The sequence below is a fragment of the Nakamurella endophytica genome (genome assembly GCF_014646215.1).
Lineage (GTDB): Bacteria > Actinomycetota > Actinomycetes > Mycobacteriales > Nakamurellaceae > Nakamurella > Nakamurella endophytica.
Genome location: NZ_BMNA01000002.1, coordinates 115,343 through 230,685, shown reverse-complemented (window position 1 = coordinate 230,685; position 115,343 = coordinate 115,343). Strand labels below are relative to the sequence as shown.

The 115,343-nt window shown below is 74.5% G+C and carries 87 protein-coding genes and 3 pseudogenes (2 of these 90 running past the window's edge); 38 read left to right on the top strand and 52 right to left on the bottom strand.

Translation table 11 applies throughout. The features are described from left to right. From IEY37_RS04590 to IEY37_RS04580, 3 genes are all read left to right on the top strand, one after another. Positions 1-257, top strand: partial view of an adenylate kinase family protein gene (locus IEY37_RS04590; RefSeq protein WP_188940348.1) — the end only. Its footprint begins 328 nt before the window's first position; only the last 257 of its 585 coding nucleotides appear in the window; the start codon falls outside the window, past its left edge; it ends in the stop codon at positions 255-257. A gap of 297 nt (positions 258-554) precedes the next feature. Further along, complete coding sequence (locus tag IEY37_RS04585; RefSeq protein WP_188940347.1) at positions 555-1,337, top strand: alpha/beta fold hydrolase; 783 nt, start codon at positions 555-557, stop codon at positions 1,335-1,337. A gap of 188 nt (positions 1,338-1,525) precedes the next feature. After that, positions 1,526-2,065, top strand: coding sequence for a DinB family protein (locus IEY37_RS04580; RefSeq protein ID WP_188940346.1), 540 nt, complete (start codon positions 1,526-1,528; stop codon positions 2,063-2,065). Positions 2,066-2,510: 445 nt separating this feature from the next. Here IEY37_RS04580 and IEY37_RS04575 read toward each other — a convergent pair whose 3' ends face one another. Both IEY37_RS04575 and IEY37_RS04570 read right to left on the bottom strand, forming a co-directional pair. Beyond that, entirely contained in the window at positions 2,511-3,278 is a 768-nt protein-coding gene (locus IEY37_RS04575) for a carboxypeptidase-like regulatory domain-containing protein (protein ID WP_188940345.1), read from the bottom strand. Positions 3,279-3,622: 344 nt separating this feature from the next. Next, positions 3,623-3,889 (bottom strand): hypothetical protein, encoded by a 267-nt coding sequence (locus tag IEY37_RS04570; RefSeq protein ID WP_188940344.1) that lies wholly within the window; start codon positions 3,887-3,889, stop codon positions 3,623-3,625. Positions 3,890-4,015: 126 nt separating this feature from the next. On the opposite strand from IEY37_RS04570, the gene IEY37_RS04565 reads away from it, so the two are divergent. The 7 genes from IEY37_RS04565 (at position 4,016) to IEY37_RS04535 (ending at position 11,919) form a co-directional block, all read left to right on the top strand. Further along, positions 4,016-4,738 carry a TetR/AcrR family transcriptional regulator gene (locus IEY37_RS04565; protein WP_188940343.1) on the top strand — a complete coding sequence of 241 codons (723 nt, stop codon included), beginning with the start codon at positions 4,016-4,018 and terminating at the stop codon, positions 4,736-4,738. 87 nt (positions 4,739-4,825) lie between these two features. Beyond that, on the top strand, positions 4,826-5,779 hold the full coding sequence (locus IEY37_RS04560; protein WP_229673864.1) for an NAD(P)/FAD-dependent oxidoreductase: 954 nt from the start codon (positions 4,826-4,828) through the stop codon (positions 5,777-5,779). A 99-nt stretch (positions 5,780-5,878) separates the two neighbouring features. Then, positions 5,879-7,543, top strand: coding sequence for a catalase (locus IEY37_RS04555; RefSeq protein WP_188940810.1), 1,665 nt, complete (start codon positions 5,879-5,881; stop codon positions 7,541-7,543). A 305-nt stretch (positions 7,544-7,848) separates the two neighbouring features. After that, positions 7,849-8,520, top strand: coding sequence for a DUF4142 domain-containing protein (locus tag IEY37_RS04550; RefSeq protein ID WP_188940342.1), 672 nt, complete (start codon positions 7,849-7,851; stop codon positions 8,518-8,520). Positions 8,521-8,582: 62 nt separating this feature from the next. Then, positions 8,583-9,503 carry a class F sortase gene (locus IEY37_RS04545; protein WP_188940341.1) on the top strand — a complete coding sequence of 307 codons (921 nt, stop codon included), beginning with the start codon at positions 8,583-8,585 and terminating at the stop codon, positions 9,501-9,503. 113 nt (positions 9,504-9,616) lie between these two features. Continuing rightward, positions 9,617-10,588 (top strand): ribose-phosphate diphosphokinase, encoded by a 972-nt coding sequence (locus tag IEY37_RS04540; RefSeq protein WP_188940340.1) that lies wholly within the window; start codon positions 9,617-9,619, stop codon positions 10,586-10,588. A gap of 107 nt (positions 10,589-10,695) precedes the next feature. Further along, positions 10,696-11,919, top strand: coding sequence for a metallophosphoesterase (locus IEY37_RS04535; RefSeq protein ID WP_188940809.1), 1,224 nt, complete (start codon positions 10,696-10,698; stop codon positions 11,917-11,919). Between the two features lie 225 nt (positions 11,920-12,144). Here the strand turns inward: IEY37_RS04535 and IEY37_RS04530 are convergent, their stop codons facing one another. Further along, entirely contained in the window at positions 12,145-12,534 is a 390-nt protein-coding gene (locus tag IEY37_RS04530; protein WP_229673860.1) for a hypothetical protein, read from the bottom strand. A gap of 89 nt (positions 12,535-12,623) precedes the next feature. Between IEY37_RS04530 and IEY37_RS04525 the strand changes: the two genes are divergently transcribed. From IEY37_RS04525 to IEY37_RS04515, 3 genes are all read left to right on the top strand, one after another. Then, positions 12,624-13,391, top strand: coding sequence for a glycerophosphodiester phosphodiesterase family protein (locus tag IEY37_RS04525; RefSeq protein WP_188940339.1), 768 nt, complete (start codon positions 12,624-12,626; stop codon positions 13,389-13,391). A gap of 92 nt (positions 13,392-13,483) precedes the next feature. Beyond that, positions 13,484-14,236 carry a thymidine kinase gene (locus IEY37_RS04520; protein WP_188940807.1) on the top strand — a complete coding sequence of 251 codons (753 nt, stop codon included), beginning with the start codon at positions 13,484-13,486 and terminating at the stop codon, positions 14,234-14,236. A 271-nt stretch (positions 14,237-14,507) separates the two neighbouring features. Then, a complete protein-coding gene (locus IEY37_RS04515) occupies positions 14,508-14,849 on the top strand; it encodes an RNA polymerase-binding protein RbpA (protein ID WP_188940338.1) in 342 nt (113 codons plus the stop codon). Between the two features lie 131 nt (positions 14,850-14,980). On the opposite strand, the gene IEY37_RS04510 is transcribed toward IEY37_RS04515, so the two are convergent. The 3 genes from IEY37_RS04510 to IEY37_RS04500 form a co-directional block, all read right to left on the bottom strand. Beyond that, positions 14,981-15,781 (bottom strand): polyprenol monophosphomannose synthase, encoded by an 801-nt coding sequence (locus IEY37_RS04510; protein ID WP_188940337.1) that lies wholly within the window; start codon positions 15,779-15,781, stop codon positions 14,981-14,983. Continuing rightward, complete coding sequence (gene lnt, locus IEY37_RS04505; protein WP_229673856.1) at positions 15,778-17,508, bottom strand: apolipoprotein N-acyltransferase; 1,731 nt, start codon at positions 17,506-17,508, stop codon at positions 15,778-15,780. Before lnt ends, IEY37_RS04510 begins: the two co-directional genes overlap by 4 nt. Positions 17,509-17,652: 144 nt before the next feature. After that, complete coding sequence (locus tag IEY37_RS04500) at positions 17,653-19,275, bottom strand: amidohydrolase (protein WP_188940336.1); 1,623 nt, start codon at positions 19,273-19,275, stop codon at positions 17,653-17,655. Between the two features lie 167 nt (positions 19,276-19,442). Between IEY37_RS04500 and IEY37_RS04495 the strand changes: the two genes are divergently transcribed. Then, entirely contained in the window at positions 19,443-21,968 is a 2,526-nt protein-coding gene (locus IEY37_RS04495) for an HAD-IC family P-type ATPase (protein WP_268237968.1), read from the top strand. A gap of 83 nt (positions 21,969-22,051) precedes the next feature. Next, entirely contained in the window at positions 22,052-22,597 is a 546-nt protein-coding gene (locus tag IEY37_RS04490; protein WP_188940335.1) for a methyltransferase domain-containing protein, read from the top strand. On the opposite strand, the pseudogene IEY37_RS22755 reads toward IEY37_RS04490, so the two are convergent. After that, positions 22,530-23,038, bottom strand: a pseudogene (locus tag IEY37_RS22755) (DUF1360 domain-containing protein). The gene IEY37_RS04490 and the pseudogene IEY37_RS22755 overlap by 68 nt on opposite strands. 327 nt (positions 23,039-23,365) lie before the next feature. On the opposite strand from IEY37_RS22755, the gene IEY37_RS04480 reads away from it, so the two are divergent. Beyond that, on the top strand, positions 23,366-24,166 hold the full coding sequence (locus IEY37_RS04480; RefSeq protein ID WP_188940334.1) for a sensor histidine kinase: 801 nt from the start codon (positions 23,366-23,368) through the stop codon (positions 24,164-24,166). 59 nt (positions 24,167-24,225) lie between these two features. Continuing rightward, positions 24,226-24,867: a response regulator gene (locus IEY37_RS04475; protein WP_188940333.1), complete on the top strand. Its 642-nt coding sequence runs from the start codon at positions 24,226-24,228 to the stop codon at positions 24,865-24,867. A 138-nt stretch (positions 24,868-25,005) separates the two neighbouring features. Here the strand turns inward: IEY37_RS04475 and IEY37_RS04470 are convergent, their stop codons facing one another. Together IEY37_RS04470 and IEY37_RS04465 are read right to left on the bottom strand one after the other, a co-directional pair. Next, entirely contained in the window at positions 25,006-26,376 is a 1,371-nt protein-coding gene (locus IEY37_RS04470) for a hypothetical protein (protein WP_188940332.1), read from the bottom strand. Between the two features lie 299 nt (positions 26,377-26,675). Further along, a complete protein-coding gene (locus IEY37_RS04465; RefSeq protein ID WP_188940331.1) occupies positions 26,676-28,277 on the bottom strand; it encodes a hypothetical protein in 1,602 nt (533 codons plus the stop codon). Positions 28,278-28,621: 344 nt separating this feature from the next. On the opposite strand from IEY37_RS04465, the gene IEY37_RS04460 reads away from it, so the two are divergent. Further along, positions 28,622-29,716, top strand: coding sequence for a glycosyltransferase (locus tag IEY37_RS04460; RefSeq protein WP_229673852.1), 1,095 nt, complete (start codon positions 28,622-28,624; stop codon positions 29,714-29,716). A gap of 87 nt (positions 29,717-29,803) precedes the next feature. Here IEY37_RS04460 and IEY37_RS04455 read toward each other — a convergent pair whose 3' ends face one another. The 5 genes from IEY37_RS04455 to IEY37_RS04435 form a co-directional block, all read right to left on the bottom strand. Continuing rightward, positions 29,804-31,555 (bottom strand): ArnT family glycosyltransferase, encoded by a 1,752-nt coding sequence (locus tag IEY37_RS04455; protein WP_188940329.1) that lies wholly within the window; start codon positions 31,553-31,555, stop codon positions 29,804-29,806. A 206-nt stretch (positions 31,556-31,761) separates the two neighbouring features. Further along, positions 31,762-33,624 (bottom strand): glycosyltransferase, encoded by a 1,863-nt coding sequence (locus IEY37_RS04450; RefSeq protein WP_188940328.1) that lies wholly within the window; start codon positions 33,622-33,624, stop codon positions 31,762-31,764. Next, positions 33,621-34,829, bottom strand: coding sequence for a glycosyltransferase (locus IEY37_RS04445; RefSeq protein WP_188940327.1), 1,209 nt, complete (start codon positions 34,827-34,829; stop codon positions 33,621-33,623). Before IEY37_RS04445 ends, IEY37_RS04450 begins: the two co-directional genes overlap by 4 nt. Further along, the gene (locus IEY37_RS04440; protein WP_188940326.1) at positions 34,816-35,973 is read right to left on the bottom strand and encodes a glycosyltransferase; all 1,158 of its coding nucleotides are present in this window, start codon (positions 35,971-35,973) and stop codon (positions 34,816-34,818) included. The genes IEY37_RS04445 and IEY37_RS04440 overlap by 14 nt, the downstream gene beginning before the upstream one ends. Further along, positions 35,970-37,271, bottom strand: coding sequence for an oligosaccharide flippase family protein (locus tag IEY37_RS04435; RefSeq protein ID WP_188940325.1), 1,302 nt, complete (start codon positions 37,269-37,271; stop codon positions 35,970-35,972). Before IEY37_RS04435 ends, IEY37_RS04440 begins: the two co-directional genes overlap by 4 nt. A gap of 768 nt (positions 37,272-38,039) precedes the next feature. Here IEY37_RS04435 and IEY37_RS04430 point away from each other — a divergent pair. From IEY37_RS04430 to IEY37_RS04415, 4 genes are all read left to right on the top strand, one after another. After that, positions 38,040-39,476 carry an NAD-dependent epimerase/dehydratase family protein gene (locus IEY37_RS04430; protein ID WP_188940324.1) on the top strand — a complete coding sequence of 479 codons (1,437 nt, stop codon included), beginning with the start codon at positions 38,040-38,042 and terminating at the stop codon, positions 39,474-39,476. A 66-nt stretch (positions 39,477-39,542) separates the two neighbouring features. Next, the gene (locus IEY37_RS04425) at positions 39,543-40,313 is read left to right on the top strand and encodes a polyprenol monophosphomannose synthase (protein ID WP_188940323.1); all 771 of its coding nucleotides are present in this window, start codon (positions 39,543-39,545) and stop codon (positions 40,311-40,313) included. Positions 40,314-40,387: 74 nt separating this feature from the next. After that, on the top strand, positions 40,388-41,293 hold the full coding sequence (locus tag IEY37_RS04420) for a tyrosinase family protein (protein WP_188940322.1): 906 nt from the start codon (positions 40,388-40,390) through the stop codon (positions 41,291-41,293). Positions 41,294-41,327: 34 nt separating this feature from the next. Further along, entirely contained in the window at positions 41,328-41,723 is a 396-nt protein-coding gene (locus tag IEY37_RS04415; RefSeq protein ID WP_188940321.1) for a hypothetical protein, read from the top strand. A gap of 202 nt (positions 41,724-41,925) precedes the next feature. Here IEY37_RS04415 and IEY37_RS04410 read toward each other — a convergent pair whose 3' ends face one another. After that, positions 41,926-42,894, bottom strand: coding sequence for an ATP-grasp fold amidoligase family protein (locus tag IEY37_RS04410; RefSeq protein ID WP_188940320.1), 969 nt, complete (start codon positions 42,892-42,894; stop codon positions 41,926-41,928). A gap of 301 nt (positions 42,895-43,195) precedes the next feature. Between IEY37_RS04410 and IEY37_RS04405 the strand changes: the two genes are divergently transcribed. After that, a complete protein-coding gene (locus IEY37_RS04405) occupies positions 43,196-44,413 on the top strand; it encodes a hypothetical protein (RefSeq protein WP_188940319.1) in 1,218 nt (405 codons plus the stop codon). Between the two features lie 21 nt (positions 44,414-44,434). Here the strand turns inward: IEY37_RS04405 and IEY37_RS04400 are convergent, their stop codons facing one another. The 3 genes from IEY37_RS04400 to IEY37_RS22750 form a co-directional block, all read right to left on the bottom strand. Further along, entirely contained in the window at positions 44,435-45,568 is a 1,134-nt protein-coding gene (locus tag IEY37_RS04400) for a glycosyltransferase family 4 protein (protein WP_188940318.1), read from the bottom strand. 117 nt (positions 45,569-45,685) lie between these two features. Then, positions 45,686-47,116, bottom strand: coding sequence for an MFS transporter (locus tag IEY37_RS04395; protein WP_188940805.1), 1,431 nt, complete (start codon positions 47,114-47,116; stop codon positions 45,686-45,688). Between the two features lie 240 nt (positions 47,117-47,356). Beyond that, positions 47,357-49,636, bottom strand: a complete 2,280-nt coding sequence (locus IEY37_RS22750; protein WP_188940317.1) for a prolyl oligopeptidase family serine peptidase — start codon at positions 49,634-49,636, stop codon at positions 47,357-47,359. Positions 49,637-49,771: 135 nt separating this feature from the next. Between IEY37_RS22750 and IEY37_RS04385 the strand changes: the two genes are divergently transcribed. Next, positions 49,772-50,170 (top strand): nuclear transport factor 2 family protein, encoded by a 399-nt coding sequence (locus IEY37_RS04385; protein ID WP_188940316.1) that lies wholly within the window; start codon positions 49,772-49,774, stop codon positions 50,168-50,170. 144 nt (positions 50,171-50,314) lie between these two features. Here the strand turns inward: IEY37_RS04385 and IEY37_RS04380 are convergent, their stop codons facing one another. Together IEY37_RS04380 and IEY37_RS04375 are read right to left on the bottom strand one after the other, a co-directional pair. After that, positions 50,315-50,812 (bottom strand): Lrp/AsnC family transcriptional regulator, encoded by a 498-nt coding sequence (locus tag IEY37_RS04380; RefSeq protein WP_229673848.1) that lies wholly within the window; start codon positions 50,810-50,812, stop codon positions 50,315-50,317. Next, positions 50,802-51,995: a M24 family metallopeptidase gene (locus IEY37_RS04375; protein ID WP_188940315.1), complete on the bottom strand. Its 1,194-nt coding sequence runs from the start codon at positions 51,993-51,995 to the stop codon at positions 50,802-50,804. The genes IEY37_RS04380 and IEY37_RS04375 overlap by 11 nt, the downstream gene beginning before the upstream one ends. A 50-nt stretch (positions 51,996-52,045) precedes the next feature. Between IEY37_RS04375 and IEY37_RS04370 the strand changes: the two genes are divergently transcribed. Continuing rightward, positions 52,046-53,026 carry a 5'-3' exonuclease gene (locus IEY37_RS04370; RefSeq protein ID WP_188940314.1) on the top strand — a complete coding sequence of 327 codons (981 nt, stop codon included), beginning with the start codon at positions 52,046-52,048 and terminating at the stop codon, positions 53,024-53,026. 89 nt (positions 53,027-53,115) lie between these two features. Here IEY37_RS04370 and IEY37_RS04365 read toward each other — a convergent pair whose 3' ends face one another. The 8 genes from IEY37_RS04365 to IEY37_RS04330 form a co-directional block, all read right to left on the bottom strand. Then, the gene (locus IEY37_RS04365; RefSeq protein WP_188940313.1) at positions 53,116-53,943 is read right to left on the bottom strand and encodes a DUF4333 domain-containing protein; all 828 of its coding nucleotides are present in this window, start codon (positions 53,941-53,943) and stop codon (positions 53,116-53,118) included. A 267-nt stretch (positions 53,944-54,210) separates the two neighbouring features. After that, positions 54,211-57,030, bottom strand: coding sequence for a DEAD/DEAH box helicase (locus IEY37_RS04360; protein WP_188940803.1), 2,820 nt, complete (start codon positions 57,028-57,030; stop codon positions 54,211-54,213). A 79-nt stretch (positions 57,031-57,109) separates the two neighbouring features. Continuing rightward, entirely contained in the window at positions 57,110-58,093 is a 984-nt protein-coding gene (gene tatC, locus IEY37_RS04355; RefSeq protein WP_229673837.1) for a twin-arginine translocase subunit TatC, read from the bottom strand. A 199-nt stretch (positions 58,094-58,292) separates the two neighbouring features. After that, positions 58,293-59,267 (bottom strand): helix-turn-helix transcriptional regulator, encoded by a 975-nt coding sequence (locus IEY37_RS04350; protein ID WP_188940312.1) that lies wholly within the window; start codon positions 59,265-59,267, stop codon positions 58,293-58,295. Then, the gene (locus tag IEY37_RS04345) at positions 59,260-60,378 is read right to left on the bottom strand and encodes a helix-turn-helix transcriptional regulator (protein ID WP_188940311.1); all 1,119 of its coding nucleotides are present in this window, start codon (positions 60,376-60,378) and stop codon (positions 59,260-59,262) included. The genes IEY37_RS04350 and IEY37_RS04345 overlap by 8 nt, the downstream gene beginning before the upstream one ends. Positions 60,379-60,456: 78 nt before the next feature. Then, positions 60,457-61,815, bottom strand: a complete 1,359-nt coding sequence (gene pafA / locus IEY37_RS04340) for a Pup--protein ligase (protein ID WP_188940310.1) — start codon at positions 61,813-61,815, stop codon at positions 60,457-60,459. A gap of 91 nt (positions 61,816-61,906) precedes the next feature. After that, on the bottom strand, positions 61,907-63,199 hold the full coding sequence (locus IEY37_RS04335; protein WP_188940309.1) for a hemolysin family protein: 1,293 nt from the start codon (positions 63,197-63,199) through the stop codon (positions 61,907-61,909). Continuing rightward, a complete protein-coding gene (locus IEY37_RS04330; RefSeq protein ID WP_188940308.1) occupies positions 63,196-64,689 on the bottom strand; it encodes a hemolysin family protein in 1,494 nt (497 codons plus the stop codon). The genes IEY37_RS04335 and IEY37_RS04330 overlap by 4 nt, the downstream gene beginning before the upstream one ends. A gap of 146 nt (positions 64,690-64,835) precedes the next feature. Here IEY37_RS04330 and IEY37_RS04325 point away from each other — a divergent pair, with 146 nt between their 5' ends. Beyond that, positions 64,836-65,600: an SDR family NAD(P)-dependent oxidoreductase gene (locus IEY37_RS04325; RefSeq protein ID WP_188940307.1), complete on the top strand. Its 765-nt coding sequence runs from the start codon at positions 64,836-64,838 to the stop codon at positions 65,598-65,600. Positions 65,601-65,652: 52 nt separating this feature from the next. On the opposite strand, the gene IEY37_RS04320 is transcribed toward IEY37_RS04325, so the two are convergent. Then, positions 65,653-66,516 carry an MIP/aquaporin family protein gene (locus IEY37_RS04320; protein WP_188940306.1) on the bottom strand — a complete coding sequence of 288 codons (864 nt, stop codon included), beginning with the start codon at positions 66,514-66,516 and terminating at the stop codon, positions 65,653-65,655. Between the two features lie 173 nt (positions 66,517-66,689). On the opposite strand from IEY37_RS04320, the gene IEY37_RS04315 reads away from it, so the two are divergent. Next, positions 66,690-67,724: a helix-turn-helix transcriptional regulator gene (locus IEY37_RS04315; protein ID WP_188940305.1), complete on the top strand. Its 1,035-nt coding sequence runs from the start codon at positions 66,690-66,692 to the stop codon at positions 67,722-67,724. 16 nt (positions 67,725-67,740) lie between these two features. Here the strand turns inward: IEY37_RS04315 and IEY37_RS04310 are convergent, their stop codons facing one another. Beyond that, positions 67,741-68,175 carry a cupin domain-containing protein gene (locus IEY37_RS04310; RefSeq protein ID WP_188940304.1) on the bottom strand — a complete coding sequence of 145 codons (435 nt, stop codon included), beginning with the start codon at positions 68,173-68,175 and terminating at the stop codon, positions 67,741-67,743. A gap of 277 nt (positions 68,176-68,452) precedes the next feature. Here IEY37_RS04310 and IEY37_RS04305 point away from each other — a divergent pair, with 277 nt between their 5' ends. Further along, positions 68,453-69,823: an amidase family protein gene (locus IEY37_RS04305; protein WP_229673835.1), complete on the top strand. Its 1,371-nt coding sequence runs from the start codon at positions 68,453-68,455 to the stop codon at positions 69,821-69,823. A 64-nt stretch (positions 69,824-69,887) separates the two neighbouring features. Here IEY37_RS04305 and IEY37_RS04300 read toward each other — a convergent pair whose 3' ends face one another. Then, positions 69,888-72,578 carry a CHAT domain-containing protein gene (locus IEY37_RS04300; RefSeq protein WP_188940302.1) on the bottom strand — a complete coding sequence of 897 codons (2,691 nt, stop codon included), beginning with the start codon at positions 72,576-72,578 and terminating at the stop codon, positions 69,888-69,890. A gap of 141 nt (positions 72,579-72,719) precedes the next feature. Here IEY37_RS04300 and IEY37_RS04295 point away from each other — a divergent pair, with 141 nt between their 5' ends. Continuing rightward, positions 72,720-73,739 (top strand): SMP-30/gluconolactonase/LRE family protein, encoded by a 1,020-nt coding sequence (locus IEY37_RS04295; RefSeq protein ID WP_188940301.1) that lies wholly within the window; start codon positions 72,720-72,722, stop codon positions 73,737-73,739. A 38-nt stretch (positions 73,740-73,777) separates the two neighbouring features. Here IEY37_RS04295 and IEY37_RS04290 read toward each other — a convergent pair whose 3' ends face one another. From IEY37_RS04290 to arc, 9 genes and pseudogenes are all read right to left on the bottom strand, one after another. Then, on the bottom strand, positions 73,778-74,296 hold the full coding sequence (locus IEY37_RS04290; RefSeq protein WP_188940300.1) for a carboxypeptidase regulatory-like domain-containing protein: 519 nt from the start codon (positions 74,294-74,296) through the stop codon (positions 73,778-73,780). Next, a complete protein-coding gene (locus IEY37_RS04285) occupies positions 74,293-75,027 on the bottom strand; it encodes an RNA polymerase sigma factor (protein WP_229673833.1) in 735 nt (244 codons plus the stop codon). The genes IEY37_RS04290 and IEY37_RS04285 overlap by 4 nt, the downstream gene beginning before the upstream one ends. Beyond that, a complete protein-coding gene (locus IEY37_RS04280) occupies positions 75,024-76,661 on the bottom strand; it encodes a S8 family peptidase (RefSeq protein WP_188940299.1) in 1,638 nt (545 codons plus the stop codon). The genes IEY37_RS04285 and IEY37_RS04280 overlap by 4 nt, the downstream gene beginning before the upstream one ends. Before the next feature lie 164 nt (positions 76,662-76,825). Continuing rightward, positions 76,826-78,319, bottom strand: coding sequence for a S8 family serine peptidase (locus IEY37_RS04275; RefSeq protein WP_229673831.1), 1,494 nt, complete (start codon positions 78,317-78,319; stop codon positions 76,826-76,828). A 436-nt stretch (positions 78,320-78,755) separates the two neighbouring features. Then, positions 78,756-79,538 (bottom strand): annotated as a pseudogene (gene prcA / locus IEY37_RS04270) (proteasome subunit alpha); the annotation flags it as partial. A gap of 153 nt (positions 79,539-79,691) precedes the next feature. Continuing rightward, positions 79,692-80,552, bottom strand: a complete 861-nt coding sequence (prcB, locus tag IEY37_RS04265) for a proteasome subunit beta (protein WP_229673829.1) — start codon at positions 80,550-80,552, stop codon at positions 79,692-79,694. Beyond that, positions 80,549-80,743: a ubiquitin-like protein Pup gene (locus IEY37_RS04260; RefSeq protein ID WP_188940296.1), complete on the bottom strand. Its 195-nt coding sequence runs from the start codon at positions 80,741-80,743 to the stop codon at positions 80,549-80,551. Before IEY37_RS04260 ends, prcB begins: the two co-directional genes overlap by 4 nt. A gap of 90 nt (positions 80,744-80,833) precedes the next feature. Beyond that, positions 80,834-82,342: a depupylase/deamidase Dop gene (gene dop / locus IEY37_RS04255; RefSeq protein WP_188940799.1), complete on the bottom strand. Its 1,509-nt coding sequence runs from the start codon at positions 82,340-82,342 to the stop codon at positions 80,834-80,836. Positions 82,343-82,547: 205 nt separating this feature from the next. Then, positions 82,548-84,356, bottom strand: coding sequence for a proteasome ATPase (gene arc / locus IEY37_RS04250; protein ID WP_188940295.1), 1,809 nt, complete (start codon positions 84,354-84,356; stop codon positions 82,548-82,550). Between the two features lie 420 nt (positions 84,357-84,776). Between arc and IEY37_RS21880 the strand changes: the two genes are divergently transcribed. Continuing rightward, positions 84,777-85,916 (top strand): hypothetical protein, encoded by a 1,140-nt coding sequence (locus IEY37_RS21880; protein WP_229673818.1) that lies wholly within the window; start codon positions 84,777-84,779, stop codon positions 85,914-85,916. 103 nt (positions 85,917-86,019) lie between these two features. On the opposite strand, the gene IEY37_RS04240 is transcribed toward IEY37_RS21880, so the two are convergent. The 3 genes from IEY37_RS04240 to IEY37_RS04230 all read right to left on the bottom strand — a co-directional run bounded on the left by IEY37_RS04240 (position 86,020) and on the right by IEY37_RS04230 (position 90,240). After that, entirely contained in the window at positions 86,020-86,844 is an 825-nt protein-coding gene (locus tag IEY37_RS04240) for a tRNA (adenine-N1)-methyltransferase (RefSeq protein WP_229674057.1), read from the bottom strand. Between the two features lie 311 nt (positions 86,845-87,155). Further along, positions 87,156-88,343, bottom strand: a complete 1,188-nt coding sequence (locus IEY37_RS04235; protein ID WP_188940293.1) for a site-2 protease family protein — start codon at positions 88,341-88,343, stop codon at positions 87,156-87,158. A gap of 121 nt (positions 88,344-88,464) precedes the next feature. Continuing rightward, positions 88,465-90,240 (bottom strand): alpha-keto acid decarboxylase family protein, encoded by a 1,776-nt coding sequence (locus tag IEY37_RS04230; RefSeq protein WP_188940292.1) that lies wholly within the window; start codon positions 90,238-90,240, stop codon positions 88,465-88,467. A 238-nt stretch (positions 90,241-90,478) separates the two neighbouring features. On the opposite strand from IEY37_RS04230, the gene IEY37_RS04225 reads away from it, so the two are divergent. Beyond that, positions 90,479-91,210, top strand: coding sequence for a VIT1/CCC1 transporter family protein (locus tag IEY37_RS04225; protein ID WP_188940798.1), 732 nt, complete (start codon positions 90,479-90,481; stop codon positions 91,208-91,210). Between the two features lie 89 nt (positions 91,211-91,299). Here the strand turns inward: IEY37_RS04225 and IEY37_RS04220 are convergent, their stop codons facing one another. From IEY37_RS04220 to IEY37_RS04205, 4 genes are all read right to left on the bottom strand, one after another. After that, a complete protein-coding gene (locus tag IEY37_RS04220; protein WP_188940291.1) occupies positions 91,300-93,630 on the bottom strand; it encodes a heavy metal translocating P-type ATPase in 2,331 nt (776 codons plus the stop codon). A gap of 47 nt (positions 93,631-93,677) precedes the next feature. Next, positions 93,678-93,932, bottom strand: coding sequence for a heavy-metal-associated domain-containing protein (locus tag IEY37_RS04215; protein ID WP_188940290.1), 255 nt, complete (start codon positions 93,930-93,932; stop codon positions 93,678-93,680). Positions 93,933-93,957: 25 nt separating this feature from the next. Next, positions 93,958-94,239, bottom strand: a complete 282-nt coding sequence (locus IEY37_RS04210) for a metal-sensitive transcriptional regulator (RefSeq protein ID WP_268237967.1) — start codon at positions 94,237-94,239, stop codon at positions 93,958-93,960. Between the two features lie 454 nt (positions 94,240-94,693). After that, positions 94,694-95,719, bottom strand: a complete 1,026-nt coding sequence (locus IEY37_RS04205; protein WP_188940288.1) for an NAD(P)-dependent alcohol dehydrogenase — start codon at positions 95,717-95,719, stop codon at positions 94,694-94,696. A gap of 241 nt (positions 95,720-95,960) precedes the next feature. Here IEY37_RS04205 and IEY37_RS04200 point away from each other — a divergent pair, with 241 nt between their 5' ends. The 3 genes from IEY37_RS04200 (at position 95,961) to IEY37_RS04190 (ending at position 100,685) form a co-directional block, all read left to right on the top strand. Then, positions 95,961-98,120, top strand: coding sequence for a pullulanase X25 domain-containing protein (locus IEY37_RS04200; RefSeq protein ID WP_229673813.1), 2,160 nt, complete (start codon positions 95,961-95,963; stop codon positions 98,118-98,120). Positions 98,121-98,272: 152 nt separating this feature from the next. Further along, positions 98,273-99,598, top strand: coding sequence for a RecB family exonuclease (locus IEY37_RS04195; RefSeq protein ID WP_188940287.1), 1,326 nt, complete (start codon positions 98,273-98,275; stop codon positions 99,596-99,598). Positions 99,599-99,899: 301 nt separating this feature from the next. Then, entirely contained in the window at positions 99,900-100,685 is a 786-nt protein-coding gene (locus IEY37_RS04190; RefSeq protein ID WP_188940796.1) for a thioesterase family protein, read from the top strand. A gap of 85 nt (positions 100,686-100,770) precedes the next feature. Here the strand turns inward: IEY37_RS04190 and hisG are convergent, their stop codons facing one another. Beyond that, a complete protein-coding gene (gene hisG, locus IEY37_RS04185) occupies positions 100,771-101,616 on the bottom strand; it encodes an ATP phosphoribosyltransferase (RefSeq protein ID WP_188940795.1) in 846 nt (281 codons plus the stop codon). 130 nt (positions 101,617-101,746) lie between these two features. Next, a complete protein-coding gene (locus IEY37_RS04180; RefSeq protein WP_188940286.1) occupies positions 101,747-102,010 on the bottom strand; it encodes a phosphoribosyl-ATP diphosphatase in 264 nt (87 codons plus the stop codon). Between the two features lie 135 nt (positions 102,011-102,145). Here IEY37_RS04180 and IEY37_RS04175 point away from each other — a divergent pair, with 135 nt between their 5' ends. Then, on the top strand, positions 102,146-103,357 hold the full coding sequence (locus tag IEY37_RS04175; RefSeq protein WP_229673810.1) for an MFS transporter: 1,212 nt from the start codon (positions 102,146-102,148) through the stop codon (positions 103,355-103,357). 526 nt (positions 103,358-103,883) lie between these two features. Here IEY37_RS04175 and uvrA read toward each other — a convergent pair. Beyond that, positions 103,884-106,736, bottom strand: a pseudogene (gene uvrA / locus IEY37_RS04170) (excinuclease ABC subunit UvrA); the annotation flags it as partial. Between the two features lie 145 nt (positions 106,737-106,881). On the opposite strand from uvrA, the gene IEY37_RS04165 reads away from it, so the two are divergent. Together IEY37_RS04165 and IEY37_RS04160 are read left to right on the top strand one after the other, a co-directional pair. Further along, positions 106,882-108,009 carry a Gfo/Idh/MocA family protein gene (locus IEY37_RS04165; RefSeq protein ID WP_229673809.1) on the top strand — a complete coding sequence of 376 codons (1,128 nt, stop codon included), beginning with the start codon at positions 106,882-106,884 and terminating at the stop codon, positions 108,007-108,009. 213 nt (positions 108,010-108,222) lie between these two features. Beyond that, on the top strand, positions 108,223-108,828 hold the full coding sequence (locus IEY37_RS04160; RefSeq protein ID WP_229673808.1) for an MBL fold metallo-hydrolase: 606 nt from the start codon (positions 108,223-108,225) through the stop codon (positions 108,826-108,828). Positions 108,829-108,852: 24 nt separating this feature from the next. On the opposite strand, the gene IEY37_RS04155 is transcribed toward IEY37_RS04160, so the two are convergent. Together IEY37_RS04155 and IEY37_RS04150 are read right to left on the bottom strand one after the other, a co-directional pair. Beyond that, positions 108,853-110,463, bottom strand: coding sequence for an MFS transporter (locus IEY37_RS04155; RefSeq protein ID WP_188940282.1), 1,611 nt, complete (start codon positions 110,461-110,463; stop codon positions 108,853-108,855). Between the two features lie 173 nt (positions 110,464-110,636). Continuing rightward, positions 110,637-112,637, bottom strand: a complete 2,001-nt coding sequence (locus IEY37_RS04150) for a S9 family peptidase (protein ID WP_188940281.1) — start codon at positions 112,635-112,637, stop codon at positions 110,637-110,639. Positions 112,638-112,801: 164 nt separating this feature from the next. Between IEY37_RS04150 and IEY37_RS04145 the strand changes: the two genes are divergently transcribed. After that, positions 112,802-115,343, top strand: the 5' portion of a protein-coding gene (locus IEY37_RS04145) for an alpha/beta fold hydrolase (RefSeq protein WP_229673807.1). 686 nt of this gene lie beyond the right edge of the window; only the first 2,542 of its 3,228 coding nucleotides appear in the window; it begins with the start codon at positions 112,802-112,804; the stop codon falls past the right edge of the window.

The window sequence follows — 115,343 nt, the reverse complement described above, 5'->3', positions numbered from 1 at the left end:
GGACCCTGCGGCGGCGACTGCTTAGGCAGCAGCTCTGGAACGGCAACGTGGAACCGCCGCTGCACACGTTCTTCACCGACAAGGACCACATCGTCCGCTGGGCGTGGCGCACCCATGCGGCGACCGGACAACGGGTCCGCGTTGCCTTGCAGCAGCGCCCTGGGCTGCCCGTCGTCCGCCTGCGCAGTCACGCGGAGGCCGACGCCTGGCTTGCCGGGCCACTGACCGATGCGGCGCGCCGACCGCTGGTCGAGTAGGAGATCGATCCGGCTCGCCCTCGACCTTCCTCTGTCACCATGACTGGCAGCTCTGCGTATCACGGTGCGTCCAATAGCCCCGGACGGCGGTTGCCGTAGGACAGCTCTTGGTCCTCGACAGCGAGACGCGGCCAGACGTCGGCAGTGACGCGCCGCCTGTATCGCGGAGCTCTCGCTACCAACCGACATCCGCGCGGCCGTCGCGGGAGAGGGGATTGAGCAGCGGGACGGGGTGGCGCCGCATTCGCGGGCGACCGGCGCCGTGTGAGCCAGTCCCGCCTGGGGTACCACTGCCTCGTGACGTTGAATCATGTGAGGCGTGGAAGCGGAAGCCCCCTGTTGCTCGTGCACGGCCTAGGTGCTGGGTGGCGATCTTGGGCGCCGATTCTCGACGAACTCGCCGAACATCGTGAGGTCGTCGCTGTCGACCTGCCGGGTTTCGGTGAGACCCCACCCTTGGCCGGGGAGGTGTCGATCGCCACCCTGACCGACGCCGTGGCGGAGTTCATCCGGGAACAGGGGCTGGACGGGGTCAGCACCGTCGGCCAGTCGATGGGCGGACGCATTGTGCTCGAGCTTGCGAGGCGGGGAGTCGGCGGCGACACCGTGGCGCTGGACCCGGGCGGCTTCTGGAGCGACCGTGAACTCCTTGTCTTCGGCGCCACCCTGCGGCCGTCGGTCGCTCTGGTCCGAGTTCTGCGAAAGTGGCTGCCTTTGCTGCTGGGGAGCGCAATTGGAAGGACCCTGCTGCTGGTGCAGTTCTCGGCGCGACCCTGGGCGCTCTCGCTGGAGACGGTGCTGCCGGACGTGCGTGGCCTGGCAGAGTCCCCATCGAACGGCGCCGCCCTGGACGCCCTCACCAAGGGCCCGAAACAGCAGGGCGCCCCAGCAGGAACCGCGCCCGGCAGGGTGACGATCGGTTGGGGACGTCGTGACCGGGTGACCGTGCGGAGCCAGGCCGCACGGGCCACGAGTCTGTTCCCCGATGCGATCCTGCACTGGTTCGACCGTTGCGGCCACTTCCCGCAATGGGATGCACCGAAGGAAGCGATGCGACTCATCCTCGACAGGACCCGTTGAGATCCGTCGCCCTGATGAGCCGACGACCGTCCACGAGCCAATCCACACAAGCCGCGAAGCAGGACACGTCGTATCTCGTCAGATGCAGTACGCAGCCTTGGGCTTGACATAATGTGCATTATCGGCACTCGATCGGTCCGCTTGTCGGGCTGCCGTCGGGTCTCTCAGGCACGCCTAGTGTCATCCGCGTGACGGACATGGACGAACACGGCCGCCGCGAGCCCCCCATCGCAGCCGACGAGGTCGACACGCTGCTCGGCTTCCTGGACTACCAGCGCGCGACGTTGGCCTGGAAGGTCGACGGCCTCGACGCGGCGGGCCTCGCGGCGACGGTCGGCGCGTCCGACATGACGCTGGGCGGCCTGGTCAAGCACCTGGCGTACGTCGAGGACAGCTGGTGCAGCGAGCGCATCGGCGGACATCCGGCCGGGTCGCCGTGGTACACCGTCGACTGGTCGGCGGACCCGGACTGGGAATGGCACTCGGCCGCATCGGACAGCCCCGACGACCTGCGAGGCCTGTGGCGGGACGCCGTGGCCCGGTCGCGGGCCGCGGTGGCATCCGCCCTCGCCGACGGCGGGCTGGACCGGCCCGGCCGGCACACCTGGAGCGACGGGCGGACACCCAGCCGGCGGTGGATCCTGCTGCACATGCTCGAGGAGTACGCCCGGCACATCGGGCACGCCGATCTGCTCCGGGAGGCCGTCGACGGCTCCACCGGCGAGTGAGCTCCTGCTCGCAATTCGTCACGTGACGAATCAGAGCCGTCCCAGGAACGTCGAGACACCCGCGTCGAGCACGGCATCGTCGGGACGGCAGTGCACCGCAGCTGCCGGCCAGAGCCACGGATCCGGGCCGCACGACCCGTCCAGTCCAGCCAGCGCCGCTGTCCCGTCAGCGGAGACGGCGCGGTGGCTCGGTCAAGTGGCCCGCTGCGGCGTCCCCGCCAGCGCCCCTGGGCGGCGGCCACGGCTGACCCTGCGGCGGCTCTGTGGGCCTCTGCCAGGACGGCGCCCCGTGCAGTCTGCTCGCTCCACGCCGACCGACCGGGCAATCCGGTCGACCTGTTGTGTTGCTGCCGTTCTCGATGGTGAACGCCATCCCGGGCCGCACGGCGGCCCGAGACTTGGTTCCGTCACGTGACGGAACGGCCGATCCGGGGGCCTCCGGCCGTCACTCGCCGGTGACGACCCAGTCGACGATCTGCCCGCCCGGCGGTACGGACACCACGACGGGTTCGGTTCCGCTTGCCGGAGCGCAGTCGACGTCGGGACGGTCCGGAATGATGCAGAGCGCCGTGAAACTCCCGGCGCCGACCTTGATCCCGTACTTGCCCTGCTGGTTCACGGTGACGTGGTAGTTGCACTGGGAGATGCACTTGAGCTCGATCACCGCGTCGGTGACGGGCGTACCCCGATCGGTCACCTGCCCGCAGACCTGGAACCCCTCCGCCTGGCATTCCGCCGCCTCGGACCTGTCCGCCGGTGGGGACTTCGGGTCCGGCGGCGGCGCGGAGCTGTCGGTGACGACGATGTCCAGTTGCTCGGTGTCGGGGACCGCGATGGTGGTCGAATCGCGACCGTCGCCGAACCGGCACTGGGCGGCCAGGATGGCGCAGTCCACCCGGTAACGGCCTGCCACCAGCTGCACCTGGTATCCGTCGCCGTCGCTCACCGCCCCGGTGGACCCGCACGCTGCGCAGTCCGTCGATCGGAAAGTGATCACCGTGCCGGCCACCGGATCGCCGGTGCCGTCCACCACGATCCCGTGCACGGTGTACGTCTTCGGGGCCGTGTGACGGACCGGCGGATGGCCGTCCGGCATCGGATGGCTGTCCGGCACCGGGTCGCTGTCCGGCACGGGGCCGCCGTCCGGCACCGGGTGACCGTCGGGCACCGGGTGACTGTCCGGCACCGGGCCGCCGTCCTGGGGGGTCGTCACCGGCACCCGGTCCGCGCGTCCGGTGACGGGATCCGCACACGACGCCAACAATGGCACGACGAGGACCACCAGGATCGCGGCGAGTCCGCCGGACGGTGGGCGGACCCGTGCGCCGGCGCGGCGGCATCGCACGGCTGCCCGGTGACCGGGTCGCCCGGGCAGGTGTCCGGCCCTACACCGGATGTCGTCGAGGGTGTGCGGATCGTCGAGCATGCGTCGCTCCCGGGTGGAGGTGGACGACACGGCCTACCAGGCCGCGGGCTTCGGCTGCGGAGCGGTCCGACAGCCGCTCCCGGCCGCACAGTGGGATCGAGTGACGGACGCCGCCTCGGTGGCGGCGCCCGTCACGCCACGGACACCTCCTCCGGCTGCAGCAGCGGCGTGACGCTGAAGGCCGTCACGTGCTCCCGGACGAGCGGCAGCGTGGCGAGTGCGGCTTCGGCAGCCGGCACGTCGGCGGCCTCGAGGATCAGGACGGCGCCCGACCAGTCCGCCTTGAGGAACACCTGCTCGACGACCCCGGACGCGACCAACTGCTGCGTCCGCTCCGCCTCTTCGGACAGGAACGGCCTGGGATCCCCGGTGTTCTGCGACACGGCCAAGATCTTCATGGCGACCTCCCGACGACATAAGCTAAGGGTCGTAGATGATGCTACGATCCATAGCAAACGGACACAAGACCTGGAGGCGTCGTGGCAGATCCGTCACGAACAGACGGACCGGCGTCACGCCCGTCGATGGCGGACGGAGCGCAGGACCGCCGTGGAGCCCGGCGCCGGGCGACGATCGAGCAGATCCTGGACATCGCGCTGACCCTGATGGAGGCGGACGGTGTCGCCGGCGTGACGGTCGCCGCCATCGCCCGGGAGCTCGGCATTCAGCCGCCGTCCGTCTATCGGTACTTCAGCTCCCTGCTCGACATCTACGACGCGCTGTTCGCCCGAGGCCAGCGGGAGAACCTCGCGGCCTTCCGCGGTGCCGTGGACGCGGGGCCCCCTGGCCTGCCGGCGGTGGTGGCCGGGATGGAGGCCAACGGACGGTGGGCCGTGGCCCACCCTGCGCTGGCGCAGCTGCTCTTCTGGCGGCCCGTGCCGGGCTACCGGCCGACCCCCGAAGCCTTCGCGCCGGCCGAGGCGCTCGTCGGACTGCTCGGCCGACAGCTGCGGACGGCCGTCGAGACGGGTCAGGTCGGCGCAGGCGCCGACTCGGACGCCGGAATGGACCTGCTGTCGGTCCTCTACTTCGGGATGCTCAGCCAGCAGCTGGCCAACGAGCCAGGGGCGCCGTGGGAGTCGGGGCGCTACACGTCCCGTTTCGGCACCGTCGTGCGGCTGTTCCTGGCTGCCTATCCCCCGGCCCGCCGCACGGACTCGCCCGGCCCTCGACCGGACCGGGCTCGTCCGCCCGCGGCGCCGCGCCGGCGTCCCCGGTCCACGGGTAGCTCGTCTCCCGAGGGATAGCCGAACCGGGCGACCGGCCTCGTTGCCGCGCGACGGAACGGTCCGCGCCCGCCCGTCGCGCGAACCGCCGGTCCGGCAGGTGCTTGGATGACCGGGATGGGCGCGCGGGCGGCGGTGACGGTGGTGGGGGCCGGCATGGCCGGTGCGGCGTGCGCCGCCACCCTGCGCGACGCCGGCGTCCAGGTGGTCGTCGTGGAGCGTGGACGGGCGCCCGGCGGCCGGATGGCGTCCCCGGAGCTGTACGGCCGCCGGGTCGACCTCGGTGCCGGGTACTTCACCGTCCGCGATGCCGCCTTCGCCGACGTGGTCCAGCGGTGGGCCGACCGCGGGCTGGCCCGTCCGTGGACCGACACCTTCAGCGTGCTGTCCCCCGGCCGTCCGCCCGAGCGGACCACCGGGCCGATGCGATGGGCGACACCCGGTGGCCTCCGGTCGCTGGTCCGTGACCTGCTGGTCGGCGTGCCGGTCCGGCTGGGCCGCGCCGCCGAGACCCTGCCGGACGGCACCGTGGTCCTGGCCATGCCGGACCCGCAGGCGGCCCGGTTGGTGGACGTCCCGGATGCGGTCGACTGCCTGCCGACGATCACCGTGACGGTTGAGTACCCGGCACGTGAGTGGCTGCTGCCCGACGCCGCGTTCGTGCACGACCACCCGGACGTCGAGTTCGTCGCCGACGACGGCGCCCGCCGCGGCGACGGCGCGCCGGTGCTCGTCGCACACTCGACACCCGAGCTGGCCCGCCGGCACCTGGACGATCCGTCGGCCGCGATCGGTCCGGTCACGGTGGCGCTGCGGGAGCTGCTGGGCGTCCCGGACCCGGTGCGCACCCACGTCCACCGCTGGAGCTTCGCCAAACCGGACGGCCGGCACCCCGCGCACTCCGGCTCCACCCTGGCACCCGACGGCCGGCGGATCGGGTTGGCCGGGGATCAGTGGTGCCCGGACGGGTCGCCTAGGGTGGAGTCCGCGTGGCGCTCCGGCACCGATGCCGCCCTGGCGCTGCTGGCCGGCGCTGCGGTGCGCGGCCCGGCGTCCGCGTAGGGCCGCCCTCCCCCACCACGGCCGGAGCGGCGGTGCCACCATGAGCCGCGTACGGACACGACGACACCGAGACCGGACGAGAGCAACGAGAGGTACGTGATGACGGACATCGCCAGCGTGGGACCGGAGCCCAGTGAGCAGGACCGCCCGGTGCTGACCACCCGGCAGGGACACCCGGTCTACGACAACCAGAACCAGCGCACCGTCGGCGCCCGCGGCCCGGCGACCCTGGAGAACTACCACTTCCTCGAGAAGATCAGCCACTTCGACCGCGAGCGGATCCCCGAGCGGGTCGTGCACGCCCGCGGCGCCGTCGCGTTCGGCCACTTCGAGGCCACCGGCCAGTGGGGCGACGAGCCGATCGAGCGCTTCACCCGCGCCAAGCTGTTCTCCACCGCCGGCAAGAAGACCGACGTCGCCATCCGGTTCTCCACCGTCATCGGCGGCCGGGACTCCTCCGAGGCCGCCCGGGACCCCCGCGGCTTCGCGGTGAAGTTCTACACCGAGGACGGCAACTGGGACCTGGTGGGCAACAACCTCGCAGTCTTCTTCATCCGCGACGCGATCAAGTTCCCCGACGTCATCCACAGCCTCAAGCCGGACCCCATCACGTTCCGGCAGGAGCCGGCGCGGATCTTCGACTTCATGTCGCAGACGCCCGAGTCCATGCACATGCTGGTCAACCTGTTCAGCCCGCGCGGCATCCCGGCCAACTACCGCACCATGCAGGGCTTCGGCGTGAACACCTACAAGTGGGTCAACGCCGAGGGCGAGACGCACCTGGTCAAGTACCACTTCCAGCCCCGGGCCGGGGTGAAGAGCCTGACCGACGCCGACGCCGCCAACGTCCAGGCCACCGACCTCGGGCACGCCTCGAAGGACCTGTACGAGTCCATCGAGCGGGGCGAGTACCCGCAGTGGGACCTGTACGTCCAGATGATGAGCGACGAGGAGCACCCGGAGCTCGACTTCGACCCGCTGGACGACACCAAGGTCTGGCCGGAGAACGTCTTCGAGCCCAAGCTGGTCGGCACCCTGACACTGACCTCCAACGTGTCCGACCACCACAACCAGAACGAGCAGATCGCGTTCGGCACCGGCGTCCTGGTCGACGGGCTGGACTTCTCCGACGACAAGATGCTGGTCGGCCGCACCTTCTCCTACAGCGACACCCAGCGCTACCGGGTCGGGCCCAACTACCTGCAGCTTCCTGTGAACAGCCCGAAGGGCGCGCGCGTGGCGACCAACCAGCGCGGCGGCCAGATGGCCTACGGCGTCGACCTCGGCGAGGGTCAGAACCCGCACGTCAACTACGAGCCGTCGATCACCGGCGGTCTGCGCGAGGGGCAGTACCCGACGCACGACGAGCAGGGTCCGGTCATCACCGGGCGACTGACCCGCAAGCGCATCCCGCTGACCAACGACTACAAGCAGGCCGGCGAGCGGTACCAGCTGCTGGAGCAGTGGGAGAAGGACGACCTGGTCGGCAATTTCGTCACGCTGATCTCCCAGGCGGCCCGGCCGGTGCAGGAACGCATGGTCTGGCACTTCCTGCTGGTGGACGACGAGCTCGGCCAGCGCGTCGGTGAAGGTCTGGGCATCACCGCCGACGACGTGCGGCACCTGGAGCCGCTGAACACCCAGCGGCTGTCCGAGGAGGAGCTCGCCCGGCTGTCCAACCTGGGCAAGAACGGCCCCCGGGACGTCACCGGCCTGACGATGACGCACGTGGTGCCGAACGAGCACGTCGTCGTCGAGCGCTGACCTCGGCAGCGGCACTCCGCTGCACGTCTTGCACCCGGCCCCGGTCCGCACCTTCGGACCGGGGCCGTTGTCGTCCCGGGCCCGGCACACCGGATGCCGAGCGCCGCGGCCGCGGCCAGCCCGGACCCGGCAGACTGCGGCGAACGGATGACAGCAGGCAACTTTCCGGAACGATCGCCGCTCGGCTCGGTTTCGCTCCGCGGTCGAGGGGTATCGGCTGGTCACACGCCGGTCGAACCGGCGGCGTGGGCCCCTCCGGAGAACGGCGGGGCGACCCAGAAGCCGCAACGGAGAGGCACACCGAGATGATGCAGTTGATCCGACGGGTGGTGACGGTCGCCGCCGTCAGCACCCTGGCGTTGACCGGCGGGGCGCTGGCCGCCACCGCCGCCGAGCCGAACCAGCAGGACGCCGACTGGCTGGTGGCCAACACGCAGACCGATCTTGCCGAGATCACCCTCGGCAACCTGGCTCTGCAGAAGGCCCAGACCGACGAGGCACGGGAGCTGGCGCAGAAGACCAAGTCCGACCACGAGACCGCACTGGCCAAGGTGCAGGAGATCGCGCAGGCCAAGGGCGTCGATCTCCCGTCCGAGCCGAACGACCAGCAGAAGGCCGTCGCGGCGCAGCTCGAGGCGGCGTCCGCGGACGACTTCGACCTGCTGTACGGGCATGCGCAGGTCACCGGCCACCTGCAGTCCATCGCCGGCACCGAGGCGGAGATCGCCAACGGCAGTGACGAGGACGTCGTCGGGTTCGCCAAGGTCTACCTGCCCATCGCCCAGGGGCACCTGGAGATGGCCCAGATGCTGGTGAGCGACCTGGGTGGCTCGGCTCCCACCGCGGTGCCGGCCGGCACCGGCGGACAGGCGGCACAGGCCGCCGAGAGTTTCGGCCTGCCGATCGCCGTCACGGCGGCCGGGTTGATCGCCCTGCTGACCGGGCTGGTGCTGTTCCGCCGGCGCCGGACCTCCTGACCGCTCGCATGGCACGCCGGCCCGGACGGGATCCCCGCCCGGGCCGGCGCGCCGCTGCGTGGGTGCTGACCGCCGTCGGCATCATCGTCGTGGTGCTCGGGGCGGTGCTCTGGCTGGGGGTGTCCGCGCCGACGCCGACCGCGTTCGGCGACACCGGCGCCACCGCGCCGGACGGCAGCCGGACCGGAGCTTCGGCCACCCCACCGGTGCCCACGAGCGCCGGACCCGCGGGCGCGAGTGCCCCGACACCGACCTCGACACGCACCCCGGCCACGGCGTCCCCGGTCACGTCGACCCCGACCGGCCCGGTGCCACGGTCCACGGCGTCGCCCCGCGTGACACCCGGCACGACCGGCGCCCCGCTGTCCTCGACCGGGCCGACAGCGTCCGGGACGCGTGCCACGGGCACCGACCCGCGGAACGCCACGAAACCGGCCGGTACGACCGCTCCGTCGGCGCCGCGCCCGACGGCTCGCACCACCGCGCCGTCCCCGGCAGCGTCCACCGCACCGTCCCCCGCACGGGCCGGCCCCGCCTACGCCTTCCCGCGCACCCTGCTGCTGCCGTCCGTCGGCGTCCAGGCCCCCGTCGACCCGGTCTCCGTCGCCGACGGCGCCCTGCAGGTCCCCGACGACCCGGCCCGCGTGGGCTGGTGGATCGGCGGCGCACTGCCCGGCGCGGCGACCGGCACCACCGTCATCGACGGGCACATCGACTCGGCGCAGAGCGGTCTCGGCGCCCTCTGGCACCTGGACCGGCTCGCCGCGGGCGATCCCGTCCGGGTCGTCGACGGCGACGGGCGGACCCGCGACTACCGCGTCGTCGGACGGCGGGTCTACGTCAAGGACGAGGGTCTGCCCGCCGACCTGTTCGCCCGGGACGGCGCCCACCGACTGGTCCTGATCAGCTGCGGCGGCCCGTTCGACGAGGCCCGCAAGAGCTACCAGGACAACGTCGTCGTCTTCGCCGTCCCCACCGCGTAGCCCTCCCGTCCCGCGACCGCCGACCGGTGCACGGCGCCGGCCCGGCGTCGTGGCAGGCTGTCCGGGTCCCGCCGGCCCCCCGGCGACCCGCCCGCGGACGGAGGCGCCCGGCCATGCGCGACATCGCGGTGTTCAGCGGCAGCGCGCACCCCCGGCTCGCCGCCGAGGTGTGCGCCTATCTCGACACCCCGCTGCTGCCCGTGCGGGTGCAGCGGTTCGCCAACGACTGTCTTGAGGTGCAGCTGCAGGCCAACTGCCGCGAGCGCGACGTCTTCCTGATCCAACCCCTGATCCGGCCGGTGCAGGAGCACCTGGTGGAACTGCTGCTGATGTTGGACGCCGCCCGCGGCGCGTCCGCAGCCCGCACCACCGTCGTGCTGCCGCACTACGCCTACGCCCGGTCGGACAAGAAGGACGCTCCCCGCATCTCGATCGGCGCCCGGCTGATGGCCGACCTGATGGTCACGGCCGGCGCCAGCCGGGTGCTGACGATGACGCTGCACTCGCCGCAGGTGCACGGCTTCTTCAGCGTGCCGGTGGACCACCTGCACGCCCTCCGCGAGCTGGCCTCGCACTTCCGGCAGTACGACCTGAGCCGCACCACCGTCGTCTCTCCCGACCTGGGCAACGCCAAGGAGGCCGCGGCGTTCGCCCGGATGCTCGGCGTGCCCGTCGCCGCCGGCGCCAAGCAGCGGTTCGCCGACGACCGCGTGGCGATCACCTCGGTCATCGGCGACGTCGCCGGGCGGGACGTGATCGTGCTGGACGACGAGATCGCCAAGGGCAGCACGGTGATCGAACTCAGCCGGCACCTGCAGCAGCGGGACGTGCGGTCCATCCGGATCGCCTGCACCCACGGACTTTTCGCCGACGGCGCGCTGCAACGCATCGCCGCGCTGCCTGGTGTCCTCGAGGTCGTCTGCACGAACACCGTTCCCGTCCCCGCCGAGGCCAGGATCCCGGAGCTCACGGTGCTCTCGATCGCGCCGGCGCTGGCCGAGGCGGTCCGCCGCATCCACGACGGCGAGTCGGTGTCCGCCCTGTTCGAGTCGCCCGAGCCGGTGGCCGGCCAGGGCCTGTTCTGACCCGGCTCCGGTCCCGGCCGCGCAGGTAGCGTGGGCCGGTGAGCAGCGATCCCGCGACGCCGGTGGCCCCCGGCCAGCCGGCCGGAACCGGACCCGCCGAGGCGGTACTGCCGCCCCCGGGCGACACCGCGGGGGCACCGGCGTCGGCAGCGTCGGCCGGGCCCGAGCGCCGCCGCGGCCGGGCGCGGCTGGGACTCCCGGTCGTGGTGGCGGTCCTGCTCCTGCTGCACGGGGTGCCGTGGTGGCTGCTGGTGCTGTCCCCGGACTGGCCCGCGCCGGTGACGGTCGCAGGAACCGTGCTGGCAGTGCTGCTGGCCGCCGGCTTCCCCTACGCCCTGTGGCGCGGCCACGGCCGCCGGCACAGCGACCGGTGGGCGGTCGCCGGCGACACCTGGCTCGGCCTGGTGTGGCTGCTGTTCTCCTGGAGCGTGATCGGGGCGGTGGTGGACGGCGTGGCAGCCGCCGCGGGGTGGCACGAACCCAGCCGGTCGGTGACCGTGGCCGTGGTCGTGCTGGTCTGGGTGGCCGCACTGGCCGGCTGGGGCACCTGGCAGGCGCGCCGCGTGCCGCGGGTGCGTCACGTGCCCGTCGACCTCGACCGGCTCGGCGCCGGACTGCACGGTCTGCGGCTGGTGCTGGTGACCGACACGCACTTCGGGCCCATCGACCGGGCCGGCTGGTCCGCGCGCGTCGCCGATCGGGTCCGCGACCTGCAACCGGACGTCCTCGTCCACGCCGGGGACATGGCCGACGGCTCGGTGGAGCAGCGGCGCCGGCAGGCGGCTCCGCTGGCCGCGGTGCCGGCGCGGTACGCCCGGCTGTACATCACCGGCAACCACGAGTACTTCTCCGGCGCTGCCGACTGGATCCGCTACATGCAGGACGAGGGATGGACCGTGCTGCACAACCGGCACGTGGTGCTGGAGCGCGGCGGGGACCGGCTGGTGCTGGCCGGCGTCGACGACCGCACGGCCGCCGGCTCCGGACTGCCCGGCCACGGCGCGGACCTCCCGCGGGCGCTGCGCGGCGCGGACGCCGACCTGCCCGTCGTGCTGCTCGCCCACCAGCCGAAGCAGGTCGCGGACGCGGTGGCGGCCGGGGTCGACCTGCAACTGTCCGGCCACACCCACGGCGGGCAGATCTGGCCGTTCCACCTGTTGGTGCGCCTGGAACAAGAGGCACTGGCGGGGCTGAGCCGGGCCGGCGGCCGCACCCAGCTCTACACCAGCCGGGGCACCGGCTTCTGGGGGCCGCCGTTCCGGGTCTTCGCTCCCAGCGAGATCACCGTGCTGGAGCTGCGCAGACCGCAGGGCGGCCAGACGGAGGCGTGAGGTCGGGCGCCGAGTCGCCTCGGGGCGACGGACCGAGGTGGCTCCGGACCGGCCCGAGGGCCGCGGTGGTCCACAACGGCAATTGTGATGTGAGGCCCGGGGACTTACCGGCGCCCGACGCGTCAACCGTAGACCGTGCGGACGGTCGGCGCCGCACGAGACGCTGTGACGAGACCCGCAGCCGCCACGGGTGTACCGGTGCGGTCGCCAGGAGAGGACCGCCGGTCAGCGGATGCGTTCGGCGGCGCGCGCGTTCTCCAGCAGTGCCCGGACGACCGCCGCCAGCTCGTCCCGGTCCGCGGACTCCGCCAGCGCCGTCGCGACGTCCTCTGCGGCGCACCGCACCTGGTACAGCCGGTCCGCGAGGTCGTCGCGCTCGGCGATGGTCAGCACCACGGCGTCCTGCGGCAGCTCACCGCGCTCCACGGCCCTGCGGCTCTCGTAGGCGCGTTGCCGGCAGGCGTGCGAGCAGTACCGGCGCCGGCGACCGACCCGGCCCGCCTCGGGCAGTTCGCGGTTGCACCACTCGCACCAGCGGGTCGAGCCGCGGCGGGGATGGACACCCGCGGGCGCCGGGGTCCCCGGCGGCACCCGCGACGCCACCACCGAGGTCATGGGGCGACGGTATCCGGCGCCGCGCCCCGCGCGGCCGCGACACGTCGGCGGCACCGCGACGAGCCCCGGCGGGCTGCCAGACTCTGCCGGTGACGTCCTTCCTCGACGGGCCGCGGCCCCGCGCCTTCGCCCACCGCGGCTGGCATACCGGCGATCTCGCCGGCTGCGAGAACACCCTGGCCGCTTTCCGGCGCGCCGTGCAGGAGGGGTTCCGCTACCTGGAGACCGACGTCCACGTCACCCTGGACGGCCAGTTGCTCGCCGTCCACGACAGCTCGCTGGACCGCGTCACGGACCTGTCCGGCCGCGTCGCCGAGCTGCCGTGGACCCGGGTCCGCCAGGCCCGGATCGGCGGTCGGGAACGGATCCCGCTGTTCGACGAGCTGCTCGACCTGCTGCGGGACCACCCCGACGTGCGGCTCAACGTGGACCCCAAGGCGGACGCGGCCGTCGACCCGCTCGCGCGCGCGCTGGCCGACGCCGGCCTGGTCGACCGGGTGTGCGTCGGATCGTTCTCCGACCGCCGGTTGCGGGCGGTGCGGGCCGCGGCCGGGCCCCGCCTGGCGGTGTCGCTGGGACCGCGGGCGGTGGCCCGGCTCGTCCTCGCCGGCCGGACCCGTACCCGGATCCGGGTGCCGGGTGCGGTGGCCGCCCAGGTCCCGGTGCGCTACGGGCGGGTCCCGGTCGTCACTCCGGGCCTGCTGCGCGCGGCCCGGCGGTCCGGCCTCGAGGTGCACGTGTGGACCGTCGACGACGCCGACGACATGCGCCGACTGCTGGACATGGGCGTCGACGGCCTGATGACCGACCGGCCCGCCGTGCTGCGGTCGGTGCTGCAGCAGCGCGGCGCCTGGTGACCGGCGGGCCGGCGCCCTCCGCGGCACCGGCCGTCCGGTCCGAGGTGTGCGAGGTGTCTTGCACCGCCCGTACAGTCCCGGTCGTGCCCGTCGTGCCTCCCTCCGACGACGCCGACGACGCCGACCGTGCGGAACCCGGGTCCGGCGCCACGGCGCTGTCCACGGTGCCCGCCGCCGGCAGCCGCCGCGGCACGACACCCGTCGGGGCGCTGAAGTTCTTCCACGGGCCGATGGACTGCGGCAAGTCCACCCTGGCCCTGCAGTTGGACCACAACCACACCCGCCAGGGCCGCCGCGGGCTCCTGCTCACCCGCCTGGACCGGTCGCGCCGGCCGCAGATCAGCTCCCGCATGGGCCTGAGCCGGCCCGCCGTCGAGGTCGCCGAGGACACCGACCTGGCGCAGCTGGTGCGCCGGTCCTGGGCCGCCGGGACCCGCGTCGACTACCTGATCGTCGACGAGGTGCAGTTCTTCACACCCGCCCAGATCGACCAGCTCGCGGTGCTCGCCGACGAGACGCAGGTCGACGTCTACACGTTCGGCATCACCACCGACTTCCGGGGACGGCTGTTCCCGGCGACGGCACGCCTGGTCGAGCTGGCCGACGAGGTGCTGCCGCTGCAGGTCGAGGTGCTGTGCTGGTGCGGCCGGCCTGGCCGGTTCAACGCCAGGGTGGTCGACGGCGAGATGGTCCGCACCGGTGACACGGTGGTGGTCGCCGACACCGAGGCGCCCGGCGACCAGGACCGCCAGGACACCGTCCGGTACCAGGTGCTCTGCCGGACCCACCACCGGACGGGTGACCTCGGTCCGGGCGCCGCGGCCGCGCTGCCGATCGAGACCTGAGCGGCCCGGCGGTGCGCTAGTCTGGCGCGCCTGCGTCTCCCGCGGCCGGTCGACGTGGCCCGGCGCGGCAGCGTGATCCGGGTCGGCCCAGCCGTCGCGGACCGTCGGCGACGTCACACCGCAGCGGCACCCATCCCCGCCGGCCGCGGGAACGAACACCCACACGGCAGCGTTACCCACCGGTAGCCCCACTCGGGCAGCTCCCGGATGCCACCTGATCCGGCCGGTCCGTGCCCGCACCCGGACCGGGATATCACGAGAGAGGATCACCATGGCCGACCGCGTCCTGCGCGGTTCACGCCTCGGCAGCACCAGCTACGAGGCGGATCGCAACCACGATTTGGCGCCCCGCCGCACTGCGACCTACCGCTGCGCCCGGGACCACGAGTTCACCGTCCCGATGGCCGACGACGCCGAGGTGCCGCCGACCTGGGACTGCCGGATGCACGGGCTCGAGTCCGTGCTCGTCGACGGGTCCGCCCCGGAAGGCAAGGCGGTCAAGCCGCCCCGCACACACTGGGACATGCTGCTCGAGCGCCGCTCGATCGAGGAGCTCGAGGAGATCCTCAACGAGCGGCTGTCCGAGCTGAAGGCCCGCCGCACGGCCTCCTGAGGCCGTGGCCGCCTGCCGCACGGCGTCCTGACGCCATCACCGGACGAGCACCGGGTGCCCACGGGCACCCGGTGCTCGTGCGTTCGGGCCGGCCGCCGGCGGTCCTGGCGGAGGGCGTGACCGCCCCGGGGTCAGCGGCGAGAGCGCCGCAGCAGCGACCGCAGCTGCTCCCAGCGACGCGCCGCCCCCCACACCGTCACCTTCAGCAGCGCCTCGCGGACGATCCCGCCGCTCATCTTGGACACGCCGATCTGCCGCTCGGTGAACGTGATCGGCACCTCGACGACCCGAAAGCCGGCCCGCACCGCGCGCCAGGCCAGGTCGACCTGGAAGCAGTAGCCGTGCGACTCGACCTGGTCCAGCGGCAGCGCGCGCAGCACCTGTGCCCGGTAGGCCCGGTAGCCGCCGGTGATGTCGTGCAGCCCGACGCCCAGTGCCAGCCGCGAGTACAGGTTGCCGCCGCGGGAGAGCAGCTCCCGGCGCCGCGGCCAGTTGACCACCGTGCCACCCGGCACGTACCGGGCGCCGAGCACCAGGTCCGCGTCCTCCAGCGCGGCCAGCAGCCGGGGCAGCTGCTCGGGTGCGTGCGAGCCGTCCGCGTCCATCTCCACCAGCACGTCGAAGCCGTGCTCGAGGCCCCAGCCGAAGCCCGCGATGTACGCCGCACCCAAGCCGTTCTTCGCGGTGCGGTGCAGCACGTGCACCCGGTCGTCCGCGTCGGCCCGCCGGTCGGCGATGTCCCCGGTGCCGTCCGGGCTGCCGTCGTCGACCACCAGAACGGACACCGCGGGCGTCGCCGCCCGGATCCGGTCCAGGATCCGCGGCAGGTTCTCCGCCTCGTTGTAGGTCGGGACGATCACCAGCACCCGGTCGGTGCCGACCGGTGTCCCCGTCCGGTCGTCGGGCCGGTCGGCCGGGGATGTGTCGGTCACGCGGGATCCTGTTCGTCGTCGTCGGGGTCGGCGTCGTCCGCGGCGTGGCTGCGGAACGGGGCGCCCGCCGGCTGCCGTCGCCGCAGCTTCGGCGTCGTGGTCACCACCGCGAGGGCGAGCAGGACCAGCCCGGTGGCGACCCACTCGACGGGTGCGGCCAGGACGGTACCGGGCGTGGTCGCCGAAATCCGCGGAACCAGGGGGTCCAGGAACCCGGCGGTGAACAGCGGGATGCTGGACTCCACGCTGCCGTCCGGACGGATCGCCGCGGACACCCCGCTGGTGGCGGCGATCAGGACCTCGCGGCCGTGCTCGACGGCGCGGACCCGGCTCATCGCCTGCTGCTGGTACGTCTCGTCGGTGTAACCGAACGTGGCGTTGTTGGTCTGCACGACCAGCACCTGCGCGCCGCCCCGGACGACGTCGCGCACCAGGTCGTCGTAGACCACCTCGAAGCAGATCACGTCGCCCACCGGCACACCGGCCACGTCGAGGTTGCCGGCGGTGCTGCCGGGCAGGAAGTAGCCGGCGCGGTCCACCCAGGACGAGAAGATCCGGAAGAAGGACCGGGCCGGCATGTACTCGGCGAACGGCACGGGATGCCGCTTGGTGTAGGTCTCCCCCGGCCCGGTCACCGGGTCCCAGACGATGCCCATGTTGTAGGTGCCCGGCCCGGTCCCGCTGCCGACGACCGCACCCACGAGCACCGGGACGCCGATGTCCCGCACCGCGGAGCTGATCACCGCGGCGGCGTCGGCGTTGGTGTAGGGGTCGATGTCCGAGGAGTTCTCCGGCCAGATCACCAGGTCCGGGCGGGGTTCCCGGCCGGCGCGCACCGCCTCGGCCAGGGCGTGGGTCTGCGCCGCGTGCATGTCGGTCACCGCGCGCCGCCGGGCGTTGAACTCCATGCCGGGTTCCGGGACGTTGCCCTGGATGACGGCCACCCGGGTGGTCGGCGCCCCGGCGCCGGTCTGCACGGTGGTCCGGCCGGCCAGCCCACCGGCGAACGGCAGGACGAGCAGGGCGAGCGCCACCACGGCCGGCACCGCCTGCCGGGTGGCCCGCCAGGACCGGACCGTCCGCAGCAGGGACGCCAGCGCGAACCCGGCGAGCGCCGTGAGCAGCGCCAGTCCCGGCGCGCCCAGCAGCGACGCGGCCGGCAGCAACGGCCCGTCGGGCTGCGAGAACGCGATGCCGCCCCAGGGGAAGCCGCCGAACGGCCAGCGACCCCGCAGCGCCTCGCCGGCCACCCAGGCCATCGCCGCCCACACCGGCCACACCGGCAGTCGCCGGCTCGCGGCCGCCACCAGCGCGCCGACCGGGGCCAGCAGCAGGGCCTCGGCCAGCGCCAGCGCCGTCGCGACGGCCCCGACGTACACCGTGGTCCAGCTGAGCAGGGGCAGGTAGAAGGACAGCCCGAACACCAGGCCGAGACCGAGCGCCGGGCGCCACCGCCGGCCGTGCACGGCCAGGCCGAACAGTGCCAGCCCGACGACGGCCAGCCACCACAGCGTGGACGGGGCGAAGGAGCCGTACAGGGCGGCGCCGCCGGCCGCGGCGGCCAGGACGCGCAGCCCACCGGGTCCGCGCAGCTCGCGCGCCCGGCGCTGCCAGCGGGCCCGGCGCCGGCCGACCGGCCGCGCGCCGGCATGCCGCAGCCGCCGCCGCAGGTCCCGCAGCTGCCGGGGGGACGCGGAGGCGCCGCGTTCCACGGCCGGGGACACCACGGGGCCAGCCTAACGACCGGGCCGGGTCTCCGGCCCCGGTCGGCGACGGCGCGGTGGCCACGGTCCGCCGGCGGTCGTCGACGGTCGGGACCCCGCTGGACGCGCCACGACCGGCACGGGCGACCGGGATCCCGGCAGCCGCGGTCAGCGCGCGGCGGCGAACAGGCCTTCCGGATCGTGCACCACGACGCCGTCGCGCACCGTGGCCAGCGGCCGGGGCCGCGGCGCGTCCGGGGACAGGTCCGGCAGCAGCGGCACCCGCGACCGTGGATCGGTGGACCAGCGGGCGACGGACGGGTCGGCGACCGGCCGCTGCAGCGGCCCGGCCTCGACCACCGCCAGGTCGGCGGGCGCACCGACCGACACGGTGCCGGCGTCGCGGTCGACCCGACCGGCGGCGCGGTGACCGCCGCGGGTGTGCGCCACCAGCGCGGCCCGCGGGGACAATCCCGATCCCGGCGTCCGGTGGTGCACGGCCGCCGCGACGGCGGCCCACGGGTCCGCGGGCGTGACGGGTGCGTCGGAGCCGAGCGCCAGCACGACGCCGGCGGCGGCGAGGGCGGCGAACGGGTTCATCCCCGGCGCACGAGGGCCGAGCCGGCGCTCGTACATGCCGCCCGGCCCGCCCCACTCGCGGTCGAACAACGGCTGCACCGACGCCACGGCACCGGTCGCGGCGAAGGCGGCGACAGTCTCGGCGTCGGCCATCTCGGCATGCTCCACCCGCGGGGTGACCGCGGCGAGGTGGACGGTGCCGCCCAACCGCTCGGCGGCCCGCCGCAACCCCAGGCCGACCGCCGAGACCGCGTCGTCGCCGATGGCGTGGAAGCCGGGCTGCACACCCGCCGTCGCGCAGGCCACCAGGTGCGAGAGGATCTCGTCGTCCGACAGGTAGCGCACGCCGGTCGACGGGTCGTCCCGGTACGGCTCGTGCAGCGCCGCGGTGTGCGAGCCGATCGCACCGTCGACGGACAGGTCGCCGCCCAGCGCGTGGGCGCCCGTGGCGGCCAGCAGCTCGGCGGCCTCGACGGGGTCGCCGACCAGCGCGGCCAGGTACCCGCGGACCCGGACCGGCGCGGCGCGGCGCAGCAGCGCCGCCAGATCGTCGCGACCGGCCGCGTCGGACGACGCGCACTCGTGGACCTCGCAGATGCCCTGCGCGGCGGCCGCCGCCAGGAAGGCCTGCTGGGCGGCATCCCGCTGCGCCGGACCGAGCAGCCGCTTGGCGGCCGCGCGGACCCGGTGGTGCGCGTCCCGGGTCAACGGCCGCTCCGCTTCGTACCCCGCCGCGCCCGCCAGCTCGGCGCCCGCCGTCCGCACCAGCGCCGTGCTGACCGCCGCCGAGTGCACGTCGACCCGGGTGACGTACGCGGGCCGGTCGCCGACCGCCGCGTCGATCTCCGACCGCAGCGGGAGCCGGCCGCCGGGCCAGGAGGTCTCGTCCCAGCCGTGCCCCCACAGCACCCCGTCCGGCCGGGCGGCGGCGTGCTCGGCCAGCAACTGCAGGCAGTGCTCGAGCGACCGGGCGCCGGACAGATCCAGACCGGTCAGCGCCAGCCCGGCATCGGTGCTGTGCACGTGCGCGTCGACGAACCCCGGCACCACCAGCGCGCCCTGCAGGTCCACCGTCCGCTCCACCGGACCGACCGCGGCCAGGCCGTGCTCGCCGCCGATCCAGCTGATCAACCCGTCGGTCACCGCCAGCGCCGTCGCCTCCGGGTCGGCGGCGGTGTGGACGCGGCCGTTGTGCAGCAGCAGAACACCCATCCCGCCAGTCAACCCCCTGCCCCTCCGGGACCGGACGGGGGACGGCCGCAGCGGCGGTCGCCGGACGGCCGTGCGGCGGTCGTCGCGACGCGGACCGGGCACCGTCCGGCGAGGGATACCGGCGAACCGCCCCGTCCGGGGCCCCCGGATCTGCGACAGTGAACGCCGTGACGACTCCCTCCGCCGCCCCGGCGGGTCGGGCCGCCGCCGGCGCACCCGACCGCGCCGTCGCCACCCCCGTCCCCGGCACCGCCGACCTTGCGGTGCCCGCCGCACCCGACCTCGTCGCCGAGCGCGGGCTGACCGCCGCCGAGGTGGCCGAACGGATCGCGCAGGGCCGCACGAACGCCACGGACGCCGGGCTCAGCCGCAGCGTCTGGCAGATCGTCCGGGCCAACGTCTTCACCCGGTTCAACGCCATCCTGGGCGCGCTGTTCGTGCTGATCCTGATCACCGGGTCGTTCGCGGACGGTGTCTTCGGGATCGTGCTGATCGTCAACTCCGGGATCGGCATCGTGCAGGAGTACCTGGCCAAGCGGAAGCTGGACCGGCTGGCACTGCTCCACGCGCCCACCATCCGCGTCGTCCGGGACGGCCGCACCGTTGAGATCCCGACCGCCGACGTGGTGCAGGACGACCTGATCGAGCTGCGCACCGGCGACCAGGTGCCGGCCGACGGGCGGCTGACCTCGGCCTCCGGTCTCGAGCTGAACGAGTCGAACCTGACCGGCGAGTCGGACTCGATCCCCAAGGCACCCGGCGACGAGGTGCGGTCGGGCACCAGCGTGGTGGCCGGCACGGGGCGCTTCACCGCCGCCGCCGTCGGCGCCGACGCCTACGCCAACCGCATCGCCGCCGAGGCCCGCCGCTTCACCCGGACCCGCTCGGAGATCCAGGACTCGGTCAACCGGCTGCTGAAGTACATCACCTGGGTCATCGTCATCGCCCTGCCGCTGCAGATCTGGTCGCAGTACCGCGCGATCGGCGACCAGGGCTGGCGCGAGGTGGTCATCCGGTCCACCGGCGGGCTGGTCGGGCTGGTCCCGGAGGGCCTGGTGCTGCTCACCTCGGTCGCCTTCCTGCTGGCGGCCGTGCAGCTGACCCGGCAGCAGGTGCTGGTGCAGGAACTGCCCGCGGTGGAGGGACTGGCCCGGGTCGACGTGGTCTGCCTGGACAAGACGGGCACCCTCACCGTCGGCGACATCGTGTTCGAGGACCTGCTGCCGCTGGACGTGTACGACGAGCAGGACCTGCGGGAGGCGCTCGGCGCGCTGGCCGACGACGCCAACGCCAACGGGACGCTCAAGGCGGTGGCCGACGCGATCCCGGCCCCGCAGGACTGGGAGCGCCGGCACACCGTGGCCTTCAACTCCGCGCGCAAGTGGAGCGCCGCGACGTTCGCCGGCGCCCGCGGCACGTGGGTGATGGGGGCTCCGGACGTGCTGGTCCGCGGCCACGAGGACGGTGCCGAGGAGATCCGGCACCGGGTGGGCGAGCTCGCCGGCACGGGCCGCCGGGTACTGCTGCTGGCCAACACCGACCAGGCGCTGCACGGCCAGGACCTGCCGGGCGGCATCGTCCCGCGGGCCCTGGTGGTGCTGTCCGAGCAGGTGCGCCCGGACGCCAAGGAGACCCTGGACTTCTTCGCCGCCCAGGGCGTCGCCATCAAGATCATCTCAGGGGACAACCCGACGACGGTGGCGGCGATCGCCCGCCGGGTCGGGCTCGAGGTCGGCCCGGAGGGCGCCGTGGACGCCCGGACCATCGGCTCGACGCCGGAGGAACTCCGGGACATCGTCGAGCGCACCACGGTGTTCGGGCGGGTGTCGCCGGAGCAGAAGCGGGCGCTGGTCAACGCGCTGAAGATGAACGGGCACGTGGCGGCGATGACCGGCGACGGCGTCAACGACGCGCTGGCCCTCAAGGACGCCGACATCGGCGTGGCGATGAACAACGGCGCGCAGGCCACCAAGGCGGTCGCGCAGCTGGTGCTGCTCGACGGCCGGTTCTCGCACCTGCCGTCGGTGCTGGCCGAGGGCCGGCGGGTGATCGGCAACGTCGAGCGGGTGGCCAACCTGTTCGTCGCCAAGAACGTGATGAGCCTGATCGCCATCGTGTCGGCCGCGGTCGCCGCGCTGCCGTTCCCGTTCTTGCCCCGCCACCTGACCCTGGTGTCCGCGGTGACGATCGGCATCCCGTCGTTCTTCCTGGCCCTCGGGCCGAACAAGCGCCGCTACCTGCCCGGTTTCCTGCGGCGGGTGCTGCGGTTCGCCGTGCCGGCCGGAGTGATCGCCGGACTCGTCGTGCTCGTCTCGTACCTGGTGGCCAAGAAGGAGCCGGCGCTGCTGGCGTGGGAGGCGGCCGGTGGCTGCAAGGGACCGGCCGCCGAGCTGGCATCGGCGAAGCAGATCTGCTGGCACCCGTCCACCGCGGCGACGGTGGCGCTGTTGATCACGTTCTTCTGGATCCTGGTGGTGCTGGCGCGTCCGCTGCGGGCGTGGAAGGCCGGGCTGGTGTTCGGTCTGATCGGCGTGACGGTGCTGGTTTTCCTGGTGCCGGCCGGGCGCGACTTCTTCGACTTCGCGTTCACCCCGGCGCTGCTGTGGCAGTCGCTGCTGGTCGGTGCCGCGGGGGCGGTCGCCATCGAGGTCGTCTACCGCACCACCCCGGGGATGAAGGCGGCCACCTCCTGAGCTCCGGCGCCCGGGAGGATCGGCCGCGCGGAGGACCGGCATCCGGTCCGGCACCGTCGGTGCCGCCGGTGACCGTCGCCGGCGTGGGCGAACGCGACCTGGACCGTGTCCGGACGTCCTACGACCGGGTCGCACCGGAGTACGCCGCCCGGTTCGGCGACGAGCTGGCCGGCAACCCCGTGGATCGCGCCCTGCTCCAGGCCTTCGCCGAACTGGTGCGGGCCACCGGGGTGCTGGCGGTCGCGGACGTCGGCTGCGGACCGGGCCACGTCACCGCGCACCTGGCCGGCCTGGGCCTGGACGCCCGCGGCATCGACCTCTCCCCCGGGATGGTCGCGCAGGCGCGGGCCGGCCATCCGGGGCTGCGGTTCGACGTCGGGTCGATGACGGCGCTGCAGCTCCCCGACGGCGCGCTGGGCGGCATCGGAACGGTCCGAGGCGGTGCCGCGCGCCTACCTGCTGGCCGGCGTGCCCGACGCCGGCTGACCGGGCCGGAGCGGGCGGACCGGGCCGACGGAGCCGACCGAGCCGGACGGCTGGCCGAGCCGGCCCGGTCGGCGGTCAGGTCGCCGCGTCCTGGAGCTTGGCGTACGCCAGCTGCAGCACGTCCGACCCGAAGACCGTGGTGAACACGGCCGCGGTCCACCGGGTGGGCCGGGGAGCCAGCACCAGTCCGAACGCGAAACCGGTGGCCACCCATCGGGCGAGGCAGGACGGGCAGGTGATCCACTCCCCGACCGCCTTGCGGAATCCCGTGCCGCGCACCGAGTCCGCCAGTTCGGCCTCGCCGCTGGTGCCCTCGAACGTGGTGAAGGGCGCCCGAGCGGCGAGGTGTCCGGATCCTTGGCGATCAGGCGCGAGAGCTTGTGCGTCGCAGTGGTCATCAGCGCCAGGTCGGCCAGCGGCACCCGCTCGGGCAGCGACCGGCCGCTCCGGCGCACGAGGACGGACAGCCCCGTCACCCCCGCGCCGTAGGCGCCCATGTTGGCCAGGAACGAACCCAACGGCCGCTCCTCGCCGTGCGTGTACCGGTGGCGCTCCCGGTGAGCGGCGGCGAGCGCGGCGGCGATGGGCCGGGCGGACTGCTGCGGTGCTGCGGTCACGGGACACCTCTCTGCCGGCAGAGCCTCGCTGAGCGCGGCAGTACCCGGCGGCGCCCCGGCCAACCCGCTCGCCGGGACGGGGACCCTCCGACCGTGTGTTCCGCCGAATGCACAGCGTGATGGCCAGGACACGTCCAGTACGATGACCTCGTTCCCTACCGGTGCTGGAAGACCTTGGCGCTGTCGCAACGACGCCACACAGCCGCCGGACCGCTTCCGCCTGGACCCGATCTGGTGGAGGTCTGTGGTGACGTGCCGACGTCCGACCGGTGCTGCGACGGCAGCCCCGGCGGCATGACCGGTGAGCAGCCGGTCCGACCGGGCGTGACCGCCGACGTGGCGCCTGGCGCCGTGCCGCCCGTGCCGTCCGTGCCGCCGGTGCCGCCCCCGACCGTGGCGGCTGTCCCCGATCCTGCGCCCGCTGCGGCGGGACCGTCGTCCGAGGAGTTCCGGGCGCTGCTGACGCGACTGGACCGGGCGGAGCAGGACGAGCGCCGCCGGTTGTCCGAGGCGGTGCACGACGGACCCCTGCAGCTGCTGTCGGTCGCCGTCCTGCAGCTCGACGGACTGGCGGCGGACAGCGGGTCACCAGCGCTGCGTGGGAGGCTGCAGGAGCTGGCCGGCGTGCTCCAGGACGCCGTCGAGATGCTGCGGCGGATCACCGTCGCCGCGGCGCTTCCCGGGCCGGACCTGGATCTCGCCGCCGCCGTCCGGCAGTGGACCGCAGCGGTGTTCGCCGGAACGGACACCGACGTCTGCGTCGACGCCCGGCTCGGGACGCTGGAGCTGGAGCCGCACACCCGGGACACCGTGTACCTGGTCGTCCGGGAGGCGGTGGTCAACGCCCGCAAGCACGCCGCACCGTCCCGGCTCGCCGTCCGGGTGGTGCCGGGTCCGCGGACGGTCCGGATCTGCGTGGACGACGACGGTCCCGGAATTCCGGCCGACCCCCTGCGCGCCGGCCACGTCGGCCTGCCCGCCATGCAGGCCCGGGCGCGCGAGCTCGGCGGCCGGCTCGACTGGTCCTCCGGTGGCGGCGGGACCACGGTGACCCTTGTGCTGCCGGCGCCGTCGAACGGACGGGTCGACCGGTGACCGGGCGCCCCGCTCGCGGTCGCGCCGGCACCCGCGGTCCCGGATCCGCCGGCGCCCCGGTGACCGTCGTGATCGTCGACGACCACCGGCTCGTCGCCGATGCCGTCGCGGTGACCCTGCAGACCAGCGGGGACATCGCGGTGGTCGCCACCGCGGCGTCGAGACGCGAGGCGGTGGAGGCGGTCACGGCCCATCACCCGGACGTCGTCCTGCTCGACCAGCGGCTGCCGGACGGCCGCGGGACCGACGCGATCGGGCAGCTGCTGGCAGCGGCGCCGCGGACCCGCGTGCTGGTGATGAGCGGGCTGGACGAGGACGACGTGCTGCTCCAGGCGATCGAGGCGGGCGCCACGGGCTTCGTGCCCAAGGGCCGCCCGGCGACGGCGCTGGTGCAGGCGGTCCGGGCTGCCGCCCGCGGTGAGGCGGTGATCTCACCGGACGACCTGCGCCGGCTCGTGCCGCGGGCGCAGCGCGACGAGGTGCCACCGGGCCGCACCCTCACCCCTCGCGAGCGGGAGGTGTTGCAGCTGCTGGCGTCCGGCATGGGAACCGCGGAACTGGCTCGGACGCTGGTGGTCTCGCAGGCGACCGCCCGCAACCACATCCAATCCGTGCTGACCAAGCTGGGTGCGCACAGCCGGCTGGAGGCCGTCGCGATCGCCGACCGCGCCGATCTGCTCGGCCGGCGGGACCGCGGCTGATCCCTCCACGTCCCTCACGGCACGGGCGAGCCGGCCTCGAAGGACCCGGCACCGGGCACCGGCACAGTCAGGGCACGGGCGGACGACCGCAGGCCCCCTCCCGGCCGGGAGGGGGCCTGCGTCCGGACAGCGCCGGGGTCAGACCCGCGGTGCCGCGGCCGGCAGCACGGCGGACGGGGTGGTGTTCGCGGCGTAGCGGCTGAACGAGACGTTGCCGTTCCAGAAGTTGTCGTCGTGCGCCCAGTACAGGCCCTGGAAGCCGCACGACCGGGACAGCTTCACGGCCACCGCCATCAGTCCGGTCGACGCCGTGCTCCGGTACAGCGCCAGACCTGCGACGGAGCCCGGCATGCCGGGGTTCTCGCCGGCCTTGAGGAAGCCGTACTGGTCGGCCACCCGGCTGATCCACCGGGTCGAGGACCACTGGTAGGTGGCGGTCGAGTCCAGCGGCACGGAGCGGTCCGTCGCGGTGCACCCGACGTTGCCGTGCGAGCCGTCACCGACGGAGGAGATCATCGCGACCCGGTTGGGCATCCGGCTCAGCTTGCGGTACAGCACCTCCCACGCGGCACCCACGCCCAGCGTGCCGTTCGGCAGGTTCCTGGCGACCAGCGCAGCGAGGGGCTTGGGCTGCACACCGACCCCGGGCGTGACGATCTGGAAGTACCCGCGGAAGCCGTTGTGCCGCACCGTCCCCGCCTGCCAGTTGGCGGCGTCGGCCAGGGCGCCGACGTACCACTCGGCCCACTGGTTCACCTGCGCGCGGCTGAGCCCGGCACGTCCCGGACGCCAGGACGGGAACGGGTTCCGCGCCAGCGTCGACGGCAGGCCGACACCGGTGAGCGCGATCCGGTCGAACGCCCAGTACTGGCCGCCGGACGGGTACATGACCTCGCTGCGGCTGCCGGAGGTCACCCGCACCGCCCAGAACGACGAGTAGTGCAGTGCCTTGCCGATCCGCGCCAGGTAGAGGTTGGCGTAGCCGCGCACCTGCTGGTTGAAGACCAGGTTGGCCTCCTTGGACTGGCGGCCGTACTGGTCGACGAACCGCGAGTTCGGCACCGAGAAGATCCACGACGGCGTGTAGTGCAGCCCGAGTCCGAGCGTGACGCGCATCCCCGCGGCCTGCAGCGAGGTCAGCTTGCTGCGCATGATCTTCTCGTACTGGGTGTCGAACACTCCCGGCCGTGGTTCGTACTTGGACCAGTTCAGCTCCAGCATGGCGACCTTGACGCCGGCCGCGGACTCGGTGGAGGCGTACTTGGCGGACGTGCCCAGCGTGCCCAGGAACATGGCGGGCGCGGCGGCGGCCGGTGTCGCCGGCACCAGCGCGACGGCGGCCACCGCCGCGACCGCGACCGCCACTCCCTGGTTCCGCCAGCGGGCGCCCCGCCCGGCGGACGGTGCCCGGCCGGCGGAGGCCTCGGCACCGCCGACCGGCACGGTGACGCGGTCGGCACGACGCCACGGCAACCGGGCGAGGGTCTTCACGCGGACGAGTGGTGACACCAGATACTCCTCGACACTTTTTGGTCCCCGACAGGATGAAGAAACTCAGCGGCGCTGTTCTTCGGAATCATCATGACCGACCGGATCCGGAAACGGAACCGTTCAAGTACCGGTGTGATCTCTACGCCGCGTACGCGCTGTGCACGCTCTGCGATCGTAACGGCTACCGTGCGTCAGCGAATGACTTGCGTGGTCACGGATCGTGCTGGTGATGCTGAGTACGACACCCGAGCAGGGGTCCAGACCAGTACCGGCATCCGAACGGGTGGACTTTCCCCGTCCGGATGCCGGCGTCGGCCTCAGGGCTTGCAGACGACGGTGGAGCTGGTGGTGCCCGACCCGGTGGTCGTCGTCGGCGCGGTCGTGGCCGTGACGGTGACGGTGGTGGTGGCGGAGCCGCTCGCAGCCGGCGCGGTGGTGGCCGGTGCGGTGGTGGCCGGTGCGGTGGTCGCCGAGGTCGACGGCGCGGCGGTCGACGTGCGGCTGGTGGTCGCCGTCGCCGGCGCTGCGGTGCCCGAGCCGCTGGTGCTGCCGGTGGTGGCCGTGCCGCTGGTGGCACCGATCGACGAGCTGGTGGCCATGACCGAGGTGGTCGTCGGGCCGCCGGGCACGGTCACCTGGCCGGGAGTGGCCGCAGGGGTGCCGGCGTACGCGGCGAACCGGCTCAGCGGGATGGAACCGTTCCAGAAGGCGTCGTCGTGGGCCCAGTAGACGGTGGACAGGTGGCACGACCGGGCGAGCGACATCGTGGTGGCCATCAGGCCGCTGGACGACCCGTCGAGGTAGTTGGCGGTGCCGCCGATGTTGGTGACGGCGGGCTGGCCCGGGTTCTCGCCGGCCTTGCCGAATCCGTACTCGTCCGCGATGCGGCTGATCCACCGGGTCGAGGACCACCACACGGTCGCCGCGTCGTTGAGCGGCACGCTGGAATCCGTTGTGCTGCAACCGACGTTGCTGTTCGAACCGTCGGCGACCGACGAGATGTAGGCGACGACGTTCGGGATGCCGACCAGGTTCTGGTACAGGATCGACCACGCGGCACCGACGCCCAGCACGCCGTTGGGCAGGTTGCCGGACACCCAGGTGGCGACCTTGCGGGCATAGACGCCGACGCCGGGCGTCAACACCTGCAGCTTGCCCGTGAAGCCCAGGGCCTGCAGCGACTTGGCCTGCCACCGCACGGTGTCCGCCAGCGCCCCGACGTACCAGTTGACCCAGCTGGTCATCTGCGCGGCGGTCAGGCCCGCGGTACCCGGCTTCCAGCCCGGGAACGGGTTCTTCGGCATCGAGGACGGCAGGCCCGCGCCGTTCTGCGCGTTGGCGTCGAAGGCCCAGTACGTCCCGCCCGCCGGGTAGAGCACCTCCGACAGGCCGCCGGAGGTGAGCCGGATCGCCGAGAAGTTGGACAGGCCGAAGGCGCCGTTGATCCGGGCGAAATAGGCCTCGGCCAGCGTCCGCAGATTGTTGTTGAAGACCAGGTTGGCCTCCGCGGAGACCTTGCCGTTCTGATCGACGAAGCGGCCGTTGGGCTGGTTGCGTACCCAGTCCGGGGTGAAGTGCAGGCCCAGTCCGAGGGTGACGTGCATGCCGGCGTTCCGCAGGGCGTTGTACCGGCTCAACATCATCTTCTCGTAATTGGCGTCGAAAACCCCGGGTTGGGGTTCATAGCTGCGCCAGCTCAGTTCGAGCATTCCCGCATCGATTCCTGCAGCCGTTTCCTCGGCCGCGTGCACGGGCGAGGTGACCAGCGTTCCCAATGCCGGGCCGGAGGAATCCGCGGTGTCGGCCAGCGCGGGCGTGACGGTGACGACGCCGAGGGCGAGCGCCGCTGCCACCCCCACCGAGCCGAGCAGGCGGAGGACGGGACGGCGGCCCGGACGGACGGGACGGTGCGACATCATGATCGGGTCTCCTCGGGAGCGGTCGGCCGTCGGTCGGGCCGTCGAGTACAGACGGTAGCTACTCGCTACGATCCGTCACAATGCTGCATTCGCTCCGTTATGCAATAGTGCATCTGCACTAGGCTGCTCGTGTGGTCACGGCCACTAAGTGCCGGGTGGGCGGGTTGGTTCGCCCGCTCAGCCGACGCGTCAGAGCCTCGACACCGGGGACGCGTCCGACCCGGCCGTCACCGCTCCGGTACGTCCGGCGGTCACCGGCTGCACTAGGGTCGGTGGTGACCGCAGCACCGACGGCGCACGGCGCGGTGCCCACCGGCCACGATCGGGGTTGTCCATTGCGCATCGTGTTCCTGAGCCACACCGGGCGTTCCAGCGTTTTCCGGATCGGCAGCCACCAGTTGGCCCGGGAAATGGCTGCCGCCGGTCACGACGTCGTCCACATCAGCAACCCCATCTCGCTCGCACACGTGGCGATGCTGCGCGACGCAGAAGTGCGGCGGCGGCTGCGCATGGCGGTGCCGCTGCGCTGGCAGGTGATCGACGGGGTGCGCTACGCGGTGCCGTGGAGCGTGTTCCCGTTGATCCCGGACCCGCTGCGGCGACCGTTGACGCTCGGCTCCACGACGATCCTGCGCCGAATGCTGCACAAGGCCGGATTCCATCGACCGGATCTGTTGCTGGTGGACCAGCCATTGTTCGATTTCCTGGTCCCGGTGGTCGGCGCGAACACCGTCGTCTACCGGCCGACCGACATCAATGCCGCCGACCTCGCCCGGAGAGCCGAGGACCGCCTGGTCCCGCGCGTCGCCGGCGTCGTCGCCACGTCCGGCGTTGTCGCCCGGGCACTGGCCGAGCGCTTTCCGGAGCAGCGCTATGCGGTGGTCGAGAACGGCGTCGAGACGGCGCATTTCGCGTCGGTGGGACGCCCCTTCGAGCAGCGGCGCGGCGCGGTGTACGTCGGCGCGCTCGACCGCCGGTTCGACTGGGACGCCGTGGTGGCGATGGCCTGCGCCGTCCCGGACCAGCCGGTCGACCTGTACGGGCCGCTGGTGTCCGCGGTACCGCACCTGCCGGCCAACGTCCGGCTGCACGGTCCGGTCGACTACGCCGAGGTGCCGGCGGTCCTGGCCGCGCACCGGGTCGGACTGCTGCCGTTGAACGACGACGTCACCAACAGCGGCCGCAGCCCGATGAAGCTCTACGAGTACCTGGCCGCCGGGCTGACCGTCGTCGCCCGCGCCACCGCGCCCATGACGGCGCTGGGACTCTCGGACGTGCAGGGCTACACCGACCCGGCCGACGCGCCGGCCCGGCTGGTCGACGGCCTCGACAGGGCCCCGAGCGGCGACGGCGCCGCTGCCGCCGCGGCGATGGACTGGGCAGGGCGCGCCCGCCTGCTGCTCGCCGAGTGCGAGCGCCTCGCAGGCACCGGGCACTGACCGCTCGGCCCTGGCCCCCGATACGCCTCCGGGCGCGGACCGCGGGTGCGGTCCGCGCCCGGAGGCGGGACGGGTCGGAGCCCGGCGTCAGCCGACCCGGGACACCCGACGCCGGTTGGACCGGACGATGAACGCCGAGCCGACCGCGCCGACGACGCCCAGCGTCGCCAGGAACATGCCGAGGAACTCCCCGGCCGGCGCGGTGGCGGACGGCGCGGGGTAGGTCGGCAGGCAGGAACTGCCGGGGGCCGGCGCCGTCGGCACGGGGCCGACCGACCACAGCTGGAGCAGCTCCGAGGACCGGCTGGGCGTCTGGTACAGCAACTGGCCGTTCTCCCGGATCCAGGTGGCGAAGCCCTCGCTCATCGTGCCGTAGGCGTACCGCGCGTCCTTGGGCGACAGCAGGTACAGGTGCACTCCGTCGGCCAGCGCCCGGGGTCCGTTGCGATAGTTCGTGACGGTGTTCTGCGGCAGGGCCGTCTCCCAGCGGAAGCCGGCCCCCGAGGCGTTGATCGGAACGCACGGGGCGACGTTCGCCTGCACGTAGGCGGCGACCTGCTCCGTCCCGTCGTCGGAGTCGACGACGTAGTAGCCCACGTACGTACCCAGGCCGAGCAGCAGCAGGACGCCGGCGACGACCGCCGACACCGTGGTGAGCCGGCGGAGCGGGCGCCCGCGGACCGGGCCGGTGCGGACCCACTGCTCCGGCAGCAGATCCCGCGCCGGGAGCCCCGTCAGGTCGTCGACCGGGCGACCACCGAGCAGCAGCGCCACGCAGAGCACGGCGGCCACCGGCACCGCGTAGACCACCAGCTGCTGGTTGCCGGCGCCGAAGGCGAACGAGTAGAGCAGGAACCCGTAACCCAGCACGCCCCAGCCGAGCAGCAGGGCGCTGTGGTCGTCCGGTCTGCGGGTGCGGCTGAACAGCCCGCTGCGGATCAGCACCACCAACAGCGCCAGGCCGCCGACCAGGAAGCTCGCGTAACCGCTGGAGTAGAGCAGGAACGTGCGGGTGAACTGCGTGGTCGGCGACCCGGTCGGCAGGTTCACGCCGGTGGTCTGCACCAGGCCGAGCAGCCGCTGCACGCTCTCGGTCTCCTGGTCGACGAACTGGCCGCCGTGCCCGTTGATCGCGGCCCAGAGCGGGAAGCACGCCCACACCGCCGCGCCCACGAGGATCGAGCCGGCCCCGACGACGATCCGCCGGCGGTCCCGCTGCAACAGGGCGGCGACGAACGGTGCCGCCGCGGCGAACAGCACCGTCTGCTTGACCAGCGTGCCGGTCCCGATCAGCAGGCCGAGCACGACGATCTGCTGCGCCATCGGCCGGTGCCGCATGCGGTGGGCGACGAGCACGATCGTGGTCCCGGCGGCGACCGCCAGCGGCTCGATGAGCGCCATCCGGCCGAAGGCCATCATGAATCCGCTGGTGGCCACCAGCAGCGCCGCCACCACGGCGCCCACGGTGCGGACCCGGTCGCTCCGGCCGACCAGCACGTCGCGCGCGATGGCCGCGGTGACGGCGGCGGTGACCCCGCACAGCAGGGCGCTGAGCACCCGCACGCTCCGGATGGCGTCCAGCAGCGGCGACGACGTCGTGCCGGTCACCCGCTCCCAGCCGGCGGTCAGCAGGAAGTCCAGCGGCGGGTGGACGATGAACGCGCTGGTGCGGAACGACAGCGCGTCGGTGTTCCAGACGTTCCGGCCGATCTGCGCGTAGAGCGCCTCGTCGGTCAGGAAGTCCGGGGACACCCACAGCTTGATCAGGAACAGGATCGAGACCAGTGTGCCGAGTCCGGCGAACAGCGCGCCGGGGTGCCGGTCCAGCCACCGCATCATGTCGGGTCTCCTCCCCGACGGGCCCTGTCCGGCCGGTACGGGTCTCGTGGCAGTCGTTGTCACGGGTATGGTGCTCCTTCGCGCAGGGACGGACCCCGGAAGACTGGTGTCGGTGGACGGCGTGCCGCGGCACGGCCGGGTACTCGCGGGCACTGGGGGCCCTGGGGCACTGCGACGGGCGGGCGCCCGTGGTGACCGGCGAGCGGTCAGGCGGACTGGCGGGCGCCGCGCAGGACCACCAGGCGCAGCACCAGGTTCAGCTCGGTGCGGCCGAGCACGACGGCGTCGTCGTCGGTGGTGGACAGCGCGAGCACCGCGACGCCGTGCCGGCTCGACCGGACCGGCAGCAGCAGCGCGGAGGTGAGCTGGGCGTCGTGCAGCAGCTCGGCGATCCGCGGCTCCGGCCGGACGCCCGGCGCGATCAAGGTCGGCCGCAGCGTAGTGGCGACCTCGGCGGCCACCGGGGCCAGCGCCCGGAACGACGGCTTGCCGTCGCCCGGCCAGACCTGTGCCCACGGTTCGGTGGTGCCCCGGGGAACCAGCGACAGGCTGGCGCGGCGCACGCCGGTCGCCTCGCGGACGACGTCGAGCAGCTCGTCGGCGGAGTCCCAGCCGTCGGGCAGGGCCTCCTCGACCCGGTCGTTGTCGCTCAGGTCGAGCGCGGTGCGGAACACCTCGGCGTACTGGCCCGCCATGGCCTCCACCGACAGCTCGCGGGACCGGGCCAGCGATGCGGCGGAGAGTCGTTCCACCAGTTCGGGATTGCGGGCGAGCCGTTCGAAAACCCGGCGCAGCGCACCGGCGTTGCCGGGCGGCACGGCGAACCCGGTCTCGCTCGCCAACTCCCGGACACCGGGCAGCGCCGAGGCGACGGGCACGCAGCCGGCCGCCATGCCCTCGGCCAGCACCAGGCCGTAGGCCTCGGCGGTGGTGGTGCTCGGCAGCACCACCACGTCGTGGGTGCGGTACGCCTGCCACAGCTCGTCGTCGGACAGCCGCCCGGCGAGCGTGACGTTCTGCAGGTCGGGACGGGCGACGCGGGCCTCGACCTCGCCGCGCAGCGGCCCGTTCCCGACGATCGTCACCTCGACGTCGGTGAGCCCGCGGACGGCGTCCAGGAGCACGTGCAGCCCCTTGTAGCTGCGCAGCTGGCCGACGAACAGCACCTTGAGTGCGCCGCCGGTGCGGGTCGGCCGGTCGGCGGCCTCCGGCTCCGACTCGATGGCCCAGGGGATCACCGAGACCGGCTTCCGGCTCGACCGCCACATCCGGCCGAGGTAGGCGTTGCTGCTGACCACCACGGCGTCGGCGGACTGCGCCAGCTGGCCGACCAGCCGGTTGTACACGCCGCAGATCCGCTCGAACTTGGAGATGGCCAGGTCGCTGTGGTGCGTGTAGATCAGTGCCGGCCGGTTGAGCTTGCGGACGGTCCTGGTCAGCAGCAGGAAGACCTCGCTGATCGTCGGCACCGGACCGTGCAGGTTGACGACGTCGTACGAGGCGAGCCGCCGGCGCAGCGCCGGCCAGTAGAAGGCGAACGCGGAGAGCCGGAACTCGCCCCGCATGAAGCGCGGGTAGTCCTGCCGGCTGACGACGTCGACCCGGTGGCCCTGCTCGGTGAGCCCGCGCAGCAGCATGGCGACGGTCTTGGAGATGCCGCTGACCACCGGCGGCGCCTCGGACGTCACGATGAGCACCGACAGCGACTTCTTGCCCGCCTCCGGGAACAGCTCCGGGATCGCGGAGCCGCTACCCGGGCGCTGCTCGGGGACGGTCGCGGCCATCTCGGCCACGGCCGCCATGGTCTCCTCGGCCGAGGTCGTCGTCCGCACCTCGCCGCGCCGCCGTTGCGCGGGGACGCCGATGCGCTCGCGCACCGGCGCCGCCGCCCGCTCGGCGAGCGCCCGGACGGCGTCCAGCGTCTCGGCACCCGCGTGCCGCTCCTGGACCGCCGCGTCGTCCGCGGTGGGCTGTTCGTCGTCGATCCGGACACCTGCCATGGGACTGGCCTCTCCTCTGTTGCGTTCGGCCACCAGGCTGCGCTGAACGGTGCGTGTCGTGTCGGTCATGCTGTCCGCTCCCCCGCGTGCGGCAGGGTCGCGGTGGTCGTCCGGCCGCCGCGACCGTCCGGTCGCGGCCGCCCGGCCACCTCGTCGTAGAGGTCCTCGAGTACGCGGGTGCGGTCGCCGAGCTCGAAGGTGGCCACCGCGCGGGCCCGGCCGGCGCGGCCCATCGCGCGGGCGGCGTCGGGGTCGGCGAGCAGCGCACCGAGGTGCCGCGACAGCGCCGCGACGTCGCCCTCGGGGGCCAGCAGGCCGGTCCGCCCGTCGGCCACCGCCTCGGGCACGCCGCCGTGCCGGTAGGACACCACCGGCAGGCCGGCCAGCGCCGCCTCGACGAACACCATGCCCAGGCCCTCCGCGTCGCCGTCCGGGGCGACCCGGGAGGGCCCGCAGAACACCAGGTTCCGGCGGAGCACCTCGGCGATCCGCGGCGACGGCAGCCGGCCGGTGAAGGTGGCGTCCAGGCCGAGCCGCTGCGCCGTCCGCCGCAGCTCGTCCTCGAGCGGGCCGTACCCGACGAGCGTCACCGGCACCGACCGCAGCGGTTCCGGGAGCATCGCAACGGCGGCGAGCAGGTCCGGCACGCCCTTCTTGTCGACGAAGCGGCCGACGAACACCACGCCGGAGCGCTCGCCGTCCGGCGCCGGCTCGCCGACGACCGTCCCCGGGTACTGCATGCGGATCTTGTACTGCGGCGCGCCGAGGTCCACCAACCGCCCGGCGAGGAAGTCGGACACCGTGAGCAGGGTGTGGGCCCGGTCGAACAGGCGGGGCAGGGCGCGGCGGTACCGCACGGCCGCGGCGTCCCGGCGGACGGCCATCGAGGTCACGTCCATGCCGTAGAAGCTGACCACCAGCGGCTTGCCGGCGGCGTCCGCCCAGGGCAGTGCCGACACGCCGTCGGTGCCGAAGTGCGCGTGCACCACCTCCACCGCGGGGTCGCCGAACAGCCGGCGGTACCGGCGGCGGACTCCCGGCGGCGACGGCAGCCGGCTCGCCACGCGGTGCGACCAGCGGTCGGTCCAGGGCGCGTAGTCCGGTGTCACCAAGGGCTTGTCGAAGGTGCGCCGGCCGACGAGGACCGGGCGCCACCGGGTCAGCCCGGTGACCTGGTCGCGGATGAACGTCTCCGACGGCGCGAGCCAGTAGTCGCGCCAGGCCAGGACGGCGGCGTCCGGCGAGCCGCCCGGGGTGCGGTCAGGCTCCGGCACGGTCCCCCACCTCCACCAGCGACTGGGCGGCAGCGGCGTCGTACAGCTTCTCCAGCTCGGCGGTCCGCTCCCGCACGTCGAACTCCGCCACGACGCGCTCGCGACCCGCGCGGCCCAGCCGGCGCGCCAGGTCCGGGTCGGTGAGCAGCGTTCGCAGCGCGGCGGACAGGCCGGCGACGTCGCCCTCGTCGGCGAGCAGGCCGGTGGTGCCGTCGACGACGGCCTCGCCGATCCCGCCGTGCCGGTACGACGCGACGGGCAGCTCGGCCGCGGCCGCCTCGAGGAAGACCATGCCGAAGCCCTCGCTGTCGCCGTCCGCGGCGCGGCGGGACGGCGCGCAGAACACCGCGTGCTGGGCGAGCAGGTCGGAGATCTCCGCGGAGGACCGCCGGCCGAGGAACCGGGCGTCCACGCCGGTCTCCGCGGCACGCTGCTCGAGCTGCGCCCGCAGCGGCCCGTACCCGACGACGGTGACCGGTGTCCGGGCCAGCTCGCCGGGAAGGTCGGCGACCGCCCGGAACAGGTCGGCGACGCCCTTCTTCTCCACCAGGCGGCCGACGAACAGGATGCCGCGGCGTTCCGCCGCGGCCTGACGGGCCGCCGGGACGTCGGTCCCGATGTAGTGCACCGCGATCTTCTCGCGCGGGGCGCCCAGCGCCTCCAGCTGCCCGGCGATGAACTCGGACACCGCGATCAGGGTGTGCGCGCCGGCGAAGAGGGCGGTCAGCTGGCGGCGGTAGCGCCGGCCGGCCCAGCGGCGGTTCGGCAGCGCCGTCACGTCCATGCCGTGGAAGGTGACCAGCAGCGGCTTGCCGGCGCGCCGCGCGTGCCGCAGCGCCCGGACACCGTCCGGACCGAAGTGGGCGTGCACGACCGCGACCTCGGGGTCGGCGAACACGTCCCGGTAGCCGCGGGACACCTGCGGTGCGGGCGGCAGCAGGCTCAGCACGCGGCCGGCCAGCGAGTCGCCGTAGGGCGCGTGGTCGGCGGTGACCAGGGTGCGCGAGAACTGCCGGCGCCCGACAGTCACCGGCTGCCAGCGCTGCAGCGACGCCACCTGGTCCCGGATGAAGGTCTCCGACGGCGCCAGCCAGTAGTCGCGCCAGACCACCACCTTGGCCGGCCGCCCGTCCCGCGCGCTCACGGGGCCACCTGCCGGTCGGGGGTGCGGTGCACCCGGGACAGCACGGCACCGGCCTTGTCGCCGATGATGCGCAGGTCCGAGCGGCGCAGTCCCCAGAAGTGGCGGATCGGGGTGCCGCCGACCCGGTGCAGGAACAGGATGTTCAGCCACCCGGACACCATGTTGCCCACCAGGGTGGCCAGCGCGGCGCCGACCGCGCCCAGCGGTGGCACGAGCACGAAGAGGGCGACGACGTTGATGACGCAGGCCACGAACAGCGAGGTGCTGCGCAGACCCGGCCGGCCCCGGGCGCTGAGCCCGGCGCCGGCGATGGACCCAGGGGTGATCAGCACGACGGCCGCCAGGAGGATGAACCCGGCGGGCACGGCTGCCGCGAAGCCGGGACCGAACAGCAGCGGCATGCCCCACGGCAACGCGGCCGCCAGCGCCAGCCCGATGAGCAGCGACAGGAAGAACGAGATGCGGGCGGACGCGGTGAGCCGCGAGTCGTCCCGCTGCGCGGCGTCCGAGGCGAACGTGACGTCCCGCATGGCGCTGTTCACCACCAGGGCGACGTCGCTGATGCTCACGGCCACCGCGTACAGGCCGAGCTGGTAGGTGCCGGACAGCGGCGTCATGATCGCCTGGTCCAGCCGGGAGAGCAGCACGCCGGAGAGCGACCCGAGCCAGATGCGCGAGCCGAAGCCGAGGATGGCCCGCGGCGCCACCGGCACCGGGCCCTGCGCCACGGCCGCCGACGTGTGCCGGCGCAGCGGCAGGTACGCCAGCCCGCCCAGCACCGGAGCCGCCGCGATGACCACGGTGGCCGTCAACGGTGTCAGGTGTCCGGCCACGGCCAGCCCGCCGATCCCGACCAGCCGGACGAACGCGGACACCACCTGCTCGGCGGCCACCAGCCGCCACCGGTGCAGACCGGCGGCCGACGCGCGCAGCACCAGCACCAGCAGCGTGGGGGCCAGGGCCAGGGCGGCCAGCACGATCAGCTTGCCGACGACCGGGTCGCCGTCGCTGAGCACCCCGGCGACGGCGGCGCAGGCGGCGGTCCCGGCGAGGCCGGCGAGGACGAGCATCAGGGCGCCGTGCCGCAGCGCCACCCGGACCGACGCCGGCGTCCGCGCCACGAGATAGGTGACGGCCTCGGGGACGCCGAAGGTGGCGGCGGTGGTGGCGAGCAGCAGCGGCCCGGAGGCGGCGGCGACCTGTCCCCGCCCGTCCACGCCCAACCCGTAGCTCAGGATCGGCATGGTGACCAGCGAGGCGAGCGGCACGACCGCGTTGCCGATGGCGGTCGTCGCCATCCGGGACGACAGAGTCGACCCCGGTGCGGTCGTCGGGGCTGTCGCCGCGGCCGGGGATGCGGACATCAGGATCGACACCCCCGCAGCGGTGCGGTCGGTCGGCACGCCGGGGTGGTCCCGGGAACGGCAGTCGGCCGCACACAACCTCCTGAAGACACGGACGGGCGAGAATGCCTGCTCGGACCGCGTTTCCCCGACCCGGACGAGACCCGCACCAGGGCGCGGGATGGCAGGTTCATGCGACCGCATCGTCCGGACACACACGTGTCGTGAGCATGAACCTCCTTATTGAGCCGGTCACGAAGCGAAAATGCAAGCCGCATGCGAGTTGAACGCGGGAGAGGAGTCTCACACGGTCGGACCGAAACAGCTCACCGTCGGTGACGAGCCGAGGGTCCGTGCAGGTGAGAAAGCTGCCGGACCCCCCGAGAGAGCGATAGTTCGCCTTTGTGTAACGAGCTCTTAACATTCGCCGGTCCCGCGATGTGCTTCCATAGTCGACGGACGGGTGCGGGGGCCGCTGTCCGAGCGTGAGCCAGCAGTGACGGCCGATGACGTTCGACGCGCGTATCCCCGACGAGACACCTTGCAGCGCATCGCAATCCGGTGTGCGCGACGGTGCTTGCCGGTCGTGGCGCGGCGACGGCACCGTCCAGCATCGAAGCGTTCGGCGGCGACTGCCCTCTCGGGCAGCGCACGCCGGTGCAGTACTGCCCTGACCCAGCCGAACGAGGAGAGGACGGTGACGACACGTCCGGACACACGTCCATGGAGCCGGCCGGCACGACCGACGGTCAGGACGAGCTGGTCCAGGCACTGACCGCGGCCGTGCCGCCGGGCCGCCCGCACCTGAGCGCTGCGGACATCACCGCGCTCATGGGCCCGACCCAGGCGCTGATCCGGCACCGGGCCGACGCCGGGCGCGCGGAGTACCGGCGCTTCCGCGATCTGCGGGACAGGGCCATCACCGTCGACCCGCGGCGGTCGCTGGCCGCGCACCGTGGCCGGACCGTGCTGGTCACCGGCGGCACCGGATGCATCGGCTCCGCGCTGCTCGAGCAGTTGCAGCAGTGGCGTCCGGAACGCCTGGTCAGCCTCAGCCGCGGAGTCAGCGCGCCGGCCCGTCGGGTCGCCGGCGTCGAGTACCGCAGCGTGGACGTCCGGGACCGCGAGGCCGTGGCGGCCGTCGTCCGCGAGCTCCGCCCGCAGCTCGTCTACCACCTGGCCGCCCAGCACGACCCGTCGCTGGCGGAGCGCGAGGTGGCCCGGACGCTGTCGACCAACGTGACCGGCACCGCCAACGTCCTGGACGCCTGCCGCCGGTACGGCGTCCCGCTGGTGCACGCCTCCACCGGCAAGGCCATGCGGCCGTACAGCAACGACGTCTACGCGGCGTCCAAGAAGCTGGCGGAGTGGCTGCTGGCGAGCGCGGCACGCAGCGGCCAGGTCGTCACCGGCGCGGCGCGGTTCACCCACGTCGTCGACAACTCGATCATCTGCCGCCGGCTGACCGGCTGGGCCAGGGACCGGATGCCCGTGCGGCTGCACTCCCCGGACGTCTCGTTCTACCTGCAGTCCGCGCTGGAGGCGGCGCAGCTGCTGGTCGCCGTCGGTCTGGAGGCCGTGCGCGGCCACCAGAGGCTCGCCGCGATCAGGGATCTCGGCTGGCCGATCTCCTTGATGGACCTCGCGGTGGGGCTTCTCGCCGAGACCGGATCGCCGACCGCCATCTACCTCTGCGGTTTCGAGGCCGGCTACGAGCGGCGTCCCTACCCCGGCCTGTACGACCCCCGGACCTCCGGCGACCGCAGCCCGCTGTTCAACGCGTGGGAGGCCGCCATGACCACCGACGCCGAGCACTGTCCCGACGTGGACGTGTGCCCGGTGCCGGCGGTGCAGGACAACGGACCCCAGCCGTTCATCGACGCGGTGGCCCGGCTGGCCGCCGCCGACGCCGACCCCGACGTCCTGCGCGACGCGCTGGACTCGGCGTCCTGGTCGGTGCTGTCCAGTTCCGTGCGCAGCCTGCCCACGGACCTGCTGCGCCGGCACGTGGCGCTGGTGGAGCGGCTCCCGCACACCCTGTTCGGCCCGGACGACCGCACGGTCGTCGGGACCGTCCGGCAGGAGCTCACCCGCCGCCGCGCCGACCGCATCCCCGACGCCCTGTCCACCAGGCCGTCCGCTGCGGCGATGGCTTCCTGACACCGTGGCGGCACTGCGGCCGGCACTCCACCAGACGTACCGGATCCCGAACGGAAGGCGAGCGACGTGACGATCTCCGCGGAGGTCATCGAGCCCACCGAGTACCTGGCCGACCGGCCGATGAGCGTCGAGCTCACCGTGCTGGTCCCCACCTTCAACGAGCGGGACAACGTGGCGCCCCTCATCGACCGGTTGACCGACGCGTGCGGCGACCTGTCGGTCGAGATCCTGTTCGTCGACGACTCCGTCGACGACACCCCGGACGCCATCCGGGAGGCCGGAGCGCGCGCCAAGCTGCCGGTCCGGCTGGTCCACCGCAGCGGCGCCGACCGGATCGGCGGGCTGTCCGGCGCCGTCGCGGTCGGTCTGGACCGGGCCCTGGGCCGGCACGTCGTCGTCATGGACGGCGACCTGCAGCACCCGCCGGAGCTGGTCCCGGTGCTCGCCGAGATGGTGGCCGAACCCGGTGTCGACCTGGTCGTCGCCAGCCGCTACCAGGGACTGCCGCAGCGCGGCGGGCTGGACGGCACCTGGCGCCGGTGGGTGTCGGGCGGCTCGACCAAGGCGGCGCGCGCGCTGTTCCCGCTGCGGGTGGGCCGCAAGTGCTCGGACCCGATGACCGGCTTCTTCTGCGTCGACCGCAAGGCCCTGGACCTCGGCCGACTGCGCCCGCAGGGCTTCAAGATCCTGCTGGAGCTGCTCGTGCAGCACGACCTCACCGTCCGGGAGGTGCCGTTCGTCTTCGAGGAGCGGCTCGCCGGCGAGAGCAAGGCGTCGCTGCAGCAGGGTCTGCTCTTCGCCCGGCAGCTCGTGCAACTGCGCCTGGCCCACCTGTAGCAAGCGCGGACGGGGGCGTCCGGTCCGGACGCCCCCGTGCTGCTGCCCGCACACCACCGAAGGAGCTGGAGAGAGTGGCACTGCGCAAGCGTGTCGACATCATGACCTGGTCGACGACACAGGTCCAGAAGTTGACGGCGGCGTTCAACAAGCTCAAGGCGAACGGCAGCTACGACGCCTTCGTCAAGCGGCACATGGACGCCATGCTGACCCCGACGCCGGCCGGCTCGCAGAGCAACGCCGCGCACAACGGGCCGGTGTTCCTGGCCTGGCACCGTGCGGCGTTGTGGGAGATGGAGTCGGCGCTGCTGGCGATCGACCCGACCATCGGCGGCATCCCGTACTGGCGCTGGGAGAACGAGGCCGCGCTGAACGGTGGCGACCCGCGCAAGTCCAAGTTGTGGACCTCGAGCTGGTTCGGCACCGACGGGGACAGGACGCAGAGCGACCGGGTGCTCAACGGGCCCTTCGCCTCCTGGCACGCGCTGCTGTACGACAACACCAAGAAGGCGTACGTCACCCGGTCGACGACCGGGCTGGTGCGCCGGCTGGGCCGGGACTCCGCGGGGTCGCCGACGCTTCCCGACCAGTCGCAGATCACCGATCTGAACACCTACAAGACCTACGACATCTCGCCGTACGGCCAGAGCACGGCGAGCTTCCGCAGCCGTCTCGAGGGCTGGAACGCCGGACCCCGCCTGCACAACCAGGTCCACCGGTGGGTCGGCGGCGACATGATGGTCGGCACCTCGCTCAACGACCCGGTGTTCTGGATCCACCACGCCAACGTCGACCGCATCTGGTACCGCTGGCAGCAGGGTGGCGGCACCACGCTGCGGCCGTACGCGCCGATCTCCCCCACCGGGCCGGTCGGCCAGCGCTCGGGCGACACGATGAAGTTCCTGCTGTCGTCGGCGTGGACGCCGGCGAAGGTGCAGAACCCGCACGACACCACGACTCTGGGCTACGACTACCTGTGACGCCCGCGGTCCCCATGACAGAGGAGAGATCTCGATGACCGTCAGCAGACGCGGCATCATCCTGGGTTCGGTGGCCGGCGCCGCCGGGACCGCCGCCGCGGTCCTGGCCGTGGGTCGCGCCGGTGCGACGGCCCCGGCACCGGCCGCCGCCGGACCCGCCGTCGCCGCCCCGGCGGTCGCCGGCGGCGGCGGCAAGGGCGACGCGCAGCGGCACACGTTCGACTACCGGGGGCACCGTGTCGAGGTGACCGACCCGGCCGGCACCACCGGCATGGCCATGGCCATGGTCGGCGACCGGATGGTGCACGTGGAGAAGATGGGCCCGCGGTCCTTCCACACCCACCTGCTGCCCTTCACGGCCTACGAGGACACCCCGACGCTGATCCGGGACGTCATCGACGCGGCGCGGCAGCAGCTGTTCGTGCTGTGACCGACGTGCCGGCGGGGCCGGCGCGATGCCAGGTGGCCGGTGCCTGTCGGGTACCGGCTACCGGCGTCTGCGGACCCGGCGGTGCGCACCGACGAGAGCATCGGGCGTCCGCGATGTGCCCGCAACCGATCCGAGAGGCCCGGTGGGCCGTGACCGCGCTGCCGGCCGGTAGAAGCGACGGGCGCGCCTGCCTCGGGAAGTCCTAGCGGCTGCGGTCCTGGTGCCAGAGTTCGCCGAGCCGGCGGTCGAAGTCGACCGGCTGGAACCACACCTGGGCGTTGCCGTCGTGGTGGGTGATCTCGCCGAACCAGACCCGGCCGTCCACCAGGTAGAGGTCCACCCTGGCGTAGTCGAAGTCGGCGGCCAGGCCCTCGGCGATGTCGACCATCCCGGCCACCTCAGGGGGCGGGACGTAGTCCACGTTCACGGGGTACCGCTGGCGCACCGGCAGCGGCTCGAGGTCACGGCCGAAGAAGGTGACGGTGTGGTCCCCGAACCGGTCCAGGTGCACCCGGACGGCGGCGGTACGGCCGTGGAAGACCAGGAACTTGAAGTCGGCGGGGACCTTGCCGTCCGCGCCCAGCAGCAGCTTCTCGACCAGCAGCCGGCGCGGGATGCCGCGGTAGGCCCACTCCCGCGAGCTCTCGTAGTAGTCCTGCCGCAACCAGCTCCCGGCCTCGGCGAGGACGGCGTCCCGGTCGACCGCGGACTTGTCCCGGACGATGATGTTCATCTCGCAGCCGTGACTGGCCTTGAGCACGAAGCTGTCCGGCAGGTCGTCCCAGACGATCTCCCGGACGTCCTCGTACACCCCCAGCAACGGGATCAGGAGGTCCGCGTGCCCCTTCTCGGCGACATAGCCGCGGACGGCGACCTTGTCGGTCGTCCGGCGGATCAACGGGGTCGCCCCGTGCAGGATCCGCCAGCCCAGCTTCTCGTTGTACGTCGACGGGTTGCGCAGGTCCGGACGGTACCCCAGCGACTGGCGCATCCGGTGCTTGATGATCACCGAGTCGTGCGCCCGGGCCAGCCCCGGGAACGCGCCGGCGACGGGCCGGATGGCGGCGCACAGAACGGCGTCCAGCGCCGCTGCCACGCGCGTGCCGGCGCGGCGGAAATGACCGGACGGCTCCGGCTGCCGGACCCGGTGGTCCAACTGCCCGGCCGTCATCGGGGGATCCTCACAGACAAAGAATAACAGGACATCTCGGCCGGGCCGGGTGAACATTTCCCCCCACCGGGTGGGTCAGATCACTGCCGCGGGCCGATGCTCACCGACAGTCGGTTCACCATCACCGAACGAACGTCTGGGTAGCCTGGACGGACCAGGGCACCAGCACGGACACCGTCGACCGTCCGCCATCCGAATGTCGAGAAGGGGTCCATCCGTGACGGGAGCCGCCCAGCGCCGCCGCCGTGGCCGGTGGCCGCGACGCCGCACCCGGTGGCTCGCCGGAATGGCGGTGGTATTCGTGGCGGCCGTTTCCTGCGTGCGGATCACCTCCGGGGACGCCATTCGCTCCGATTTCCTCCCGCCATTTCTCGGCACGTTGCAGACCGCGCCGGAGCACGCCGGGGACCTCTCCGGACACGGCGTCAAGGTCGCCATGCTCGAGCTGGCCTGGTCCCGGTACGAGACCGCGCCCGGCGACTGGGACGTCGACTACGAGCGCCGGATGGTCGAGCAGTTCCGGACCCTGCGGGCGGCCGGGATGCAGGTGACGCTGGGGCTGGGCCTGCACTACACCCCTGGCTGGGTGCGGGACCTGCCCGACAGCCGGTTCGTGGACCAGGACGGACGGCGGTCCGACCAGGTCGACTTCACCTTCGACCGCGACGTCCGGGCGGCCGCCGACCGGTACCTGCAGCGCGTCGCGCAGGCGTTCCCGGCCGGCGACTTCTTCGCCGTCCGGATCACCTCGGGCGGCCGCGGCGAGCTGCTGTTCCCGGCCGGTGACTCCTACTGGGCCTTCGGGCCGGACGCCCTGGACGCCGACCGGGTGGCCACCGCGGTCGGCGCCAATCCCCTGCCGGACTGGCGGCCGGGTGACGACGGCGAGGACGCGACGGCCGTCCGGCAGTGGTACGACTGGTACGTCGGCGCGCTGGCCGAGACGGCGACCTGGCAGATCGACCTGCTGCGCTCGCTGGGCTTCCGCGGGTACTTCGAGATCCTGACGCCGGGCGTCGGCGTGCAGCCCGAGGCCCTCGACCGGGCCGTCGCCGCGCACCTCCCCCCGGGCCTGGCGGGCCAGGGCGTCGCCTGGCTGGACGTCTACCAGCGTCTCCCCCACGACCCCGACATCGTGGCGTCCGTGACGTCGACCGGTGACGGCTCCGGCGGCGACGTCGGCTGCGCACCGGAGGACCGGCAGGTGCCGGTCACCTCGACGGCGGTGAAGAGCTGGTCGGCGGCCCGGTGGATCAGCCGTGTCGCGGACGAGTTCGGACTGGCCAAGGTGGGCGAGAACCCCGGCTATACCGCAGGTTCCACGTTCCGGGCGCACTACACGGACAGGTCGGCCGGCGGTCTGATGGCCACCTCGCTGTCCCTGGCCCGCAGCTGCGGCTACCTGGGCTTCTACTGGGCGCACGACGCGCAGCTGTGGGACGGCACTGTGGACGCCGCGGAGTTCTACGGGTACACCTCGCCCGACGCCGGCGCCCCGCCGACGGCGCTGCAGGACTGACCGGCCGCTGCGCCGGGCCGGTCAGCGGGGCGGCGCCAGGGCCGCGGCCAGCGCCGCGGTGGACCGGTCCCAGTTCGCCGCGTCGGCCCTGGCGTACCCGGCCTCCGCCAGCCGCGCGCGGGTGGCCGGGTCGTCCAGCTCGTGCACGGCCCGCACCCAGGCCTGGGTGTCGTCGACCGGGACGAGCAGGGCGGCGTCCTCGGCGACCTCCCGGAACACCGGGATGTCGCTGGCCACCACTGGCGCCCCGGCGGTCATGGCCTCCAGCAGCGGCAGCCCGAAACCCTCGACCAGCGACGGGTAGAGGAACGCGTGCGCGCCCGAGTACAGGGCGCTGAGCTCGGCATCGGACAGTCCGGAGAACTGCAGCACCCGGTCCTGCACGCCCAGCTCGCGTGCCAGGTCCGCGGTGGGGTCGGGGAACCGGTCGTCGTGGCTGCCCACCAGCACCAGGTGGTCACGGGGTCCCAGCGCCGCCAGCACCCGGACCAGCTGCTGGACGTTCTTGTGCGGCCGGCGGGCCCCGACGTGCAGCAGGTAGCGGGCCGGCACCGGGGTGCCTTGCACCGTGGTCACCGCACCGCTCGCGTCGCCGAACCAGCTGGACACCCCCCACGGCACCACGTGCTCGTCCGGTACCGCCACGCGGTAGTACCGGCGGACGGCGTCCGCCGACGCCCGGCTGGGCGTCACCACGGTGTTCCGGTGCACCACCGCCCAGGTCAGCAGCCGGTACAGCAGCCGGGTGCGGGCGTCCGGCGCGAACCGCCGGTCCTGCTCGAGGATGCAGTCGTGGACCACCGTCCACCGCCGGGCCCGGCCGCTCAGCGCGGCGCCCAAGTGGTACGGGAACAGCACCAGGTCGACGCCGCTGCGCCGCAGCGCCCCGGGCCAGCGCAGGAACTGGCTGACCGAGGTGACCGCGTGGTCGAAGGTCTCGGTGTGCACGGACTCGTGCGCGGTCAACGCCCCGACGTCCAGCCGGTCGGACCGCTGCGAGTGGTTGACGAACAGGGTGATGTCCCAGCCGGGTCGCGCCGCCAACCGCTCGACGAGCTCGTAGGTGATCCGGCCGATGCCGTGGTACCGGTCGTCGAGCACCCGCCCGTCGACGCCGAGCCTGACCGTGGTGCCAGAGGTACCTGTCGCGCTCATCCCGATGACCGTACCGGCCGTCCCACGGCCGCGACCTGGCCCGCGGAGTGACCCTTCCCACCGCGCCCGCGGGCAGGGTGGCCCGGTCCTCGAGCGGTGCTCGGGGGCCGGGGACCTCTAGTGCCCTGCGGTTCCGCCGGACCCCGACCCCGTGCTCGCGGCCGGTTGCGACGGGACGGCACCGCCCGTCCGCGGGGCCGTCGCCGCGTCGTCCAGCACGATCCGGCGGGGCAGCAAGGCCACGGCCGCCACCATCAGCACCGCGACGACCACGACGCCGACGAACACGTCGTGGGCGGCCGCCGCCAGGTCCGCGGGAGCCGGAGTCCCGTCGCCCAGCCGCGTGTTGGCGACCGCACCGAGGACGGCGACGCCGACCGCACTGCCCAAGGACCGGGCGAACATGTTGGCGCCGGTGACGACGCCGCGGCGGTCCCAGCCGACGCTGCTCTGGGCGGCGATGAGCGTCGGGCTGGCCACCAGGCCCAGCCCCAGCCCGGTGACGAAGCACCAGGCCGCGATCTCCCAGACGCTGCCACCGCCGGTCATCGTCACAGCCATGGACAGCGTGCCGGCCAGCGCCAGCGCCGCACCGATCAGCGCGGTGTCCCGGAAGCCGATGCGCAGGTACAGCCGGCCGGCGACGGAGGCGGCGAGCGGCCAGCCGACGGTCAGGGTGGCGAGCGCGAACCCGGCGGCCAGCGGGCCCACCGCCAGCGCGCTCTGCGCGTACGTCGGCACGTAGGACGTCAACCCGAGCGTCATCCCGCCGACCATCACGGCGGTGACGCTGGTGGCCGCCAGCACCCGGCGGGTGAGCACCCACAGAGGCAGCACCGGCTCCGCCGTCCGGCGCTCGACCAGGACGAACGCCACCAGCAGCAGCACGGCCACACCGAGCACGCCGATGCCGGCGACGGAGCCCCAGGCCCAGGCCTGGCCGCCCTCCAGCAGGCCCAGGATCAGCAGCCCGCAACCGACGGCCAGCAGCGCCGAGCCCGGCAGGTCCATCCGGTGCCGGGCCCGGTGCACCTGTTCGTGGAACCGGCGCACCAGCATCAGCCCGGCGACCAGGCACAGCGGCACGTTGACCCAGAAGATCCACCGCCAGGAGACGTACTCGGAGAACAGCCCGCCGAGGGTCGGCCCGACCACCGCGGAGATGCCCCACACGCTGGCCAGGTAGCCCTGCGCCTTGGCCCGCTCCTGCAGCGTGTAGATGTCACCGGCGATGGTGATGCTCATCGGCTGCACGGCACCGGCGCCCAGGCCCTGCACGGCGCGGAACACGATGAGCGCCGGCATGTCCCAGGCGATGCCGCAGAGCACCGAGCCGAGCAGGAAGAGCCCGATACCCAGCAGCATGACGGGCTTGCGGCCGACCATGTCGGCGACCCGGCCGTAGATCGGCACGGAGATCGCCTGCGCCAGCAGGTACACCGAGAACAGCCACGGGAACTGCGACAGGCCGCCGAGACTGGCGACCACGGACGGCACCGCGGTGGCGATGATCGTCGAGTCGAGCGCCACCAGCGACGTGGACAGCATCAGCGACAGCAGGATCGGGCCGCGGTCGGACCGCAGTCCGACCGAGCGCCGGGTCGGCGCCTCGGCCGTACCCGCGGTGGCTGCACCGGCTGCGGTGGCTGCACTGCCCGCCGTGGCCGCGGTACCCGCGGTCGCCGCGCCTCCCGCGGTGGCCGACGGTCCCGGTTGCGCCGTCACGACACTCCTCTCGGCGACGCCCGGCCCACCGCCGGTGGCCGGCGCACCGGTCCTTCGTCAGCCTCACGATATCCCGGTGTCGGTCCTGACCTCGAGTCCGGTGTGCACGGCGGCGAAGGCCAGCTGGTCGGCGTACTCCAGGGCCAGCGCCCGGGCCGGCTTGCCGGCACCGTGTCCGGCGCGGGTGTCGACCCGGAGCAGGACCGGGGCGCTGCCGGCGGCCTCGCCCTGCGCGAACTGCAGCTGCGCGCCGAACTTCAGCGAGTGCGCCGGCACCACACGGTCGTCGTGGTCGCCGGTACAGATCAGCGTCGGCGGGTAGACCGTCCCGGGCAGGACGTTGTGCAGCGGCGAGTAGGCCAGCAGCACCGGGAAGTCGGTCGGGTCGTCGGGGTCGCCGTACTCCACGGTCCAGGCCCTGCCGATGGTCCAGCGGTGGAAGCGGAGCATGTCCAGGACGCCGACCGTGGGCAGCGCCGCCGCCCACAGCCGGGGCCGCTGGGTGATCGCGGCACCGACGAGCAGGCCACCGTTGGAGCGCCCGTGCACCGCCAGCCGGTCGGTCGTGGTGACCCCCTCGGCCACCAGGGCGGCGGCGCAGCCGTAGAGGTCGTCGAACACCCGCTGCTTGCGGTGCAGCATGCCGGCCTCGTGCCACCGGGTGCCGAACTCCCCGCCGCCGCGCAGGTTCGCGACGGCCAGCACACCGCCGCCGGCCGTCCAGGACGCGAACAACGCCGAGAAGGACGGCAGCACCGGGATGTCGAAACCGCCGTAGCCGTAGAGCAGCGTCGGGTGCGGTCCCGGCCCGAGGTCGGCCCGGTGCACGACGGTCATCGGCACCTCGGTGCCGTCGGCGGAGACACCACGGACCCGGCGGGAGACCAGCTCGGGCAGCACCGGCGCCCCGGGCACCGCCGGCAGCACGCGTGCCGGGCCGTCGAGGTCGAGCCGGTGGACGGCCAGCCGGACCCCGAACGACGTGGTGCCGACGAACACCTCGCGGGAGTCGGCCCGGGCGGACACCGCGGCGACGGACACCGGGGACCCGAGGTCCGGGGCGTCGAGCACGGCGCCGGAGCGGTCGAGGATCTCGACCCGGTGGGCCGCGTCGGTGGACCACACCACGACGAACGCGCCGGCCGCCGGCACCGCCCAGGCGAGCACGCGGTCGTCGTCGCCGGCGGCCACCGTGGTCCACGGCGCGTCGGGGTCGGCCAGGTCGACGCGGACCAGCCGGCCGGTGGGCGCGTCGCGCTCGGTGCGCAGGTAGAGGGCGTCCCCATCGGTCACCACGGGCGAGTGCGCGTCGGCGAGCTCGCCGACCACGGTCACCGTCGCAGGATCGAGGACGCTCGCGCCCCGGTCGTCGACGTGGATCCGGCGTGCGGTGACGGTGGTCCGCGGGTCCGTGCCGGGCGCCGCGGTGAGCACCAGCCAGCGGCCGTCCGGGCTGACCCAGGGGTCGGCCATCCACTGGTCGTCGTCCGGGCGGGACCAGACCAGCTCGTCCTCGTCCTGCGGGCGGCCGAGGCGGTGCAGCACCAGCTCGCCGCCCGTCATCGCCGCGGTGTCCTCGGCGGAGACCGGCTCCGGGTACCGCCAGTACAGCAGGGACCGGCCGTCGGGCAGCCACGTCGGGTCGACCCACTTGGTCCACACCAGCTCGTCGGGCAGGTGGTCGCCGGTGGCGACGTCGAGCACCCGGACGACGCGCCAGTCGGAGCCGGCGTCGGCCCGCGCGTAGGCCAGCAGCCCGCCGTCCTCGGTGACGTCCCAGCCCGCGAGGGCGCTGGCCCCGTCGTCGGACCAGGTGTTCGGGTCGAGCAGCAGCCGCCCGCCGGCCAGCAGCCCGTCCAGCGTGTCGGCGACGTACAGCTGGTCCTGGTCGGCGCCGGCCGGGTTGGCCACGACGAAGTAGCGGCCACTCCGTTCCCAGGGCACGCCGCGGCGCGGCGCGGTGAGCAGCGCCGTGGTCAGCGCGAGGAACGGCTCGCGGCCCGGCAGGGCTGCCAGGTACGGCGAGCTGACGGCGTTCTGCGCGGCGACGAAGGCGGCCGTCCTGGGCGAGTCCGGGTCCTCGAGCCAGCGGTACGGGTCCGTGACCGGGACGCCGTGCAGGACGTCGACGACGTCGTCCCGGGCGGTGACGGGTGGGTGGGTGGGCGGTGTCCCCGCTGGGTGGGTGGGCGGTGTCCCCGCTGGGTGGGTGGGCGGTGTCCCCGCTGGGTGGGTGGGCGGTGTCCCCGCTGGGTGGGTGGGCGGTGTCCCCGCTGGGTGGGTGGGCGGTGTCCCCGCCGGGTGGGTCGGCTGCTGCGGGTCGGTGCCGGGCATGCGTCCCATCCCACCAGACGGTCGCCGGCGGCTTGACCCGCGCCGTGCGGGGTACCGGTCGCGCTGCCGGTGGTCGACGAGTCGACCGCGCCACCCCGCACGGATCCCTCCGGTCCATGCCCACGCACGAGAGACAGAGGTGCCATGTCGAACGATCGCGCCCGGACCTTCGCCGACGCACTGCAGACCCTGGAGAGCAGCGGCGACGTGGAGGCCTTCGTGTCGGGCCAGTTCACCGAGACGTCGGAGCTGCACCGCCCGGAGACCGACCAGCAGACCCGCGGCCTGGACGGCGCGCGGCTGTTCTGGGAGCAGTACCTGAACCAGTTCGAGAGCATCGCGTCGACCTTCAGCCGGGTCGAGGACCGCGCCGGGCTGGGTGTCCTGGAGTGGTCGAGCACCGGCCAGGTGGCCGGCGGCGCGCCGGTGGAGTACCGCGGCGTGAGCCTGATCGACTTCGACGACGACGGGCGCGTCGCCCGGTTCGCCACCTACTACGACACCGCCCGGTTCGCCGCGGTGACGCCGCCCACCGACCGCTGATGCGGCCGCCCGCGCCCGGGCCGTGCGGTCCGGGTGTGGGCGCTGGAGGTGCGCCGGTAGTGGTCGCTGCCACGACCGGTGCGCGGTCGACGGTGCCGGCCGGCGTTCCCAGGCTCCTCGCGACCGCCGGCGGGTCGGGCCGGGTCAGCCCACCGGGTCGCCGTCCTGCAGCGCCGCCCGCAGGGCCAGGCCGGCGACGGGCCGGTCCTCGAACGGCGTCGACAGCACCACGGTCGTCCTGGTGGACACGTTGGCGGTCGCCCGGATCTGGGCCAGCAGGGCCTCGAGCGCGGACGGCGACGCCACCCGCACCTTGACGATGTACGACTCGACCCCGGCCACCGAGTGGCAGGCCTCGATCTGCGGCAGGACGCGCAGGCGCTCGGGGTAGTCGTCGGGCTCGGCCGGGTCGATCGGGGTCAGCGAGACGAAGGCCGTCAGCGGCAGGCCGAGCTGCTCGCCGTCCAGCCGGGCGGCGTAGCCCTGGATGACGCCGCGCTGCTCGAGCCGCCGCACCCGCTGGTGCACGGCGGAGACCGACAGGCCGACGCGCGCCGCGAGGTCGGTGTAGGAGCACCGGCCGTCCTCGGCGAGCACGGCGGCGATCCGCGCGTCGATGTCCTCGAGCACGTCAGCCGCCAACGACGCGGTACTCCGTCCCGGCGCGGTTCGCCGGGATGGCGCCGTCCTCGCCGACGACGACGATGTCCTCGATGCGGACGCCGAACCGGCCGGGCAGGTAGACGCCCGGTTCGATCGAGAAAGCCATGCCGGGCTCCAGCGGCCGCTCGTTGCCCTCGACGATGTACGGGTGCTCGTGCACCTCGAGGCCGATGCCGTGCCCGGTGCGGGTGATGAACCGCTCGCCCAGCCCGGCCTCGGCGATCACCGTGCGGGCCGCCCGATCGACGTCCTGCGCGGTGACACCCGGTCGCACGGCCTCGACGGCGGCCCGCTGCGCGCGGCGGACGAGGTCGTGGACGGCCCGCTGCTCGGCGTCCACCGGCTCGCCGACCACCTGGTAGGTGCGGGTGCAGTCGGAGAAGTAGCCGTCCGGCCCCGGGCCGCCGATGTCGATGACCACGAGCTCGCCGGGGCGGATCTCGCGGTCGGACGCCTCGTGGTGCGGGCTCGCCCCGTTCGGACCCGACCCGACGATGACGAAGTCCGCGGTCCGGTGGCCCTCGGCGACCAGCGCGGCGGCGATGTCCGCGGCCACGTCGCGCTCGGTACGACCGGGCCGGAGCCACTGCCCGACCGCCTCGTGCACCCGGTCCACCGCCGCGCCGATGGCCAGCAGCCCGTCGACCTCGGCCGGTTCCTTGCGCATCCGCAGCTCGGCGATGGCCGGGCCGGCCAGAGTCAGCTCGCTGCCGGGGACGGCGGCCCGCACGCCGAGGGCGTGCACCGCGGGCATGTGGTCGTCGACGGCCAGCACCCGGCTGTCCGCCGGGAGCAGGTCGGCCAGGACCCGGTAGGGGTCCTGGCCGTCGGCCCAGGTGAGGGTCGTGACCCCGAGGTCGACGACGGGCGTGCCGTCCCATCCGGGACGTTCCAGCAACGGCACCAGGAGGTGCGGTGCACCGGTGGCCGGCACCAGCAGCACGGTGAACCGCTCGTGCGAGCCGACCGAGTGGCCGGCCAGGTAGGCCAGGTCGGCGCCCGGGCTGACCAGCACCGCGTCCGCGCCGGCGAGGGCCGCCTGCTCGGCCAACCGGGCCAGCCGGTCGGCCGCGGCCGCCGTCCGGCCGTCCCGCGACGGGGCCGGCGTCGGGTCGGCGCCGGGCGTGGAACTGTCCGCGGACGCCGCGGCGGGGGTGGCCATGGACGGAGGATATCCGCCGGTGTCGGGGCGTCCGGGTAGCGTCGGCCGGCATGCTGCAGCTGCTCGATCTGGCGGGCATCTACTTCCGCGCCTTCCACGCCGTCCCGTCCTCGATCACCGGTCCGGACGGCCGTCCGGTGAACGCCGTCCGGGGCACGCTGGACATCGTCCGGCGGGTGGTGCAGGACGCCCGGCCGCAGCGGCTCGTCGCCTGCCTGGACCTGGACTGGCGGCCCGAGTGGCGGGTCCGGCTGCTGCCGTCCTACAAGGCGCACCGGGTCGCCGGGCCCGCTCCGGACGCGGCACCGCCGCCGGAGCTGCCGCCGGGCGTCGCCCGCGAGTTCGACGTGCACGGCGGCGACTTCGTCGAGGAGGTGCCGGACGAACTCGGTCCGCAGGTGCCGGTCATCCTCGACATCCTCCGGGCGGTCGGCGTGACACTGGCCGGTGCGGAGGGGTTCGAGGCCGACGACGTCATCGGCACCCTGGCGGCGGCCGAGCAGGACGACCCGGTGGAGGTGGTGACCGGGGACCGCGACCTGTTCCAGGTGGCCAGGGACGCGCCGACGCCCGTCCGGGTGCGGTACATCGGCGCCGGGATGAGCAAGGTGCAGGTGCTCGGCACCGCGGAGGTGGCGGACCGCCATGGCATCCCGGCCGGCCGGTACGCCGACTTCGCCGTGCTGCGCGGCGACCCCTCGGACGGGTTGCCCGGCGTCGCGGGCATCGGCGACAAGACGGCCGCGGCGCTGGTTCGCGAGTGGGGCGCCGTCGAGGACATCGCGGCGGCCGCGCGGGACGGGGCGCTGTCCGGCAGCGTGCGGACCAAGCTGGTCGCGGCCGCGGACTACCTGGGCGCGGCGCCGGCGGTGGTCCGGGTGGCCACCGACGCCCCGGTCCGGATGGACCCGGCAGGCGACGGACGGCTGACCGCGGTGCCCGCCGACGGCGAGCGGCTCGTCGAACTGGCCCAGCGGCACGGGGTGTCGTCCGCGGTGGCCCGGCTGCTGGACGCGCTGGGCGGCGGCTGATCGGACGAACCCGGCCCCAGACGGCTCCGGGCCCGCCGCGAACGGCAGGCCCGGAACGGAACGGAAGGATCAGCGGCGCGGCGCGGCGCTCACTGCGGCACGCCGACCGTGTACTTGCCGCTGTCGTCGACGACGGTGATCTGCACCTGCTTGTCGGCGCCGTCGACCTTCAGCGAGCACTGGAAGGTGGTGCCCTGCTTGACCGGTTCGTTGGCCGGGCAGCTGACGTCCGACACCCCGGTCTGGCCGTAGCCGTTGGGCGGCGCCGAGGTCAGGATGCTGGTCACGCCCTCGGCGACCTTGCCGTTGTCGAACACCTTCTTGTTCAGCCAGCCCGGCCAGGCGAAGAGCAGCACCGCGGCGACGGCCAGCACGACGACCAGCGCGCCGATGCCGATGTAGAGACCCTTGTTCGACTTGCGGGCGGGCGCCTGCCCGTACCCCTGGCCGCCGTAGCCCGGCTGTCCCCCGCCGTACTGCTGGCCGTAGCCCTGCTGGCCCTGCCCGTAACCGCCCGGCTGACCGTACGGGGACTGCTGGCCGTATCCCTGCTGGCCCTGCCCGTAGCCGCCCTGCTGGCCGTAGCCGGACTGGTCGCCGTAGCCGCCCTGCCCGTAGCCGCCCTGCTGGCCGTACCCGGACTGGCCCTGGCCGTACCCGCCCTGGCCGTAGCCGGACTGGTCGCCGTAGCCGCCCTGCCCGTACCCGCCCTGCTGGCCCTGCCCGTACCCGCCCTGCTGGCCGTAGCCGGACTGCTGCCCGTAGCCGCCCTGGTCGTACGACCCGTAGCCCGGCTGCGCCGTCGGCGTCGCACCGGACTCGGGGTGCGCCTGGCCGTAACCGCCACCCTGGTACCCACCGGGCGTGTCACCCGCGGGGCCGCTGCCCTGCTGACCCGGGTTGTAGGGCGTGCTCATGAAGTGCCTCCTCGGTCACCCGGCCCGCGGCCGGCGGTCGTGCAGCGAATCAAACCACGAACTCACATTCCGGACTGCCGGACGTGCCGGGCCGGCCGGGCGCGGATCGGCCGCGCCGGGAAGACACCCGGGTGCTCGGGGGCTGCCGGCGCGGCGGTCCGCACCGTCCCCGCAACCGTGACGCGCGCTGATCACGAACGGTTCCACCACGGGGTCGATCGTCCGGATGTCCAGCCGGGACGGGCCGGAGGGAGCGAGGTCCTCCGGTCAGGTGGTGCCCAGCGCCACCACGCCGCGGCGGACCGCGTCCACCGCGGACCGCGCGGCGGTGGACACCGCGGCCGGCGCGACGACGCGGATCTGGTCCAGCAGGTCGACGACCTGCCGGCACCAGCGCACGAAGTCGCCGGCCGAGAGCTCCTGGCCGGACTCGGCCGAGACGCCCAGCGCCTGGGCCAGCGACCCGCCCGCCGCCCAGGTCGCCGTGGCCCGGGCGAACCCGGGATCGGGCTCCCGGGTCACCGGCAGCGCGGCCTCGCGCTCGTCGGCCGCGATGTCGGCCCAGATGCGGTGGACCGCCTCGATCGCGGTCCCGGCCGGGCCGGCCGGCGGGCGGGGCGGCGCCAGGGTCTCCCGGCGGGCCTCGAAGACCAGGCAGGACACGGCGGCCGCCAGCTCGGCCGGGGTCAGCCGGTCGAAGACGCCGCCGCGCAGGCACTCGGCCACCACCAGGTCCGTCTCCGACCAGATCCGGGTGAGCATCCGGCCGGCCGGCGTCAGGTCGTCACCGACGACGAAGCCGCGGCGCTGCAGCAGGCCCAGGATCGACTCCAGCGCCTGGCCGAGCGACCCCTTCGCGCCGGCGACCTTCGCCGACAGCGCGGCGTTCTCGGTGACCAGCCGCTGCCAGCGCCGCGCCCACTGCAGGTGGGTGTCGCGGTCGGCGCAGCCGTGCACCGGGTGCGCGCGCACCGCCCGGCGCAGGGTCGCCAGGTCGACGTCCTCGGCGGGCTCGGGCCGCGGACCGCGGCCGGGCTCGACCACGGTGCCGGCGGCCACCGCGGCGGCGATCGCCGATGCCACGTCGCGGCGCACCGTCGGCGACCGGTGGTCGACGAACTTGTCCAGCCGGATGCGGCCCAGCGCCGGCACCGGGCCCCGGAAATCGGCGGCGGACAGCCGCCCGGCCCAGCGCGCGGCGGTGATCACCAGCGGCCGCGCGGTGCCGTCCGAGGCGATGCCCGGGTCGACGACCACAGCGAGACCGGCGCGCCGGCCGGCGGGCACGGAGACGACGTCGCCGCGGCGCAGCGCCGCCAGGTCCTCCACCGTCGCGTCGCGCCGGCGGGCCGCGCCGGCGCGGGCCCGCTGCTTCTCGGCCGCGGCCAGCCGGGCCAGCAGGTCCAGGTACTCGCCGGTGTCGCCGAGGTGGCACCGCATGGCGGCGGCGTGCGAGGCGATCGCCTCGGTGTTGCGGTGGATCTGCCGCACCACCCCGACCACCGACGAGTCGGCCTGGAACTGCGCGAAGGACTGCTCGAGCAACTCCTTGGCGGCCTCCCGGCCGAGCCGGCCGAGCAGGTTGACGGCCATGTTGTAGCTCGGCCGGAACGACGACCGGAGCGGGTAGGTACGCCGCGACGCCAGCCCGGCGACCGTCCGCGGGTCCATCCCAGGGCTCCAGACGACCACCGCGTGGCCCTCGACGTCGATGCCGCGGCGGCCGGCGCGGCCGGTCAGCTGGGTGAACTCGCCCGGCGTCAGGTCGACGTGGCCCTCGCCGTTGAACTTGACCAGCTTCTCCAGCACCACGGTCCGGGCAGGCATGTTGATGCCCAGCGACAGCGTCTCGGTGGCGAAGACCGCCCGCACCAGCCCGGCGACGAACAGCTCCTCGACGGTCTCCTTGAACGCCGGCAGCAGCCCGGCGTGGTGGGCGGCGATGCCGCGCTCCAGCGCCTCCCGCCACTCCCAGTAGCCCAGGACCGCCAGGTCGGCCTCGGGCAGGTCGGCGGTGCGCCGGTCGACCACCGCGCGGATCTCGTCGCGCTCGGCCTCGGTGGTCAGCCGCATGCCGGACCGCACGCACTGGGCGACGGCCGCGTCGCAGCCGGCCCTGGAGAAGATGAAGGTGATCGCGGGCAGCAGCCCGGCGCCGTCCAGCCGCTCGATGACATCCACCCGCGCCGGCGGGCGCCACCGGCCGCCGCCGCCCTGCCCCGCCCGGCCGCGCGGGCCGCCTCCGCGGCCGCGGTCCCCGGCGCGGCCGCCGCCCCACCGCTCCGCGGTGCTCTCGGCGTCGGACACCGCCCGGGCCAAGGCGGGGTCGATCCGGGTGACGGCGCCGCCGTCCATCGGCGTCGTGGTGCTGAACAGGTCGAACAGCCGGCGGCCGACCATCATGTGCTGCCACAGCGGCACCGGGCGGATCTCGTCGACGACCACGGTGGTGTGCCCGCGGACCTCCTGCAGCCAGGCGCCGAACTCCTCGGCGTTGGACACCGTCGCGGACAGCCCCACCACCTGCACCTCGGGCGGCAGGTGCAGGATCACCTCCTCCCACACCGCGCCGCGGAACTTGTCCGCCAGGTAGTGGATCTCGTCCATGACGACCGCGGTGAGCCCGGCCAGGTCCGGCGACGCCGCGTAGAGCATGTTGCGCAGCACCTCGGTGGTCATCACCACCACCTCGGCGTGCGAGTTGACCGCGGTGTCGCCGGTGAGCAGCCCCACCCGGGCCGGCCCGTACTCGGCGACCAGGTCCTGGTACTTCTGGTTCGACAGCGCCTTGATCGGCGTGGTGTAGAAGCACTTGCCGCCGGTGGCCAGCGCCCGGTGCACGGCGAACTCGCCGACCACGGTCTTGCCGGCGCCGGTGGGTGCGCACACCAGCACCCCGCGGCCGTCCTCGAGCGCCCGGCAAGCGGTCACCTGGAAGTCGTCGAGCGAGAACGGGCGGGTGGCGGCGAACTCGGTCAGGTACGGGTGCCCGGCGCGCTCCCGCGACCGGGCGTACCGCTCCGCGGGCGACAGCGGCGCGTCGTCGACGTCCTCGTCCTGCTCGGGCCCCCGTGCCGGACGGGACATCCCGGATCTGCTCACCCCTCCAGCGTGACACAGGCCCCGGCGGGCACCCCGGCGCCGGGCCACGGGCGGGCCGCAGGGATCAGGTCGCGTCGCCCAGCCGGTCGGGCGGCTCGACCGGCGGGATGGGGGCCGGCGGCGGCACCGGGGACGAGCCCCCGACGGCGTCGGTGTGGCCGACCGGGCCGGGTTCCACCGGCATCGGCGACGCCTCGTCGTCGGACAGCTCGGCCATCCCGGCGGCCACCAGCCGGCGTTCCTTGCGGCGGTCGTGCGCCTTGGACACCTGCACCGCCACCTCGTACAGGATCGCCAGGGCGATGGCCAGCGCCGACATGGTGACGGGGTCGTTGCCCGGCACCACGACGGCCGCCAGCACCACCATCCCGAAGATCGCGTAGCGGCGGGACGCGGCCAGCCGGGCGCCCTTGAGCACGCCGGCGAAGTTGAGCATCACCAGCAGCAGCGGCACCTCGAACGACAGCCCGAAGATGATCAGCATGGCGATCAGGAAGCTGAAGTAGCTGTCCGGGCTGAGCGCCGAGGTGCCGGCGTCGCCGGCAAAGCTGAGCAGGACCTTCAGGCCCTCGCCGATGACGTAGTAGGCCAGCGCCGCACCGGCGAAGAACAGCGCCCCGCCGGCGACCACGAAGCTGACGGCGAACTTCCGCTCCCTGCTGTACAGCGCCGGCGTCACGAAGCCCCACAGCTGGTACAGCCACACCGGGCTGCTGATCACGGCACCGACCATCAGGGCGGCCTTGATCCGGACCTGCAGGAAGCTGAACGGCGTGGTGGCCAGCAGCTGGCAGCCCTCCCGGCCGCCGGTGACCAGCCGGTACTGCGCTGGGACGTTGCAGTACGGGGCGATCAGGATGTCGTTGAGCGACCGCAGCCCCAGCGCCGGGATCGAGACGGTGTACCAGACGAAACCGAGGACGGTGCCGGCCAGCAGGCCCAGGGCCGCGAAGAACAGCCGCCGGCGGAGCTCGTACAGGTGCTCCATCAACGACATGGTCCCGTCGACGGGACGGTCCTTGCGCGAGCGGCGGGGGATCCCGACCACCGGTCACCTCCTGCTGTCCGTTGCGCTCCGGTCCCGGTGACCGTCGCCCGCGGCCGGCTGCCCTGGGCGGCCCCATCGCGGGTGCCGGCGGGCGTGTCCCCGGATCCGATGCTACGCAGTCGGGCCGGCCGGCCCGCACCGCTGGACGGGCGTCCGGCCCGCCGCGGCCGGATCGCGGGCGGGCGCCGCGACGGTCCCGTCAGAGATACGCCGCCAGCGCCGCCGACGCTTGGTCCGCCACCGTCCGGGCCAGGTCCGGCCGGTCCTCCACCACGGCGGCGCCGGCCAGCGAGAGCACCAGCCGGACGATCCACTCGTCGCCGCCGGCGCGCAGCCGCACCCGCTGGTGGCCGGGCCGGCCGCCGGTCTCCGGTGACGGCGGCACCGGCTCGACCGACTCGGTCTCGTAGTACTCGGCGACCCAGCGCGCCGACGGGGCGAGCAGCAGCGTGACCGGCGGGACGTCGGGGTTGGGGTGGAACATCCGCTCCGGCGGGTCCGGGTCCAGCCAGAGCGGCTCCTGCGCCGGCTCGTCGAGCAGCCGCAGGTCCTCGATGCGGTCGATGCGGAAGTGCCGGACCGCCTGCGCCAGGTGGCAGAACGCCTCCAGGTAGACGTGTCCCTCGGTGACCAGCACCCGCAACGGGTCCACCACCCGCTCGGTGAGGGCGTCCCGCGAGGCGCTGTAGTAGCGCAACCACAGCTGCCGCGAGCTGTCCACCGCCTGCCGGACGGTGGCCAGCGCGGGCGTGGCCGTCTCCGCAGCGGCGGCCACCGCGACCGCCTCGGCGCTGCGCGCCCCGGCCTGCTCGAGCTTGTCCAGGGCCGAGTGCACGGCGTCGGCGTCGACCAGGCCGGGCAGGTCGGCGAGCGCGCGCAGGGCCACCGTCAGCGCCACCGCCTCGTCGGAGGTCAGCCGCACCGGCCGCTCGATGCCGGCGTCGAACGCGATGGACACCGTCCCGCCGTCCTCGTCGAGAACCACGTCGATGAGGTCGTCGGGGTAGTAGCCGGGCAGCCCGCAGACCATCAAGAGGTCCAGGTCCGCGGCGATCTGGGCGACCGGCACGTCGAACTCGGCCGCCAGGTCGGCCAGGGCCACGCCGGGGCGGCGGGCGATGTACGGGACCAGCGACAGCATCCTGGCCAGCCGGGCGGCGGCGGTCTCAGCCATCGGTGCCCGTCCCGTCCAGCGCCGTCAGCACCGGGGTGACCACGGCCGGCTCGCCGTCGGCGGCCGGCCCGTCCGGGGGGACGGCGCCGCGGACGGTGTCCAGGGTGGCGGTGAGCAGGCGCACCACGGCGTCGCGCAGGTCCGCCGGCGACTCCACGACCACGTCCGGGCCGGCGGCGGCGACGGCCCTGGCGGTGTCCCACAGGTGGTCCATGGTGATCTCGACCCGGTCCCAGCCGTCCGGCAGCGGACCGGGCAGGGTGCGCACCGCCGAGCGGCGCAGCCCCGCGGCGCGGCCGGCCCGCATCCGCAGCACCGCCGGGCGCTGCGCGGCCGGCCTGGCACCGTCCACCCGGCCGGCGGAGCCGGCGACGAACGCCAGCAGGTCCAGGCCCGGCGGCACCTGCACCGACCCGGCCCGGCCGGTCTGCTGCACGGGCCCGGCGATCCGGGAGAGCCGGAAGGTGCGGCGGGCGTCACGGCCGGTGTCGTGGCCGACCAGGTACCAGCGGCCGGCGTAGGACACCAGCCCCCACGGCTGCACGCTGCGCGTCTCGGCCGGCCCGTCCAGCGACTTGCGGTAGGCGAAGGTCACCGAGCGGCGGGCGCGGATCGCGGCGTACAGCGGCGCGAAGGACGGGTCCGCGGTCCGCACCCGCGGCTGCAGAAGGCCGGCGGCGCGCTGCCCCGGGTCGGTGGTGCTGTCCGGGTCGCCCGGCGCGGGTGTGCCGGGCCCGCCGGGCGCCGCGGCGGCGTCGCGGATCTTGCGCAGCGCGGCGCTGCCGGCGGCGGCCAGCGCGGTGGTCTCCCACAGCCGCCCGGCCAGCGCCAGCGCCGCCGTCTCCGCCGGGGTGAAGGACAGCTGCGGCAGCGTCAGGTCGCCGGGCGGGATGCGGTAGCCGTCGCTGCCGTCCTCCGGGGTCTGCAGCGGGATGCCCGCCTCGCGCAGCTCGGCCTTGTCCCGCTCGAACGTCCGGAAGAAGGCCTCCTCGGAGGGGGCGTCGCCGTACCCGGCCACCTTGTCCCGGATCCACTGCGCCGTCCGGAACCGCGGGGAGTTGACCAGCGCGATGACCAGGTTGAGCAGCCGTTCAGCCTTCGCCGTCGCCACGTCTCCAGCCTTGCACACCGTGTCGCCCGGCCGGGTGGGGCCGCGCCCGGGCGGGCACCCGCGGCACGGCCGGCAGCGTCAGAGCGATTCGATGAGCTTGGCGACCCGGTCGTCCTCGGAGCGGAACGGGTCCTTGAGCAGCACCGTGCGCTGCGCCTGGTCGTTCAGCTTCAGGTGCACCCAGTCGACCGTGTAGTCGCGGTTGGCGTCCTGCGCGCGGGCGACGAACTCGCCGCGCAGCCGGGCGCGGGTGGTCTGCGGCGGGGTGGCCGTCGCCGCCTGGATCTCGTCCTCGGTCACCACGGTCTGCGCCTGCCCGCGGGCGACGAGCAGCGAGTGCAGCCCACGGCCCGGGCGGACGTCGTGGTAGGTCAGGTCGAGCTGGGCGATGCGGGCGTCGGACAGGTCCAGCCCGTGCCGGGCGGCGTAGGCGTCGAGCAGCTTCTTCTTGATCACCCAGTCGATCTCGGTGTCCACCGCCGACAGGTCGTCGGACTCGACGGCCTTGAGAGTGCGCCCCCACAGGTCCAGCACCCGCTCGGACACCGGGTCGGTGCCGCGGCGGGCGACGAAGTCCGCGGCCCGGGTGTAGTACTCGACCTGCGCGTCCAGCGCCGAGATTTCGGAGCCGTTGGCCAGCCGGACGCCGCGCCGGCCGGTGATGTCGTGCGACACCTCGCGGATGGCCCGGATGGGGTTGTCGAAGGCGAAGTCGCGCAGCTGGACGCCGGCCTCGATCATCTCCAGCACCAGCGCGGCGCTGCCGACCTTGAGCAGCGTGGTCGTCTGGCTCATGTTGGAGTCGCCGACGATGACGTGCAGCCGCCGGTAGCGCTCGGCGTCCGCGTGCGGCTCGTCGCGGGTGTTGATGATCGGCCGGGACCGGGTGGTGGCGCTGGAGACGCCCTCCCAGATGTGGTCGGCCCGCTGGGACAGGCAGTACGACGCGCCGCGCGGGGTCTGCAGCACCTTGCCGGCGCCGGCGACGAGCTGCCGGGTGACCAGGAACGGGATGAGACCGTCGGCGATGCGCGAGAACTCGCCGGCCCGGGCGATCAGGTAGTTCTCGTGGCAGCCGTAGGAGTTGCCGGCCGAGTCGGTGTTGTTCTTGAACAGGTAGATGTCGCCGCCGATGCCCTCCTCGGCCAGCCGCTGCTCGGCGTCGACGACCAGGTCCTGCAGGATCCGCTCCCCCGCCTTGTCGTGCGCGATGAGCGTGTGCAGGTCGTCGCACTCGGCGGTGGCGTACTCGGGGTGCGACCCGACGTCCAGGTAGAGCCGGGACCCGTTGCGCAGGAACACGTTCGACGACCGGCCCCACGAGACGACGCGGCGGAACAGGTACCGGGCGACCTCGTCCGGGGAGAGTCGGCGCTGCCCGCGGAAAGTGCAGGTGATGCCGAACTCGGTCTCGATGCCCATGATCCTGCGCTGCATCAGCCGAGACTATGCCGTGCGGCGCCGGGCCGGCCGGGACGGCGCGGGCCGGCAAGCGTTCGATGCCGGGCCGTGACCGGCCGATGTCCGGTCAGCCCGGGCCGCGCCGGGTGGCGTCGCGGACCTCGCCGATCAGCTGCTCGATCACGTCCTCCAGGGCGACCAGGCCGAGCCGGCCGGCGCCCGGCGCGATGCTGTCGACGGCCGCGCGGTCGCCGGGCGGCGGGATCGCCGGCGCCGGTGTCCCGGCCGGGGCGGGCGCGTCGGGCACACCGGGATTGACCGTCCCGGTGGACCGGTCGATCGCCGGCTCGCCGGCCTCGGCGCCGTCCGCCGGGGCGACCCCCGAGGGGCCGGCGGGGGCGCCGGGGTCGGTGGCGCCGGCCCCGACCGGCGCCAGCTCGGTGGCCACCTCGACGACCGGGGCGTCGGCCCGGCGCACCTGCGCCAGGTGGGCGCCGATACGGCGCATCCGGTCCAGCGCGGCGCGCAGCTCCGTGCCGGCGGCGAGCACCGGCAGCTGCCGGATCACCGCGGGCGGGACCGGGCGGTCGCGGCGGTCCGGCGGGATCGCGACGACGTCCCGGATGTGCAGGTAGCCGACGTAGCGGCCGGAGTCGTCCCGCAGCGGGAAGCGGGAGAAACCGGTGCGGGCGCAGGTCCGCTCGACCTCGGCGGGCGTCGTCCCGACCGGCAGGGCCACCACCTCGGCGTCCGGCAGCAGCACCGACTCCACCCGGCCGGTGTCGAACTCCAGCGCCGAGGCGATCAGCTGCTGGTCGCCGGCCTCCAGCAGGCCCTCCTCGGTGGACTCGCGGACCAGCCCGGCGACCTCGTCCCGGGTGTAGGCGGACGCCACCTCGTCCCGGGGCTCCTTGCCCAGCAGCCGCACCACCGCGTTGCTGAGGTGGTTCAGGCCGCGGACGACGGGTCCCAGGAACGTCGCCAGCGCCCGCAGCGGCGGGGCGAGCAGCAGCGCCGTCCGCTCGGGTCCGGCCAGCGCCACGTTCTTGGGCACCATCTCGCCCAACGCGACGTGCGCGAACACCACCAGCAGCAACGCGACGGTGAGCGCCACCGGGTGCAGCCAGCCCTCCGGGACGCCGAGGTCGTGGAACACCGGCTCGAGCAGCGTCGCGACGGCCGGCTCGCCCAGGGCACCCAGCAGCACGCCGCACAGCGTGATGCCGAGCTGCGCGCACGCCATCATCACCGAGACGTCCTCCATCGCCCGCAGCGTCACCCGGGCCCGGGCGCTGCCGACGGCCAGCGGTTCGATCACCGTCCGGCGGGCCGAGATGAGCGCGAACTCGGCGGCGACGAAGAACGCGCTGAGCCCGAGCAGCACGACGACGAGGCCGGTGAGCAGCCAGGCGCCGGTCATCGGGCCGTCTCCGGCCCGCCGCGCGGGCGGCGGTCGGCGCTGACGCGGTCCGTGGTGCCGCGGTCGGCGGCCTCTCCGGCGTCCTCACCGGTCGCCTCGACGGCGGAGAGCACCACCGACTCGATCCGGCGGCGCGCCCGGCGCACCACGGTGAGCCGCAGCACCGCCGCCCGCGGCAGGTCGTCCTCGGTGCTGGCGGGGACGGCCCGGTCGCCGGGGTGGTCGCCGATGGTGCCCAGCGACACGCGCCCGGCCACGGCGCCGCCGACGACGACGCTGTCGCCGACCTCGGCCAGCCGGCCCAGGCGCTCCACGACCAGGCCGGCCACCGTCTCGTACGCGCCCGACTCGGGCAGCTCGACGCCGGTCACCTCGCGGATCTGGTCCGGCCGCAGGGTCCCCGGCAGCACCCAGCTGCCGCCGGGACGCCGGTAGGGCCGCGGGGCGCGCGGGTCGTGCTCGTCGCGGATCTCGCCGACCAGCTCCTCGACGACGTCCTCCAGGGTGAGGATGCCGGCGGTGCCGCCGTACTCGTCGGCCACCACGGCCAGCTGGAAGCCGCGCTCGCGCAGCAGGTCGAGCAGGTCGTCCAGGGGCATCGTGCCGGGCACCACCGGCACGTCCCGGGTGAGCGCCGACACCGGGACCCTGGCCCGCTCGTCGGGCGGGACGGCCACCGCGCGTTTGAGGTGGACGAGGCCGACCACGTCGTCGGAATCCTCACCGATCACCGGGAAGCGCGAGTGGCCGGTCTCCACCGCGGCGGTGATCACCGTGTCGGCGCTGTCCGTGGCCCGGACGAACCGGACGCGGGTGCGCGGGGTGAGCACGTCGTCGGCGGACTTGCCGGAGAACGAGATGGACCGGTCGAGCAGGCCGGCGGTCGGGGTGGCCAGGGTGCCCTGCGCCGCCGAGCGGCGCACCAGGGACTGCAGCTCGTCGGGTGCCCGAGCGGACCGCAGCTCCTCCTGCGGCTCGATGCCGAACACCTTGAGCACGCCGTTGGCGGTGCCGTTCAACGCCCAGATCAACGGGCGGAACACGGTGGTCGACGCCCGCATGGCGCCGACCACCGACTTGGCGGCGGCCATCGGGTCGGCGATCGCCACGGACTTGGCGACCAGCTCACCGAACACCATGGACAGCACCGTCGCGATCACCAGGGCCAGCGGCACCCCGATCGACTCGCCGACCCGCTCCGGGACGCCGAAGAGGTGCAGCAGGTCGGCGATCAGCGACGCCAGCGACGGCTCCATCACGAAGCCCAGCGCCAGCGTGGTGACGGTGATGCCGATCTGCGCGCCGGACAGCTGCGTGGACAGCGAGCGCAGGCCGGCCAGCAGCGACTGGGCGCGCCGGTCGCCGGCCGCGGCCTGCTGGGCGACGGTGGCCCGGTCGACCGTGACCAGGCTGAACTCGGCGGTGACGTAGACGAACGTGCCGGCCACCAGGAGCAGGCCCACCAGCAGCAGGACGAGCTGGACGATCACAGGGGACGGACTCCCGGGGGTCGTCGGGGGCCGGAACCAGGGTGCGCCGGCCGTCCACCCACGGTAGCCGATCCCCTCCGCGGGACGCGCCGTCCGCGGCCGGGGCCGCCCGCCGACCCGCTGCGGCGCAGGGTCAGGATGGCGGCATGGCACAAGGACTGGACGGGACGGTCGCGCTGGTCACCGGCGCGAGCAGTGGCATCGGGTACGCGACGGCCCTGCACCTGGCGGGACTCGGCGCCCGGGTGGCGGTGGTCGCGCGGCGGCGCGAGCGGCTGGCCGAGCTGGCCGGCAGGATCGCCGACGCCGGCGGCGAGGCGCTGGTCGTCGAGTCGGACGTCACCTCCGAGCAGGCGGCCCGGGACGCCGTGGACGCCGCGGTCCAGCGGTTCGGGCGGCTGGACACCGTGGTGGCCAACGCGGGCGTCATGCTGCTCGGCCCGATCGTCGACGCGCCGGTGCCGGAGTGGGAGCGGATGGTGCAGCTCAACGTGCTGGGGCTGCTGTACACCTCGCACGCCGCCCTGCCGCACCTGCTGTCCGCCGCCGACGGCGGGCCCCGGTCGGTGGCCGACCTGGTGCTCGTCAGCAGCGTCGCCGGCCGGGTCGCCCGCAGCGGCAGCGGCGTCTACAACCTCACCAAGCACGGCGTCGGCGCCTTCGCCGAGTCGCTGCGGCAGGAGGTGACCCGCCGGCACGTCCGGGTGTCGCTGATCGAACCGGGCGCCGTGAAGACCGAGCTGTCCAGCCACAACCGGCCCGAGATCCAGGAGCAGAACCGGGCCCGCTGGGAGGGCATGGAGCGGATGGAGGCCGAGGACATCGCCGACGCCATCGGGTACGTGGTGACCCGGCCGCGCCGGGTGGCGATCAACGAGGTGCTGATCCGGCCCACCGAGCAGGAGGGCTGACCGGCCCGGGCCTGGGCCGCGCAGCAGGGCACCGCGGCCGCCGCCCGGTGGGTCAGCGCCGGCCGCCCGGCGCCGTCGGGTGCGCCCTGGCGCCGCCCGGCCGCCGGCCACCGTCCGACACCGCACCGCGCGCGCCGTCCGCGCTGTCCGCGCCGTCCGCGCTGTCCGCGCCGTCAGCGCCGTCTCTGCCGTCTCTGCCGTCTCTGCCGTCTCTGCCGTCTCTGCCGTCCGAACCGTCGCTGCTGTCCCCGGGCCGCAGCACCGGCACCAGCACCGCCGCGAGCGCACCGCCGACCAGGGGTGCCAAGAGGAACACCCACACGTGCGCCAGCGCGCTGCCGCCCTCGAACAGCGCCGGCCCCAGCGACCGGGCCGGGTTGACCGAGGTCCCGTCGAGCGGGATGCCGACCAGGTGGATCGCCGTCAGCACCAGGCCGATCGCCAGGCCGGCGAACCCCGGAGGCGCGGACGGGGCGGTCGTCAGCAGCACCGTCAGCACCAGCACGCAGGTCAGGACGATCTCCAGGACCACCGTGCCGGTCAGGTTCACCGTGCTCCCCCAGTTGTTCGTGCCCTTGTGGCCGGTGTGGTCGGCGGCCCCGCCGGCGCCGAGCAGCAGCTGGATCACCGCCGCCCCGACCACGCCGCCGACCAGCTGGGCGACCCAGAAGGCGACGGCGTCGCGGACGTCGATCCCCTTCCGGATGAGCACCCCCAGCGTCACCGCCGGGTTGAGGTGCGCACCGGTGACCGGGCCCATGCCGTAGACCAGCGCCAGCAGCACCAGGCCGAAGGTCAACGCCACCCCGACCGGCCCGATCGCGTCGAAGCCGAACACCGCGGACCCCACACCGAAGAAGACCAGGATCGCGGTGCCGATCATCTCGGCGACCGCCTGGCGGGTGAGCACGGACATGGGCGACCTCTCGTCCGGGGCGGCGGGCGGAGGACCACGTCCGCCGCACCCGGGGACACCCGGGGTCGGCCACCGACGTCGTCCGCGCGAGGGTGCCCGGAACCCGCTCCGTCCAACCGTCCGGCTGCGCCGATGTGCGGACGGCGCCCGTCGCGGTCCCCTACGCTCGCCCGATGGCGCACGGCCGGCGCGGTCAGCTGACCCAACGCGTGCTCGGCTCGCTGCCGCCCGGGCTGGACCACGTCGAGCTGCGGCGGGACGCGGCACGGCGGCTCCGTGGCGCGGTCGGTGACGACGTGGCGGTCTGGGCGGTGCTGGATCCGGCGACGCTGCTGTGGGCGTCGTGCGTGGTCGACGGCGCCGACCGGGACGTCGACCTGGAGAACGCCGTCTTCGACAACGAGTACCGCCACCGGGACGTGCTGTCGCTGCGCGCGCTGGCGCAGGGCCCGCTGATCGGCACGCTCCACCAGGCGACGGCCGGCGCCCCCGCCGACAGCGCCCGCTACCGGGACGTCTACCGCCCGCGCGGGATCACCGATGAGCTGCGGCTGGTCATGCACGACGGCGAGACGGCGTGGGGCGCGCTGTGCCTGCTCCGGTCCGGCGGCACGTTCGCCGCGGACGAGGTGGCCGCGGTCGGCGAACTCGGCCGGCCGTTCGCCCGCGCACTGCGGAAGTCCGTGGTCCGACCTGCGGCGACCCCGGACGGTGACGGGGCCGCCGGCCTGCTGCTGGCCTCGCTCGATGGGCGGGTGCTCGACGTCAACCCGGAGGCCCGTCGGCTGCTCGGCGACCTGGACCAGGTGCCGCAGGTCGTGCAGGCGGTCGCCGCCCGCCGCCGGGCCGGCGCGCCGGCGAGCGCGGCCGCACCGACCCCGACCGGGCGCTGGCTGGCGTTCCACGCCACCGAGCTGGGGCCGCACCTCGCGGTGGTCGTGGAGCAGGTCAGACCGCCGCAGCTCGCGGACCTCGTCGTGCGGGCCCGCGGACTGACGCCGCGGGAGCGCGCGGTGCTGGAGCTCGTGGCGCGCGGGCTGTCCAACCGCCGGATCGCCGGGCAGTTGGGCATCTCCGAGTTCACCGTCGGCGACCACCTCAAAGCCCTCTTCGCCAAGTTCGACGTGGGCAGCCGCAGCGAGCTGGTGGCCGCGCTGTTCTTCGACCACTTCGCGCCGCTGCACGCCGCGGAAGGCGGGGCGGGATGACCCGCCGCCGCGGCGGTCAGAGCAGCCGCACGCCGTACCGGGCGGCGTGCGCCGCCACCCGGTCGCGGTCCGGAGCGCCGGAGGCGGCCAGGGCGCCCATCCCCTGCAGGAACTGCAGCTGCGTCGCGCCGGTGGTCAGCACCAGCTGCCGCACCGGCAACCCGGAGACGTTGCGGTAGCAGTGCGGCACACCCGCCGGCACGCGCACGAACCCGCCGGCGGCCACGGTCTCCGCCGCCCCGTCCAGGTCGTAGGTCATGGTGCCCTCAGCGACGTAGAAGACCTTGTCCGTCGACAGGGTGTGCAGCGGCGACCGGCCGCCCGGCTCGACGGTCAGCTCGATCGCCTCCCATGCGCCGCTGGTGTCGGCGGCGCCGGCGACCGGCACGGCGCGGGTGGCGGGCATGGCGAAGGAGTCGGCGGCGCCGGGCTGCACGACGGTGGTGTCCATCTGGATCTCCTGGTCTCGTGATGGCCCGCCGCCGGCCGGCGGGCTGATGTCGACGACGCTAGGGACGGCGGGACCGGCGGCCCATCCCGTGTTCCAGGGGGTGCCCGGGGCGGTTCCCGGAGTGTGGCCTGGACCGGTTCGCGCGGTGCCCGGACCGCCGGCGCCGGGCAGGCCACCGGTTCGCAAGCTGACCGCTGGTCCGCGGGCTGGCCGCCGGTCGGCGGGTGGACGAGGATGGCGGTCGGCACGGGCGGTCTGTCGGGCGGAGGTGGGCGTCGTGACGGATCCGGTCCGGAGCAGCGCCGCGGAGATCGCTGCGGCCGTCCGTGGCGGCCGGCTCTCCAGCCGCGAGGCGACCCTGGCGCTGCTCGAGCGGATCGAGCGGGTCGATCCCGCGCTCGGGGCCGTCGTCGAGGTGGACCGGGACGGGGCGCTGGCGGCCGCGGACCGGGCCGACGCCGTGCCGCCGGCCGACCGGACCGGCGCGCTGCACGGCGTGCCCGTCACCGTGAAGGAGGCGATCCCGGTCGCCGGGCTGCGCAGCACCTGGGGCGAGCCGGCCTTCGCCGGGGCGGTGTCGCCGGCCGACGCCGAGGTGGTCCGCCGGCTGCGGCTCGCCGGGGCCGTGGTGCTCGGCACGACGAACGTCGCGCAGCTGCTCGCGGACTTCGGGGCGACCGCCAACCCGGTGTACGGCCGGACGTCGAACCCGTGGGACCTGCGGCGGTCGCCGGGCGGGTCCAGCGGCGGCGCGGCCGCGGCGGTGGCGGCGGGCCTGTCCGCGCTCGACGTGGGGTCGGACCTGGTCGGGTCCGTCCGGATCCCGGCGGCACTGTGCGGTGTGTACGGGCTGCGCCCCTCGGCGGGCACCGTGCCGCTGCTGGGCTTCGCGCCGCCGGGCGTGCCGTTCGCCCAGCTGCCGCTGGACGACCTGGCGACGCTGGGCCCGCTCACCCGGACGGCCGGCGACCTGCGACTGGCGCTGCGGGTCGTCGGCGGCCCGGCACACGCTCCCGACGAGGGCTGGACACCGGCGCCGCCGCGGCACCGGCGGCTGCCGGACTTCCGGGTCCGGTTCGTGCTCGACGACCCGGCCGCCCCGGTCGAACCGGAGGTCGGTGCCGTGCTGTCCGACCTGGTGGACCGGCTCGCCGCCGCGGGCGTCGCGGTCCGCGCCGGCTGGCCGGACGGCGCCGACCCGCGCCGGGACGGTGCGACGCTGCAGACGCTGCTCGGCGCCTACTTCGCGGTGCGCACCGGCGGCGAGGTCGATGCGGCCGAGCTGGCCGCCGCCGAGCGGCGCCGCGCGGAGCTGCGGGCCGCCTGGGACCGCGCGTTCACGGACGCCGACGTGGTGCTGTGCCCGGCGACGGTGGCGACCGCACCGCTGCACGACGACCGCCCGCCCGCCGGGCGCACGCTCGCCGGCGCCGCCGGGCCGCGGCCGGCCACCGACCTGGCGGCCTGGGTGGTGATTGCCACGCTGACCGGAGTTCCTGCTGTCGTCGCGCCCGCCGGCGCCACCGGTGGGCTGCCGGTCGGCGTGCAGATCCTCGGCCCCCGGTCGGAGGACGACACCGCCGTCACGTTCGCCGAGCTGCTCGCGGGCGTCGCCGGCGGCTACCGGTCGCCACCGGACCCCGGGTAGCGTCCGCCGGCGCCGGCGGACGGACACCGTGGTGCGCCGGGGCCCTGCGGCGGGCCGCGGGACGTCAGCTGCCGGCGCCGAACAGGCTGAACGGAGCGGCCACGCCGTCCGGGTCGGCCGGGTCGCCCACCGCGGCCACGGCCTGCGCCAGGGCGGCCGCCGGACCGGCGCCGTCCAGCAACCGGGCGTGGTACTCGGCCATGACAGCGGCGGCCACCCCGTCCGACACCCGGCTGACCGCTGTCACCACGGTCGACACGCCGCTGCGGAGCAGGGCGGCGGCCAGGCCCAGCGGTTCCCCGCCGGGCCGGAAGGCGCTGCGGCCGACGTCGCAGCAGGACAGCACCACCTGGTCCGGGAGGGACGGATTGGGTGCGATGTCGTAGGCGTACAGCGGTCCGTCGGCCAGCAGCACGGACGAGAACAGCGGGCTCTCGGGTTCGTGCCGGCCGTGCGCGGCCACGTGCAGCACGCCGCCCACCGGCACCTGCGCCAGCACCGCCTCGCCGGTGGCCGCGTCGCCGGCCAGCAGGCCGGCGCCGGCATGCAGCTGCGCGACGCGCTCGGCTTCCTCGACACCGTGCGGCACCTCCGGCCCGGCGACCGACAGCACGCCGCGCAGGTGGGCGCGCGCGGGACGCCCGGCACCGGCCATGGCGGCGGTGACCGACGAGCTCACCGACACCGGGCAGCCGGCCAGTGACGGCAGCAGCGTCCACGGCAGGGTGGCCAGCTCGCCGACCGCCGCCACCAGCAGCGGCCCGCCGGTGAACCGGTCGCGCAGCGGCTGCACCAGCTCCAGGTCCAGCCGCCGCAGCTCGGCCGCCGCGGACGCGCGGGCGACCCGGCGGATCGGCGGCGGCACCCGCCCGGCGGCGAGCATGTCCAGGTCGGCCACCAGCCGGCGGTGCCGCTGCGGATCACCCGGCCACGGACCGAGCCGGCGGAAGTCGGCCCGGCGGGCGGTGACCGTCAGCGCGAAGACCGCACCCTCGCCCGTCACGTAGGCCACCACTGTGGGATCCGTCGGGTCGGCGGCCAGCAGCCGCTGCACCGCGGCCAGCGTCACCGGGCGGCGGACCGCACCGCTGCCGGCCACGATCCAGGACCGCGCGCGCACCCGGCGTCGCAGCTCGGCCACCCGCCGGTCCAGGTCGGGGTCCGGTCCGGCGCCGAGAGCGGCCTCGCGGGCCTGGTTGGTGGCCTGCCGCAGAGCGCCCAGCAGCTCGGCGAGCTCCGGGTCCGCCGGCGGCGTGACGGCCGCGAGCCGGGTGCTCGCCGCCCGGCTGCGCTCCAGCCACTGCAGGATCCTGGCCGGCGACCCGGTGCCGACGGCCAGCCGGAGCCCGGTCCGGGCGAGCAGCCGGCCGTGGACGGCCGAGCCGGACTGCAGGTCCTGCGAGCCGAAGCGGGCCTGGAAGTCGGCGAGCTCGTCGAGGCCGGCGCGCAGCTGGGCGAGGGCGCCGTGGATGTCGTCGCGGGCGGCGGCCAGCCGTCCCCGGACCAGGCGCCGGTGCAGAGTCAGGGCCAGCGTCGGGCGTGCGGCCGCCGCGTCCGCCCCCGCCAGCCGGTCCGCCGCCGCGGGCACGTCCCCGCGGTCCAGCGCGGCCTCGGCGGCGAGCAGCCGGGCGTGCGCCGCCTCCTCGGCGAAGCCGGCGGCGAGCAGCCGGTCGGCCAGGTCCGCGGCGGCCGGGCCGTCGGCGGGCGCGGGGTCCCGGCCGCGGAGCCCGGCGGGCGAGGGGTCCCGGCCGCGGCGGCCGGTGAGCGCGGGGTCGCGGCCGTGGACGCCGGGGGTCGGCGGAGCCGAGCCGGACTGCGCCGGTGCGCCGCCGCCCGGCCGGCCGGCGGCGTCGGGCGGCAGCAGCGACGGCAGCCGCAGCACCGAGTAGTCGGCCAGCAGAGCGGCGACCTGGTTGCCGACCTGCCGGTACACGGTGCCGGCACGTCGTGCCTCGCGGCGCCCGCCGGCCAGGTCACCGGTGAGCGCGCGCAGCTCGGCGGACACCAGCAGGGCGTCCGCCAGCTCCGTCCTGGCCCGGTTCCGGGTGAAGTCGGCCAGCGCCAGGTCGAGGAACTCGCGGGCCTCCGTCTGCAGGCCGGCGGCGAGCAGCACGCGGGCCCGGTCCAGCGCCGGGATGCCGACGTAGCTCTCCGGCGCCGCCCGCTGCGCCAGTTCCATGTCGGCCAGGGCCCGCGGGATGTCACCGGCCAGGTACTGGACGTAGCCCAGGTTGTGGCGGCTCATCAGCGCCGGGCCCCGGTCGTCGAAACCCTCGGCCAGCTCGGCGGCGCGCTGGGTGTCCCGGGCGGCGTCCGCCAGGTGTCCGGCCTGCATGTGCAACAACCCGCGGTTGACCGACGCGGCCCAGCGCGTCACGGCGTCCGCATCGGGAGCCCCGTCGATCACCCGGGAGAACGAGGCCAGAGCGTCCGCGGACCGGCCCAGCCGGAACTCCAGGAGTCCGCGGGCACCGTCGACCACGCCGTCCCGGGCGCCGGGCCGGCGGCGCTCAGCGTCGTCGAACAGCCGGAATGCCTCGTCGACCCGGCCGGTGTCGGCGTGGCAGGTGCCGAGGACGACCTGGATCCGGACGCGGACGTCCGCCACCTCGGGGTGGTCGCCGAGCTGCCGCAGGGCCCGCTCGCCGATGCGGACCGCCGCGGTCAACCGCCCGGCGTTGGCGGCCTGCCGGATGTCGGCGAGCAGGCCGGCCGCGCGCTCGGCCGGGACGTCGTCCGGGCGGCGGGTGGGCACCCGGACATCTTCACAGCGCCGGCGCGGTCGGGACAGGCCCGCGCCGCAGGGACCGGCGGTGAACCGCCGCGACCGTCCGGTCGTTGTCCGTGGTGAGCGCCGTCACACGGCGGTGACACGGAACGGACGGGGAGGTCTCGGGTGCGCGGGGTGCGGGGTGCGGTACGGGCGGTCCTGGCGGTGGCGACGAGCGGGCTGCTGCTCACGGGCGGCGGCGTGGCCCTCGCCGCGCCGGCGGTGCACGGAGGTCAGGAGCACGGGCACGGGCAGGACCAGGAGCAGGGGCGGCACGGCGGGTGGCCGGACGTCGTCGCGCTCCCGGACGGCTTCCAACCGGAGGGCATCTCCATCGGCCGCGGCACGTCCTTCTACGTGGGGTCGGTGGCCACCGGGGCGATCTACCGCGGCGACCTGCGCACCGGCCGGGGCGCGGTACTGGTGCCCGGCGCCGCCGGCCGCGCCGCCACCGGCACCGAGGTGGACGCCCGGAATCGGCTCTGGGTGTCCGGGGCCGGCACCGGGACCGGGACCGTGTACGACGCCCGCACCGGTGCCCTGCTGCGCAGCTACCGGTTCGTCGCCGACCCGGCCGCGACGCCGACCTTCGTCAACGACGTCGTGGTCACCCGCGACGCCGCCTACTTCACCGACTCGCTGCGCGCCGTCCTGTACGTCGTGCCGATCGGCCGGGGCGGCGCCCTGGGTACCGCGCGCACGCTGCCGCTGCACGGCGACCTGGTGCTGCAGCCGGGCTTCAACCTGAACGGCATCGAGGCGTCGCCGGACGGCCGCACCCTGCTGGCGGTGCAGTCGAACACCGGACTGCTGCTGCGGATCTCGCCGGCGACCGGGCAGGCGCAGCGTGTCGACCTCGGTGGCGTGCTGCTGACGGACGGCGACGGCCTGCTGCGGCAGGGCCGCGACGTGCTCTACGTGGTGCAGAACCAGCTGAACCGAATCGCGGTGCTCGTCCTGGACCCGGCGTACCGGTCGGGTCGGCTGGTCAGCACGCTGACCGATCCGGACTTCGCCGTGCCGACGACGATCGCGCGGCGAGGTGGCTCGCTGTACGCGGTCAACGCCCGCTTCGGCACCCCGCCGACCCCGGACACCGCCTACACCGTCGTGCGGGTGGACGCGGTGGGCCACCGGGGACGCTGATCCGCGGGCCGTCCCGCGCGGGCCCGCCGGCCGGTCCGCTACAGCTGCACGGCCGGGGTGACGACCGGCAGCCGCACCGCCGGGTCGGATTCGTCCGTCGGGTGCAGCACCAGCTGAGCGGGACCGGTGGGGACGCCGTCGAGGACGAACCGGCCGTCGGCGTCGCACTGGCCCTGCACGGTCCGCTCGCCGCCGCGCAGCTCGACCCGCAGGTGCGCGCCGGGCGCCGCCCAGCCGTCGAGCCGGACGGTGCCGTCCGCGTTCCGCTCCACGGCGACCATCACCGTCAGGTGCTCGCTGGAGAACGTGATCCGGCGGGCGTGCTCGACCGGCTGGTCCGCGCCGCGGGTACCGGCCAGGCTGCTCTCGGACTCGATCAGCCGGGCCATCTCGGCGTCGAGGTCGGTGGCCCCGAGGGCCAGCAGCACCATGTCCGGCAGCATGGCCGGCATGGGGTCCAGGGCGTCGTGGATGGCGACGATCCCGGCCAGCAGCTCCAGGTCTCGGCGGTCCATCGGCGCCGCGGCGCCGGCCGGCACGTCCGGTGTTCCGGTCATCTCCACTCCTCGCCCTGCAGGCGTGCCCGCAACTTGTCCAGACAGCGCCCGCGCGTCGGTCCGATGGAGCCGATCGGCATGCCGGTGCTCCGCGCGATCGCGGCGTAGTCCGGCCGCGGGGCGAACGCGATGACCGCCAGCAGCTGCCGGCAGCGCTCGGACAGCTGCCCCACGTGCTCCCACAGCCGCCGCTGCTCGTCCGTCAGCACCGCACTGGCCTCGGCGGAGGGTTCGCGCGGCAGGTCCAGGTCGGTCGGCTCGGCCGCGGTGCGCTGCGCCGACACCGCACGGTCCCGCCAGGCCTGCCGGCGCAGCGTCACGGTGAGCCAGCGGACGACGGCCAGCGGGTCCGAGATCGTGGCCCCGCGACGGACCAGCGCGACGAACGCCTGCTGGACGCTGTCCTCGGCCTCCGCCGGGGACAGGCCGCACTGCCGGGCGGTGTGCCAGAGCAGCGGGCTGACCAGCCTCACCAGCCGGTCGATGCCGCCCGCGACGCCGTTGCGGTAGTCGGTGAACGCCGCGGCCGCCTGCACGACGAGGTCGCCGACGTCGCCGCTGCGGCGTTGCGCCGGCACCGGCGTCCCGGTGGCGCTGCGGGCGTGGTCGCTGCCGGGCTGCCCGGAGGCGTCGGTGGGCGCGGGGCCCGCGGCACCCGGACGGTCGGTTTCCCCGGCCGGGCCCGGCGCGGCGGCCGGCCCGGCCGGGTCCAGGGTGGGCGGGACGGTCACCGGGTCTCCTCCTCGCCGGACGCCGCGGCGGCGGCGAGCGGCACGAGCGCCCGCCACTGCGTGCGGGCGGCGGCGTCCTGGGTGTCGAGCGGCAGGCCGGAGCGGGCCAGCGCCGCCAGGTAGCGGCCGGCGAGCACCGGTGCGGCGAAGCTGGTGCCGCTCCAGGTGCCGAAGCCGCTGGAGTAGTCGTCGGGGTCGATGGTGCCGCGGTACGCCTCGAACGGCCCCGGGAAGCGGTCGTCGGCCTGCCCGCCGCCCTGCTGGGTGACCGGCACCGTGGACACCACGTTGGCGCCCGGCGCGCGGCCGCGGACCCACGCCCCGTCGTTGGAGAACAAGGCGTCGGAACCGTCGGGGTTCTCGGCCGCGACCGCGACGACGCAGTCCAGGCCACGGGTGTCCCCGGGACCGGTCGCGGCGAAGGCGGCCGGGAACATCGGCGTGCGGCTGCTGTCGTTGCCGGCCGCGGCGAACACCGTGACACCCGACTCGCCCAGTGCCGCCAGCAGCACCTTGATGCCGGCCGTGTAGTCCAGGTCCGCGCCGGTCTCGGCGTAGTAGCCGAGCGAGAGCACCAGGGCGTGGACGGGGAACGGCGGGTCCTGGCGGACCCGGACCGCCACGCCGAGCAGGGCGGCCGCGAGCTCGGTCTCCGGCACGGTCCCGTCGACGCCCATCACCCGCACCGCGACGATCTCCGCGGACGGGCAGGTCTGCCGGAGCAGCCCGGCGATGAAGGTGCCGTGGCCGGCGTGGCTGCCGAGCAGCCCGGTCATCGGGTCCGGGACCGCGCCCGCCGCCTCCGGGTCGGTGTCGACCGCGGCCGGGTCGTCGACGTCGACGCCGACCGGGTCGCCGCCGGCCAGCAGCAGCCGGTCCTGCACCGGCACGGCGTCGAACCAGGGGTGCCGGCCGACCCCGGTGTCCAGCACGACGACCCGCGGCGACGCCTCGCCCGGCAGCGCGCGCGGCGGGTCCAGGACCACCGTCACCGGGCCGTGGCCGCCCGACCCGGCCTGCACATACGTGGCCACCCCGGAGCTGAACCCGCGTGCGGAGAACGGGCTGCCCTGCACCAGTGCCATCCCGCGGGCGGGGAACGGGTTGCCGCTGACCAGGGCGGACGAGATCATCAGATGGTCGAGCCCGACGGCGGCGGCGAGCCGCTCGTCGGTGCTGCGCAGCCGCAGCAGCAGCGGCCAGACGTCCACCGGGACGCGGGGGCCGGGGTCGTCGGTCAGGTCGCCGATCTGCACGCCGAACACCAGCGGGAGCCCCAGCTGGTCGGCGGCGGTGAGCAGCCGGGCCAGGCGCGCCTCGGCCTCGTCGACCGGTTCCCGGGCCGGCTCGCCGATGAGGTCCAAGGGGCTGCGCACGACGCCCAGCCGCCGGCCGTCACCGGTGCCGGACAGCCCGGCGCCGACCGAGGCGACCAGCTCGCGGGCCTCGACCAGGCTGCGGGCGGTGACCACCAGCCGGTCGGTGACGTAGCTGGTGGTCGCGGGCGGCGTGCCGTCGGGCAGCCGGTGCGCAGTGACGGGGTCCAGGACGCGGGCGTCGTACCGGACGTACGGGTCCGCGGGCGTGCCCTCCGCGGAGGGCCGGCGTCCGGGGGTCTCGCCGGGCTCGGTCATGGTGTCCTCTCGGTCCCGCTGTCGGCGTGGATGCCTGCGCCGGCGCCGCCGTCCCGGGCGGCCGGCCGGCCGGGGCGACGGCTCCGCCGCGCACCGCCGCCACGCCCGCCGGCCGCGACATCCGCGCTGGTCGGGAGGCGAGCGGGGGCCGCGTGGGAGGCATGCTAGTGGTCCGGCACCCTGTCGGAGGCGTCGTCGGCCGCGCTGATACGTGCGCCCGCCGGACCGCTCGTCCGTCGCACGGTGCGACCCAGCGGCACCAGCGCCCGGCGGGCCGGCGCGGAGCCGGGCGACCCGGCGTCGAGCAGCCGGTTCAGGTAGCGGGCGGCCAGCACCGGGGCGGCGAACGACGTCCCGCTCCACGACGCCCAGCCGGACCCGAAGTCGTCGGCGTCGCCGCTGCTGCGGGGCCGGCCGCGGACCCCGCGGGCGCGGACGGCCGGGCGGGCGGCGCCGGCCATCCCGACGGGTGCGGTCGACACCAGCCCGACGCCGCGTTCCTCGGCGTTGACCCACGGCCCGTCGTTGGAGAACGCGGCCACCCGGCCGCCGGCGGTCAACGCCGCCACCGCGGCGAGCGGGACGACGTCCGGCTCGGCGAACTCCGGGTCGTCGGCCAGCGCGGCCGGGAACGACTCCGCCCGGGTGGCGTCGTTGCCGGCGGCGCAGAAGACGGCCACGCCGGCCCGCGCCAGCCGGAGCAGGTGCCCCTTCAACGCGGACGTGTAGGCGCGGTCGTGCCGGCTCTCCGAGTAGTAGCCCAGCGACAGCACCAGCGCGTCCGCCCAGCCCGGGACGGCCTCCTGCAGGTCGGCCAGGTCGGCGACCGCGCCGGTCAGCACGTCCTCGGCGACCAGCCCGTCCGCGCCCATCAGGGCCAGCGCCACGATCTCGGCGTCCGGGCAGACCTGCCGCAGCAGGCCGGCGACGAAGGTGCCGTGCCCGGCGTGGGTGCCCAGGGTGCCCAGCAGCGGCTGCGGCACGTCGCCGGCGCCATCCGCCGGCCGCACCGGCCCGGGGTCCAGCTGCGGGCCGATGCGGCGGCCGCCGGGCAGCTCGACCTCGGTCACCGCCGGGTCCGCCAGGAACCACGGGTGTCGACCGATCCCGGTGTCCAGCACGACGACGCGCGGGCGCCGCCCGCCGGCCCGCCGGGGACGGGGCGCCGGCAGGGTGACCGGGCCGCGGCCGGGGAAGCTCTGCGCGTACCGGTCCAGGCCCGGCCGGCCGTGGTCGACCGCCAAGGGGTTGCCGCCCGGCTGCTCCGGCACGGACAGCAGGTGGTTCAGGGTCAGCGCAGCGGCCAGCTCGGCGTCCCTGGCCTGCACGTCGCGCAGCAGCCGCCAGGCGTCCGGGCCGGTGGCACCTGGGCGGCGGGGCCGCAGCTCCAGCCGGGCGCCGCTGATGGACGGCTCGACGTCCGGCAGCAGGTCCGCCACCAGCGCGTCGAACCGCGCCCGCAGCCGGGTGAAGCCGGCGCCGAGCAACAGGGTGTCCGGGCGGTAGGCGGTGGCCAGCCGGACGCCGCCGTCGCCGGACGAGTGGTGGTGCCGCGGGTCCAGCAGGCACGCGCCGTGCCGCCGCAACAGTGCCGCCCGGTCGGCCGTGCCGGGCGGGCCGGGCGGGCCCCCTCTGCCCACTGTGCCGGCCGGGCCCACTGTCCCCACTGTCCCCACGATGCCGGCCGCCGTCACCGGGCTGTCCCCCCTGCACGCACGGCGGTCAGGAGGGGGTGGGTGCGGCGTCCTGATACCCGTCCGGGCCGGGGATGCGGGGCCGCCGGTGGCGTGCCAACGGCGCGGCGATCCGCGACGACCGAAGGCATCGCCGGACCCTGCATGGCCGTCAGGCGGTCGGGTCGTCCCCGCCAGGGACTGCGCGACCCGGGCCGTGACCGTCCTCGCCGCCGTCCCGGTCCCTGTCGCCCGTGTCGCCCGTGTCGCCCGGGCCGCCGCCGTCCTCGCCGGTCCCGGCGGCGGTGTCGGTCACCGTGTCGGTCACGGTCCCGGTGTCGGTCCCGGTGCCGGTGGCCGCCGAGCCGCCGTCCGCGCCGGCGCTGCGGCCCTCGTCGGAACCGGCCGGCAGGCCGGGGCCCTCGCTGTCGTCCGGCCGGTCGGCGGCGGCGACCGTCTCGTGGGTGACCGGCTCGCCGTCGAGCAGCCCGGCCAGCACCGCACCGGTCAGCCGGCGGAAGGTCCGGCCGGGCAGCGTCCGGTCCAGCACCGCGACCTCGAGCTGTGCCGGGCGCAGTTCCCGGGAGGTGCCGTCCCCGCCGGCGCCGAGCGCGTCGACCGCCGCCCGCAGCGCGTCCCGCAGGTCCCACCCGACCTGGAAGGTGCGGCCCAGGGCCGCCGCGACCGGCTCGGTCGCGCCGCCCATCACGACGAACTGCGGCTCGTCCACGATGGACCCGTCGTAGGCGATCCGGTACAGCTGGTCGCGGGGCGCCGCCCCCGAGGTGCTGTCCGCCGCCGAGCGGGTGCCGCCGTCCCTGGCCACCTCGGCCACGCACAGCTCGACCTCGAACGGCTTCTGGTGCTCCGAGAAGATCGAACCGAGCGTCTGCGCGTAGGCGTTGGCCAGCCACCGACCGGTCACGTCACGGCGGTCGTAGGAGTAGCCGCGGACGTCGGCCAGCCGGATGCCCGCCGTGCGCAGGTTCTCGAACTCGTTGTAGCGGCCGACGGCGGCGAACCCGATCCGGTCGTAGATCTCGCTGACCTTGTGCAGCGTCGGCGAGTGGTTCTCGGCGACGAACAGCACACCACCCGAGTACGGGGTGACGACGACGCTGCGTCCGCGGCCGATGCCCTTGCGGGCGTACTCCGACCGGTCCCGCATGAACTGCTCGGGGGAGGCGTAGACGGGCATCGTCACGGCGGGCGGGACCTCTCGGATCGGTGGTCGTGGTGCGGGTGCGGCGGGGGCCGGCTCGACGGGTCCGCGGGTCCGGTCCGCCGCGTCGACGGCGTGCGGCCCCTGGTCTGCCCGGGACCGCCGTGCGGTCGGAAGGGCCGGAGCCGGATGGGATCAGCCGCCGGGGTGGAGCATGCGGCCGGCCACCACGGCCTCGGCGACCGCGCCGACGGCCTGGTCGGACCAGCGGACGGCACCGGCGGCGGTCACTGCGACCACCACCGGGAAGATCCGCCGGGTCAGGTCGGGACCGCCGGTGGCGGAGTCGTCGTCGGCAGCGTCGTACAGCGCCTCGACCGCGGCGCGCACCGCGGACGCCAGGTCGGCGGACGCCTGGTACCGCTTCTTCAGGGCGGACCGGGCGAACATCGACCCGGACCCCACCGAGTAGTAGTCGTGCTCCTCGTACCGGCCGCCGGCGACGTCGTAGGAGAAGATGCGGCCGCCACCGGGACCGGCGTGGCCGGCGTCCGCGCCCGGCGCGATGCCGTCCGCCTCCACCCCGGCGAAGAGCGGCACCACGGCCAGACCCTGCAGCGCCGCGCCGAGGTTGCCGCGGATCATCGACGCCAGCCGGTTGGCCTTGCCGTCCAGCGAGAGCCGGACACCCTCGATCTTCTCGTAGTGCTCGAGCTCCAGCTGGAACAGCCGCACCATCTCTACCGCGATCCCGGCGGTGCCGGCGATGCCGACGACCGAGTGCGAGTCGGCGACGAAGACCTTCTCGATGTCCCGCTGCGCGATCAGGTTGCCCATCGTGGCGCGCCGGTCACCTGCCATCACGACGCCGTCCGCGCAGGTCAGCGCGACGATCGTGGTGCCGTGCGGCAGCGGCGCGGCACCGGTGCCCTGGCCGGGCAGCAGGTGCGGCTCGGCGCGGGCCAGGAAGTCGGCGAACGAACCGGTGCCCGGCGTCAGGTAGGCCGCGGGCACCGCCGAGACCGGCCAGCCACCGAGGTCCGGACGACCGGTCACTGGCCGCCCTTCTGCACGTACGACCGGACGAAGTCCTCCGCGTTGGACTCCAGCACACCGTCGATCTCGTCGAGGATGTCGTCGGTCTCCGACGCCAGCTTTTCGCGACGCTCCTGGCCCGCCGCGTCCGCGCCGCCGGTCTCGTCACCCCCGTCGCCGCCGCCCTGCCGGGAGGTCTGCTCCTGCGCCATCTGCCACTCCCATCGACCGGACCCGGTGCGCCCGTGTCCCCGGTGCCGACCTTACCCAGTGGGACGCCGCGGCCCGGGCGCTCCGGCGGCTCAGGGACGCGCGGTCAGCGCGTCGACCAGTTCCGCGGCCTCGGCGGAGGCGTCCAGCAGCGCGCCGACGTGCGCCTTGGTGCCACGGGACGGGTCCATGGTCGGGATGCGCACCAGCGACTCGCGGCCCACGTCGAAGATCACCGAGTCCCAGGACGCCGCGGCCAGCCGCTCGGGGTACTGGGACACGCAGCGGCCGCGGAAGTACGCACGGGTGTCCTCGGGCGGGGACACCATGGCCGCCCGCACGGCGTCCTCGGTGACCAGTCGCTGCATGGACCCGCGGGCCACCAGCCGGTTGTACAGCCCCCGGTCCAGCCGCACGTCCGAGTACTGCAGGTCGACCAGCGCCAGCCGCGGCGCCCCCCACGACAGGCCGTCCCGGGACCGGAAGCCCTCCAGCAGCCGCAGCTTCGCCGGCCAGTCGAGCACCCCGGCCAGCTCCATCGGGTCGCGGGCAAGGGCGTCGAGCACGTCGAGCCACCGCTGCAGCACGTCGCGGGTCTGGTCGTCGGCGTCGTCGCCGTACCGGTCGGCGACGAAGGCCGCGGCGGACTCCGCGTACGCCCGCTGGATGTCCAGGCCGGTGAGCTGGCGGCCGTCGGCCAGCGGCACGGTCACCGCCAGGCCGGGGTCGTGGGAGATCTGGTGCACCGCGGACACCGGGTGCTGAAGGTCGACGCCGGGCAGCGGCCAGCCGGCCTCGATCATGCTCAGCACCAGCGCCGTGGTGCCCACCTTGAGATAGGTGGCCGTCTCGGCCAGGTTGGCGTCACCGATGATGACGTGCAGCCGCCGCCAGCGGTCCGCGTCGGCGTGCGGCTCGTCCCGGGTGTTGATCAGGCCGCGCTTGAGGGTGGTCTCCAGGCCCACCTCGACCTCGATGTAGTCCGACCGCTGGGCCAGCTGGAACCCCGGCGTCTGGCCGTTGGTGCCGATGCCCACGCGGCCGGACCCGGCGAAGACCTGCCGGGACGCGAAGAACGGCAGCAGTCCGGCGATCAGCGACGGGAACGGCGTCTCACGCCGGCAGAGGTAGTTCTCGTGGGTGCCGTAGGAGGCCCCCTTGCCGTCGGTGTTGTTCTTGTACAGCTGGAGCGGCTTGGCGCCGGGCACGGCGGTGGCCAGCGTCGCCGCCGTCTCCATCACCCGCTCCCCCGCCTTGTCGAACAGCACGGCGTCGAGCGGGTTGGTCACCTCGGGCGCGGAGAACTCGGGGTGCGCGTGGTCGACGTACAGCCGTGCCCCGTCGGACAGGATGACGTTGGCGGCGCCGATGTCGTCGATGTCCGGGTCGCCGGCGCCGAACAGTGCCGACAGGTCGTAGCCGCGGGCGTCGCGCAGCGGCGACTCGACCTCGTAGTCCCAGCGCGGCCGGCGTGCCCGCGGCGCGGCGACGGAGGCGGCGTAGGCGAGCACGACCTGGGTGGACGACACCACGGGGTTGGCTCCCGGGTCGCCGGGGACGGAGATCCCGTACTCCACCTCGGTGCCCATGATCCGCCGCACGCTCATGGTTCCGACAGTAGTGGCGCCCCGGGAGTGCGGGGACCGCCGGTCACCGCTCCGGACGCCGGGCGCGGGACCGGCACCGGCTGTGCGCGCACCGGGGTCCGACGACCGTCCCGTCCGGCGCCGCCGCCGGGATGCCGTCGGAGGGACGGCATCCCGGCGGTCACCGGCGGGGACGCCGGGCCGGGTGGTGGGGCGGCGGCTACAGGTACTGGCCGGTGTTCGACGCGGTGTCGATCGCCCGCGAACCCTCGGACTGCTTGCCGGACACCAGGGTGCGGATGTAGACGATCCGCTCCCCCTTCTTGCCCGAGATGCGCGCCCAGTCGTCCGGGTTGGTGGTGTTGGGCAGGTCCTCGTTCTCGGCGAACTCGTCGACGATGGCGTCCAGCAGGTGGGACACCCGCAGGCCGGACGGCGCGCCGGCGGCCGGCTCGGCGCCACGGTTCTCGATGCGCTCCTTGATCGCCGCCTTCTTGGCGCGGTCGACGATGTTCTGGATCATCGCGCCCGAGTTGAAGTCCTTGAAGTACAGGACCTCCTTGTCCCCGTTGGCGTAGGTCACCTCGAGGAACCGGTTCTCGTCCGACTCGGCGTACATCCGCTCGACCGTGTGCTGGATCATCGCCTGCACCGTCGCGGACCGGTCGCCGCCGAACTCGGCGAGGTCCTCCGAGTGGATCGGCAGCTCCGGCGTCAGGTACTTGGAGAAGATGTCCCGCGCCGCCTCGGCGTCCGGCCGCTCGATCTTGATCTTCACGTCCAGCCGGCCGGGCCGCAGGATGGCCGGGTCGATCATGTCCTCGCGGTTGGACGCCCCGATGACGATGACGTTCTCGAGCCCCTCGACGCCGTCGATCTCCGACAGCAGCTGCGGCACGATCGTCGTCTCGACGTCCGAGCTGACCCCGGTGCCGCGGGTCCGGAAGACCGAGTCCATCTCGTCGAAGAACACGATGACCGGGGTGCCGTCCGACGCCTTCTCGCGGGCGCGCTGGAAGATCAGCCGGATCGTCCGTTCCGTCTCGCCGACGTACTTGTTGAGCAGCTCCGGGCCCTTGATGTTGAGGAAGTAGCTCGTCACGTGCTCCTCGCCGCGGGCCACCGCCACCTGCTTGGCGAGCGAGTTGGCGACGGCCTTGGCGATCAAGGTCTTACCGCAGCCGGGCGGCCCGTAGAGCAGCACACCCTTGGGCGGCCGCAGCGCGAACTCGCGGAACAGGTCGGCGTGCAGGAACGGCAGCTCGACGGCGTCCCGAATCTGCTCGATCTGCCGGGTCAGGCCGCCGATGTCGTGGTACGAGACGTCCGGCACCTCCTCCAGCACCAGATCCTCGACCTCGGCCTTGGGCACCCGCTCGTAGGCGTAGCCGGCCTTGGTGTCCACCAGCAGCGAGTCACCGGGCTTGAGGGCGACGTCGAGGAGCGGAGCGGCCAGGTGCACGACGCGCTCCTCGTCGGCGTGGCCGACCACCAGCGCACGGTCCTCGCCGAGAACCTCGCGCAGCGCGCAGACCTCGCCCACGACCTCGAAGGAGCCACCCTCGACGACGGTCAACGCCTCGTTCAGGCGGATCTGCTGGCCGCGGCGCAGTTCGGTGACGTCGACGGACGGCGACGCGGTGAGCCGCATGCGCCGGCCGCCGGTGAACACCTCGGCGGTGTTCTCCGGGCCGGCTGCGAGGAACACGCCGTAGCCGCTCGGCGGCTGCGCCAGCCGGTCGACCTCTTCCTTGAGCTGCAGCAGCTGGGCCCGCGCCTCGCGCAGCGTCACCACCAGCTTCTCGTTGCGCTCGGTCAGCGCGCCGATGCGGTTGGCGGACTCGGTCAGCTGCCGCTCCAGCGGGCGGGTGTCGGTCGGTGCCACCGCGATCCTGCGGCGCAGCTGGGCGATCTCCTCCTGCAGCACGCGGATCTGCGTGAGCAGCGCGGCCTGACGGCCCTCCCCCGTGCCGTCACCCGATGCCGGCTGACCCCAGGTCTGCCCGGCGCCGGGACCTGCGTCTGTCACATCGGCCTCCCCAGATGTTCGACGTGTCACCAACCCTACCTGCGCACCCCGACAGCCCCCGGGGACGACGCCGCAGCATGCGCGGGGTGTCCCACGGCACGGGCGGACACCGCCGGCGGACCCGGGACGCCTCCCGGAGCGCCCGCCAGCACCATGCCGCGGGCGCCCCGGGTCGCGCCCCGCGACCCGGCCGGGCGGCGTCCTGGGATCGCCCGCGCCCGACGGGGCGGACGGAGCGCGGACCGCACGCGGATGCCGGCGTCGCGGACCGCCGCCCGCCGGGGCGGGACCGTGCCGGGACCGGCGCGCCATCCGGGTGACCGGACCGGATTGCGCGACGGTGGAACCGGACGGACGCTCGGCGGGTCGGAGCATCGGCGGCAACCCGCCCGCCGGTCCCGGACGAGAACGGATGAGCAGATGAGTGGACCCTGGTCCGACTTCGGCCGGTCGGACGACCCCGCGCGACACGAGGGCGCCGAGGGCGGCCAGCCGAGCGGTGGCGGTCAGCCCTACGGCCCACCGACCTACGGCGGGAGCGACCCCGGCCACGGCCAGCAGCCCTACGGGCAGCCCAGGTACGGACCGGACCCCGGGCAGCCGCCCTACGGACAACCGGGTTACGGCCAGCCCGGCTACGGACAACCCGGCTACGGACAACCCGGCTACGGACAACCCGGCTACGGACAACCCGGCTACGGCCAGCCCGGCTACGGCCAGCCCGGCTACGGCCAGCCGGGCTACGGCCAGCCCGGGTACGGCCCGCCGCCATACGGCTCCGGGTACGGCCAGCCGGGCTACGGCGGACCGGGCACCACCCCGCCGAACCGACGGGGACCGCAGCCGTGGATCTGGGTGGCCCTGGCCGCGGTGGTCGTCGTGGTGGCCGCGGTGGTCACCGTCGTGCTGGTCACCCGCAAGAGCGACGACCAGGCGTCCGGCCCGGTGGTCACCACGACGTCCACCTCGCCGTCGACCTCGATCCGGCCGTTCCCCGGCGACACCACCGGCTCGGACGCCACCCCGACCACCGGCTCCAGCACGGACAGCACGGAGGTCACCGAGACGACGGAGGTCACCGAGACCACCGGCGCCACCGAGACGACCGAGGTGACCGACACCTCGGACACCACGGACGTCACCGAGACCACCGAGACCACCGACGTCACGGAGACGTCCCGGACCACCGACACTGTCACCACGTCCGACACCGTCACCACGGGGCAGAGCAGCACCACGTCCGACGACACCTCGGTCCCGTCGACCCAGACCGGGGAGGCGGCCGCGGCCGCGCGCAGCGTGGCGACGCGCTGGATCGACGCCCTCAACGACCAGGACCTGGCCGTCGCCAAGGCCAACTCCTGCCCTGCGGTGGCGAGCATGCTGACCGAGGAGTTCCTCGGCACGCTCCGCCCCAAGTCGCTGTCGCTGACCGCCGTCACCGTGTCCGGCAGCACCGGCCGGATGAGCTTCCGCTACCAGAAGAGAACCGACTCGACGACGCAGGACGACCGGCTGCCCCTGGTCCGGACGGGCGGCACCTGGAAGGTGTGCCGCTGAGCCCGGCCGCGGTCGGCGCCACCGGACGGTCCCTCACCGAACGCGGTGCCACCGGAGTGACGCCACCGGTGGCACCGCTGGGGCGCTGCGACGCGGTCGGGCCTCAGCGCCCGGTGGAGGTGGGGCGGCGCTGCGGCCGCGGCGCGGTGACGCCCGGCGCGAGCTTGCGTGCGCTGAGCAAGAAGGCCGTGTGCCCGATCATCCGGTGCTCCGGACGGACCGCCAGTCCCACCAGGTGCCAGGGCCGGTGCAGCGTCTCCCACGCGTCCGGCTCGGTGAATCCCCCGTGCTCCCGCAGTTCCTCGGCGATGCGGGACAGCTGGGTGGTGGTGGCCACGTACACGACGAGCACGCCGCCGGGCACCAGCGACCGGGCGACCGTGGGAAGCACGGACCACGGCTCCAGCATGTCGAGCACGATGCGGTCCACCTCGCCGTGGTGGTCCGCCATGTCGCCGACGACGAGCGTCCAGTTGTCCGGGTGCCCGCCGAAGAACCGCCGGACGTTCCGCTCGGCGTGGTCCGCGTGGTCCTGGCGGATCTCGTACGACAGCACGGAACCGGTCGGACCGACCGCGCGCAGCAGCGAGCAGGTCAACGCCCCGGAGCCGGCACCCGCCTCCAGCACGCGCGCGCCCGGGAAGACGTCACCCCAGTGCACGATCTGCGCGGCGTCCTTGGGATAGATGACCGCGGCGCCGCGCGGCATCGACAGCACGTAGTCGGTGAGCAGCGGGCGCAGTGCCAGGTACGGCGTCCCGCCGGCGGACGTCACGACGGAGCCCTCGGGGCTGCCCAGCAGGTCGTCGTGCGCCAGGGCACCGCGGTGGGTGTGGAAGGTCGCGCCCGGTTCGAGGACGACGGTGTAGTGCCGACCCTTCGCGTCGGTCAGCTGCACCCGGTCGCCCGGTCCGAACGTCCTGTCCACTGCGGATCCCGTCCCTGTCGTCGTTTCTGTCGCACCGCCAGCGGCGCCCGTGTCGCCGCCACCGGCGTCCGTGTCACCGCCACCGGCGTCCGTGTCACCGCCACCGGCGTCCGTGTCACCGCCACCGGCCTCCGTGTCACCGCCACCGGCGAGGTCGCCGTCCCTGTCACCCGCGGGACCGCTGTCCGAGCCGCCGCGATCGGTGCGGTCTAGGCGGTCGGTCCGGTCGGGGCTGCCCTCCCGGTCAGGGTCGGCCACGTCGATGCCGTCGTGCCCGGTGCGGTCGCCGTCGAGCTCGCCGTCGTCGATGGTCATCCCGATCCCGTCCCTGGCCACTCCCGGCCACCGGCCGACGGTGGGCCCGCCGCCGGGCCGGAGCGGCCGAGCACCCGGCGGGCGTCGTCGGCCGTCACCAGCCCGGTCGGCCGCCCGGAGTCGTCCACCAGCAGCAGGTCGACAGGGTGTCCCGCCGCGCCCCGCGCCGCCACCTCGGCCGGGTCGTCGTCGAGCAGCACCACCTGGTCGGGGGTGACCGGTCGGGCCAGCTCCCAGGCCGGCCGGCGGGGCGCCGTCGGCAGCGCGGCCACCGCCGCGGCCCGGTCCAGGATCCCGGCCACCACGCCGTCCTGACCGGTCAGGATGACGGCTCGGGAGCCGGCCGCCCGCAGCGCCAGCTCCAGCGGAACCTCCATCGGCAGCTCGACGACCGGGCGCGCGACGGCCGCCAGACCGCCGCCGGTCGACCAGCTCACCCCGCGGTCCTCGCGCTGCTCCCCGGCGGCGCCGACAGCGACGAACAGGGCGGTCGCGACCGCGATGCCGGCCTGCAGCGGCCCGGCCCGGCCCGGCTGCACCAGGGCGATGCCGGCCCACACCACCAGCGCCGCGGCCACCACGTACCCGCCCACCGAGGCGGCGACGGTGCCGGCGCGGCGCCGCCCGCTGAGCCGCCACACCCCCGCCCGCAGTACCCGGCCGCCGTCCAGGGGCAGCGCGGGCAGCACGTTGAAGACCGCCACGATCCCGTTGGCCAGTGCCAGCTCGACCAGCAGCAGCCACGTCACGGTGTGCGCCTGGACGCTGCCGGTGAGCAGGAAGAAGACCGCCGTGAGCACCGCGGACAGCCCCGGACCGGCCGCGGCGACGACCGCCTCCTCCCGCGGCGACACCGGGGCGCGGCCGAGCTCCGAGACCCCTCCCATCAGGTACAGCCGGACCTGCAGCACGGGGATGCCCAGCGACCGGGCGGCCAGGCAATGACCGAGCTCGTGCACCAGGACGCTCAGGCCCAGGAGAACCGCGAGCAACAGGGCCACCGCGACGGCGGCCGCGCCGCCCAGCCCGACCGACTGCTCGACGACCGGCGTCGCCAGCACACCGATCGCCAGCGCCGACAGCAGCCACGACCAGGACAGGAACAGCGGGATCCCGGCGACGCGGCCGATCGGCAGACCGCCGACCCCGCGTCGGCCGGGCATCGCCGAGCGAGCCGCCGTCACGCTCGCAGGGTAGAGGCAGCGGCCGACAGCGCGGCCCCGCCGCTCGGGCGGGGCACGGTGGCCGGGCCCACATCGGCCGCCGGGAGAGGTGCAGGACCGCGCGCAGGACCGTGGCGGGGGTTCATCGGCGGCTGTTCGCCAGGGCTGCCGCCTGCGCGATCGACGTCAACAGCGGCGGTACGTCCAGGGGCGGCACCGCGGCCTGGATGACGGTGACCGTGTCCGTCGATCCCTCGGCCGCTGCCAGCGCCTCCCGGAGCGCGCCGACCGTGGTGACCCGGCTGCTCCGGCTCGGTCGGCCGGGTCCGAAGAAGTCGCCCGCCCGCGACCAGTCCCAGCGCGGGATGTCGTTGTACGGCTGCTTCGGCCCGTGGATCGCCCGCTCGACGGTGTAACCGTCGTTGTCGACGACGAGCACCACGGCGGGCACCCCGAGCGCGAACAGCGTGCCCAGCTCCTGCACCGTCATCTGCGCGGCCCCGTCCCCGATCAGCAGCACGCCGCGACGACCGGGGGCGGCCAGCGTCGCCCCGAGCAGCGCCGGGAGGGTGTAGCCGATCGAGGCCCACAGCGGCTGGCCGAGGAAGGTGACGCCGCGGGGCAGTCGGTGGGTGGCCATGCCGTAGAACGACGTGCCCTGGTCGGCGAGCACGATGTCGCCGGTGCGCAGGGCCGCCGCGACGGTGTCCCAGAGCGTCTGCTGGCCGAGCGGCGCGGCGTCGGCCGCGTCGTCGTCCGTCGCCGTTCCGGCCGCCGGGGACCGGTGAGCGGTGGCATCGCCGCGGCCGGAGCCGCCGGTCGCCGGACCGCCCGTCGATCCGGTCGCCCCGGTGGCGGCGGGATCGCCGAGCTCCGCCGGGACGCGGCCACCGGCGATGGCCGTGACCAGCGGGACCAGCGCCTGCAGCGCGTCGACCAGCCGCAACGGCGCGAACAGCTCGTCCCCGACGCTGGACATCTCGGCGTCGATCTCCACGGTCCGGGCGCGGTCCAGGTGCTGGCTGAAGAAGCCGCTGTTCAGGTCGGTGAACTGCACGCCGGCCAGCACCGTGACGGCCGCGTCCTCGACGGTGCGCCGCGCGTCCTGGTCCCCGGCGGCCCCGCTGTAGACCCCGGCGAACAGCGGGTCGCTCTCGTCCAGCAGGCTCTTGCCCCACAGCGTCGTGGCGTAGCGCAGCCCACCCGCCGCCACCAGGTTCTCCAGCACGGACGTCGCGCCGAAGCGGTGCACGAGCAGCCCGCCGAGCACGGCGACCGGCCCGTCGGGGTGCGCGTCCAGCAGCCGGCCGGCCGCTTCGGTGAACCGGGACAGCACCTCCTGGTCCGTCTCCGGCGGAGCCGCCGGCAGCGGCGCGTCCGGCGGGTCGACCTCGGCGACGGCCACCTCGGCCGGCACCACCAGGTACCCCGGCAGTCGCTCGTCCCGGACGGTGCACAGCACCCGGTCGATCTCCGCCGTGGCGTCGTCCGGCGTCAGCGCGGCGCGGGCACAGGTCACCCCGGCGTGCATGTCCAGGAAATGGGTGAAGACGCCGTCGCCCAGCGAGTGGTGCACGATGCGCTGCGCCGCCTGGCTGCCGGTGGCCGGCGACCCGACGATCTCGACGAGCGGCACGTGCTCGGCGAAGGCGCCCGCCACGGCGTTCAGGGCGCTGAGCTCCCCGACGCCGAAGGTGGTCATGACGGCGCCGAGCCCGCGGATGCGGGCGTAGCCGTCGGCGGCGTACCCGGCGTTCAGCTCGTTGGCGCAGCCGGTCCACGCCACACCGGGATGGGCGACGACGTGGTCGAGCAGGGCGAGCGTGTAGTCGCCCGGTACCCCGAAGACGCGGTCGACGCCCAGCTCGTGCAGCCGGTCCAGGAGGTAGTCCGCAACGGTGTAGCCGGTCACTGCCATCCTCGCTGTCGGGTGCGCCGGCGCCCGCGGAACGGGCGTGCCGGCAGGACGGGCGACACCCGTGCCGGGGGCGCTCGGCGGCCAGTGTGCCGCATGCCCGGCGGCCGCACGGGCGAACCGCGGGCCGACCGGGGCACCGCGCGGTCCGCGGAGCCGGGCACACTGGTTGCCCGTGAACGTCGAACACCCGGCCTCCCGACCGCTGACACCCGGGTCGGCCGACGCCGTGGACCACCGGATGCACCGGGACACCGCTGTCCAGGAGGCCGCGCTGCGGTCCGGGTGGTCGCACCGGCACCGCGACGTCTCCGGCGGCTGGCTGCGACCCACCGTCTTCGGGGCGGTCGACGGTCTAGTCACCAACGCCTCGCTGATCGCCGGCGTCGGCGGCGGCGGGGGGACGACCCACGCCATCGTGCTGACCGGCCTCGCCGGCTTGGTGGCCGGCGCCTTCTCGATGGGCACCGGCGAGTACATCTCGGTCACCAATCAGAACGAGCTGGTGCACGCCGAGGTCGCCGTCGAGCGGCGCATGCACGAGCAGTTCCCCGAGGCCGAACGCGCCGAGCTGGCCGAGACGTTCCGCGGGTACGGCGCGGACCCGCAGGTGGCGGCGCAGATGGCGGAGGCGGTCTCCCGCGACCCCGTCATGGCGCTGCGGCTGCACACCCGGGACGAGCTGGGACTGGACCCGGACGACCTGCCGTCGGCGCTGCTCGCGGGACTCGCGTCGCTGTCGGCGTTCTCGGTCGGCGCCCTGCTGCCGCTGCTGCCCTACCTGGTCGGCTTCCCGAACCTGGTGGCCGCGCTGGCCATCGCGGCGGTCGCGCTGGTGGTGGGCGGCATGGTGGTCGGCCGGCTGACCGGCCGGCCGCTGCTGCGCGCCGGCGTGCGGCAACTGCTGCTCGGCGGTGTCGCGGTCGCCGTCACGTTCGTCGTCGGCCACCTCATCGGCGCCGTGCCGAGCTGACCCCGAGGTGGCTGCGTCCCCCGGCGTCCCCGGCGCCCACCGGCGCCCACCGGCGCCGGGGACGCAGCGGACGGGCAGCAGCCGACGGGTCAGCCGGCCGACGGCACGGCGGTCGACGTGCCACGGAAGCCGCGCAGCCGGAGGCTGTTGGTCACCACGAACACCGACGACAGCGCCATCGCCAGACCGGCGACGAGCGGGTTCAGCAGCCCGGCCACCGCGAGCGGGATGGCGGCCACGTTGTAGCCGAACGCCCAGAACAGGTTGCCCTTGATCGTCGCCAGGGTGCGGCGGGACAGCCGGAGGGCGTCGACCACCGCCCGGAGGTCGCCGCGGACCAGCGTCAGGTCGCTGGCCTGGATGGCGACGTCGGTGCCCTGCCCCATGGCGACGCCGAGATCCGCCGCCGCCAGCGCCGCCGCGTCGTTGACCCCGTCCCCGACCATCGCGACGACCCGGCCCTGCCGCTGCAGGTCGCGGACCCGGTCCAGCTTGCCCTCCGGCAGGACGCCGGCGACGACCTCGTCCACGCCGACCTCCCGCCCGACGGCCGCGGCGGCCCGCTCGTTGTCCCCGGTGAGCAGCACGGTGCGCAGCCCGGCCCGGCGGAGCCGGGCGACCGCGTCCGCGCTGGACGGCTTGACGGTGTCGGACACCTCGAGCAGGCCACGGCACCGGCCGTCCCAGCCGACGGCCACGACGGTGTGTCCGAGACGCTCGGCCGCGTCGGCGGCGGCTCGTAGATCGTCGCCTGCAGGGGCGCCCCAGCGGTCCGCGAGCCACCCGGGGCGCCCGGCGGCGACCGCGCGGCCGTCGACGACGCCGGTGACTCCCCGACCCGGCGCGGCGGTGAAGTCCGCGACGGCCGGCAGCGGCCCGGTGGCGGCGCGGGCGGCGGCCGCCACCGCCGCGGCGACGGGATGCTCGGACAGGTCCTCGACGGCTCCGGCCGTCCGCAGCACGTCGCCGGGGTCGGCGCCGGCCGCGGCGTGCACGGCGACGAGCTGCATGCGGCCGGTGGTGACGGTCCCCGTCTTGTCCAGCACGACGGTGTCGATTCGGCGCGACGATTCCAGCACCTGCGGGCCCTTGATGAGGATGCCGAGCTGCGCGCCCCGCCCGGTGCCGACGAGCAGCGCCGTCGGCGTGGCCAGACCCAGGGCGCAGGGGCAGGCGATGATCAGGACGGCGACGGCGGCGGTGAACGCCGCTTCCGCGCCCGCACCCAGGACCAGCCACCCCGCCAGCGTCAGCAGCGCGATCCCGAGGACCACCGGCACGAAGACGGCCGACACCCGGTCGGCCAGCCGCTGCACCGGCGCCTTGCCCGACTGCGCCTCCTCGACCATCCGGGCCATCTGGGCGAGCTGGGTGTCCGCACCGACCCGGGTGGCGGTGACCACCAACCGGCCGCCGGCATTGATGGTGGCGCCGACGACCGAGTCCCCGGGACCGATCTCGACGGGCACCGGCTCGCCGGTGAGCATGCTGGCGTCCACGGCCGACGACCCCTCGACCACCCGCCCGTCCGTGGCGACCTTCTCGCCAGGGCGGACCAGGAACCGGTCGCCGACCTGCAACTGCGACACCGGGACCCGCTGCTCGACGCCCTGCCGCAGCACGGCCACGTCCTTGGCGCCCATGTCCAGCAGTGCCCGCAACGCCGCCCCGGACCGTTTCCTGGCCCTGGCCTCGGCGTACCGGCCGGCCAGCAGGAAGACCGTGACGGCCGACGCCACCTCCAGGTAGATCTCCGGCGCACCGCCGTCCCGGGACGGCAGCAGCCGGAACGGCATGCGCATGCCCGGATCACCGGCCGGAGTGAGCAGGAGGGCGTAGAGCGACCACGCCAGGGCCGCGGTGACGCCCAGGCTGATCAAGGTGTCCATCGTCGCGGCCCCGTGCCGGGCGTTCCGCCAGGCGGCGCGGTGGAACGGCCAGGCACCCCAGACGGCGACCGGAGCGGCGAGCACCAGGGACGCCCACTGCCAGCCGGGGAACTGCAGCGCCGGCACCATCGCCAGCAGCAGGACGGGCAGGGCGAGAGCGGCGGACACCAAAAGGCGCCGCCGGAGCGAGGCGGCCGGCGCATCCTCCGTCCGGTCCGGCGCGTCGGTGACCCCGGTGCCGTCCCCGGTGGTCCCGACCGGAGCGGGCGGCTCGGGGAGCCGGGCGGTGTAACCGGTGGCCTCGACCGTGGCGACGGCGTCCGCCGCGGTGGTGCCCGGCGGGAGCTCCACCACGGCCTTCTCGGTGGCGTAGTTGACGGCGGCGTGCACGCCGGGCATCCGGTTGAGCTTCTTCTCGATCCTGGCGGCGCACGACGCGCAGGTCATGCCGCCGATCGCGAGCTCGACCCGGTCCGCCGGCGACGCCGCGACGCCGCCCGTGGTGTCGGGGGCGGGCGACGGGGCGGTCATGGCAGGTCTCCTCCGACGGGCGCCGCCGGTGGCGGCGGGCGGGTGGGTCAGCGCAGGGAACCGGGCACCAGCTGGTAGCCGGCCTCGTCGACGGCGACCCGCACGGCGTCCTCGGACACCGGTCGGTCGCCGGTGACCGTGACCCGCCCGGAGGGGAGGTCGACGTCGACGGCGGACACGCCCGGCACGCCGGCCGCCAGCTCCTCGGTCACCGCGGCGACGCAGTGGCTGCAGGTCATGCCCTCGACCTGGAAGGTCGCGGTGGCCGGCTGGACGCCGCCCGCGGTGTCGGTACTGGTCATGGGTCCTCGTCTCGATCGGTCGGGTTCAGGAGCGGACGAGCCGGGCGATGGCGTCGGAGGCTTCCTTGACCTTGGCCTCCGCGGTGTCGCCGCCCTGTGCGACGGCGTCGGCCACGCAGTGCGAGAGGTGGTCCTCGAGCAGCTTCACCGCGACGGACTGCAGCGCCCGCGTCGCCGCGGACACCTGCGTCAGGATGTCGATGCAGTACTTGTCGTCCTCGACCATGCGCGACAGTCCGCGCACCTGCCCCTCGATACGGGCGAGCCGCCGGGTCAGCTCGGTCTTGCTGTCGGTGTAACCCTGCACCTGTCCTCCGCTCGTCGCCTCCATAGTACCCCTAGGGGGTAGGGGTGCGCGGACCGGTCCGGTGAGGCCCGCGACGAGGCGGTGCGGTGGCGCGGCCAGGCGGACGGCGCGGCGGTGCGGTCGGGCGCGTGGCGCGGCCCTGCGCGGCGGTGCGGCGCGGCGCTGAGAGGTGCGGCGCTGCGGGCAGCAGACTGGCGCGGCGCTGCGGCGCGGCGCCGAGAGGTGCGGCGCTGCGGGCAGCAGGCCGGGGCGGCGCTGCGGGCCGCCTGGCGCGTCATGGCGGTGCAGCCCGCCGCCACCGAGGCGAGGGCGGTAGGGCGTCACCTGCGCGCGGACGGGTGCGGCGAGCCGCCATCCGCGGGCCGTCCAGCGAGCCGCCGGCGGACCGAGTGCGCGGCCGACCGTGCCGCCGTCCGCCGTCAGCCCCGGGCGACCGCGGCGCGGGCCGGTGCCGTCACCGGCGCCCGGGCTCGACGATCACCTTGAGGTTGGCCGGATCCTTGTCCGCCGACAGCGCGCTTTCCACGTCGTCGAGCCCGAAGTGACCGGTGACCATGCCGTCGAGGTCCACGCGTCCGGCGGCGGCCAGGGCGATGGCGGTCGGATAGGTGTTGGCGTACCGGAAGGTGCCGGTGACGGTGAGCTCCCGGTTCTGGATCAGGCTGACCGGCAGGCTCAGCTCGTCGGCGCCCATCCCGACGAGGGCCACCCGCCCGGCCGGACGGACCGCGGTGATGCCCTGGCGGACCGCCGGCGGCGCGCCGGAGCAGTCGATGAACGCGTCGACCTCGAGCTGCGGGCCGATCGCGTCCGGCTCCCGGGCGTCGACCAGGACCGTCGCGCCGAAGCGCGTCGCGGCCTCCAGCCGGGTGGGCGCCACGTCCGAGACGATGATCTCCGTGGCTCCGAGGGCCCGCGCCACCTGGGCGTTCATCAGGCCGATCGGCCCGGCGCCGGAGATCAGGACCCGCGAGCCCGGCCCGACCCCGACCTTGCCGCAGGCCCACACCCCGACGGAGAGCGGTTCGATGAGCCCGGCACCGTCGTCCGAGATCGAGTCGGGTACCGGGTGAGCGAAGTCGGCCGCGAGCGTCACGAACTCGGCGAAGCAGCCGTCGATCGGCGGGGTGGCGAAGAACCGGACGTTCGGGCAGAGGTTGTACCGGCCGGCCTTGCACTCGCGGCAGATCCGGTCCGGGACGCCCGGCTCCATGGCGACCCGCTGGCCGAGCCGCGACGAGTCGACCCCCTCGCCGACGGCCACGATGGTGCCGCCGCCCTCGTGGCCGAGGACCAGCGGCTGGCGGACGACGTAGTCGCCGATCCGGCCGTGCCTGAAGTAGTGCACGTCGGACCCGCAGACGCCGACGGACCCGACGCGGATGAGCACCTCGCCGAGGGCGGGGCTGGGCACCGGGCGCTGCTCGACGGCCAGGTCACCGACCCCGCGCAGCACCGAGACGTCCATGAGATCCGCCATGCTGCCTCCGGCCGCGCGGGCCCTCGACGGGCCGTGGAGCTGCGACGGTAGCAAGGGCCGCCGACAGCCCCGTGGTCGACGGCCCCGGCGCCGCCGGGCCGACCCGCTGTCCACAGCCCCCCGCTCCGCGGTTGTGGTCGGCCTCACACCGTTGTTACGGTCTGCCGCTATTCGAACACCGACGTTCGGGTCCGGCGGTGCTGCCGCACGACTCCGGCGTCCCGTCCTCCGGAGGAACTGCATGAGACGTCGCGCGGTGCGCAATGCCGCCGTGGTGGGGGTGTCCGCCGTCCTGATGGTCGGGCTCAACCAGTCGTCCGTCGCCCAGGCCGACACGGCCATCGCCTCGGTGACCCTGGCCGGTGACCTCGACAGCGAGATCGGCTGCGCGGCCGACTGGCAGCCGGACTGCGCCGCCGCCCACCTGGCGGTCCGGCCCGACGGGCTGTGGGGCGCGACGTTCGACCTGCCCGCTCCCGAGGGCGGCAGCTACCAGTACAAGATGGCGATCAACGACGCGTGGACGGTCAGCTACGGCGAGGACGGCGGCCAGGGCAACGTCGTCGTCCGCGTCCCGTCGGCGCAGCCGGTCACCTTCGTGTTCGACCCGGTCTCGCACCTGGTCACCGACTCGCGGACGAGCGTGACCGCCGTGGGCTCGTTCCAGACGCAGCTGGGCTGCTCGGCCGACGGGAACGCCTCCTGCCCGCAGTCGTGGCTGTCCGACCGCGACGGGGACGGCGTCTACACGCTGTCCACCGGCACGATCGCGCCGGGCACCTACACGCTGTCCGTCGCCACCGTGTTCGGCGCGGGCCCGACCTACGGGCAGGGCGGCGCCGCGGGCGGTGCGCCGGTGACGTTCACCGTCCCCCGGTCCGGGGGCGGATCGACCACGACGATCAGCTACACCGCCGCCACCCACGCCGTCACCGTGTCGTCGGTGCCCCTGGTCCAGGCGCCGCCGGCCACCTTCGGCCACCCGACGGCCCGCCGCGGGGACGTCATCGCGAACCTGTTCGAGTGGAACTGGGTGTCGGTCGCCCGGGAGTGCCGCACCGTCCTCGGGCCGGCCGGCTACGGCGGCGTCCAGGTGGCCCCGCCGCAGGACTCGATCAACAACCAGAACAGCAACCCTGGCGTCGCGCACCCGTGGTGGGAGGTCTACCAGCCCGTCGACTACAAGCTGACCAGCCGGATGGGCAACGAGGCGCAGTTCAAGGCCATGGTGCGCACGTGCCGCGCGGCCGGCGTCAAGGTCTACGTCGACACGGTCATCAACCACATGACCGGCCAGGGTTCAACGTCCTACGGCGGCGTCACCGGATGGAGCAAGTACGACTACCCCGGGATGTACTCGAACGCCGACTTCCACCACTACCCGGCCGACTGCCCGCAGGCCGACGGCACGATCCACGACTTCAACAACGTCCAGGAGGTCTTCAAGTGCGAACTGGTCGGCCTGTCCGACCTGCGCACCGAGTCGGCGAAGGTCCGCACCACGATCGCGGCCTACCTGAACAAGTTGCTGTCGTACGGGGTGTCCGGCTTCCGCGTGGACGCCGCCAAGCACATCGGCCAGGCGGACCTGTCGGCGATCGAGGCCAAGCTGCGGCGCACCGTCGACGGGCAGCGGCCCTACATCGCCCTGGAGGTGTCCCTGGACAGCCCGGGCCGGCTGACGCCGTGGGCCTTCTTCCGGCAGGGTGACGTGCTCGGCTTCGACTTCGCCGAGCCGGTCCGGTCCGCCTTCACCAGCACGATCGCCGATCTCTCGGTCTTCGGCGAGGACGCCGGTCTGGTGCCCAGCGACAAGAGCCTGGCGTTCGTCCAGAACCACGACACCGAGCGGCCGACCGGCACGCCGACGACGCTGAGCTACAAGGACGGCGCGACCAACACCCTGGCCACCGAGTTCCTGCTGGCCTACGGCTACGGCACCCCGCAGGTCTACTCCGGTTTCGCCTTCAGCGACCGCGAGGCCGGCCCGCCGTCCGACGCCGACGGCATGGTCCGCAACGCCGACTGCGCCGACGGCTGGGCGTGCACGCACCGCAGCCGCGGGGTGGCGAACCTGGTCGACTTCCACAACTACGCGATGGGCGCGCCGGTACGGAACTTCTGGGACGACGGCTCGAACCTCATCTCGTTCAGCCGTGGCACCAAGGCCTGGATCGCGATGAACAACCACACCACGCCGCAGACCCGGTCGTTCCGCACCGGCCTGCGGGCCGGCACCTACTGCGACGTCGTGCACGGCACCTTCACCACGTCCGGGCGGTACTCCTCGTGCACGGGCCCGACGGTCCGGGTCGACGCGCGCGGAATCGCCCGGGTCACCGTCCCGGCCAAGGATTCGGTGGCGTTCGACGCCCGCAATCTGGTGCGCCCGCGGAGCTGACCGCGGCGCTCGACGGCGGGGTCCGTCCGGTCGGTGCGAGCCGACCGGACGGGACCCCCGCTCGGTGGTGACGGACGGCCTCCGTCCGGGTCGATCCACCAGGAGACCGCCGGCGGGACCCGGTGTCGGGGCCCGAGGTTAGCGTCGGCGACATGACCGCACCGGCGACCGGCCCCGTGGCGCCCGGCGAGACCGTGCGCCGTCCCCTGGTGCTGTCGCCGAGCCGGGTGGCCGACTGGAAGCGGTGTCCGTTGCGGTACCGGCTGCGCGCGGTGGACCACCTCCCCGAGCCGGTCGACCCGCTGGCGTTGCGGGGCACGCTGGTGCACGCCGTCCTCGAGCGGATGTTCGCCCGGCCGCCGGCGGAACGGGTGCCGCACCTGGTGGTGCCGACCGTGCGGCAGGTGTGGTCCGACCTGCTGGCCGCCGAGCGTGAGCGCACCGCCGGACCCGCCGGTCCGGTCGCGGTGACCGGCGCCGGCCGGGTCAGCGCGGCGCCCACCGCCGGCACCGGCGGTAGCGGCTGGAACGCCCAGGACTCCACCACCGGCGCCACGGGCACCGGCGAGGTCGGCCGCGTCGGCGAGGTCGGCCGCGTCGGCGACGGAGTGTCCGGGGACGGCGTCGCAACACCCGGCGGCCGCCGGGCGGGCGGAGGCGCGGACAGCGGAGCCGACCGGGCCGGGACGGACCTGGACGGCGATGGCGGCCCACTCCGCGACGCCGTCCGGGGCTGGCGCGCCGGTGGGGAGGCCGGGTGGCTGGCGTCCGCCGAGGCCCTGACGCTCGCGTACTTCACCCTCGAGGACCCCCGACGGCTGCAACCGGAGGCGGTCGAGCAGCGGCTCGAGGCGGACCTGGGCGACGGGGTGCGGGTGCGGGGTGTGCTGGATCGCGTGGACCGTGCCCCGGACGGCCGGGTGCGGATCGTCGACTACAAGACCGGGCCCGCACCGCGCCCGGACGCCGAGGGCGGCCCGCTGTTCCAGCTCCGCTGGTACGCCCTGCTCGTGCTGCACGACCGCGGCCGGTTGCCCGACGAACTCCTGCTGCTGTACCTGCGGGACCGCACGGCCCTACGGGTGCGGCCGGACGGCCAGGATCTCGAGCGGTTCGCGAAGTCGGTCCGTGCGGTCTGGTCGGCGATGTCCGGGGCGTGGGATTCGGGCGACTTCCCCGCGAGCCGGAACCCGTCGTGCACCTGGTGCCCGTTCCGCCCGCTGTGCCCGGCCTGGGGCGGCGTCCCGCCGCCGTATCCCGGGCCGCCGGTCGGGACACCGGGCACGACGCCGCCGGCGCCGATGTCCGGGCCATCCGTCGCCGACGGGACCGAGGGCGCCGGATCAGCACCCTCCGGCAGGCGGCCCGGGCGGCACGGGCCGGCCGGGTTCGCCCGCTGGCTGCGGCGCCGGAACGGCGACGGACCTGCCGACGGGCCGGTGCCCGCCCCGGGCGCCGGCAGCCAGAACCGCTCCTGACGCCCGGCGACCGCCCGGGCTGGATCCGTCCCGACCGCCGGGGACTGCCGGTGCTGGATCCGCCCCGAACGGGCCGCGACCGGACAGAAGTGACAGGCGTGGATCCGTCCCGGGCGGAGCGGGACCAGGCGAGGTCGCGGCCCGTCACCGGCCGGCTCGCGAGCGGACCATTACCCTGGCCCGGGTGAGCAGGCCAGAACACGACGGCGTCCGGGCCACCGTCCGCTCCCACCCGCGACCGGCGGGCGTTCCGGCGGACCGGGCATCGGCCCCTGCGGTCCCGCGGTCCACGGTCGTCCCGATCAACGCGGGGGCGTACTTCGTCCCTGCCGGGCCCGGCCGGTTCCGGTCGACGGAGCACGCCCAAGGCGCCTGGTCGGCGGACGAACAGCACATGGGTCCGGTGTCCGGGCTGCTGGTGCACGCGCTGGAGGCGTGCGCGCCGCGCGACGACCTGGTCATGTCCCGGGTCGCGTTCGACATCCTCGGCCAGATCCCGGCCGGCGAGGTGGCGGTGTCGGCCCGGGTGGTCCGGCCCGGCCGGACCATCGAGCTGCTGGAGGCCGAGATGTCGGCCGACGGCCGCCTGCTGGTCCGGGCGACGGCCTGGCGCCTGCTGCGGTCCGACACCACCCGGATCGCCGGCACCGATCTGACGCCGTTGCCGCCGCCGGAGAGCGGGCGACCGTTCGACGGCTCGGGCACGTGGCCCGGCGGCTTCATCCGGTCGTTGGACATCCGCACGCTCGGTGAACCGCGACCGGGACGGGCACAGGTGTGGTTGCGTTCGGGCGTGGAACTGCTCGCCGGCCGCACCTCCACCGACCTGGCGAGTCTGTTCGCGCTGGTCGACACCGCCAACGGCATCGCGGTGCGGGTGCGACCCGGTGAGGCGTTCTTCCCGAACACCGACCTGACCGTGCACCTGTTCCGACAGCCCGTCGGCCGGTGGCTCGGGCTGGACACCGAGGTGTCCTTCGGCGGCGACGGCACCGGGCTGACCGCGTCGGTGCTGCACGACCGCATCGGGCCGATCGGCCGGGCCGCGCAGACGCTGACCCTGCGGATGACCGCCGGGCACGCCTGACCCCGGCCGCCCGGGCCGAACCAGCCGGCCGAGCCGGCCGGCTGAGCTCGGCCGTGGCTCCTGCCGCCGGCCCGAGCCGGTCCGCTCAGAGCCGGCAGGAGCGGATGTCGGACGCCAGGATCGCCTTCGCGCCGAGCTCGGCCAGGGAGTCCATCACCGGGTTGGCGTTCTCCCGGCGCACCATCGCGCGCACCGCGACCCAGCCCGGATCGGCCAGCGGCGCCACGGTGGGCGACTCGAGGCCCGGGGTGATCCGGGACGCCTGGTCGAGCAGCGACTTGGGGCAGTCGTAGTCGAGCATGACGTACTGCTGCGCGAACACCACGCCCTGCAGCCGGTTGGTCAGCTGTCGCGCGGCGGCCGTCCGGTCCGCACCCTCCCGGGACAGCAGCACCGCCTCGGAGCGGCAGATGACGTCACCGAAAGGCACCAGCGCGTGCTGGCGGAGCGTGCGGCCGGAGCCGACGACGTCGGCGATGGCGTCGGCGACGCCGAGCTGGATCGAGATCTCCACCGCCCCGTCCAGCCGGATGATCCGGGCGGTGACGCCCTGCCGGAGCAGGTCCACCTGAACCAGGTTGGGGTACGACGTGGCGATCCGGCGCCCGGCGAGGTCCGCGACGGTGGTGCCGCTGCCCTCCGGCGCGGCGTACCGGAAGGCCGAGTAGCCGAAGCCCAGCCCGAGCTGCTCGGTGACGGGTGCACCGGAGTCCAGGGCCAGGTCCCGTCCGGTGATGCCGAGGTCGAGTTCACCCGACCCGACGTAGATGGCGATGTCCTTGGGGCGGAGGAAGAAGAACTCGACGTCGTTGGCGACGTCCAGCACGGTCAGGTCGCGGGCGTCGGTGCGCTGCCGGTACCCGGCCTCGCGCAGCATGGCGGTGGCAGGTTCGGACAGCGTGCCCTTGTTGGGCACGGCGACTCGGAGCATGGCGGGGTCCTCGTGGATCGGGGCGGCGGCGGTCTGCGCCGGCCGGGTGGTCGTCCCGCCGGCGAGGATGCGGGCGGGGACGAGGTGGTCCGGGGCGGGCGGCGGGAGCGGGCGGTACCGCACCCTCGCCCTACAGATGCCGGTAGACCTGCTCCAGCGCGATGCCGCGGCCGATCATGATCACCTGCGCGCGGTAGAGCAGTTGCGAGATCTCCAGCGCCAGGGCGTCGTCGTCCTCGTGCTCGGCCGCCAGCCAGACCTCGCCGGCCTCCTCGAGCAGCTTCTTGCCCTGGGCGTGGACGCCGTCGTCGAGCGCCTGCACCGTCCCGGAGCCGGCCGGCCGCGTCCGGGCGCGGTCCAGGAGCTCGGCGAACAGGCTGTCGAAGGTCTTCACCGCGCGGTCCTCACGGTGACCCAGTCTCGCAGACCCGCCGGAATGGTCCACCGCCATCCGTGGGCGAGCGGTGTCACAGCCCGTCCACCCGTCGCGGGGCCGCCACGGCCGCGGGACCAGGGATACTGAGTCTCTGTGAACTATTTCCCGACCGCGCCGCGGGCGCAGCGGGCGTCGGTCGCACTCCAGTTCTTCGCGATGGGCACCACCACCGGCAGCTGGGCGGCGCGGATCCCCACGGTCCGCGCGCAGATCGGCCTGTCCGACGCGCAGTGGGGTCTCGCCGCGCTGGCGTCCACCGCCGGCAGCCTGATCTCCCTGCTGACCGTCATGTACCTGGTCGGCCGGGTGGGTCCGCGCCGGATGGCCTGCGCCGGGGTCCTCCTGCTGCTGCTCAACGCTCCCCTGCTGGCGGGCTCGACGCATCCTGCGGCGCTGGTTCAGGGCCTGCTGGTGCAGGGCCTGGCCACCGGCCTGCTGGCGCCTTCGATGAACGCGCAGGCGGTCGAGGTCGAGCGGTCGTACGGGCGGCGGATCATGTCGTCGTTCCACGCCTGCTTCAGCGTCGGCCAGCTCGCCGGTGGCGTCTTCGGGGCGCTGGCCGCGGGCGCGGGGATGTCGCCACGGGCGCAACTGGTGGTGAGCAGTGCGGTGCTGCTGGTGCTCCTGCTCGCCGGGTACCGCACGCTGCCGGCCGACCCGCCGCGCGTGGCCGGCGGCCGTCGCCGCGAGGCCCGGCGGGTGACGCCGCAGCTGGCGCTGCTCGCCGTGATCGCCCTGCTGGCGTCCGTCAACGAGGGCGCGGCGGTGCAGTGGAGCGCCCAGTACACCTCCGGGTACCTGGCAGCCGGGGCGAGTGTGGGTGCGGTGACGTTCACGACGTTCTCGGTGGCGATGGCCGTTGCCAGGACCGTCGGCGACCGCCTGCTCAACCGGCTGGGCCCGAGCCGGTTCGTGCTGCTGTCGGAGCTGGTCGTCGCGAGCGGCATGGCGGTGGGCCTGGCGACCGGCACCGTCTGGGGGGCGCTGCTGGGGTTCGCCGCGCTGGGCATCGGCTCGGCCTGCGTGGTGCCGACGCTGATGGGTCTGGCCGGGCAGCAACCGGGCATCCCGACAGCGGTCGGGGTGTCGGTCGTCTCGCTCGGGCAGTGGCCGGCCATCCTGCTCGGTCCCCCGCTGGTCGGCGGGATCGCCGGACTGGTCGGCCTGCGCGCCGCCCTGTACGCCCTGGTCGTCGCGGCCGTGGTGATCGTGCTGCTCACCCGGCGGATGCGGGTGCCGTCGCGGGACGAGCACACGGTGGCGTCCCGGGCGCTGGCCGACCGGGGCGCGGCCGAGCCCGCCTGACGCCCGCCGGCACGGCGCACCCGACGACTCCGCGACCGGCGCGCCGACCCGCATCCGGACGGGCGGGTCAGCGCAGCTTCGCCGCCCGTCGCCGGGCCTTCGCCGCGGCGGCACGAGCGGCAGCGGCCTCCGCGTCGACGACGGTGGTGGCTGCTCCGGCTGCCCGTGCGGCACCCGCGGCCGCCGCCGGGCGCGTGGCACCCGCCGTGGCCGCGCGGGTTCCGGCCGTCGCGGCCGCCGGCACGGCCGTCCGCGAGGCCGCTGCGGGAGACCGGGAACCGGCCGGTGCTGCCGTCCCCGCCGTGACGCCGGTCGTCGACCGCCCGTTGGTGCCGCGGCTCGACGGCCGCGAGGCGCCGTTCCCGGCCGCGACGGGGTCGGCGGCGGCACCGTTGCGGCGCGCGGGCGCCGCCGTGCCGTCGATCTCCGCGGCACCCGCCGTCGCACCGGTCCCGCCGGGCCCCTCGACCGGGGCCGCGGCGCGCCCGCCGCCGTTTCGGCCCGTCGGGAACGACAGCGCACGGCCCTGCAGGATCGGCCGGAGGAACTGACCGGTGAACGACTCCGGGACGGCCGCCACCTGCTCGGGGGTGCCCTGCGCGACCACCCGCCCACCGCCGGATCCACCCTCGGGACCCATGTCGATCACGTGATCGGCGGTCTTGATGACGTCCAGGTTGTGCTCGATGACGACGACCGTGTTCCCCTTGTCGACCAGGCCGTTGATCACCAGCAGCAGCTTCTCGACGTCCGCGAAGTGGAGCCCCGTCGTCGGCTCGTCGAGGACGTACACGGTGCGGCCGGTGGACCGCTTCTGCAGCTCCCCGGCGAGCTTGACCCGTTGCGCCTCGCCGCCGGACAGCGTCGGCGCGGGCTGGCCGAGCCGGACGTACCCCAGGCCCACGTCCACCAGGGTCTTGAGATGGCGGTGGATCGCACCGATCGGCGCGAAGAACTCGGCGGCCTCCTCGATCGGGGTGTCCAGGACGTCCGCGATGGTCTTGCCCTTGTAGTGCACGTCCAGGGTCTCGCGGTTGTACCGGGCGCCCTTGCACACCTCGCACGGCACGTAGATGTCCGGCAGGAAGTTCATCTCGATCTTCAGGGTGCCGTCGCCGGAGCACGCCTCGCAGCGGCCGCCCTTGACGTTGAACGAGAAGCGACCGGGCTGGTAGCCCCGCACCTTCGCCTCGGTGGTGGCGGCGAACAGCTTGCGGATGTGGTCGAACACGCCGGTGTAGGTGGCCGGGTTCGACCGCGGCGTCCGCCCGATCGGCGACTGGTCCACCCCGACGACCTTGTCGACGTGCTCGAGTCCGGCCACCCGGGTGTGCCGCCCCGGCACCATCCGGGCGCCGTTGATCCGGTTTGCCAGCACCGCGTACAGGATGTCGTTGACCAGGGTGGACTTGCCCGACCCGGAGACGCCGGTGACGGCGACCAGGGTCCCGAGCGGGAAGTCGACGGTGACGTTCCGCAGGTTGTGCTCGCGCGCCGACACCACGGTCAGCTTGCGCTTGGGGTCGACGGGCCGCCGGGTCAGCGGTGTGGCGATCTCCCGCCGCCCCGACACGAAGGCGCCGGTGATGGACTCCTCGCTGGCAGCCAGCTCCTCGACGGTGCCCGAGACGACCACCTTGCCACCGTGCTCGCCGGCGCCGGGGCCGATGTCGACCACCCAGTCCGCGGTGCGGATGGTGTCCTCGTCGTGCTCGACGACGATCAGGGTGTTCCCGAGGTCCCGCAGCCTGGTCAGGGTCTGGATCAGCCGGTGGTTGTCCCGCTGGTGCAGGCCGATCGACGGCTCGTCGAGCACGTACAGCACGCCCACCAGCCCGGACCCGATCTGGGTCGCCAGCCGGATGCGCTGCGCCTCGCCGCCGGACAGCGTGGCCGCGGCCCGGGCCAGCGACAGGTAGTCGAGGCCGACGTCCAGCAGGAAGCCGAGCCGGGCGCCGACCTCCTTCAGGACCCGCTCGGCGATCATCCGGTCCCGCTCGGACAGCGCCAGCCCGTCGAACGCCTCGACCGCCTCGCGGATCGACAGCATCGCGAAGTCGCTGATGTTCATCGGACCGCGGCTGCGGTGGTCGATCGTGACGGCCAGGATCTCGGGCTTGAGCCGGGTGCCCTTGCACACCGGGCACGGCACCTCGCGCATGTAGCCCTCGTACTTCTCGCGGGCCACGTCGGAGTCGGTCTGCGAGACGCGCCGCTCGAGGAACGGGATGACGCCCTCGAAGTCGGCGTAGTAGGAGCGCTGCCGCCCGTACCGGTTGCGGTACGTGACGTGCACCTGGTCCTTGGTGCCGCCCAGCACGGCCTTGCGGGCCGACGCCGCGAGCTCGTCCCACGGGGTGTCCACGGAGAACCCGAGCACGTCGCCCAGTCCGCGCAGCAGTCGCAGGAAGTACTCGGCCGTCTGTCCCCCGGACCACGGCTGGATGGCTCCCTCGGCCAGCGACAGCGCACCGTCCGGGACGACGAGGTCCGGGTCGACCTCCATCCGGATGCCCAGACCGGTGCACTCCGGGCACGCGCCGAACGGCGAGTTGAACGAGAACGCCCGCGGCTCCAGCTCGTCCAGGCTGAGCGGGTGGTCGTTCGGGCAGGCCAACCGCTCGGAGAAGCGCCGCTCGCGCTGCGGATCGCCCTCCTCGAGGTCGACGAGGTCGAGGAGCAGCACCCCGTCAGCCAGCCCGAGCGCCGTCTCGACCGAGTCGGTGATCCGCTGCTTGGCCGTCGCCCGGCTGACCAGCCGGTCCACGACGACCTCGATGGAGTGCTTCTCCTGCTTCTTCAACGCCGGCGGGTCCGCGAGGGAGTGCACGACGCCGTCGATCCGAGCGCGGGAGTACCCCTTGGCCTGCAGGTCGGCCAGGAGGTCGACGTATTCGCCCTTGCGCTCCCGGATGACCGGGGCGAGCACCTGGAAGCGGGTGCCCTCGGGCATCTCCAGCACCCGGTCGACGATCTGCTGCGGCGTCTGCTTCGTGATGGGCTCGCCGCAGACCGGACAGTGCGGGTGCCCGATCCGGGCGAACAGCAGGCGCAGGTAGTCGTAGATCTCGGTGATCGTGCCGACCGTCGACCGCGGGTTCCGCGAGGTCGACTTCTGGTCGATCGAGACGGCCGGCGACAGGCCCTCGATGAAGTCGACGTCCGGCTTGTCCATCTGACCGAGGAACTGGCGGGCATACGACGACAGCGACTCGACGTAGCGGCGCTGGCCCTCGGCGAAGATGGTGTCGAACGCCAGCGACGACTTGCCCGAGCCGGACAGTCCGGTGAACACGATCATCGAATCGCGCGGCAGGCTGAGGTCCACGTTGCGCAGGTTGTGCTCGCGGGCGCCACGCACGATCAGGTGTTCGGTCACGATGACCCATGCTAGGCGGGTGCCCCGACACCGGGCATCGCCGCAGGTCGGGGTGGCCGACCCGGGACCGGGCGGCGGAGCGGGCGGTTACCGGCCCGTCCGGGGTCGCAGCCGCGTGTTCCGCGGCGTGCGCCATCATCGTGGCGTGCACCCGACCGACCCCGCCTCCTCGTCACCCTCCACCGCGGACCGCGGGACGGCGGAGGGACCGGAGCCGGTGGCGTGGGCGCTGTGCGGCTACGGGTCGGGCGGTCGCGTCTTCCACGCCCCGCTGCTGGCGTCCGCGCCTGCGATCCGCTTCGCGGCCGTGGTGACGTCCGACGCCGGACGGCAGCAGCAGGCGCGGGCGGACCACCCCGGCGTGGCGACCGTCCCGTCGCTGGAGGAACTGCCCGCGCTGGGCGTCCGCGGCGTCACCGTGACGACTCCGCCGGCCACCCACACCGATCTCGCGCACCGGGCGCTCGACCTCGGGCTCGCGGTGGTGGTCGACAAGCCGTTCGCCCTGACTGCGGCAGCCGCGGCGGAACTGGTGGAGCACGCCCGCCGGGTGGGCGGGGTGCTGACCGTCTACCAGAACCGGCGCTGGGACAGCGACCTCCTGACCGTCCGGCGGCTGCTGGCCGACGGCGCGCTGGGCACGGTGCACCGGTTCACGTCGCGCATCGACCGCTTCCGACCGGTGAAGCCCGGCTGGGGGTCCGCCGGACCCGAGCAGGGTGGCGGCACGTTGCTGGACCTCGGTCCGCACCTGGTCGACCAGGCCCTGCACCTGTTCGGTCCAGCCCGGTCGGTGTACGCCGAGTTGGGCACGGTCCGGGCCGGCGCGGCGGCGGAGGACGACATCGTGCTGCACGTGCTGCACCGCGACGGCGTCCGGTCCGTGCTGGTCGCCGGCATGGCCTCGGCCGCTGCGGGCCCGCGGTTCCAGGTGAACGGGGACGCCGGCGGTTACCTGGTGCACGGCTTCGACGTCCAGGAGCAGCAGCTCAAGGACGGCGGCTCCCCAGCGTCGCTGGGTGCGGAGTGGGGCGTCGAACCGCCGTCCGCCTGGGGGACGCTGACCACCGCGGACGGCAGCCGCCCGGTGCCGTCCGAACGTGGTCGGTGGGACGTGTTCTACCCGGCGGTCGCCGCGGCCGTCTCAGGCCGAGGCGCGGTCCCGGTGGATCCCCGCGACGCCGTCGCCACTGCCGAGGTGCTCGACGCGGCGCGCGAGTCGGCTCGCACCGGCCGCCTGGTGCCCGTCACCGGGACCGACGCCGCCGGCTGACCGGTCGCGCCGATGGTCCGGCCGTGCTGCCGGAAGTGCCAGGGGCCACCCCGCGACCACCGGCATCGCCGTTTGCGAGGCGCCGGTGGTCCGGCCGGCCGGTCCGAGGTACCGCTCGCCGGGCAGCCCGGCTCTGGTTGGATCCGTCGGGTGAGTGCGTACACGGGCCACGTCGATCCCCGCGGCGAAGCGGCCACCCGGACCCTGCCCGCGGTGACCATCACGAAGATGTCCGTCGGGCCGATGGACAACAACACCTACCTGCTGGTCTGCCGGACCACCGGCGACGCGCTGCTGATCGACGCCGCGGCCGACGCCGACCGGATCGCCGACCTGCTCGGGGCCGGGGCCGACCGGCCGCGACTGCGCAGCATCGTCACGACGCACCGGCACCAGGACCACTGGCAGGCGCTGGGCGCCATCGCCGGGCAGACCGGCGCAAACCTGTACGCCGGCGCCGAGGACGCGGGTGAGCTACCGGTGCCGACCGACGTGCCGCTGGAGCAGGGCGACACGGTGCCGCTGGGCGACAGCTCGCTGGAGGTCGTCAAGCTCCGCGGGCACACGCCCGGGTCGGTGGCCCTGCTGTACCGGGATCCGGGTGGCGACCCGCACCTGTTCACCGGCGATTCGCTGTTTCCCGGCGGTCCCGGCCGCACCACCTCGCCGGCCGACTTCGGCAGCCTGATGGACGACCTGGAGAGCCGGGTCTTCGACGTCCTCCCGGACACCACCTGGGTGTATCCGGGGCACGGCGACGACACCACGGTCGGCCGGGAACGGCCGCACCTGACCGAGTGGCGCGCGCGGGGCTGGTGACCCGGCGCGCCACCCGGCCGGCGATCAGACCATCGCGGCGGAGTGCTCGCCCTGCGGCAGGTCCGCCCGACCGGCGTTGATCAGCAGCAGCGACGCCACCGCTGCCACGACGAAGAGCGCGGAGCCCCACCAGAACGCCATGCCGTACCCGTGGACGTTGGCCGCGCCCCAGGTCGGCAAGAGCTGCAGCACCGACGGATCGGACGGCTGGACACCCTCGGCCAGCGCACCGAGCTGCGGCACCGCGGCACCGGCCTGGGCCGCGGTCACCCCTGTCGGCAGGTGACCGAAGAAGTAGCTGGTGGTGGCGTTCGCCGCGACGGTGGACAGCAGCGCCGTGCCCAGCGAGCCACCGATCTGCTGCGTCGTGTTGACCATCGCGCTGGCCACGCCCGCGTCCGCCGGGGAGACGCCCACCAGGGCGACGTTCGTCGTCGACATGAAGATGAAGCCCATGCCGACCGAGATCACCAGCTCGGCCGGGAACACCTTGCCCCAGTAGGTGCTGCCGGCCTCGATGGTGCCCAGCCAGGCCAGGCCCAGGGTGCCCAGCACCAGACCGACGGGGATCATCACCCGGGCGCCGACCCGCAGCACCAGCTGCGAGCCGACGCCGGCGCCGATCACCACGCCGAGGCTGAACGGCAGGAACGCGACACCGGCCTTGATCGGCGAGAACTGCAGCGTGCCCTGCACGAAGTAGGTCAGGAACAGGAACATGCCGAACAGGCCCGTACCGACGAACAGGCCGACGATGTAGGCGCCCGCGCGGTTGCGGTTGCGGATGATCCGCAGCGGCATGAGCGGCGACGAGCTGCGCGACTCGACCAGGACGAACAGCGCCAGCAGCAGGACGCCGCCGACCAGCCAACCCCAGGTCTGCACCGAGCCCCAGGTGTGCAGCGGCGCCCGGGTGAAGCCCCAGACGACGGAGGCCAGTCCGGCCGTCGCCAGCAGCGCGCCCGCCACGTCGTAGTTGTCGCCGGTGGGGGCCTTGGACTCGCGCAGGATCGGCAGGGCGGCCAACAGGGCCACCGCGGCGATGGGGATGTTGACGAATAGGCACCAGCGCCAGTCGACGTAGGACGTCAGGATGCCGCCCAGCAGCAGACCGATCGCCGATCCACCGCCGGCGATGGCGCCGAACACGGCGAACGCCCGTGCGCGCTCGCGGGCCTCGATGAAGGTCACGGTGATCAGGGCCAGGGCCGCCGGGGCCATGATCGCGCCGAAGACGCCCTGCAGGGCGCGGGCGGCGAACAGCATCCACGGCTCCTGCGCGGCACCGCCGACCGCCGACGCGATGGCGAAGCCGCACAGCGCCACGATCAGCATCCGCTTGCGGCCCACCCAGTCGGCGATGCGACCGCCGAGCAGCAGCAGCGAGCCGAACGGCAGCGCGTAGGCGGTGATCAGCCACTGCCGGTCGTTCGGTGCGATGTGCAACGCCGCGCTCGCGTGCGGCAGCGCGATGTTCACGATGGTGGCGTCGAGCACGACCATGAGCTGGCTGACGGCGATCACCGCCAGCGCCCACCAGCGCTTGGGGTCGAGGTGGTGCTGGAACTCGCCGTCCGGCTCGCCGGTGGGCGCCGGGCCCGCCCCCGGGGAGGTCTTCTGCAGCGGTTCGGACATGGGTTGTCTGCCCTTCGTCGGAGTCGCCGGAAGTATGTCCGACCCCCCCGACAGTCCCCGAGCGATTTCACCGTGGGCGGACCAGGACCAGGGAAGGATCAGGGTCACCCTGACCGGGATCCCGACCCACCCGGACGCCGCCCGTCGCGACCGCCGTCCGGGTGGGAACGCCGTCAGGCGGCGGGCTGCGCCACCCCGCCCCCCTCGACCGGCAGGTACCTCGACCACCACTCGAGGATGGCGGCGAAGCGCTGCAGGCGGTGGCGTGGCCGGCCCGACCTGGACAGTTCGTGCCCCTCCCCGGGGAACAGCAGCATCTCGGTCTCCGCCCCGCGGAGCTTGAGGGCCGTGTAGAGGCGCTGCGCCTGCTCCACCGGGCAGCGCCAGTCCTGCTCCGAGTGGATGATCAACAACGGGATGCGGATGTCGTCGGCGTGCGCCAGCGGGCTGATCTCCCACAGCGTCTCGCGGTCGTCGCCGACGTACGCGGACGCGAAGAAGTAACCGATGTCACTGGACCCCCGGAAGGAGTCCCAGGCGTTCACGGCCCGCTCGCTGATGCCGGCGACGAACCGCTCGGGCGCGTGCGAGGCGAGCCAGGACGTCATGAAGCCGCCGTAGGAGCCGCCCATCACCCCGACGCGCCGACCGTCGCACTCCGGGAGCTCCAGTGCCGCGTCCAGCAGCGCGAGCACGTCGGCCACGTCCACCGTGCCGAACCTGCGGACGGCCGCCCGCCCGTGGTCCTGCCCGTACCCGGCCGATCCCCGGGGGTTCGGCAGTACCACCGCGTAGCCGGCGCCCGCGTAGACCTGTGCCTCGTCGAACAGTCCCCAGCCGTACGCGGCGTGCGGACCACCGTGCACGTCCAACAGCACCGGGTGCGGTCCGGGTCCCGGCGGCAGGACCAGGAAGCCGTGCACCGGGTAGCCGTCGGACGACGTCGCGGTCAGCTCGACGTGCCGGGCGAGTCCCGCCTCGCGCAGCGGTGCCGCGACGTCGGTGACAGCGGTGCCGGGGGTGGCGGACTCCGGCCCTCCCGGGGTGGCGGACGACGGCGGGCCGAGCCGCACCAGTTCCCCGGGCGTCCCCGGGTCGGAGACGACGGCGACGACGTGCTCGCCGGCGGCCGCGAAGCCCTTGACCACCCGGGCGCCGCCGACCAGCAGCGGCAGGTCGCCGAGCCGGACGTCGCGGGCGTCGAGCGGCACGGCGGCGAGGGTGCTCGCCCCGCGGTCCAGGACCGCGACCAGGACCCGGTCGCCGGACACCACCGGGTTCCCGGCGGCGGCGTCCACGTCCACGGTCTCCTCGTCGGTCATCCGCCGCGGCGGCCCACCGGCCGCGGGCGCCGCCCACAACGAGGTGTTGCGCCCGTTCCAGTCCTGGTCCGGGAACGCGGCGCCCAGGTAGTAGACGGTGTCACCGTCGACGACGAGCCGCTGCGCGCTGCCGCCGGGACGGACGACCACCTGGGGTGCCGCCGGCCGGTCGGCCGCCGACGGCACGTCGACCCGGACGATCTCGTCGTCGATCCGGTCCGGTCCGGAGGCCCGGGCGTAGAGCACGGCCGTACCGTCGGCCGTCCAGGCCGGGTGGCGGGCGCCCGCCGGCTCGTCGGTCAGGCGGACGGCATCGGCACCGGCACCGGTCCCGAGGTCCTGGACGAACACCTGGTCGGGGCGGTCCAGCACGAAGCCCTTGCCGTCGGACCGGTAGGCCAGCCGGTCGATCCGGCGCGGTCGCTCGCCGTCGGCAGGGACGTCGTCGTCCGTGCCGTAGCGGCCGGGCTCCGGGACGGCGGCGAGATACACGATCCGGGTGCCGTCGGGCGAGAACGTGGCCGGCCCCGCGCCCAGCGGGTGCTCGGCCAGCGCACGGGGCTCACCGCCGTCGACGGGACACTCGAACAGCTGCGGCCGCCCGGTGCCCGTGCGGCGGAGGAACACCATGCGACGCCCGTCCGGGGACAGCACGGGCGCGGAGTCCTGGTCACCCGCGGTGAACCGGTCCGGCTCCGACGCGGCGCCCGCCGACGGGGCGATCCGCACGATCTCGCTGTGGTAGTGGTCCTGGTCGGCGTCAGGGCGGGCGGCGGCGACCATGACGGTGCCGTCCGGGCCGACCGCCGGGGTGGCCAGCGTGGTCCAGCGCTCGATGTCCTCGGGATGCATCCGGCGACGGTAACCACTGGTCGTCCGCCGGCAGCGGTGAGCCCCGCCCGACGGCCGGAGCGCGCACGCCCCGGGTCTGTCGTGGGCCTGTGGCACTGTGAGTGCATGGCGCCCCTGACGACCGATCGAGCTGGCCGCACGGCGGCCGGGAGTGATCGGCAGCGGTGAGGCACTGGTTCCGAGCCCTGCTCGCGGGCCCGCGGCGCAAGGCGGTCGCCGCAGCGCTCGCCGTCGTGGTCGTCGCTGCGCTGGTCTGGGCGGTGTGGCCGGCCTCGGCGGCACCCGCCATCCGCACGGAGGACGAACGGATCACCGTGGCGGGCGGTCCGCGTGTCACCGGCGACGTGGAGCTGGACGCGACGCTGTACCTGCCCGCTCGACTACCGGCACCGGCCGTGATCGTGGCCCACGGCTTCGGCGGCTCCAAGGCGTCCGTCGCGGCGGACGCCCGCGACTTCGCGAGCCAGGGGTTCGTGGCGCTGGCCTACTCGGCGCGCGGGTTCGGGGCGTCCACGGGCCAGATCGGCCTCGACTCGCTGGACTACGAGATCCCGGACGCCCGGGCGCTGGTCGACTGGTTGTCCCGACGCCCCGAGGTCGTGCAGGACTCGCCCGGCGACCCGCGGGTCGGCGTCACCGGCGCCTCCTACGGAGGCGCGCTGGCGCTGATGCTCGCCGGCACGGACCGTCGGGTGGACGCCGCCGTACCGGTGATCACCTGGAACGACCTGCAGCAGGCGTTGTTCCCGAACCGCGCCGAGAGCGGCGGCGGGTCCGAGCCGGCCACGCCGGCCGGAGCGGTCGCCGGTGGCGACGGCGTCTTCAAGAAGGCGTGGGCGGCCGCCCTGGTGGCGTCCGTGGCATCCGGTGCCGGCCTCGCCGGCGCCGCGGGAACCGCGCCGACCGACAACGGCGACAGCGGATTCGGCCGCGGCGGCGGGTCGTCGACGTCGTCCACAGCACCGGCCGCCGACCCCGGCGACGCGGGGACCACGCCGGCCACGGGCACGTCCGGTCCGGCGGGCACGGCCCCGCCGTCCGCCGGCGGAGCCGCGACGGGCACCTCCGGGGGTGCCGCGGCTGCCGTCGCCGCCGGATGCGGCCGGCTGATGCCCACGTTGTGCGCCGCCTACGCCCAGGCGGCGCAGACGGGCAGGCTCACGCCGGCGCTGGCCGCGCTGCTGGCCAGGTCGAGCCCCAAGGCGGTGGTCGGCGACATCACGGCTCCCACCCTGCTCGTCCAGGGCGAGCGCGACACCCTGTTCGGTCTCGACCAGGCCGACGCCAATGCCCGCGCGATCGCCGGGAACGGCGCGACCGTGGCCATGACCTGGTACGACGGCGGGCACGACGGCGGCAGCCCGGACCAGGTCACTCGCAACCGGATCAGCGGCTGGTTCCAGCACTACCTGTCCGGGGCGGCGGCGATCCCGTCCGACGCCTTCGTCTACAGCGTCCAGGGACCGCTCGGCGACAACGGCCGGGCACGGACCCGCACGTTGCAGGCCGGGGACTACCCCGGGCTCGACGGCGCCGCCGCGGTCACCCGGCGCGCCGTCGCACTGACCGGCGCGACGCAGACCGTGGTGAACCCGCCGGGCGGCTCGCCGGCCGGCATCTCGTCCCTGCCCGTTCTGTCCGGGCTCGGCGGAACGGCACTGTCGACGCTCGCCGGAGGACTGCCCGGACAGACGGCCCGCTTCCGCTCCGCGCCCTTGTCGGCGTTGACGGTCCTCGCCGGCACTCCGCGCGTGACGATCCAGCTGTCCGCGCTGCCGACGGCGCCGCTGTCCGGTGCGTCCGGCACCGGCGACGAGGCGGTCCTCTTCGCCTCGCTCAGCAAGGTCACCGCGACGGGGGCCACCACGCTGGCCGGCAACGCGGTGGCACCGGTGCGGGTCGCCGTGCCCGCGGACGGCCGGCCGCACGAGGTCACCATCGACCTGCCGAGCGTCGCCTTCCAGGTCGAGGCCGGGTCGCGACTGCAGGTGGGACTGTCGACCACCGACCAGGGCTTCGCCGGCCCGACCGCCCCGGCCGCCTACCGGATCGCGCTGGGCGGCGACGGTTCCGTCAGCCTCCCCGAGGTCGGTGGTGTCCGGGTGTCCGGTGGCGACGTGCCGGTCGCCACCCTCGTCGGCCTCGTCGTGCTGGCCGCTGCTCTGCTCGCCGGTCTCGTGCTGGCCGGCCGGGTCCGCCGGCGCCGCACCGCCGGCGTCGCACCGTCCCGGACGCCGGCGCCGACCGGGACGCCGGCGGGGACCGGCACGCCGGCGCCGATCACTCCGACCGGCACGACCGGAGCCAACGGGACCACCGGACCTTTCAGGCCGTCCACGCCGGCGTCCCAGGACGCCGACGGGCACCCGGCCGGTGCGTCTCCCGCGCCGCTGCTCATCCGGGGCCTCCGCAAGTCCTACCCGGGGGGTGTCACCGCGGTCACCGACGTGGGTTTCCGGGTGGAACCCGGCCAGGTCCTGGGGTTGCTCGGCCCGAACGGCGCCGGGAAGACCACCACGCTGCGCATGGTCATGGGACTGATCACCCCGACGGCCGGCGAGATCCTGGTGTTCGGCCGGCCGGTCCGGCCGGGAGCCGAGATCCTGTCGAGGATCGGCAGCTTCGTGGAGGGTTCGGGGTTCCTGCCGCACCTGTCGGGTCGGGTCAACCTCGACCTGTACTGGCGGGCCACCGGCCGCCCCCGCG

Bases quoted from the DNA above. Each gene is read 5' to 3' on its own strand.
- IEY37_RS04415 (WP_188940321.1), top strand. From the start codon at position 41,328: ATGACCGTCAGCAGACGCGGCATCATCCTGGGTTCGGTGGCCGGCGCC.
- IEY37_RS04395 (WP_188940805.1), bottom strand. From the start codon at position 47,116: ATGCTGTCCACGTCGCTGGTGGCGCTCGACTCGACGATCATCGCCACC.
- IEY37_RS04315 (WP_188940305.1), top strand. From the start codon at position 66,690: ATGGCGCACGGCCGGCGCGGTCAGCTGACCCAACGCGTGCTCGGCTCG.
- IEY37_RS04150 (WP_188940281.1), bottom strand. From the start codon at position 112,637: ATGCATCCCGAGGACATCGAGCGCTGGACCACGCTGGCCACCCCGGCG.
- IEY37_RS04465 (WP_188940331.1), bottom strand. From the start codon at position 28,277: ATGATGTCGCACCGTCCCGTCCGTCCGGGCCGCCGTCCCGTCCTCCGC.
- IEY37_RS04500 (WP_188940336.1), bottom strand. From the start codon at position 19,275: ATGGGTGTTCTGCTGCTGCACAACGGCCGCGTCCACACCGCCGCCGAC.
- IEY37_RS04215 (WP_188940290.1), bottom strand. From the start codon at position 93,932: ATGACCAGTACCGACACCGCGGGCGGCGTCCAGCCGGCCACCGCGACC.
- IEY37_RS04370 (WP_188940314.1), top strand. From the start codon at position 52,046: ATGCTGCAGCTGCTCGATCTGGCGGGCATCTACTTCCGCGCCTTCCAC.
- IEY37_RS04290 (WP_188940300.1), bottom strand. From the start codon at position 74,296: ATGACCGGAACACCGGACGTGCCGGCCGGCGCCGCGGCGCCGATGGAC.
- IEY37_RS04540 (WP_188940340.1), top strand. From the start codon at position 9,617: ATGCGCGACATCGCGGTGTTCAGCGGCAGCGCGCACCCCCGGCTCGCC.
- IEY37_RS04435 (WP_188940325.1), bottom strand. From the start codon at position 37,271: ATGGCGACGACCGCCATCGGCAACGCGGTCGTGCCGCTCGCCTCGCTG.
- IEY37_RS04515 (WP_188940338.1), top strand. From the start codon at position 14,508: ATGGCCGACCGCGTCCTGCGCGGTTCACGCCTCGGCAGCACCAGCTAC.
- IEY37_RS04220 (WP_188940291.1), bottom strand. From the start codon at position 93,630: ATGACCGCCCCGTCGCCCGCCCCCGACACCACGGGCGGCGTCGCGGCG.
- IEY37_RS04555 (WP_188940810.1), top strand. From the start codon at position 5,879: ATGACGGACATCGCCAGCGTGGGACCGGAGCCCAGTGAGCAGGACCGC.
- IEY37_RS04530 (WP_229673860.1), bottom strand. From the start codon at position 12,534: ATGACCTCGGTGGTGGCGTCGCGGGTGCCGCCGGGGACCCCGGCGCCC.
- IEY37_RS04365 (WP_188940313.1), bottom strand. From the start codon at position 53,943: ATGAGCACGCCCTACAACCCGGGTCAGCAGGGCAGCGGCCCCGCGGGT.
- IEY37_RS21880 (WP_229673818.1), top strand. From the start codon at position 84,777: ATGAGTGGACCCTGGTCCGACTTCGGCCGGTCGGACGACCCCGCGCGA.
- IEY37_RS22750 (WP_188940317.1), bottom strand. From the start codon at position 49,636: ATGGGACGCATGCCCGGCACCGACCCGCAGCAGCCGACCCACCCGGCG.
- pafA (WP_188940310.1), bottom strand. From the start codon at position 61,815: ATGCAGCGCAGGATCATGGGCATCGAGACCGAGTTCGGCATCACCTGC.
- IEY37_RS04225 (WP_188940798.1), top strand. From the start codon at position 90,479: ATGCACCGGGACACCGCTGTCCAGGAGGCCGCGCTGCGGTCCGGGTGG.
- IEY37_RS04320 (WP_188940306.1), bottom strand. From the start codon at position 66,516: ATGTCCGTGCTCACCCGCCAGGCGGTCGCCGAGATGATCGGCACCGCG.
- hisG (WP_188940795.1), bottom strand. From the start codon at position 101,616: ATGCTCCGAGTCGCCGTGCCCAACAAGGGCACGCTGTCCGAACCTGCC.
- IEY37_RS04430 (WP_188940324.1), top strand. From the start codon at position 38,040: ATGGAGCCGGCCGGCACGACCGACGGTCAGGACGAGCTGGTCCAGGCA.
- IEY37_RS04450 (WP_188940328.1), bottom strand. From the start codon at position 33,624: ATGACCGACACGACACGCACCGTTCAGCGCAGCCTGGTGGCCGAACGC.
- IEY37_RS04550 (WP_188940342.1), top strand. From the start codon at position 7,849: ATGATGCAGTTGATCCGACGGGTGGTGACGGTCGCCGCCGTCAGCACC.
- IEY37_RS04200 (WP_229673813.1), top strand. From the start codon at position 95,961: ATGAGACGTCGCGCGGTGCGCAATGCCGCCGTGGTGGGGGTGTCCGCC.
- IEY37_RS04570 (WP_188940344.1), bottom strand. From the start codon at position 3,889: ATGAAGATCTTGGCCGTGTCGCAGAACACCGGGGATCCCAGGCCGTTC.
- IEY37_RS04480 (WP_188940334.1), top strand. From the start codon at position 23,366: ATGACCGGTGAGCAGCCGGTCCGACCGGGCGTGACCGCCGACGTGGCG.
- IEY37_RS04350 (WP_188940312.1), bottom strand. From the start codon at position 59,267: ATGGCTGAGACCGCCGCCGCCCGGCTGGCCAGGATGCTGTCGCTGGTC.
- IEY37_RS04260 (WP_188940296.1), bottom strand. From the start codon at position 80,743: ATGGCGCAGGAGCAGACCTCCCGGCAGGGCGGCGGCGACGGGGGTGAC.
- IEY37_RS04230 (WP_188940292.1), bottom strand. From the start codon at position 90,240: ATGGCAGTGACCGGCTACACCGTTGCGGACTACCTCCTGGACCGGCTG.
- IEY37_RS04455 (WP_188940329.1), bottom strand. From the start codon at position 31,555: ATGATGCGGTGGCTGGACCGGCACCCCGGCGCGCTGTTCGCCGGACTC.
- IEY37_RS04375 (WP_188940315.1), bottom strand. From the start codon at position 51,995: ATGGCCACCCCCGCCGCGGCGTCCGCGGACAGTTCCACGCCCGGCGCC.
- IEY37_RS04560 (WP_229673864.1), top strand. From the start codon at position 4,826: ATGACCGGGATGGGCGCGCGGGCGGCGGTGACGGTGGTGGGGGCCGGC.
- IEY37_RS04410 (WP_188940320.1), bottom strand. From the start codon at position 42,894: ATGACGGCCGGGCAGTTGGACCACCGGGTCCGGCAGCCGGAGCCGTCC.
- IEY37_RS04155 (WP_188940282.1), bottom strand. From the start codon at position 110,463: ATGTCCGAACCGCTGCAGAAGACCTCCCCGGGGGCGGGCCCGGCGCCC.
- IEY37_RS04325 (WP_188940307.1), top strand. From the start codon at position 64,836: ATGGCACAAGGACTGGACGGGACGGTCGCGCTGGTCACCGGCGCGAGC.
- IEY37_RS04310 (WP_188940304.1), bottom strand. From the start codon at position 68,175: ATGGACACCACCGTCGTGCAGCCCGGCGCCGCCGACTCCTTCGCCATG.
- IEY37_RS04385 (WP_188940316.1), top strand. From the start codon at position 49,772: ATGTCGAACGATCGCGCCCGGACCTTCGCCGACGCACTGCAGACCCTG.
- IEY37_RS04205 (WP_188940288.1), bottom strand. From the start codon at position 95,719: ATGGCGGATCTCATGGACGTCTCGGTGCTGCGCGGGGTCGGTGACCTG.
- IEY37_RS04400 (WP_188940318.1), bottom strand. From the start codon at position 45,568: ATGAGCGCGACAGGTACCTCTGGCACCACGGTCAGGCTCGGCGTCGAC.
- IEY37_RS04280 (WP_188940299.1), bottom strand. From the start codon at position 76,661: ATGACCGAGCCCGGCGAGACCCCCGGACGCCGGCCCTCCGCGGAGGGC.
- IEY37_RS04360 (WP_188940803.1), bottom strand. From the start codon at position 57,030: ATGTCCCGTCCGGCACGGGGGCCCGAGCAGGACGAGGACGTCGACGAC.
- IEY37_RS04335 (WP_188940309.1), bottom strand. From the start codon at position 63,199: ATGACCGGCGCCTGGCTGCTCACCGGCCTCGTCGTCGTGCTGCTCGGG.
- IEY37_RS04195 (WP_188940287.1), top strand. From the start codon at position 98,273: ATGACCGCACCGGCGACCGGCCCCGTGGCGCCCGGCGAGACCGTGCGC.
- IEY37_RS04565 (WP_188940343.1), top strand. From the start codon at position 4,016: ATGGCGGACGGAGCGCAGGACCGCCGTGGAGCCCGGCGCCGGGCGACG.